Genomic DNA, 115,343 nt, shown 5'->3' on the forward strand with positions numbered 1-115,343 from the left:
CAACTTTTGATACTGATCCATAATTTGGAGGTGTATCAAATCTCTTGAAAATCTTTAATTCACGTGTATGAACTAAACTACTTTCTTCATTTTCAAGCAATTCATTATTTGAAGATGATTTTAAAATCTGTGTGTTACAAGATGATAAAATGGTAAAAAACGATAGAGTTAAAAAAAATGTATTCTTAAAAATTTTCATTGAAATGTTGAAAAAAACGTGCTATTCTTTGGTTAAGAGTTGAATTTGATCTCTTAATTCGGCTGCTTTTATAAAATCTAAATTTTTTGCAGCATTTTCCATTTCTTTCTGCAATTTTTGTACCAATTTCTCTTTATCTTCTGTCGAATAATTTTCATTAATCTCTGCTGCTTGTTGAATCAAATGTTTTTGTTCGTAAGGATTTTCTTCAAAATCTGCTGCAGCTAAACTTAGTTTCGTTATTTTTTTGTTTAAAGCTTGCGGAACTTTATTGTGATCTTTGTTGTATTTCATTTGAATTTCACGACGACGATTTGTTTCATCAATCGTTAATTGCATACTATCTGTAATTCTATCTGCGTACATAATCGCCAAACCATTCACGTTACGAGCAGCACGACCAACCGTTTGCGTTAAAGAACGATGACTTCTTAAGAAACCTTCTTTATCAGCATCCAAAATTGCAACCAGAGAAACTTCAGGTAAATCTAAACCTTCTCTCAAAAGATTAACACCAACCAAAACATCAAATAAACCAGCCCGTAAATCAGCCATAATCTGAACACGTTCTAACGTATCCACGTCAGAATGAATATAACGACATCGAACGCCATATTTTGTCAAATATTTCGTTAACTCTTCCGCCATTCGTTTCGTTAAAGTAGTGACCAAAACACGTTCGTCTAACTCTACTCGTTTATTGATTTCTTCCATCAAATCATCGACTTGATTTTGCGTAGGACGAATTTCAATAATTGGATCTAATAATCCTGTTGGACGAATGACTTGCTCTACAACAACTCCTTCCGATTTTTCTAATTCATAATTCGCAGGTGTTGCTGAAACATAAATCACTTGATTTTGTAAAGCTTCAAATTCTTCGAATTTTAACGGACGATTGTCCATTGCAGCTGGAAGTCGGAAACCATATTCTACTAAATTCTCCTTGCGCGAGCGGTCTCCACCATACATTGCATGAACTTGAGAAACTGTAACGTGCGACTCATCAATCACCATCAAATAATCTTCTGGGAAATAATCTAACAAACAGAATGGACGAGTTCCTGGTTCGCGACCGTCTAAGTATCTCGAATAATTCTCGATTCCAGAACAATATCCCAATTCTTTGATCATTTCCAAATCAAATTCAGTACGTTCTTGCAAACGTTTTGCTTCGAGATGTTTTCCTATTTCATGAAAATACTCAACTTGTTTTCCTAAATCGATCTGAATATCAGCAATTGCGCCATTCAATGTATCTTTAGAAGTTACAAAAAGATTGGCTGGATAAATATTAATTTTATCTAATTTAGTTGAAGTTTTGCCTGTTTCAACATTGAAAACAGAGATTTCTTCGATTTCATCACCAAAGAAATTAATTCTGATTCCATCATCCGCATAAGCAGGAAAAATATCTAATGTATCACCTTTAATTCTAAAATTTCCGCGTTGAAAAGCACCTTCTGTTCTCGAATATAAAGCTTGAACTAATTTATGTAAAAAAGCTGTTCTCGAAATAATTTGCCCCGTTTCTATCTGAATCACATTTTTATGAAATTCTGTTGGATTTCCAATACCATATAAACACGAAACTGAAGCCACAACCAAAATATCACGACGACCAGAAAGTAGGGAAGAAGTAGTACTTAAACGAAGCTTTTCAATTTCTTCATTGATTGATAAATCTTTCTCGATATAGGTTCCAGACGAAGGAATATATGCCTCGGGTTGATAATAATCATAGTAAGAAACGAAATATTCGACTGCATTATTCGGAAAAAATTCTTTGAATTCCATATACAACTGTGCCGCCAACGTTTTGTTATGTGCCAAAACCAAAGTTGGACGTTGCACATCTTGTACAACATTCGCGATTGTAAATGTTTTACCAGAACCTGTAACACCCAAAAGTGTTTGATAACGATCATTATTTAGAATACCATTTGATAATTCTTCAATAGCTTTTGGTTGATCACCGGTAGGCTTGAATTCAGAATTTAATTGAAACTGCATTCTACAAATTTACAAATTATTCAGATAAAAAAGGATTGTTATGAATTGTGATTTTAAATAGAAGTTTATAAAAAATAAAAAGGCGACTTTAAGTCACCTTTTCATCAAAACCACAAAAAAATGAGAAAACTGTTTACTTAGTAAACAAACTTCCTTCCATTATTACAAGCTATTGCCCGCTATAACCATTGCAAATATATGTCGGTTTTCTGTGCGTGCACAATAATTTGTAATACTTTGTTTTATTGGTGTCGATAAAAGTTATTTATAATAGTGTTAAAATAGCTGATTACAACGTTTTCGTTGATTTGAATAAACTTTATAGTGTTAAGTTTACACTAGCGAATTTTTCGCTAAATTCCATAATTTATCTAATTCGGAAATGGTTAAATTAGCTATGTTTTGACCATTTTCTTTCGCGATTTCTTCTATTTTCTGAAAACGTGCGATAAATTTTTTGTTCGATCTTTCTAAAGCATCTTCAGAATTGATGCCATTAAATCGTCCATAATTAATTAAAGAAAATAAAATGTCACCAAATTCCATCTCTTTATCAGTAGGATTTTGTTCTTCTTTGAATTCATTAATTTCCTCGATAATTTTATCAATAACTTGATCAGAATTTTCAAATTCAAATCCAACACCTTTTACTTTGTCTTGAATTCGGTATGCTTTTACCATTGCTGGGAGAGAAGTAGGAACGCCAGAAAGTACAGATTTATTGCCTTCTTTTAGCTTGATTTGTTCCCAATTTTGAAGCACTTTTTCTTCTGTATTTACTTCTACATCCCCGTAAATATGTGGATGACGATGAATTAATTTGTCACAAATACCATTTAAAACATCAGCAACATCGAAGTTGTTTTGCTCTGATGCGATTTTAGAATAAAAAACTAGGTGAAGAAAAACATCACCTAGTTCTTTTTTTATTTCATCCGAATCTTTTTCGATGATAGCATCCGAAAGTTCATAAATTTCTTCGATAGATAACGTACGCAATGTTTCCATTGTTTGTTTACGATCCCACGGACATTTTTCACGTAATTCATCCATTATATCCAACAATCTTTCGAAAGCCTGTAATTGATCTTTACGTGTATTCATCTCTAATTATTCAGCGTCTTTATCTTTTTTTGCTGTTGTTTTTTTAGCAGCAGTTTTTTTAGCTGGTTTTTCTTCAGCCTCTTTTTTGTCAGCAGCCTTTTTAGCAGGAGCTTTCTTTTTTGGTTTTTCTTCCACAACAACTTCTTCTGTAGCTTCTACTTCAGCAACAGGAGCTTCTTGTGCTTGTTGAGCAGCCATTGCAGCTTCTACAGCAGCTAAGTCGATGTTTAATAATCCGTTTTTGTGTAAGATATTATACCATTGGAATAATTTTTTCAAATCAGAATCATAAACTCTTGAATCGTCATATTCTGGTAAAACTTCTTCCATATATTTACGCAATTCTGTACCAGAAGTTTTGTAATCGATCGTTTCTCCTCCGTTTTCTTTTTTGTAAATTCTGAAGAAAACTTCAGCCAAAGGAAATTCTTGTGATACTCCGTAAATAGCAACGTTGTCTAATAAACTAACATTGTAGTTAGAAGCGATTGAGATTTTTTTACCTTTTTCTAAATCTTCAACAACAAAACCACCTCTTGTTTGAGAAACTAAACGGTATAATCCTGGTTTTCCTGAAATTGCGATAACTCTTGATAAATCCATATTCTATTATGTTTAAGGGTCTATGAAGGGAATTTCATTTTGTAACTCGTGTTTACTTTCCCTTTTGTTATATTTTTTAATTTATTACTTATTAATTTCTTTTTAAAGCTCGAAATATAGTCAATAAAAAGCTTTCCTTCCAAATGATCGTATTCGTGTTGAATAACTCGAGCGCGAATATCCGAAAAAGTTTCGGTATGTTTCACCCAATTTTCATCAAAATATTCTAAAGTTACCGATTCTGGACGTGTTACATCTTCGTGAATGTGAGGAATACTCAAACATCCTTCTGTAAAAGCCCATTCGTCTCCTTCTGAACTACTGATTTTTTTTGGATTGATGAAAACACGTTTGAAATCTTTTAATTCATCTTTTACATCATCATAATCTTCATCTTCTTCGAAAGGCGAGCAATCAACAACAAATAAACGTATATCTTTCCCGATCTGAGGTGCTGCGATACCAACTCCGTTAGAGTCATACATTGTATCGAACATATTTTGGATCAGTTCTTGTAAATTTTTATAATCTTGATCGATTTCTTGTGAAACTTTACGCAAGACAGGATCTCCGTAAGCTACAACTGGTAATACCATTTTCTGATCTTTTTTTATTAATTTAACGGCAAAGATACAATTTGTTATAGTTTATGTGATAAAAATGATTGTAAAATTATTACGGCACTCACTTTATCGACCATTCCTTTTTCTTGACGTTTTTTCTTTTTCATTCCTCCAGCAAACATTGCTTGAGAAGCCATTTTTGAGGTAAACATCTCATTTTCACGATGAATTTTAATCAACGGAAATTGTTCAGAAAATTTTTTCAAAAAAGGTTGAATTTGATTTTCTATCTCATTTAATTCTCCTGAAAAACGAACAGATAATCCAACTACAAGGTCAGAAACGTTTTCTTTCTCGATATATTGTTTCAAGAAATCCATCAATTTTGATGTATCAATTGTATCAACTGGCGAAGCTATAATTTGCAATTCATCGGTTACGGCAACGCCTGTTCTTTTTCCTCCGTAATCTAACGCTAATATTCGTGACATTTAGCAAATTTAAAAAAACGATTCAATAATAAATAATCTCTTTGAAATCCCTTGATTATAATTTTTATATTTGTGGCTATTATTAATAAAGATGGAGAATTTAAAACAAATCATAGAAAAAGCTTGGTACAATAGAGAATTGTTACAAGAAGAGTCAACACAAACTGCAATTCGTGAAGTAATTGAGTTAATAGATAACGGACAATTACGTTGTGCAGAACCAGTAGGTGAAGATTGGCAAGTAAACGAATGGGTGAAAAAAGCAGTTGTAATGTATTTCCCAATTCAGAAAATGGAAACTTTAGAAGCAGGAATTTTTGAATACCATGATAAAATGGAATTGAAACGTAACTATGCTGAAAAAGGAATTCGTGTTGTTCCCAATGCTGTTGCTCGCTATGGTGCGTATATTTCTACGGGAGTTATTTTAATGCCTTCTTATGTAAATATTGGTGCGTATGTGGACGAAGGAACAATGGTTGATACTTGGGCTACTGTAGGTTCTTGCGCTCAAATTGGGAAAAATGTTCATTTATCTGGTGGTGTAGGAATTGGTGGAGTTTTAGAGCCATTGCAAGCTGCGCCAGTAATTATTGAAGATAATGCGTTCATCGGATCTCGTTGTATCGTTGTAGAAGGAGTTCGTGTAGGTAAAGAAGCGGTTTTAGGAGCAAATGTAGTGTTAACAGCATCAACTAAAATTATTGATGTTACAGGTGACGAACCAGTAGAAATCAAAGGTTATGTTCCTGCTCGTTCAGTAGTTATTCCAGGTTCTTACACAAAGAAATTTGCTGCAGGTGAATACCAAGTTCCATGTGCTTTGATCATCGGAACTCGTAAAGAGTCTACAGATAAAAAAACTTCATTAAACGATGCATTACGCGAGCATAATGTGGCGGTTTAAGTAGAATAAATTTTATAAAATATAATCCTCAGCAGTTTTGTTGAGGATTTTTTTATTTTCGAATCAAACATATTTTAGTAGTTTTGCTTTATAACTATGTTTTATGAAAATTTTGATTATCCAACACAAGATGATAGGCGATGTTTTAATCACATCATTGTTGTGCGAAAATATCAAAAAAGCTTATCCAAATGCTATTGTTGATTATTTAATCAATAGTAATACTTTGCCTGTTTTAGAGAATAATCCATACATCGATCATAAAATTGTCTTCGATGAAAAAGAAAACAAAGGTTTGATGAATTTGATTAAATTCTCGAAAAAAGTTAATCAAAATAAATACGATATTGTAATTGATGCTTACTCAAAATTACAGAGTTGGGTAGATGTTTTTATCAATAACGCACCAAAAAAAATATCGTACAAAAAGATTGGAAGAACGTTTTTGTATACAGATAATGTAGAAAAACATGACGAACCAAATTCATATTTAGGTTTAGCAATCGAACATCGTTTGTCTTTATTGAAGCCTTTAGGAATTAAAATTCCTTTGGCTACAGAACCAAAATTATATTTAACAGAAGAAGAAATAAACTTTGCGAAAGATTTATTTACAAAACATCAAGTTGATTCTACTCGTAAAACGGTTATGATTAGTTTGCTTGGTTCTGATCCTTCAAAAACTTATCCGTTGAATGAAATGGCAAAAATGATTGATTTTATTGGTCAACATTATAATGTCAATATTTTATTCAATTATTTTCCGAAACAGTTACCACAAGCCAAGGAAGTTTATAATCAATTATCTGATGAAACCAAATCGAAAGTTTATTTTGAATTGTTGGGTAATGATTTGCGTCAATTTATTGCAATTGCAAATGAATGTGATGTGATTGTTGGAAATGATGGAGGGGCAATTAATATGTCGAAAGCTTTAGGGAAAAGATCATTTATTATTTTTTCTCCTTGGATTGATAAAAAAGTTTGGGCAACTTTCGAAGATGGAATTAATCACACAAGTGTTCATTTGAAAGATTATTTTCCTGAAAAACTTGGAGATTTAAACAATCGTCAAATAAAAAAACAAGTAAATGAATTTTATTCAATATTTGATTTCGAGTTATTTAAAGATAAATTAGATGATTTTTTAAACAATAATCTATTAGGTGAACAATTTATAAATAAGAATAACGTTGAAATAGAAACTAAAAAAGAATATTCTATAGAATCAATGTCTACTAAAATTTCAGCTTTATTGATTACTTATAATGAAGAAAAAAATTTACATCGTTATTTAAATGATGTAGATTTTGCTGATGAAATTATTATTATTGATTCTTTTAGTACCGATAAAACAGAAGAAATTGCTCGTCAAAATCCTAAAACTAAATTTGTAAAACGTGAGTTTGATAATTTTACGAATCAACGTAATTATGGACTTTCTTTGGCAAAAAATGATTGGGTTACTTTTTTTGACGCAGATGAAGGAATCCCACTTGAATTAAAAAAAGAAATTGTTTCGGTTTTTAATCAGCAACCTACTTTTGATGCATATTTTGTTTATCGAAAATTCTTTTTTAAGAAGAAGCATATCAAATATTCGGGCATGCAAAATGATAAAGCTGTTCGAATTTTTAAAAAATCTAAATCTCAATACAAATCAGATAGAATGGTTCATGAGATTATAGAATGTAATGGTAGAACAGGTTATTTAACAAACAAACTTGATCATTTTACATTTGATAATGAACAAGAATATTTAGACAAACTGAATAGTTATTCTCGCTTACGAGCACAAGAACTTCGTCTTAAAAATCTGAAACCATCATTTTATCATTATACGATAAAACCTGCCTATCGTTTTTTAAATTATTTCGTAATGAGACTTGGTTTTTTAGATGGAAAAGATGGTTATACAATTGCAAAACTACATGCAATTTCTGTTGCAAATCGTTATAAATATTTGGACGAAATTTATAGAAAAGAAAATCAAAACTTAGGTTAAATAAAGAAGTTTAGGATTTTATTATACATTTGTCATACATTAAAAATAATACAATGAAAGCATATGTTTTTCCAGGACAAGGTGCTCAATTCTCTGGAATGGGTAAAGACTTGTACGAAAATTCTGAAATCGCAAAAGAATTATTTGATAAAGCAAACGAAATCTTAGGATTTGATATAAAATCAATTATGTTTGAAGGTTCTGCAGAAGACCTAAAACAAACAAAAGTTACACAACCTGCAGTTTTTTTACATTCTGTTATTTTAGTGAAAACTTTACCAGATTTTAAACCAGAAATGGTTGCAGGGCATTCTTTAGGAGAAATTTCTGCTTTAGTTGCAAATGGAACGTTAGATTTCGAATCTGGATTAAAATTAGTGTACCAACGTGCTTTAGCAATGCAAGCTGCTTGTGAAGCTAATCCATCAACAATGGCTGCAATTTTAGGATTAGAAGACAAAATTGTTGAAGATGCTTGTGCAGAAATTGATGGAGTTGTAGTTGCTGCAAATTACAATTGCCCAGGTCAATTAGTGATTTCTGGAGAGATTGAAGCGGTTAACGTAGCATGTGAAAAATTGAAAGAATTAGGCGCAAAACGTGCTTTAGTTTTACCTGTTGGTGGAGCTTTTCATTCACCTTTAATGAAACCTGCAGAAGAAGAATTAGCAAAAGCCATTGAAGAAACAACATTCAATACGCCAATTTGTCCAGTATATCAAAATGTAAGTACAACTGCCGTTACAGATCCTGCAGAAATCAAGAAAAACTTGATTGCACAATTAACTGCTCCTGTAAAATGGACGCAATCTGTACAAAATATGATTGCTGATGGTGCGACTGAATTTATTGAGGTTGGACCAGGAAACACTTTACAAGGTTTAGTGAAGAAAATAAACAGAGAGGTTGCGACTTCTTCGGCACAAATCTAAAATAAATGAAAACATACCGTTCCAATGGAAAATTATTCCTTATCGGGGAATATATTGTAATTGATGGAGCGAAAGCATTTGCATTGCCCACGAAATATGGGCAATGTTTGTTTGTAGAAAATTCATCAGAAACAGAAAATTTAATCACTTGGAAAGCGACAAAATTTGATAATTCTATTTGGTTTGAAGCTGAAATTAGATTGAATGATTTAGAAATAATTTCTTCTACAAATGATAAATTAAGTCAATCATTACAAATGATTTTAAAACAAGCTAAATCGTTAAATCCTGATTTTTTCAATTCTAATAATAGTTATCAATGTTTAACGAAGTTAGAATATCCGCAAGAATGGGGATTGGGAAGTAGCTCGACTTTGATTGATTTGATTAGCCAATGGATTGAAATAAATCCGTTTGAACTGAATCAATTAACCTTCAATACAAGTGGTTATGATATTGCATGTGCGCATCATCATCAGCCCATTTTGTTTTCGAATAATCCTATCGAAGTAGAAGACTTAGAATTGAATTGGAATTTTAAAGATCAACTTTATTTTGTTTATCTTAATCAAAAGCAAGATACGCAAGCCGTTGTGGGAAATCATTACAAAAACAAACCAAAAGATTGGAAAATGATTCAGGATCTTTCTGATTTGGTTGTTCAAGCAACTAAAGTTGAGAGTTTAACTGATTTAGAATGTATTTTAGATGAATATCAAGCACGATTAGGTGATTTTATGCAAATTCCACAAGTTAAAGAATTGTATTTTCCTGATTATTTAGGAACTGTAAAAAGCCTAGGAGCTTGGGGCGGAGATTTTGTCTTAGTGACGTATAGAGAAGGAATGAACGATTATTTTAAAGAAAAAGGATATGAGATTATTATTCCGTTTTCTGAAATGATAAAATAACAAAAAAGCAGATTTAATTTTAAATCTGCTTTTTTGTTATTGTTTTTTACCAATCATGGCTTTTAATTTCTTTTTTCGAGCTTGTTTTGTTTGAAATTTATGTTGGAATTCTTGCGTTTTATTCCACATAGCTTCAATAACTTCCTGTTCTGGTTTATTAATAAGTTTCGCATATTCTTTTCCCATAATTTCTATCATTTCTTTTTGAGGAGTTAGACGAGAAAAATTTTTAATTCGAATATCAAAACTCATTGAATTGTGAAAATTCATGCGATTTAAATCAACCAAATAAAACTCATATTGATTTTCTCCAACTTGCTTAATTAAAGTATTTCCAGGAGAATGATCTAAAAATTCAATTCCAGCTTCATGCAAATCAAATGTGAATTTTGTAAATTGTTTCAAGATTTCATTTCGATTTTCCCAAATCGGAATTTCGACTAATTCACGATAAGTCAAATCAGCTTCAACTAATTCACAGAAATAGTAACTATCATTAAAATTTATAAGGGTTTTATTTTCTACAAAAGCAATTGGATATGGTGTCAAAAATCCTAAATCAATCAATCGTTTTGCATATTCATAAGATCGTTCAGCTTTTGATTTTCTGAAAAATCGATATACAAATTTATTGACAATATTCGGAATTTTGAATGATTTAATCGTAGCAATTTTACCTGATTCTAATGTCTTTTTTTTGATAGAATTTCTTGTGCCTTTTGCAATATAATCGTCAATCAAGTCAAAATTGTCAAGAATGGATTTGATTTCAGTTTGCGTGGTTTTATAATTATTATTTACGACAATTTTCTGTGTCATTTTTCAAAATATTATAATTAATATAGAAAAAATCTATATTTCATTTTAATCTGTCAAAGATATGTCTATTTTTGTTGAAAAGTACTCTCAATATTATGAATAATTTGAAGAAAGTAGGGATTATAGTTCCAATTTATAGAGATTTTTTAGACGAATTTGAAAAAAAATCTTTGGAAAGTATAATTCAACATTTCAATGGTTTTGAAATTATTTTTGTGGCTCCAAAAGGTTTGACAACTTCTAATTATTCATCTTTCTTTAGTAAAATCAATGATATTCGTGTAGAATATTTCAGTTCAAATTGTTTCGATTCCATTGACGATTATAATCAATTGTTATTAGAAAAATATTTTTATAAAACTTTTGAAGAATTCGAATATATACTGATTTGTCAATTAGATGTTTATGTTTTTAAAAATAAACTAAATGAATGGAGCGATAAAGGCTATGATTATGTTGGAGCACCTTGGATAGGAAGTGAACGTAATTTTATTAATTTAACTTTCGAAAAAATAAATGGATTTATTCGAAAAATAAAAGGTAAAAAACCAAAGAATACAGAGCGGCTTTTTAAAGTTGGAAATGGAGGATTTTCGCTGAGAAAAGTAGATAGATTTATTCAAATTTCTGAAGAACAATCGAATCAAATAAATTTATTTTTAAAAGAAAAGCCTAACTCTGATTATCATGTAGAAGATGTTTTTTGGTCATTATATGTACCAAAAATATACAAGGATTATAAAATTCCTGAATGGCAGGAGGCATTAGATTTTTGTATGGATCGTAAGCCAGAAGAAGCATTAAAATTGAATAATAATGTTTTGCCAATGGCTTGTCATCGATTCAATCAACCCAAACCGTATAAATTTTGGAGAAATTATATTAAATAATTCTCATTTCAACTTTCCTATAATACCTTTGTACTCAAATTTATAAAACAAAGAAAATGTCAGATATAAACGAAATTGTAGCCAAACTAAAACAAGGAGAAACAATGCTTTATCCAACAGATACAATTCTTGGACTGGGTTGTGATGCGAAGAATGAGGCTGCAATCGAAAAAATTTATCAGATAAAAAATCGTCCTTCATCAAAATCGTTGATTATTTTGGTTGATTCTCCACGTATGTTACAAAACATTGTTGAGGTTCCAGAATTAGCTTGGGATTTGATTGATTTGAACGAAAAACCTCTTACAATTATTTACGATAATCCAAAAGGTTTACCACAATCGTTAATCGCAGAAGATAATACAATTGCCATTCGAATGACTGATGATTTGTTTTGTAAAAAAATCATCGGAAAATTAGGAGGACCAATTGTGTCTACATCGGCTAATTTATCAGGAGAATCTTCTCCAAAAGTATTTTCGGAAGTTAATCCTACTATTTTAGAGCGTGTTGACTTTTATCCAGATGAAACAAAAACCTTTGTACCTCAGTTCACTGCATCAACGATAATTAAATTAGGTCTAGATAACGAAGTAAAAGTTATTAGAGAGTAGTTTTTTATTTCAAAACTTATACTTTTGCAGAATGAAAATCTTAGAAGCCGTATCAAATCCAATTTTTAGAAATGTAGCAGAAGTTGCTGATGAAATTAATCAAGAAACTTATGTGGTTGGTGGATTTGTACGCGATTATTTATTGAATCGTGGTCAGAAAAAGGACATCGATTTTGTAACAGTTGGAAATGGAATTTTATTAGCTAAAGAATTGGCTAATAAATTAGGACATACATCACAAGTTTCAGTTTTTAAACGTTTTGGAACAGCAATGTTCAAATATAAAGACACAGATTTGGAGTTTGTAGGTGCGCGAAAAGAAAGTTATTCAGAAGACAGTCGAAAACCACATGTTGAAGACGGAACGTTGGAAGACGACCAAAAACGTCGTGATTTTACGATCAATACATTGGCAATTTCGATGAATAAAGAGAATTTTGGCGAATTAATTGATCCTTTTAATGGAGTTGAAGATTTGAATAATAAAATCATCAAAACACCATTAGAGCCGAATGTTACCTATTCTGATGATCCTTTGCGTATGATGCGTGCGATTCGTTTTGCAGCTCAATTGGATTTTGAAATAGAAAAAAAATCTTTTCAGGCAATAATTGAAAATGCAGAACGTATTAATATCGTATCTTTTGAACGCGTAATGGATGAGTTTCAGAAAATTATGATGACTGACAAACCTTCGGTCGGATTATTGTTATTGGAACAATCAGGATTAATGCAACATATTTTACCAGAATTGGTTGCGTTAAAAGGAATCGAAGAGGTTGAAGGGCAGAAACATAAAGATAATTTTTATCATACCTTAGAAGTTGTCGATAATATTTCTGTCAACACAGATAATGTTTGGTTACGTTGGGCAGCGTTGTTGCACGATATTGGAAAAGCAGTAACAAAACGCTTTGATAAAAATGTAGGTTGGACATTTCATTCGCATGAATTTGTTGGATCTAAAATGGTATTAAAATTGTTCAGACGATTGAAATTACCATTAGGACCACAAGTAAAATATGTTCAGAAATTGGTAATGATGAGTTCCCGTCCAATTGCAGTTGTAACAGATGACGCAACAGATTCAGCTTTACGCAGATTATTGTTTGATGCTGGAGAAGATTTCGACGATTTAATTACGCTTTGTAAAGCCGATATTACAACAAAAAATGAACGTAAACAGAAACGTTTCAAACAAAATTTTGAAGTTGTAGAACAAAAAATAAAAGATGTTGAAGAACGCGACAGAGTTCGTAATTTTCAACCGCCAATTTCGGGTGAAGAAATCATGAAAATATTTGATATTCAACCAGGAAAAGAGATTGGAATCTTAAAAAATGCCATCAAAGAAGCAATTTTAGAAGGCGAAGTAGAAAATAATTATAATTCTGCATTAGAATTTGTAATTAATATGGGAAAAGATTTAAATTTGGAACCGAAAAATATTTAGAAAGTGATATATAAAATTCGTGTATTCCTTGATGCAAAAGAGGATGTTTTTAGAGACATAGAAATTAAAGAGAAGCAAACATTATTCACATTGTACAAAGGTATTATTAGTGCTTTTAGTTTACAAGGTGAGGAGTTGGCATCATTCTATGAAGTAGATGAAGATGGAAACCAAACAAAAGAAATTCCTTTAGAGGATATGTCTGATGATGGAACTGATGAAACAATGGCTGATTTTTATATCAAAGAAGCTTTTGTTAATCAAGGAGATCGTATGGCTTTTGTATATGATTTTATGGAAATGTGGACATTTGTGGCTGAATTAATTTCTGTAGAAGATAAACCAGCTGTTCTTAATTACCCATTAACGGTTTACCGTTTCGGTTCAATGCCTCTTAAAGCGCCTAAAAAAGACATGATGGTTGATTTAGACGACGAAGAAGATATTGATTTTGCAGAAGATGCTGAATTAAATGATTTACAAATCGACGAAGATTTAGACGTAGACGATTTATAAAAACTACAACTAATCAACTTATATATCAAAAAATCTGAATGGCAACATTCAGATTTTTTTTGTGCTATATATCAATCATTTGATAATTATTTCATTTCCGCAACCAACCATTTTTCCGTAACTTGCATCTACTGATAAAAGAAAGAATCTATGAAACAGCTCCTGTTTTTATTATTAATTTTAACCAATTCGATGCTTATGGCTCAATCCCCAACGATTGATCAAAAGTGGAAAGAAATTGACCAACAAATGCAAAATGGTCAATTCAAATCAATCCTACCAAAAATTGATGAACTAAAAGCTTTATCAAAAAAGCAAAATAATCAACAAAGTTATCTGAAAGCTTTGTTTTATGAAGCAAAAATAAAAGTTGCAACCTCTGATGAAACAGATGATGTAAACTTCGTTTTTGATTTGTTTAAAAAGGATTTAGATGAAAAATCAATTGTAAATAATGCGATTGTTTATTCATATTTAGCTGAGTTATATCAATTGTATTACAACGAAAATCGTTGGAAAATCAATAGTCGTACAAATGTCGAAAATCAAGCTACAAATGATGTGAGATTTTGGACAGAAGATACTTTTAAGAAAACAATTAATGATTATTTTTCGAAATCAATTCAACCAAAAAATGAATTAATAAATGCAAAATCTCAAGATTATAAAATGATTTTGAATCTTGCAGAGGATAAGAAAAATGCGCAACAACAATTGGATTTAACGCCAACTTTATATGATGTTTTAGCGAAAAAATATATCAATTATCTGAATGAGAATGATGAAAAAGATAAAGCAAATCAATTGCTTTCTGATTTAGTTGAGATTAATAAACAAAAGAATAACGAAAATGCTGTTTTGTACAATGAATTGATTTTAATTGATTCAAACCGCGGTTCGACTTCGGTTCAAGAAATTATTAAACAAAAAGAATCTTTAGCAACAAAATATCCAAAAGCATGGTATTCGTCTTATGTGTATGCAACTTTAGCGACGGATTATTATGGTTTGCAAGAAGATAAATTGGCGAACGTAAATAAGATTTTTGAACTACAACAAAAAGTTGCGAAGCATTATCCAAATTCGGAGGAATTAGAGAATATAAATAATTTAGTTTCGAAGATCAAATCGCAAGAATTAAGTGTGCAAGCAGAGCGATATATTAATGAAAATCAGAATACACCAATTCAATTAACGCATAAAAATTTGTCGCAAGTTTTTGTGATAATTTTCGCTTATAATGAAGGTTTTGATGGAAAAGATAAAATACAAGCTTTAAATGTTTACAACGAAAATAAAATTGCAGAAGCGCAAAAATTTCTGAATAGTTTAAAGGTTGTTGATCAATATGCAATTGATGTTAAATCGTTTGAAGATTATCAAAATCATTCGACAATTGTTAAATTAAATCCACTAAAATCTGGTCGTTATATTGTCCTATTTTCGAATAATTCTGAATTCAAAATCAACACAAAAGACGATATTGATTATTTGGATATAATGGTTTCTAAATATGCGATAAACTCGCTCAATGAAAAGGTTTCGGTTGTGAATCGTGAAACTGGAAAACCAGAAAGTAATGTTGCGATTGAGTTCTCTAATTTGTCAGATTATAATAAAAAGGAATTTAAAACTTTAATGTCGGATAAAGATGGAATGATTACAATTCCTTCGGGTTGGAGAAATCTTCAATACCGAGTAAAAGACGAAAATACTATTTATTCAACGTATTACTACGATTACGATCGTTATGATGAAGACGATGATTCTTCTGTCAAGATTTTCACAGATCGTGCGATTTATCGTCCTGGACAAACGGTTTATTTCAAAGGAATTTATTTTACGAACAAAGGAAAAGAACGCCAAGTTTTACCAAAGAGAAAAGTAACATTTTTTTTAGAAGACGTTAATGGAAAAGATATTACAGAAATTGAATTAACAACTAACGAATTTGGTTCTGTAAATGGAAATTTTGTTTTACCAGCTAATGGATTAACAGGAGATTTCAGAATTTATGTAGAAAATGATGATGTAGATGAGCTTGGTTCTCATTCATTCAAAGTGGAAGAATATAAACGTCCAAAATTCAAAGTAGAAATCGAGAAAAATAAAGGTGTTTATAGTTTAAACGATAAGGTAAAAGTAGAAGGAAAGGCGATTGCTTTTTCTGGTGCCAATATCGATAATGCAAAAGTTTCGTATCGTGTTTATCGTCAAGAAATTTTTACGTTTTGGCCTTGGTATCGTTCAATTCCAGTTGGTCGTGGACAACGCGAAGAAATTACGTTTGGAGAAACAACAACAGATGCGGAAGGGAAATTTAATTTTGAGTTTGTAGCAAAACCAGCTTTGGAGAAAAAGAAAGATGAGTTAAGAACCTACAATTATTTTATCGAAGTTAATGCGACGGATATCAATGGAGAAACGCAAACAGAATATTCTTCCGTAAAAGTTGGAGACACAAGAATATCGTTAAATATTGCTATTTCTGAGAAAACTAAAGTAGATGATTTGAAAGCTTTCAAAATTGAAGTGAAAAACTTGAATGATGAAAAATTAGATGGAAAAGGTCATCTTGAAATTTATTCGTTAAATGCGCCAAAAGAAGTTGTTCGTCGTCAAAAATTTACAACAGATTACAATTTTTATACGAAAGAAGAATTCAAAAAAATATTTCCGAATGAACCTTATGGTGACGAAATGAATCCAAAAACGTGGACAACGAATCTAAAGGTTTTTGAAAGTGATTTTGATACAAAAATTTCAGATGAAATTAAATTCAATCAAGCTTCAAATTTAGAAGAAGGTTATTATGTCATCAAAGGTTTTGTTTTTGATGGAACGCAAAAAGTTGAGGTTGATAAATTGATTTACGTTTCGAATGAAAAGAAAGCAAATGCAATTAAAACACTTTTAGCAGTTTCGCCTAATAAATCGACTTTCGAACCAAAAGATGTTGCAAAAATTGAATTTAAATCAGGTTCAAAAGATACGTATGTATATTATGAAGTGGAGGCAAATCAACTAATCATTGAGAAAGGTTTCTTGGATTTGAGCAAAAAATCTGTAGTTGAAATTCCAATCAAAGAAGAATATCGTGGTGGAATTTATGTGAATTATGCGATGACTAAATTCAATGATGTGCAAACAAGAAGTCTTCATTTGGCAGTTCCGTTTACCAATAAACAACTGAAAGTTACGGCTGAAGTTTTACGTGATAAATTGACGCCAGGCGCAAAAGAAAAATGGCAATTAAAAATTGAAGGTCCAAATAAAGATAAAGTTTCGGCTGAGGTTTTAGCAAGTATGTATGATGCTTCGTTGGATCAATTTGCGTCGAATTCTTTAGATTTTAATGTCTATAATTTCACAAATTCAAGAAAAAATAATCCATTTAATCTCTATCAATTTTATTCAACAAATCCTTCTCGAGCAATTTATTATCGTACAAATTATGATTTTTATGCAAGAGGATATGCAGGATTAGATCTTAATTTATTTGATTTTGGATTTAACCAATATAGCATGAATCGTAGAATGATGAAATCGGTAGCTGCTCCAACGTCAAATGTAGAGAATGAGTTAGCAGGAAATGTTGCTGGTATTCAAGTAGAAGCGGCTGATGTAGCTTTAGATGAATCTGTCGTAGTAGGGTTTGGCCAAGTTAAGAAAGAAAATATTACTGGAGGAAATGTTGTTATTAGAGGAGCATCATCATTACAAGGGAATGAAAATGCACTTTATGTTGTAGATGGAGTTGTGTATGATAAAGCACCAGAACTTAATCCAGATGATATTCAGTCTATGAATGTATTGAAAGGAGGAGAAGCAACAGCTTTGTATGGAGCAAGAGGAGCAAATGGAGTAGTGGTAATTACGACTAAAAAAGGAGCAAATGCAGCTTTAGACAACGTAAAAGCGCGTACAAATCTAAATGAAACAGCCTTCTTTTATCCAAACTTAAAAACAGATGCAAAAGGAAATAGTATTATAGAATTTACTACGCCAGAAAGTTTAACAGAATGGAAATTTATGGCGATTGCGCATACGCCAGATCTTAAAACAGGTTATTTAGAGCAAAATGTTCGTACGCAAAAAGACTTGATGGTTGTGCCAAATATGCCACGTTTCTTACGTGAAGGCGATCAAATTTCGGTTTCGTCTAAGATTAATAATTTATCAGATAAAGTATTAAATGGTTCTGCGAAATTGATGTTATTTGATGCGTTTACCAATCAACCAATTGATGCGCAATTTAAGTTGACAAATGCAGTTCAGAATTTTTCTGTTGCAAGAGGAAATTCAGACCAAGTGACATGGACAATTGATGTTCCGAAAAATGTACAAGCAGTAGTGTATCGTGTGGTGGCTTCGGCTGGAGATTTCTCTGATGGAGAAGAATCGGCTTTACCAATTTTGACAAATCGTATGATGGTGACAGAAACGTTGCCAATTTATGTAAAAGAAGGTCAAAAGAAATCGTTCCAATTCGATAACATGATCAATAATAAATCAACTTCGTTAGATAATTTCAAATTAACATTCGAGATGACAACGAATCCAATTTGGTATGCGATTTTCTCGTTGCCTTATTTGCGCGAATATCCTTACGAATGCGCTGAGCAAGTGTTCTCACGTTTATATGGGAATATGATTTCGGAGAAAGTGATTAATTCGAATCCAAAAATTAAAGCTGTTTTTGATGATTGGAACAAAAAAGGTGAATTGAAATCAAAATTACAATTGAACCAAGAATTGAAAAATATCATTTTAGAGGAAACGCCTTGGGTGAAAAATGCAGAAAGTGAAGAAGAGCAAATGAAACAAATAGCGCTTTTATTCCAATTGAATCAAATGCAAACGGAAATGAAATCGGCTTTCCAAAAATTATCGGATAAACAACAATCAAATGGTGGCTTTGCTTGGTTTGACGGTGGTCGTCCAAACGAATATATCACAACGCATATTGTTTCTGGTTTCGGAAATATGAAGAAAATGGATGTGAATTTCAAAGCGTTTGAAATAGATGTAAATCCATTAATCAAAAAAGCGATTCAGTTTATTGATGATGAGAATTTAAAACGTTTCAAAGAGTTCAAAAAAGATCAAAAATCATTCAAGGATGTTACGTATTCAGACGGTTTACATTATTTATATGCGCGTTCGTTTTTCTTAGAAGATTATCCGATGTCGAAAGAATTGGAAGAAATGAAAACAGCGATGTTAAAGAATCTAAATGATACAAAATTAGAGTTGTCGTTGCAACAAAAAGCAATGGCTGCAATTGTGATGAATCGTTTTGGAATGCAGTCTGCTGCTAAGATTGTAGTCAATTCGATCAAAGAAAAAGCAGTAGAATCGGATGAAATGGGTATGTATTGGAAAGAAAATCAACCGGGTTGGTTTTGGTATCAAGCGCCTGTAGAAACACAATCGTTGTTAATCGAAGCATTTGACGAGTTAACAAAAGATGAAAAATCTGTCGAAGAAATGAAAGTTTGGTTATTGAAAAATCGTCAAACAAATCAGTGGAATTCGACAAAAGCAACGACAAAAGCGGTTTATGCTTTAATGAATTTCGGAAAATCTTGGATAGATGCAGAGAAAGGAATTGAAGTGAAGATCGGAAATCAAAAAATTGATTTAGATAAAAACTCGCAAGCTGGTTCGGGTTATGTAAAAACTTCTTGGAACAAAGAAGAAATTAAACCTGAAATGGGTAAAGTTGAAGTTTCGAAAACTTCTCCAGGTGTTGCTTGGGGAGCGATGTATTGGCAATATTTTGAAGATTTAGATAAAATAAAATCTGCTGAAACTGGAATTAAATTCAACAAGAAATTATTTGTTAAATCGAATTCTGCAAATGGTCCAATTCTGAAAGAAATTACAACGTCAACACCGATAAAAGTTGGTGATATTGTAACTGTTCGATTAGAGATTTCTGTTGATCGCAACATGCAGTTTGTACACATCAAAGATATGCGTGCAAGTGGTTTCGAACCTGTGAATGTACTTTCTGGTTACAAATGGAAAGGCGAATTTGGATATTACGAAAGCACAAGAGATGCTGCAACTAATTTCTTTTCGGATTACATGAGAAAAGGAACATATGTTTTCGAATATGATTTGAAAGCGAATAATGCAGGTAATTTCTCGAATGGAATTACATCATTGCAAAATATGTATGCACCAGAATTGAGTGCGCAAAGTGAAGGAATTCGTGTTGAGATTAAGTAGATTTTAACTTATAAGTTTAATATTAAAGGCAAGATTTTTAATCTTGCCTTTGTTTTGATTAAAAGATGCCTAAGAGTTGGTGAACTCTTAAGCAACAGTTTAGTAATTCCTGCTTAGCTTTCTTTTGATTTATGAGTTGCGTGAGTTACGAGATTAGTGTTTCGAATTTTACATTTTGTAAAACATATTACGTATAACTTAAAACGTTAAGCGTATCACAAAACAATTCATGATTTTATTTATCTTTAAAATCAAATAACACTAAATGAAGAAAAGACTTCTACTCAATATTGTACTCATTCCTTTTATCGGATTTGCGCAGCTGCAAACCATTTTTCAATCTAAAATAGATTCGATTTACGAAAAAAAAAAAGACGCTGTCGGAATTATTGTTCACGTTGAAGCACCAAAACAAAACATTTCGTGGAGTTATGCAAAAGGCGTTTCGGATATTAAAACTAACGAAATTTTAAACAGCAAACAGCCTGTTTTAATCGCAAGTAATACCAAACCTTATGTAGCTGCTGCAATTTTACGTTTAGTAGAAAAAGGTCAAGTTAGAATTAATCAATCGATCAAGAATTTATTGTCTAAGATGACTCGTCAATTGATCGAAAAAGATGGTTATGATTTGAATACGATAACAGTCAAACATTTGTTGTCGCACACTTCTGGAATACAAGATTATGTCGATGATGCGTATTTTGAATTAGTTATTCAGCGACCGCAATATAAATGGACGAAGGAGGAACAAATAAAACGAGTAATGGAAATCGGAAGTCCACAAAAAATAGGAGAAAAGTTTAGTTACGGTGATATCAATTATTTGCTTTTAGCAGAAATTATTGAGCAAAAAACACGTCAACCATTTTATACAGCGATTCGCGATTTGTTAAAATACAACGAATTAGGATTGACCAGGACATGGTTCATTGATTTAGAAAAGTACCCTTCACAAACTTTAGCTCTTGCTCATCAATATGCGGATAAGTACAAATGGGATTCTTATGATCTTAATCCATCTTGGGATTTGTATGGAGGAGGAGGAATTGCTTCGACTGCTAAAGAATCAGCATTGTTTTTTCAATATTTATTCGGTGGTAAAATAATTCAGGATAAGGAGATTCTGAACGAAATGTCTGGTTATGTTTTGCCTTCAGACCAATCGAAATATTGTTTAGGTATTTATCATTTTGATCTGGGGTTTAATGCTTATTATCATGGTGGATGGTGGGGAACAGATGTGATATATTCTCCCGAATCTGATGCAACAGTTACTGTTTTTACTTTACAAAAAGGATTTCAACATATCGTCAATCCATTTATAGGAAAAGAATTTCAGAAATTATTAATGAAAAAGGATAGTGTAAAACTATAAAAAAATCGCTACAATTTGTAGCGATTTTTAGTTCATCTATAAGTTACGATGTTATTTTTTACTGTCTTGTGCTCCAAAAACTTGTTGTAATAATGAGGTCGTTCGTAAAGCATTATTTCCGCGAATACCTTGTTCTTTTTCAGCAACCATATTAAATACTCCATTTATTGTTTGTTGTGTCACATAAGCATTGAGGTTTGGATCAATTTGGTTTCCTGTCAATGTATTGTATTTCGTAATCAAATTATTCCAAACTTTATCGGCTCCGACTTTCCCTAAAGAAGCTTCAATTTTTGGTTGAAAAGCTTTTGTTAAATCAGTTGTTGTTTTTAGTTTTAAATAATTTGTTGCCGCATTATTTCCGCCTATCAAAATATCTTTTGCATCGGTAATTGTCATTGATATTAAGGCATTTACAAAAATAGGAGCAGCTTCAGAAACAGCATCTTCAGCAGCAGAATTTAATAATTTGATTCCTTTATCTGCCAAAGTTCCCATCCCTAAAGAGCGTAATGTTTTTTCTACATTTTGTAATTCTTCAGGCATCAATATTTTTGCAACCGAGTTATTGTAAAAACCATTCTTTTGGCTTAATGATTTTATTCCGTCAGTTAATCCAATTGATAAAGCTTCTTTTAATCCAGAGGCAACAGTTGCGTTAGATAAACCATTTAACTTTGTTAAGGATTCGGCAGAAATTGTTTTAGTATCAGTTGAACCATTTACAACTTTTATAGAGTCAACTTTTACAGTTGAGGTATTTTCTTTTGATGTAGTTTGAGCGTTAGCTTTTTCGAATTCTTTCTTTAAAGTTCCAAAAATTGATTTCAAATCTTGTGCTTTTGCATTAACGGCAAACGCTGAAATCAATGTTAAACTTAATATGATCTTTTTCATTTAGATTTTTTCTAAAAAATATTTCAGTTGGTTAATTCAATTATCTGACCAAAATTTAAAACTCACTTACAAAATGTAATTTCACTGAAGGAAATTTATCTTGCGTCATTTGAATTGTAAAAGCAGAATCTGCTAAAAATACCAATTGATTAAATTTATCTCTCGCTAAGTAACGTTGTTTAACACGTTTGAATTCTAAGAATTCTTCTGATTTTTCATCTTCAACTTCTACCCAACACGCTTTGTGAACAGAGAAAGGTTCGTACGTTGCTTTTGCACCATATTCGTGCTCCAAACGATATTGGATAACCTCATATTGCAGTGCACCAACGGTTCCGATAACTTTACGATTATTCATTTCTAATGTAAATAACTGCGCAACACCTTCGTCCATTAATTGATCAATTCCTTTTTCCAATTGTTTTGCTTTCATTGGATCAGCATTGTTGATGTAACGGAAATGTTCTGGCGAGAAAGCAGGAATTCCTTTGAAAGAAAATTTTTCACCTTCTGTCAACGTATCACCAATTCTAAAGTTTCCTGTATCGTGTAAACCAACGATATCACCCGCAAACGATTCGTCAACCACTTCTTTTTTATCAGCAAAGAAAGCATTTGGCGCAGCGAATTTCATGTTTTTACCTTGGCGAACGTGGAAATAGTTGGTATTACGTTCAAATTTACCAGAAACGATTTTGATAAAGGCTAAACGGTCGCGGTGTTTCGGATCCATATTCGCGTGAATTTTGAACACGAAGCCAGAAAATTTATTTTCATAAGGTTCGACAATTCTCAAATCTGTTTCTTTAGATTGTGGAGTTGGTGCAATATCAACGAAAGCGTCTAACAATTCGCGAACACCAAAATTATTAAGAGCAGAACCAAAAAATACAGGTTGTAAATTTCCGTCCATATATTCTTGCATGTCAAATTCTGGATAAACTCCATCAATTAAATCAATCTCATTACGAAGATTTTCGGCGTAAGTTGTTCCAATTAATGTGTCTAAATCTGGACTTGATAAATCCTCAACTTTCGTTGTTTCAGAAATTTTTTGTTTATTATCTCCAGAAAAAATATTGATGTTTTTCTCCCAAATATTATAAATTCCTTTGAAAGTTGCTCCAATACCAATTGGCCAAGAAAGAGGTGTTACTTGTAAGTCTAACTTTTGTTCAACTTCGTCCATTAAATCAAACGCATCTTTTCCTTCGCGGTCCATTTTGTTAATGAAAACCAACATCGGAATTTTGCGCATACGACAAACTTCTACCAATTTGATTGTTTGTTCCTCAACCCCTTTTGCAACGTCGATTACCACAATTGCAGAATCTACTGCAGTTAAAGTACGGAAAGTGTCTTCGGCGAAATCCTTGTGACCAGGCGTATCTAAGATATTGATTTTTTTTCCTTTGTATTCAAATGCTAAAACCGAAGTTGCAACGGAAATCCCACGTTGACGCTCAATTTCCATGAAATCGGATGTTGCTCCTTTTTTAATTTTGTTACTTTTTACAGCTCCAGCTTCTTGAATTGCGCCTCCAAAAAGTAATAACTTCTCTGTTAAAGTTGTTTTACCAGCATCGGGATGGGCGATAATTCCAAAGGTTTTTCTTTTATTTATTTCTTGTTCTAAAGACATCTTAATCAAATTTTCAGGTTGCAAAGATAGTTTATCTCACGAAAATTAGAAACATTATGGTTGATAGAATATTCTAAAGTAAATTGCGTTATTCTAAAAATAGTTGACGAAAGACGTATGAAAAAGATATTTTACTTTTTATTGTTGATGATTAGTGGGATTGTTTGGGGGCAGCATCCTTTAATAAATAAAATTAATGATATAGTAACTTCTGGAATAACATTACCTAACGAAAGTGTAAATTCTTTTGTTCCACGTTTAATGAATTGTGAGTTCCATACAACTGGCTATTATAATTTTTATTATTACGTAGCACCGAATGATATGGATTTTGAATTTACATTGAAAGGAAATATTGATAAATTCCATTTTATGTTATGGAGACTTTCGAAAAATTCGAATCCTAATGATATTTTTGTAAGAACAGGTTCAAGTTCTAATGAATATACAACTATAAATCCAATTAGAGCTGTTTATAGTAACAGAACAAAAGAGAAGGGTTTAAAGGGTGGTAAATTAAATGATTGTATATCAAATTCTACAGATGGTTTTGTAAGTGCTTTTGAAAATGGAAGTAAGTTAAAAGAAGGAGAAATTATTGTAATAGCAATTTATGGTACAGATAATCCAATTTTAGAGTTAACAATTAGTGGAGCTAAAACAGTAGATAATCTTGTTTTTGATAACCATTGTTATACAGATGATTATTTATTATCAGATGTGAAGACCAAAATTATAAATGATATTAGAGTTTCAGACCCAAGTATAAATGTTGGGAATATAGAATTTTATAAACCAGATAATACATCTACAAATGATAATATCAGCTATATTAACGGAATAGAACAAATTTTGTATGCCAGAGTTTATGATAATTCTAATAAATTAGTTTATATCTATAAACCTATAAAATTCAAATTTATTCCAGAGTTGATTTATACAGTTCAAAACAAAACAGAACAATATTGTGCTACGTCAATAACTTTTGCAAAAGAGGATTTAATTAGTAAAATATCTCCATCTATTAATTCCTCTAAATATGCAGATTATGAAGTATATGTTGATGACGCAATTGTGAATGGAAATATTCCTTTAATTAATTCTAATAATTATAATATTAAATTAAAATATATCGGAATAGAATTTTGTCCTGTAACAATATTTTCTGATGAGGTTGAATTGAAATTAGAAAATTCAAACCCTATTTTACCTTCTGGAAAATTTGCCGAAGTTTGTAATTCAGAAATTTTATCAGAAGCTGAAATTTTAACTGCTTTAGGAGTTGACTCAACTATTTATCGTTTAGTGAATATGCCAACAACACCTTATAATTTTATTGGGAATGAAGCTAAGTTTAATGTTCAGATTGAAGATCGTTCTGATGCATCTTGTACAAGTAATATTGTAGAGTTTACAGTTAAGAAAAAAACAAATGTAGATTTGGATAATTTGACTTTAACTTTTTGCCGAAGTGATTTTTCTTTTTCTGAATTTGAATTAATCATCAATAATATAAAAAAGAATGATAATTCAGTTACTATAAATTTGGTTTATAATGGTACAAATTATAATGAATCACAACTTCAAAATTTGTATAATGAGATTTACAACAATAGAACACAAACAAGTTTTAATTTATCAATTACAGGAAATAAAGCTTATTTTTGTGAAGCTACAGTTTCGTTGAAAATAGTTCTAATAAATTCAATTCCAACACAAACTTTTGCTGATTTATTCAATCCTGGTTGTTTAGGTGCAATGCAAGACTATACGTTTAAGATTGATGAAATAAAAAATCATATAAAAGATGAATTGGGAATCCCAAACATCGCAGATTTTGATATTTTTAATTTAGATGGAACACCATTTTTACCAGTTAATGTTAATGCAAATTCTAATCAAACATTAAGTTTTAAAATAAAAAAAGTTGGTGAAAGCTGTTTTTCAGAAGATATGTATTTAATTGTAAAAACAGTTAATCAACCAAATGTTGTATCTGCAACATTTTCAGGTGTGTTTTGCGAAGGAGAAACATTAACAATTGATGATGATTTATTAAAAAATAATTTCGGACTAAATGTTTTTGATTACAAAATATTTATTGATGGAACAGAATATATTCAAGGAAATTCTATCCAAAGAATATTGAATTTTGGAGGAAATACTTCTTTGAATATTCCAATTGAATTTAAAAATACATTAAGAGAGATTTGTTTAACAGCTGTAGAATTAACGGTCAATAAAAAACAAGATTTAGTTGTTGATATTGCTACTTTAGAAAATTACACACAAGCTAATCCAATTATTTACTGTGAAGGTGAAGATGAAAATGCAAAGAGTCAAATAAAATCTATTTTAGATATTATTAATAAACCAACTCAATATCCTAATTTGGTAGCTAAATCTTCTGTTGACGAAATTTTTAATCAATTTAATTCAGAGAAAGGTTTTGTAAATGTAGTTTTTGAAGATCCAAATTATTGTGGAACTGAAAAAATAAAATTCTATTATCAAAAAAATGCATTACCAGACTTTGCTATTCCAACTTCTGCTGAAATCTGTTCTGCAACAAAATATATATTAGATTTTGAGGAATTAGCGAAAGAAAAAGGGTTAGACGTTACTCAATATGATTTTTCGGTTGTTGGAAATGATGTTATTAAAGTTTCAACATATCAATATGAATTAGGAGTTGGTGATTATACGATTACAATTAAAAATATTAATTCAGGTTGTCCGAAAGAATTTATTTTGAAATTGACAAACTCAGAAACTCCAACCATTGATAAAATTACCATTAACGAAAAAAGTATCATTGTTTCGGCGAAAGGAAAAGGTAAATTGGAATACGCTTTATTTGATTCTAAAGGTGATATAATTATAGATTGGCAAACAAATAACGAATTAATCATCCCAGATAAAATTACTGATAACAACTTTACGGTAAAAGTAAGATTGAATGGTTGTGGAGTTTTTGAAAGAAAAGATGTTATTTACCTGGTTTTACCGAATGTAGTAACGCCAAATCAAGATGGAAAAAATGATGTTTGGAAACCAATGACCAAGAATGGTAAAGTTAATGATACATCAAATTCATATAAATTGATTATTTTTGACCGTTACGGAAAACATATTTTATCACAAGAAGGAATTGGTATAATAGAATGGGATGGAACACATAACGGAAAACCAGTTGCAGACGGAACTTATTGGTATTTATTAGAATCTAATGAAGAATTACAAGTTTTGTATTCAGGCTATATTGTAGTCAAACGAAAAATCAATTAATTGATTATCTAATGAAAAAATTATCTTTAATATTAATAACTATTTTTTCTTTATCAAAAATAGAAGCACAGCAAGGATTACCTTTTTATAATCATTATTTAGTGAGTGATAAAATGCTGATTAATCCATCTTATGCAGGACAAGATCCGAATGTGATTTCCATCACAGGAACGCATCGCAATCAGTGGGACGATTTACCTGAAAGTCCAAGTACACAAACGGCAAGCGCACACGGAATTATTGTCGATCGTTTAGCGGTGGGAATGCATTTTTTTAACGATAGAAATGGAGCGGTTAAAATGTCTGGATTTGGAATTAATGCAGCGTATCACATTCCAATTGATGACAGAGGTTATGATGGCGATGAAATTAATGTATTTTCATTTGGAGTAGGAGCATCGAATGTTTCGCAACGTTTTGATTATTCAAAAATTATCGCAGAAGATCCGAATGACCCTGCTTTACAAGAAGATAAATATTCTACATATTTTGCGAATTTGGGATTATCTTTCAAATATGCTGGTTTCTCCGCTGGAGTGTCGGTTTTGGATATTCCGTTAAGCCAAAATGTGTATTATGTGAACAATGTAGAGCCTTTGCCAACGTGGTATTATTTCAATGTTGGATATAAATGGAACGTTTCCGAAGGAATTGCGTTAGAACCTTCTTTGGTGTATAATTTGAACTCGAATTCGGAGCGTCATTTGGATATAAACTTGATGTCGCATATTGGTTTTGGAGACAATAATCAAGGCGTTGATATTGGAGTAGGGTACAAGCAAGGAATGGATTCTAAAAATAGCAATCCGTTGTTTGTTTCTCCAATTCTAAAGTTTAAAGTTGGTTCTTTAAAAGCTGGAATTTCATACGATATTGGTTTGTCAGATTATCAAGTTGATGGTCGCAAGAACGGTATGTTATTTAGTTTAGGTTTCGATTTACAAAATCCGTGGGGAGCAAGATTTGATTAATGAAAAGGAATTATATAAGAATTTTTCACCATAAATTGATGATTATAAAATTTATAAATTACGATTTTAATAATCGTTTCAATAACCAAAAAAAAACTTCCAATTCGGAAGGTTTTTTTATGTTTTATTGTAAGGGTTGTTCTAAATTGTTAATCTGAACTTCACGTTTATAAATATAATAAGGTTGAAGACTTTCGCGTGTTACAATTTTTTGACCACGCTGAGAACCTGCAAACCTCGTGAAACCAGCTCCAATTCCGAAACCAACTTCATTTTTCAAAATATAAATTTGACGATAAAAAGGATAAACACCATATTTCAAATTCGGGATAGTTGGTAACACCAAATTTCCTTTATCATCTGCAATTGATAATATTTTTACCTTTTTAAGATATTCTTCAACTTTCGGATTTCCTTTGTCACTCAAAATATTCAATCCAATAATTCCGATTGCAGTTTTATCTTTTTGCACAAAATCAATTACTTTCTCAGCATCACCCATCGCTGTTACTTTTGCGCCATTTTCTACAGATAATTTCAGTTTATCATTTATTGTATTGAAATTCGCTGAGTTTGGATGATCGTAAACAAACGTTATTTTCGGATCTTTTTTGTACAAATTATCCTTAATATCATTTATTGTGATAGAATTGATTGGATTATCAACAGAAGTAATAAAAACTGTAGCATCTAAAGCAATTACAGACGAAATATATTTGGTTGTTGTTTTATCGAATAAATGTTGTTGTTGTGCTTTTGTAAGCGGTTTACTTACCATCAAAACAGGAATTTTACCTTCGTAAAAATCTTTGATTGCTTTTTCTTCAATTTCTTCGTTAATCGTAATTTTCACATCAGGATAATCAACCATGTACATATCTGCCAACGACTGCGCCAAATTCTTAAAACTTGGATCTACCGTCATTGCCATATCTCCGTATTCGTGCAAAGCGCGTTTTACAGGAGTTTTTTGTTCAGCTTTTGTTGGTTTTTCCTTGTCTTTACAACTAAAAGTAGAAAAAATAAGAAAGGCCGAAAGTGAAAGTAAACTAATTTTCTTGATCATTTTTATAAGATTTTATTCCGCGATAAACACGAAAAGCGCCATAAACAATAAATAAAATACCTAATAACATGGCTTTTGTTTCATCTAATTTGATGATGAAAAACTGATATTTCCAAGTAAAAATTCCGATCAAAAAATAACCGAAACCAATCAATCCGTAAACAATATTCTTATTCATAATTCGCGACGAAGTTACAATTTTATTGTGTTAAGATTGACTTAAAACTTAAATTTTATGCGACAAATATGTATTTAAAGGAACTTTTTCTGAATAGATATTCAATTTCTTAAACAAAGAAACCATCACACTCAAAAAAATGAATGCAATGGTTTCAGAAAGAAAAGTATTATTAATTATTCGTTTGTTTGAAATCTAACAGGAATTGAAAAGATTAAATTTGCATCCGAACCATCTTCTAATTTTGCAGGCGTTATTTTTTTACCTTTTCTTAGAATTTGTTTATTGATACGTTCTAACGCAGATTTAGCTTCTTTCCCTAAATCTTGATTACTTCCGTTTAATGGTTTTACTTGTGAGATTTCTCCATTTTTGTTTACAATAAATTGCATTTTTGCAACCGCTGAACCAATATTATTTCGAGAAGCAGTTTCGGCAAAATCACTTAATTCTCCACCTAACTCTTTCGAGATTTTATCACTCATACATTTTGTTAAAGCTGCATTTCCTTTTTTGCTCTCACTTTCACAACCAGGATAAATTGCCATTACTGCAGCATTTTTCGCTGTAATTGCAACATCAGGTTTTACAGGTTCTGGAGTTTTTGGTCCTTCTGGAATGTCGGTATTTTGTTTACCTACTTTATTTCCTTCGTCACTTACTTCTCCACCACCAACTTGTCCATTAGATTTATCACCATTTCTATCAAAAACGCCTAAATCTTTTCCTTTCAGTTCGTCAACAGATTTTATAGTTTCTTCAACTTTCGGACTCTCTGTTGGAGTCGGAATAATATGTTTCGCCTGATCTGTTTTCAATTGAATTGTTTTTTCTTCCATCGGTGGATCTTCTTTTGGAGGAATTACAACTTCTTTTTTCTCGATTGGAGGAGTTTCAGGAATATTAATCGGACAAACTATTACACTATTTTCATCAATTGTTGTAGCATTCATCGTTCTATTATTTGCATAAATAGTTCCACCAGTAATTAATGCAACAATACCAATCCCTACAAAAAGAGACTTCATCAAATCTTGGCTTGCAACTTGTCTTAGTTGATACGCACCATATTCTTTGTTTCGATTTTCGAAAAGAATGTCTAAAAAAGCTTTGTTACTCATATCAATATAATTTAAGGTTAATGAATCTTTTTTCTTTATAGATTCATCTTTTTGTAAAAAGGTTGGTTGAGGTTTGAAAAATTTTCGAAAAAAGTTTAATTTTATTGAAAAGTAGATTTTTATGCAGCTACAAATTGATAAAAAATGCAATCAGAATTGGAACGAAATGGCTGATGCAAACGCACAACAAAAGTTTTGTAATGTTTGTTCTAAATGTGTTCACGATTTGGATCATTATTCATTCAAAGAATTAAAAACTTTTCTGAATGATAATCCTGCCGCTTGTGTAAAAATTAAAACTAGAAATTTAGAACAGTTTAATTCATACGAAGCTTCAAAATCTATTTCTAATCAATCCAAAAGATGGTTACAACTTTCTTCTTTAGTTGGATTTTTGAGCTTTTCAACTATTACAAAAGCACAAACTGAGAATGATTCGATTATTGTACAAGGAATTATTAATGATGGTAATGGTTTTCCAGAATATGATATTCCTGTGAACCTTAAAAATTCGAAAAATATTGTATATACAAATGAAAATGGTGAGTTTAAAATAAAAGTTCCGAAAAACCAAGATTCTTATACATTAGAATATGGTAGTTTTGGAATTAAAGAATTTACTTTTACAAACCCTTCTGTGTGTCAAAATATAAAAACAGAAACTGGAGATGTTCTTTTAGGTGAAGTTGTTTATCATAAGAAATCACTTTTCTTTAGAAAAGTAGGTCGCACAATTTCTTGGCCATTTCGACAAATTGGAAAGCTTTTTTAGTTCGTCCATATGTTTTTCGTCATTCTTGTCAATTAATTCAAATAAACTTCTCATTACAATTGGTGCATTTCGTTGATTAAGTTTATCTTTGTTCCTTAAATTTTTAAACAAATGCCAAGAATACTTACAGGAGTTCAAGCTACTGGAACTCCGCACTTAGGAAATATTTTAGGAGCAATTTCTCCCGCAATCGAATTAACGGAGAAAGAAGGAAATGACTCTTTCATTTTTATTGCTGATTTACACGCTTTAACGCAAATTAAAGATGCGGAAGTCTTAAAACAAAATACGTACGAAGTGGCTGCAACTTGGCTGGCATTAGGTTTAGATCCTTCGAAAGTAGTTTTTTACCGTCAATCTGATGTGACTGAAACAACAGAATTAACATGGTATTTATTGAACTTCTTTCCATTTCAACGTCTTACTTTAGCGCATTCTTTCAAGGATAAAGCAGATTATTTAGCAGATGTAAATGCAGGGTTATTCACCTATCCAATTTTGATGGCTGCGGATATTTTATTGTATGATGCTGAAGTTGTACCAGTTGGTAAAGATCAATTGCAACATTTGGAAATTACACGTAGTGTTGCCGAAAAATTCAATCACCAAATGGGAGAAACTTTTGTTTTACCACAAGCTGCAATCGACGAAAATATTATGTTGATTCCAGGAACTGATGGAAACAAAATGTCTAAATCAAGAAATAATTTCATCAATATTTTCTTACCAGAAAAACAATTGCGCAAGCAAGTAATGTCGATTGAAACGGATTCAACGCCATTAGAAGATCCAAAAAATCCAGATACAGACAATGTTTTTGCTTTATACAAATTATTGGCAACGCCAGAACAAATAGAGGAAATGCGTCAAAATTATTTGAATGGAGGTTACGGATATGGTCATGCAAAACAGGCTTTATACGAATTGATTTTAGAGAAATATGCTGATGCGCGTACTAAGTTTGATGAATTGATGAATGATAAAGTGACTTTGGATGCATTTTTAGAAAATGGAGCATTGAAAGCAAGAGGTGTTGCACAAAAAGTATTGAAACGTACACGAAACAAATTGGGATTGAAGTAATTTGATCCAATTGTAAGTTGGCGATAAATAATATAACTTAAGCGATTGTTAATATTTATATCGTTCATTATTTGAAGTCATTTTAAATAAGTATCTTTGCAATATAAAATTAGAATCAAATGATTAAGGTTTCAGAATCAGCAAAAAATAAAATAATTTCACTTTTACAAGAAGAAGGAACTTCTATCGAAGAATCTTTTGTTCGTGTAGGAGTTACGAGTGGAGGATGTTCAGGTTTAAACTATAATTTAGAGTTTACGAAAGAACAAAGTGCAGATGACAAATTGTTTGACGACAATGGCGTAAGAATTTTGGTTGACAAAAAATCATTTTTATACCTTGTTGGAATGACATTAGAATATTCAGGAGGATTGAATGGAAAAGGTTTCGTATTCAATAATCCAAATGCATCGCGCACGTGCGGTTGTGGAGAAAGTTTTGCTGTTTAAGATGAAAAAAATAGCTTTATTCGTTACGTTTTTGATTGGTTTTGTTGCTTTTGGACAAAATACAATTGTAGAAAAAGATTTGATGGTTTTTCAACCAACCGAATCATCAAAAAAATTGAATAAAGCTTATTCAGAACAACTATTTTTCGGTTTGTTTAATGTAAAACCTTTTATAAAAGCGTTGGATTTAGACGAATCAAAAATCAAAACAATCACCATTACCAATGCATCAAACAAAAAAGTTGCGTACAAAGCAAATTATGATGCGACAGGAAATCTTCTTGATTTTGAATTGACAGATGAGGTTGCAACACCAACTAAAGTAAGTTATACGTACAAAGATGGTGTAATTTCTGCCGAAACAATAGCAAGAAAAGGAAGTGAAGTAAAAACAAATCAATTCTTTTATGACCAAGAAAATATGTATGTCAAAAACGGAAATAAACTTTTTGATATCATTTGGTTAGAAGGAGATGTGATGTTGAAGAAAACCTATATGGAGCAGAAAATTGGTTTTGAAGACCGATTAATGCATGATTGTAGAATTACAAAATCATTAGGTCAAGACATTAATAAGATTTGTTATAGCAGTTCAACATTTAAGGTGCCATTCAAAATAAAAGAATATACACCAGATGTTGCGCCAAAAACAGAAAGAATTAATTTGGTAGAAGGACCTTGGTCAGAAATTAAATTAATTGCTCAAAATAAATATCAGATTTCGAAAAATGATCAACCACAATTTGAGGTGATTTTAGATCAAAATCAACGATTAAAAGAATTCAAATTTTTAGGAAATAAAGCTGATAAACAGCAACCTTTACAGTTTAATTTTACCTATACATTTTATAAATAATAAGATGAGTAACACAAAATATACAGAAGACGATCTACGTGAAGATCTTGCTAGCCAAAAGCAATATGAGTTTGGTTGGACGACTGAAATGGAATATGAAGAATTCCCAGTTGGATTGAATGAAGATATCGTGCGTGCTATTTCAGCCAAAAAAGAGGAACCTGAGTGGATGACGGAATGGCGTTTGGAAGCTTACCGTGCTTGGGTTAAAATGGAAGAACCAGAATGGGCAAACGTAACTTACGAAAAGCCAGATTTTCAGGCTATTCAGTATTACGCGGCTCCAAAACCTAAGAAGGAATTAGCAAGTTTAGACGAAGTTGATCCTGAATTATTAAAAACTTTCGAGAAATTAGGAATCTCTTTAGATGAACAAAAACGTTTGTCTGGAGTTGCAATTGATGTGGTTTTTGATTCGGTTTCAGTAAAAACAACTTTCCGCGAAACTTTAGCAGAAAAAGGAATTATTTTCATGTCAATTTCGGAAGCAATTAAAGAACATCCAGAATTGGTGAAAAAATACATTGGTAAAGTAGTTCCGCCAACAGATAACTTTTATGCAGCTTTAAACTCGGCAGTTTTCTCGGACGGATCATTCTGTTATATTCCAAAAGGTGTTCGTTGTCCAATGGAATTATCAACGTATTTCCGTATCAACTCTGCAGGAACAGGACAGTTTGAGCGTACTTTATTAATTGCGGACGAAGGTGCTTATGTTTCGTATTTAGAAGGTTGTACAGCGCCAATGCGTGATGAAAACCAATTACACGCTGCTGTGGTTGAGTTAATCATTATGGATGATGCTGAGATCAAATATTCTACTGTACAAAACTGGTATCCTGGTGATGATAAAGGAAAAGGTGGAGTTTTCAACTTTGTAACAAAACGTGCAGTTTGCGAGAAAAATGCAAAAGTATCGTGGACGCAAGTTGAAACAGGTTCTGCGGTAACATGGAAATATCCATCTTGTATCTTAAAAGGAGATAATTCGGTAGGTGAGTTTTACTCAATTGCGGTAACAAATAATTATCAACAAGCGGATACAGGAACAAAAATGATTCACATCGGTAAGAATACAAAATCGACAATCATTTCAAAAGGTATTTCTGCTGGTAAATCTCAAAACTCTTACCGTGGTTTAGTGAAAGTAATGAAAAATGCCGAAGGAGCACGTAACTTTTCACAATGTGATTCATTGTTGATGGGTAACGAGTGTGGTGCGCATACTTTCCCTTACATTGAAATCGAAAATAAATCGGCTCAATTAGAACACGAAGCAACAACTTCTAAAATTGGTGAAGATCAATTGTTCTATTGTAATCAACGTGGTATCGATACAGAAAAAGCGATTGCATTAATCGTAAATGGATTCAGCCGCGAAGTATTGGATAAATTACCAATGGAATTTGCTGTTGAAGCCAAAAAATTATTAGAAATCTCATTAGAAGGTTCTGTAGGATAGTTATTAGAAACTAGAATTGAGAAGTTAGAAATTAACAATAATAAACAGATATATAGATGGAGGATGCTAAAAATCTGACATCTAATATCAAAATCAAGATAATTAGAAAATTATCACATTAACTAATTTACAAATTAGATTATGTTATTAAATATAAAAGACTTACACGCTCGTATCGAAGAGCGCGAAATTTTAAAAGGTTTAAACCTTCAAATTAATCCAGGTGAAGTTCACGCGATTATGGGACCTAATGGTGCAGGAAAATCAACTTTATCTAACGTTATTACAGGTAAAGAAGATTACGAAGTAACGGATGGTGATATCGAGTTTGACAATGAATCAATCTTAGAATTAGCACCAGAAGAAAGAGCACAAAAAGGAATTTTTATGTCTTTCCAATATCCAATCGAAATTCCTGGAGTTTCTGTAACAAATTTCATCAAAACTTCTATCAACGAAACGCGTAAAGCGCAAGGTTTAGAAGAAATGGGAGCTTCAGAAATGTTAAAAGAAATTCGTGCAAAAGCAGAATTATTAGGAATCAAAAAAGATTTCTTATCTCGTTCACTTAATGAAGGTTTCTCTGGAGGTGAGAAAAAACGTAACGAAATTTTCCAAATGTTAATGTTAAACCCAAAATTAGCGATCTTAGACGAAACTGATTCTGGTTTAGATATTGATGCTTTACGTATTGTTGCGGATGGTGTAAACGAATTCAAAAATGAAAACAATGGAGTATTAGTAATTACACACTACCAACGTTTATTAGACTATATCGTTCCTGATTTTGTACACGTTTTAGCAGACGGAAAAATCATTAAATCTGGTGGTAAAGAATTAGCTTTAGAATTAGAAGCAAAAGGTTACGACTGGGTAAAAGAAGAAGCAGGAATCTAAACATTTTGTAAAATGTAAAATGTATTAAGTCCAAAGTACTTTTTACTTCTTACATAATACATTAATACAATATCTAAAATGATTGATTTAAAAGAAAATTTAGTTTCTCGTCATTTAGTGTTCAACGAAAAAAATAAAGTGAATAAAGGAATCGAAGGTTTACGTCAAGAAGCTATCGAAATCTTTAATCAAAAAGGTTTTCCGACACGTAAAGACGAAGAATGGAAATATACAAATCTTGCTCCTTTGTTGAAGGTGGATTACAAATTGTTCCCAGAAGACGAAGTTGCAGTAGAGTACAAAGACATCAAGAAATATTTGATTAATGATATTGATACATATACAATCGTATTCATTAACGGAAAATATTCTTCGTTTTTGTCAAATACAACACATGATGAAGCTGATATTTGTGTCTTGTCAAGCGCAATGCATAAAACAACTCATCAAGCTGTAATTGAGAATTATTACGGAAAAATTGCGAAAAAAGACGAAAGTTTAGTTGCTTTAAATACAGCTTTTGCAAAAGATGGAGCTTATATTTATGTTCCAAATAATGTGATTTTATCTAAGCCAATTCAGATTGTTTATTTCTCAACAGGAGCTTCTCAAGAAGCAATGTATCAACCACGTAATTTGGTTGTAGTTGGAGATAATGCACAAGTTCAAATTATCGAAAGACATCAAACATTAGACGAAAAAGCAAACTTAACAAATGTTGTTTCTGAGGTGAATGTTGGACGTAATTCTGAAATTCATTGGTACAAATTCCAAAATGATTCTAACGATGCTTCTTTAGTTGACAATACATATATCAACCAAGAAAGAGATTCTCGTGCCAATGTATTTACATTTGCTTTTGGAGGAAAAATTGTACGTAACAATTTGAATTTCTTCCAGAATGGAGAAAATTGTAACTCTGTAATGGACGGAATTACGGTGATTGATGGAAAACAACATATCGATCATCATACATTTGTGGAGCATAATTTCCCGAATTGTGAGTCGCACGAATTGTACAAAGGGATTTATGATGAGAAAGCACAAGGTGTTTTCAATGGTAAAATCTATGTACACAAAGAAGCACAAAAATTAAATGCATTCCAACAAAATAATAATGTTTTATTATCTGATGGAGCTTCAATTAATACAAAACCTCAATTAGAGATCTTTGCTAATGATGTAAAATGTTCACATGGATGTACAGTTGGGCAATTAGAAGAAGAATCTTTATTCTATATGCAACAACGTGGTATTCCAAAAAAAGAAGCGAAAGCAATGTTATTGTATGCTTTTGCTGCAGACGCTTTACGACATGTGCAAATTCCACAAATCTCAAATCGAGTAAACGCTATAATTGCAAAAAAATTAGGGGTTAGTTTAGATTTCGAATTATAAAATATAGTTCTGAGTTATACGTAATAAGTTTTAAGTAGAACTTATTTTGAAATATAAAGTAAGTATTTGAAACTATTTTTGAATACTTACTTTTTTATTACACATAGCTCACAACTCATCACTCAAAACTTAAAAAAATGTCAATAGATATTCAACAAATAAGAAGTCAATTTCCAATTTTAGAGAGAGAAGTCAATGGAAAGCCATTGGTTTATTTAGATAATGGTGCAACTTCTCAAAAACCGAAAGTTGTTTTAGATGTTTTGGACGAATATTACGAAAAGTACAATGCAAATGTACACCGTGGAATTCATACATTAAGTCAAGAAGCAACAGATTTGATGGAAGAATCGCGTCGTAAGATTCAGAAATTTATCAATGCGAAACACGATTACGAAATTATTTTTACGCGTGGAACAACGGAAGGAATTAATTTAGTTTCTAATTCACTTCGTAATATCCTAACAGCGGATGATGAAATTATTATTACCGAAATCGAGCATCATTCTAACATCGTTCCTTGGCAATTGTTGTGTCAGCGAACTGGTGCTAAATTGAAATATATTCCGTTAACTGCAGAAGGTATTTTGGATATTGAGAAGTTGGATGATTTATTGACAGATAAAACCAAATTAGTTTGTGTTAATCAAGTTTCGAATGCTTTAGGTGTTGTAAATCCGATCAAAACTATTATTGAAAAAGCACATGCAAAAGGTGCTTGGGTTTTGATTGATGCGGCGCAATCTGCTCCACATACGGTTATTGATGTACAAGCAATGGATTGTGATTTCTTGGTTTTTTCTGGACACAAAATGTATGGTCCAACTGGAATCGGTATTTTGTATGGAAAAGAAGATATCTTGAATGAATTACCACCTTTCCACGGAGGAGGAGAGATGATAAAAGATGTAACGATGGAAGTTTCGACTTATGCTTGTTTACCTTTCAAATTTGAGGCAGGTACACCAGATATTGCAGGGATTATCGGTCTTGGAGCTGCTGTAGGTTTTATCAATTCTATCGGAATGCAAACGATTCACGATTACGAAAAAGAATTAGTAGATTATACAATTCAGCGTTTATCAGAATTTGATGAAGTGGAGATTTATGCAAAAGATGCAGAACATTCTGGTGCAGTTTCTTTCAACTTAAAATTTGACGGCGTTCATTCATCTGATGTCGGAATGATTTTGGACAAAAAAGGAATTGCTGTTCGAACTGGTCATCATTGTGCACAACCAATTATGCAGCATTTCAATATTCCGGGAACGGTACGCGCTTCATTCGCTGTTTATAATACAAAAGAAGAAATAGATACATTTATCGAAGGTCTAAAAACCGCGATTAGAATGTTAGGATAATTCATATTCCAAATTTATTTTGGAACCTTATAAAATAATAAAAGGGAAACGAATTAATCCGTTTCCCTTTTATTTTAAACGCTAAAGAAGTACAATTTCATCAATTATAATTTCTGTAATCGTTTTTTGTTGACCATCTTTATCTTGATAATCTCGGTAAGTCAATTTGCCTTCTATAGCAAGTTGCTTCCCTTTTTCTACATGTTTTTCGATCACATTTACAATTGGTCCATAAGCAACTAAATTGTGCCACGTCGTTTGCTGAACTTTCTCACCTTTGCTATTTGTGTAGCTTTCGTTCGTTGCTAGACTAAATTTTGTAAACTTCTTTTCGTTTTCTAATGTTTTAACATCAGGATTGCTACCAACATTCCCAATTAGCTGAACTTTGTTTCTTAATGTACTCATGGCGATAAATAATTTAAAATTAATGTATGTCCAAATTTAAGAAAATATTTTTAAAACATTCGTTTTTAAGTATTTAACTTTTATAAAACATGTTCTTTATATAATTGATCCAAGGTTTTATCAAGGTTCGTTGTTTTACCAGGATGCGGACGAGAACTTTGGATAGACGAACTTCTGACAGCTGTTAACCAACGAAAACGTTCAGGGGTTTCGAAATTAGATACAGCAGATTCAGGATGAATTCCTTCGGCAATTTTAGACAAAGCATTCAAATTACTGTCAATAAAATCAAGATCTAATTCGTGGCAAAAAGCATTGATTCTACTATCATTAATAAAATATTTTACTTTCAAATAATCTTCTTTCTTCGAAAATAAAATTACTCCAACATTGATAAATTCTTCGCGTTCAACTTTCGGAACTAAACGAAGAATAGCATACTCATATAAGATTTTTTCTGGCATTGTTTGCTTCGTTTATAAAAAGTTCGGTATGTTGTAATCGAGTTTTGATAAATGTTTTGTAGACCGTTCTCATTTCTTCGTGAGTAGAATGTGTAACTTCTGTTTCTAACCATTCGTCAGGAATCAAATCGACAATTTTATCAATGATTTTATCATTCAAAATCGCTTTAAATTCTGTATCAACTTCTTCAAGTTTTGTAGCATTTTTCAATAGAACATGGTCTTTAATTGGCGTAAAGGGTGCAAGAGCGGCTTTTTCCCAATTGTCCCACGAATGATGAAAATAATAAGATGCACCATGGTCTATCAACCACAATTCTTTGTGCCACATCAACATATTTGTATTGCGAAAAGTACGATCTACATTCGTCAAAAATGCATCTAACCAAACGATTTGCGAAGATAATTTGTCATCAATTTTCATCACAGCAGGATCATAATTGATTGCACCAGACAGATAATGCAAAGCCAAATTAGTTCCTTCGCTAAATTTTAACAAATCCTGAATTTCTTCATCTGCTTCGGATTGACCAAAATATTCGTCCAAATTTGCAAAAACTAATTCAGGAACTTTAAATCCTAAAACACGTGCAATTTCTCCTCCTAACAATTCGGAAATCAACATGCGAGGGCCATGACCAGCACCTTTAAATTTTAAAACATATTTAAAACCGTCATCTGCATCAGCTAGTGCAGGCAAAGAACCACCTTCGCGCAAAGGTTGCAAATATCGTTCAACGGTAACTGTTCTTAACTCAATCTCATTCATTCTCTAAAATTACGATGAAAAATTTAAAATAATTTTCACATTTATAATTTTTAAATATCACTAAACTTATAGACTTTTGAATGTTAAAATTTTTTAAAACAAAAGATAGTTGAGTAAACTTGTAAAATAGGAAGATTTGTAATGCGTAAAAGTATGTTTATAGCTGGATTAATAGCGGTTTTTACTTTGATCGTTGCATTGATTATTCAAGTTTTTACTTCGTATTACATTTATAATTATCAAGGAAATATTCCGTCAGATTATCGTGTGGCAGTTGTCTTTGTTGCAAAAGTGCAAGCTAATGGACAACCAACTCGTTTTTAGGAAGATCGTTTGGATGCTGCAATTCGACTTTACAAAGAGGATCAAGTGGATGTAATTTTACTTTCTGGAGAAAAACTTCACGAGAATTTTAATGAAATTGATGTGATGGAAAAATACTTGTTGGATAGAGGTGTCAAAATTGAAGATACTTATCTCGATGGGGCAGGTTTGGACACGTATAGCACGATTTATAGAACCAAAAATATTTATCAATTTGATAAAGTGATTTTAATTTCTCAATCTTATCATCTCAAAAGAGCGCTTTTCTTAGGAAAAGTTTTCGGATTGGATTGTATATAATGCGGATAGCGGACCTTATAAAACGGAAGGTAAACAGAGTTTTAGAGAAATTTTAGCGAATATAAAAGCTTTGTTGGATATTGGGAATGAAAGAGCGCCAGAAGTGATTATAGCGCCTAAAAAATAAAAAAAACTCCGCTCAAAATTTTGAGCGGAGTTTTTAGTTTAATATTCTATTAAAGTAACAATATCAGTTGTAAAAGACGTTAATTTATCCTTTCCGTTTAAGAAAGTCAAATCAACAATAAAAGAAAATTGTGTTGTTTTTCCACCACATTTTTCTACCAATTTAGCACAAGCTTCGGCAGTTCCACCAGTTGCTAAAACATCGTCGTGAATTAGAACTCGCGCACCATCTTTGATGTAATTCGAATTTACTTCGATAGTTGCTTGTCCATATTCCAAATCATAAGATTGACTAATTGTTGGAGGAGGTAATTTACCAGCTTTACGAATTAATACAAAAGGAACTTTTAATTTTTGTGCAATCTGAATTCCGTACAAAAATCCACGGCTTTCAATTCCACAAACAATATCCACTTTACCTTTTGCTTTTTCTACAAAAGCGTCTACAATTTCATCCGAAAGTTCAGGATTTAAGAACAATGGAGTAATGTCTTTGTAGACAATTCCTTCTTTTGGAAAATCGATAACGTCTACAATCGTTTGATTGATTTTTTCTTGAAGTGTTGACATTCGTTTTTAATCATGTTTTGTTAAGGAACAAATTTAATGAGAAATCATTTGCAAGAATTTGTTTTAACGAATAATTAATGATTCTAAATAATATTATAAACCTAAACTTGTCCAAATACGTTCTGGAATACGAACAGGACGACGAGTTTCGGCATCAATACAACATAAAATAGTGTATCCTTGATTAATTATTTTTCCCGCTTCATTATATATATTATAATCAAATCGAATGCGAACACCTTTGTCACGCTCATGAACTGTAGTTTCAATTTCGATTAATTCATCGTACAAAGCGCTACCAATATATTTTGTATGCATTTCGATAATCGGCATCTGAATTCCCATTGCTTCCAATTCGGCATAAGGAAAACCACGCTCACGCATCAATTCTACACGACCAATTTCATAAAACTCTGGATAGTTTCCGTAATAAACCACTTTCATTTGATCGGTGTGTTTATACAGAATACGAGTTTTGGTGCGAAAAACATTTAATTGTTCGGTTTGTTCTATCTTCTCCATAATTTTCTAAAACATCATTTTAATCTTCAAAAGTAGAGAACAAAAAAAAGACTTTATCATTAATTATATAAAAAATGAAAAAGTCTATTCAGTAATTTTTTTGTAATCCATCCAACTAAAAGAAGTTTGCGAAGAATCTTTTTGCTCTTCTTTTAAAAAATCATATTGAATTTGAATAATCGTTTTGAAAGTGGGATTTGCTATTTCATAATAAAAAGTCCTTACATTTTCTTCTTCACCTTGTTCAATTCGTAAAAGAGAAAAATTATTTTTGATGCCCAAATCATTTAAATGATTTTCTACTTTGATAATTGCGAAGTCAATTTTTTCTTGTGTAATTTCCATAGTAATACAAAAATAAGAATTAATAGTTTTATAAGCCAAAATATGTCCGAAAAGATTATCTTTACAGTACTTTTATTTTGTCTAAAACTACTTATTGATTATTTTGAATTATACAAAGTATTTTTTAATATATCAATACCTAAGTCATTTTTTTTATTCAAAATTTGTTCACAATTTTGTAGAGAAGTGTTGATGAAAATTTAACATTGACTTTCAATATTTTACATTAAAACTTAAGCACTTTTGGACAATATTATGACGATAACTGCAAATTCTGTGTGGGAAAAATGCTTGTCTTTTATAAAAGATAACATTGCAGAAGATGCCTTCAATACTTGGTTTGTACCGATACGTCCGGGCAAACTAAATAATAATGTTTTAACAATACAAGTACCAAGTAAATTTTTTTACGAATGGTTAGAGGAACATTATATCAAAATTTTAAAAAGTGCCTTACAAAAAGAATTAGGTTCTGATGCAAAATTGGTATACAGTATTTTGATGGATCAAAAGTCGCAAGGACGTGAACCATTTACAGTACGTATTCCAAGTTCGAACAAAGAAAAACCTCGCCCACAAGAGGTAGAAGCGCCAATTAATTTGCAAGCTGGTAAAATGATGAATCCTTTCGTTATTCCAGGATTGCAAAAATTAAAAATTGATTCGCAATTAAATCATAACTATACATTCAATAATTTTATCGAAGGAGAATCAAATCGATTAGCTCGTGCGGCTGGTCGTGCGATTGCCAAACGCCCAGGAGGGACTTCGTTCAATCCTCTATTCATCTATGGTGGAGTAGGGTTAGGAAAAACTCATTTGGTGCATGCGATAGGTTTAGAAGTAAAAGATTTGCATCCAGAGAAAACTGTTTTGTATGTTTCAACTGAGAAATTTACACAACAATTTATAGAAGCTGTAAAAAATAATAATCAAAATGATTTCATTCACTTTTACCAAATGATTGATGTTTTGATTATGGATGATATTCAGTTTTTATCTGGAAAAGCAAAAACGCAAGAAGTTTTCTTCCATATATTTAACCATTTACATCAAAGAGGAAATCAGATCATTTTGACTTCGGATAAATCTCCAGCAGATATTCAAGATATGGAAGATCGATTAATTTCTCGATTCAAATGGGGATTATCAGCCGATTTACAAAATCCTGATTACAATACACGTCTTTCAATTTTGAAACAAAAATTAGAAAACGATGGTATCGAATTTCCTGATGAAGTAATGGATTATATCGCACAAAATATTGATACAAATGTGCGTGAATTAGAAGGTTCATTAAACTCTATTATTGCGCAAGCAACGCTGAATAAACGTGAAATTACGTTAGATTTAACTGCGCGTACGTTATCAAAATTAGTACAAACAGCTCGCAAAGAAATCTCGATTGATTATATTCAGAAAATAGTTTGTGAATACTTTAAAGTGAAGATTGAAGATATTCAGTCTAAAACACGTAAACGTGATGTGGTACAAGCGCGTCAATTGGCGATGTATTTTGCAAAACAATATACAAAAGCGTCTTTGGCAAGTATTGGAACACAAATCGGTAAACGTGATCACGCAACAGTTTTACACGCTTGTAAAACAGTGAAAAATTTACAAGAAACGGATAAGCAATTCCGTGGTTATATCGAAGATATTTCACGTAAAATTGCAGATTAATCTATAAATATTTTTTCAATGAAAATTTTGATGGTTTGTTTAGGTAATATTTGTCGTTCTCCGTTGGCAGAAGGAATTTTACAAACAAAGGTTGGCGAAAATCATTTGGTAGATTCTGCTGGTACGGGTGATTGGCATGTTGGTGAACAACCAGATAGACGCTCGGTTGCGGTTGCTAAAAAATATGGTGTTGATATTTCTGATCAACGTGCCATGCATTTCAATCCAGTTTTTTTCGATGAGTTTGATTTAATCTTTGCAATGGATGAACAGAATTTAATCGATTTGCAAAAATTAACTCGAAACGAAGAAGAGCAAAGCAAAATTAAATTGATCTTGAAAGATGGAATAGGGCAAACGCAAAATGTACCTGATCCTTACTACGATGGTGAAGATGCTTTCGAGCATGTTTACCAATTATTAGATGAAGCCACAGACGGAATCATCAAAAAATACAATCTTTAAAATTATACAATGAAAACGGCTAAAGTTTATTTGATTCCTTCACTTTTAGGTGAAAGCGAACACAGTAGAGTATTGCCTTTATACAATCTTGACGTTATTCGTGGAATTGATACGTTTGTGGTAGAAAACGAAAAATCTGCACGTAAATTTATCAAACAAGTTTGCCCCGAAAAAGTTCAAGCCGATTTAGATATTTACATTCTAAACAAAGATACAGAGCCAGAAGAAATGTTAGATTTGATCAAATTATTGGATCAAAACAAAACGATCGGAATTATTTCCGAAGCTGGTTTACCTGCGGTTGCAGATCCAGGTGCACAGCTGGTAAAAGTTGCGCAACAGAAACGTATTCAGGTTGTGCCTTTGGTTGGTCCATCGTCTATTTTGTTGGCGTTAATGGCTTCTGGAATGAATGGTCAAAACTTTGCTTTTCACGGTTATTTACCAATCGATAAGACCGAACGTAAAAAGAAATTAGCACATTTAGAAGCTGAAAGTTCGAAGACTGGAATTGCTCAAATTTTTATGGAAACGCCTTATCGTAACAATCAAATGGTAGACGATTTAACGAAGATTCTTCGTGCCGAAACTAAGATTTGTGTCGCGTGTCATATTACATTAGAGGACGAAGATATCCGAACATTATCTATTAAAGAATGGAAAAATGAGAAGTATGATTTTCATAAACGTCCTGCTATTTTTGTGATGCAAGCTTAATATAATTATAATTTAAAAAATAATAGATCAACACTTCGTGTTTCTTTTCGCGAGTCGTTTATCCAAAGTAAATAAAATAGCCAACTTAATACTAAGTTGGCTATTTTATTTAATCATTTTTTGTGTCTTGTTGAGTATTAATAAAAAATAACTATCTTAATACAAATTAATTAACCAAAACAATATGCTATGGCAATAAAATTTAACTTAGTAGAAAAACCGCAACCAGGAGTAGCTGGAGGAGGTGTTAAAAATGGTATGCAACCGCAAAAACCGATGGCGAAGCTAGCATTGATGAATTAACAGCGGAAATAGAAAAGTTTTCTGCACTTTCTGAAGCTGATATTCGAGGAGTTATCATTGCGTTAGAAAATGTAATTATTAACCAAATTGTAAATGGAAAAATTGTACGCTTGGACAAGTTAGGTAGTTTTTATCCTAGCTTAAGTAGTGAAGGAGCAGCTAACGAGACTGATTTTAATACCAATTTAATTAAAGGTGCAAAGATTAATTACCGACCAGGTAAACGTATTTCTGATGCATTAAAAATTGCTAAATTTCAGAAGGTAAAGAGAGTGCTGTAAAAAGGAAGCTTCTTTTCGACCAACAAGAAGCTTCCTTTTTACTAATTAGAAGCCTCTCGTTAATCAACGAGAGGCTTCTAATTGTTATTAGTTGTATGATAAGTAACTTAGTTATATTATTTTTCATGTTTATTGAGAGGTTTTTGAATTGATTTAGTTTCTATTCTCCGCAGTTCTCTTTTATTACTTTTATGATTAATTCAAAAGCTTTATAACAAAAAAAAGGAATTCCAAATATACCAACTATCCAGCCTAACATTGGTGTGTATTTTCTATTTCCATCAAATAGATGATTAAAAGGAAGCGTTGCATAACAAAGTATAATGAAAATGAAATAGCCAATTATTCTAGTAATGTTTTTAGTTTTATTATTATAAAACTTATTGTTTAGAATGTAAAATACTATAGCCCCACCACCAAAAAATAACAGAGTTAAAAGTGCTATTACACTTGTTTGCTTTTCTTTTGATGCTATCAATAAAAAAATTGAAATAATTATAAATAGTATACTGATTAAGTAATAGATTTTTTTATTTTTTATAATCATTTTGATAAATACTAATTTTGAATTCAGTGAATAAATATAAATTTAAAATTACAAATTCTAATCTAAAGTTTAATAATCAAACAAATTCAACCTATATTTAAGTTAAAATCATCCAATATGAGAAAAATAGAACAACTTTTTAGTGAATATGGAGAAAGTCATCAAAATGGGACAAACAAAATCATTCATTGGATTTGTGTTCCGCTCATCTTTTGGACGATTCTTGGTTTTATTTCCTACATTCCAACACCGCATTTGTATGTTCAGAACTTTTGTTATATCAGTTTAGTCATTCATTGCATTGGTTATTGTTTCAATATTTTATTTTAGATTATCGGTTGTCGTTGGTTTCATTATGATTTTTCTAATGTTGATTATGGAATATTTTATTTCGTTGTGCAATCTTCAATTCGGTTCAAAATCTTGGTTAGTTTATCTGGTAGTATTTATTATCACGTGGCTTTTACAATTTGTAGGTCACAAAATAGAAGGGAAAAAGCCAAGTTTTCTCAAAGATTTACAATTTTTGTTGGTTGGACTTATTTGGTTGTTAGGTTTTATTTTGAGAAAAGTTGGTATAATGTATTAATCTATTTCTTACTCAAAATTTCATTTACTTTTTTTTCAATGGCTTCTGATATTCTGCTAAAACCTAAATCATTTGGATGAATTCCGTCCGTAGAACCTTCGTTATCCGAACCGATTAAATTATCACCTTTCAATAAATACAAATCTTTTACACCTTCTTTTATCAACGCATGGTATTGTGCACGATAGGTTTGATTTTGTTTTGTCATATCTTCGTGAGCGGTTAAATCAAATTTACTCATTGGTCGAATTAAGCTTTCAACCATCAAAATAGGAGTTTTTAGATGATGTTTTCGGATTAACTTGACGAACGGAATTGTTCTACTTTTGATTTCTTCAGGAGAACTATTTGGAACACAATCTAATATAAATAAATCAACCCCTTGAATATCTTTAATCATTTCAGCCAATTCAATTTCAATTTTTGCACTTCCACTTAAACCAAGATTAATGAATTCATAGCCTGTTTTTCGAGTTAAAATTGAAGGGTAATTCATTCCAGGACGACTTGCCGAAGCACCTTGCACAATGCTTGAACCATAAACCACGATTTTCTTTTTATACGCAATCGGTTGATTGATAAAACTAGCAGAAGCATCAATTCCTATTTTTAAATCTGTAATTTCGTTCCAAAGTGGCAAATAAAACATGAATTCCTTTTCTGTCTTTGATAAATTCTTGACGATATCATATTCACTTTTGATATTTTGCTGATTTGGTAAAGCCGCACCTGCAAAAATCCACTTTCCGTTTTCTTTGATATACAAATCCAACCCACGCGCCATAATTCCAGTTGTATTCGCGCCCAAATAAGTAGAACGAGTTGTCCAATCCAGTTTTATTTGTGAAGTATTCGATTTGAATGTTACATATAATCCAGCGGGAGCAGTAAATAAACTTTTTACTTTTTCAGGAAGATTTGCGTATTTGTTGGTATCGATTCTATGGTAAAAAGGTGTATTATCAAAGGCTTTTCCTTGTACAGTAAATTCTTTGTTCGTGATATATTTGATTTGTCCAACTACGTGAAAAGAACAAATAAGTGCAAAAAACAGAATGAATTTTCTCATTGGTTATAATTGATTAAATGTTAAAATTAAAAAAAGACTTCCAATTCGGAAGTCTTTTTTTGTTTCATGTGTTGTTTTAAGCGTGTTTACACTTTAAGGTCTGTATGAGCGCCTAAAAGTGCTTTATTTTCTTCGATAATTGGATCAACCAAATCTTTTAAGAACTCTTCTGTTTGTTCAGAAGCAAATCCTGTAAAGTTTTTCGGATCTAATAATTCGACTAATTTCTCTTTGTCAATTTTTACATTATCATCTGCAATGATACGTTCAATTAAATCGTTAGATTTTCCTTCCATTTTCACTTGTTTTGCAGCTTCCATAGAATGTGTACGGATAATTTCGTGTAATTCTTGACGATCTCCACCATTTTTAACACCTTCCATAATGATATATTCGGTTGCCATAAATGGTAATTCTTCCGCGATATGCTTTTCGATGATTTTAGGATAAACGACTAAACCATCTAAAATATTGTTCCAAATGATTAAAATTGCATCAATCGCTAAAAATGCTTGAGGTACTGCTAAACGTTTGTTAGCCGAATCATCTAATGTTCTTTCGAACCATTGTGTAGAAGCAACCATTGCAGGAGAAGTTGCCAAAGACATCACGTATTTCGCTAAAGAGGAGATACGCTCTGAACGCATTGGGTTGCGTTTGTATGCCATTGCAGAAGATCCAATTTGATTTTTTTCGAAAGGTTCTTCAATCTCTTTTAAATTTTGTAATAAACGTAAGTCGTTTGTAAATTTATGTGCAGATTGTGCAATGTTTGATAATAATTCTAATGCTTGAGCATCAATTTTACGATCGTACGTTTGTCCTGAAACTGCAAAAACATTTTTGAATCCGAAACGTTCAGATAATTTTTTGTCTAATGTTTTTACTTTTTGGTAATCTCCATCAAATAATTCTTTGAAAGAAGCTGCTGTACCAGTTGTTCCTTTTACTCCACGAAAACGTAACGTATCTATTCTGAATTCTAATTCTTCTAAATCTAATAAAACAGATTGTAACCAAAGAGTTGCACGTTTTCCAACTGTTGTTAATTGTGCTGGTTGGAAATGTGTAAATCCTAAAGTTGGTAGATCTTTGTATTGACGAGCAAATTTTGCTAAACCATCAATCACATTGATTAATTGTCCTTTTACGTGTTGAAATCCATCACGAATCTGAATCAAATCTGTATTATCACCAACAAAAGCTGAAGTCGCACCTAAGTGAATAATCGCTTTTGCGCTTGGTGCAACATCTCCGTACGTATGCACGTGAGCCATTACATCATGACGAAACTTCTTTTCGTAAGCCGCAGCAACATCATAATCAATATTTGTTGCGTTATCTTTTAACTCTTGAATTTGTTCGTCTGTAATATCTAATCCAAGTTCCTTTTCAATTTCAGCTAAAGCAATCCAAAGCTGTCTCCATGTTGTAAATTTTTTCTCAGGAGAAAAGATATATAGCATTTCGTCACTACAATATCTCGATTCTAAAGGATTTTGATACTTGTTCATTGTATTTGTTTGTTTTGTTTTTTAAAATTTTTTCAAAATGGTTTGCACATCTTTCACATAATAACCTTCGAAAAGGTAAGCGTGTATTAGCAATGGAAATAATTGTGCAATCGGTAAACGCTCTTCGAAATTTGGTGCTAAAGGATTATTTTCGTGATAAGCATCAAAAAATACATCATCAAATCCTCCAAAAAGCTTTGCAATAGCCAAATCCATTTCGCGATGACCATAATAAATTGCAGGATCTATAACCGAGAATTCACCTTTTTTGTTGGCTAAAATATTTCCATTCCAAAAATCTCCATGCAATAAAGCTGGCTTTTCTTCTGGAAATATCGAATTCAATTGTTTACATAAATTCTCTGCAGATTTTATTTGTTTTGAATTGATTAATTGTTTGTTTTGAAGTAGTTTCATCATTGGCATGATGCGATTTTTTGCATAAAATTCGCTCCAAGAATCTGTTAAACTATTCGGCTGAACGACAATTGCAATGTAATTATCTTCTGACCAACCAAATTGTTTACTTGTATTTTGATGAAGTTTTGCTAAATTTTTTCCTAAGTTTTCCCAATTTACAACAGTAGGAGTAGAGTTTTCCATCCATTCTAATAATAAATATTGAAAATCTTTTCCGGCTTCGCCAACATTTACTACTTTCGGAACCGAAAATGTTTTGGTTTTTTTGATGGCTTCTAAAGCTCGTGCTTCTTTCTTGAAAAGATGAGGAAAGTTGTTTGCGGAATTTACCTTTAAAAAATATTTTTTATCAAACGATTCTAATCGAAAAGCATCGTTAATATCACCACCTTTTATTGGGACGATAGAATCTATACCTAAATTCAATTGTTTTAATCGTTCTAAAATTTCGTTCATAAAAATATCTCATAAAGTTATAGCCCAACAAAAGTCAGGCTATACTATTTAATTTATTAAAATAAAGTTGTTCTAATAATGTTTTGAGAACGCTCTGGTCCAACCGAAACTAAATAAACTTCGATTCCTAAGTATTTCTCAATGTAGTGGATGTAGTCTTGTGCTGTTTGCGGTAACTCATCAAAAGATTTTACGTTTGTAATATCTTCTTTCCATCCTGGTAATTCGTCGTATTGTGCTTCGTAATCAGCTAATTTTGTTGTAGAAGAAGTGAAATAATCAATGATTTTTCCATCTTCTGTTTTGTAACCTGTACAAACTTTTACTGTATCAATATTCGACATTACATCTAATTTAGTAATCACTAAATGTGTAATTCCGTTAATCATACAAGCGTGTTTCAAAGCAACTAAATCTAACCAACCTGTGCGGCGTGGACGACCTGTTGATGCTCCGAATTCGTGACCAACTTGGCGAATTTGTTCTCCTAATTCGTTGTCCAATTCTGTAGGGAAAGGACCGTTACCAACGCGTGTACAATATGCTTTCGAAACTCCAATCAAATTTTTCAATTTTGTAGGAGGAACTCCAGCACCAACACAAACTCCACCAGTTGTAGGAGAAGATGATGTAACGAATGGATATGTACCAAAATCGATGTCTAACATTAATGCTTGTGCACCTTCGAATAATACATTTTTACCTTTGTCAATCGCGTGATTGATTTCTAATTCAGAATCCATGATACGTTCTTTCAAACGCTCTCCGTAAGCTAAATATTTTTCGTAAATATCTTCAAATTTTAATGGCTCTTTATTGAATAATTTTTCGAATAAAGCATTTTTAACCACTAAATTTTCTTTGATTTTTTCTGCTAAAACATCAGGATTTAACAAATCAATAGCACGAATACCAACGCGCGCTACTTTATCCTCATAACAAGGACCAATTCCGCGTTTTGTTGTACCAATTTGACTATCTTTTCCTGCAAATTCTTCACGATATTCGTCTAACAAAATGTGATAAGGCATAATGATATGCGCTCTTCTTGAGATAAAAACGTGATCTGTAGAATAACCTTTTGCTTCTAATTGTTCAGTTTCTGCAAAAAAAGCTTCAGGATTTACTACGACACCATTCGCAATAATACATTTTCCTTTGCATTGTAAAACTCCAGAAGGTAATAAGTGTAAGACAAATTTATCATCGCCCACATATACAGTATGACCAGCGTTGTTACCACCTTGGTAGCGTACAACATAATCCGATTTTTCGGCTAATACATCTGTAATTTTTCCTTTTCCCTCGTCACCCCATTGAAGACCGACTACTACGTGTGTTGACATATTGTTTGTTCGTTATTTGTTTTGGAATAAAAATGAAACTAATCATCTTATCTTGGTTCACTGCAAAGGTAATTTAAACCTTGTCTTAAACAAATTTAAAACTCAATTTAGCACGATTATTTTTCAAGATATTGTTAATAATTTTTCAAGATGAAATTAACCGAAAAATAACCGAATCCATTCAAATAAAAAGCGTATTTTTACAAACTTTTACACCAAAAATTTCTATAATGAAAATTGAAATCTGGTCGGATGTAATGTGTCCGTTCTGTTATATTGGAAAAAAACATTTTGAACAAGCTTTAACGCAAATTCCTTATCAAGATAAAATACAGTTTGAATGGAAAAGTTTTCAGTTAAATCCTGATTTATCTAAAACTGAAATTACTTCTGTCAATGATTATTTAATCAAAACAAAAGGAATTTCGGAAGAACAAGTTTCGGCAATGAATAATCAATTAGCTGAAATGGGAAAAGCTGTTGGAATTGATTTTCAACAACAAAATTCTAAAGTTGTCAATACAGGTGATGCTCATCGTTTGATCCATTTTGCGCAAGCGAATGGAAAAGGTTCGGAAGCAGAAGAAAGACTTTTTAAAGCGTATTTTACTGAAGGTAAAAATGTAGCTGATTATGAAGTTTTGGCTGAATTGGGTGAAGAAATTGGTTTGAACAAAACCGAAGTTCTTGAAATGCTAAATTCTGATGCAAATGTTTTTGAAGTTGCTTCGGATATTTTAGATGCACGTAATATCGGTGTTTCTGGGGTTCCGTTTTTTGTAATTGACCGTAAATATGCACTTTCTGGCGCTCAACCTGTCGAGTATTTCGTTTCTGCTTTGACACAGGCTTACGAAAAAGATCATTTGGATCAACCACAAAATGGTGCTTCTTGTGATGTTGATGGAGATTGTGATTAAAACAATTTGCAAATAAATATAAAAAAGGACTTCTATTGAAGTCCTTTTTTTCGTTTTATATCGATTGATAATTCTCTAAAAATTGTACAATTTTTTCTGCTAATTGATTTTTATGATAAGCACTTTTCAAAGTTTTATATTCAATATCAGCCAACAGAAGATTATTCGTTCAATTTTAATTTTGGTCGAAGAATTCAACGACCAGCTTTTTGGGAATTAAATCCAGATAAATGGTACAGTAATCCTATTTCTTACACAGAAGGAAATCCTTTTATGCAACCAGCTTTTGTGTATAATTTCGAGTTAAGTTATGGATTCAAAGATTATTTACAAGCAAAATTTTATTATCAAAATATACAAGATGGTTTTGGTCAAAATGTCTTTCATCAAGAATAAGAATTGGATGGAGAATTGATGCAAACACAAATATTTAAGCGATTAAATTATTATAAAATGTCTAATTACTGAATTAGTTTATCATCAACTCTAAAACCTTATAAATGGTGGGAATCTAATCTTGAATTTAATTTTGTATTTAATAAATCAATCAATGAAATTGATGTGTTAGATAAAGAATATACAGGAAATGGAGCTAATTTTTCGGTTTATAATAACCTGAATTTGAATACTAAAAAAACGTTCACGGCCCAAGCTAATTATACGTTTACACCAAAAGGAAAAAACAGAGAATTTAATTATAGTTCAAGTTCTTCGTTAGATATAGGTTTTAAATATTTGGCGATGGATAAGAAATTAACGTTGTCGTTGATGGCTTATGATATTTTCAAAACAGATCTTTCAACATTGTCGACAAATGTGCAAAATATTTCGCAATCGTTTAGACAATATTATGATTCGCAATCGATACGTTTTTCGGTTTCTTATAAATTTGGTAATTCAAAAATCAATGTGAGTAAACGTCAAACTTCTAATGCAGAAGAAGCAAATAGGAGTGGAGGAAAATAGAAAAAAAATAAAAAATCTCAGAGCATTTTGCTCTGAGATTTTTTAAATAAAAATATTTTTAATCTTATCCATTTACAGCTTCAACGTTGTCTACAACATCAGGCATCATTTGTTTTAAAATACCTTCGATACCATTTTTAAGCGTTGCTGTAGAAGACGGACAACCAGAACAAGCACCTTGTAATAACATTTTTGCTGTTCTCGTTTCTTCATCAAATTCAATTAATTCTATGTTTCCACCATCATTTGCAACTGCTGGTTGAACATATTCGTCTAAAATAGCTTTGATTTGTTGCTCAACAGAAGAAAACTCTTCAGCAGGTTTTACCACAACATGTTCAGGAGCTTCTGTTGTGAATTCATAAAATTCATCAAAAACAGGACCTCCAGCTTGTAAATAATTCGTAATAAACGAACGAACATCCATCGCCCAAAGTGACCAATCTTCTGTTTCGTTTTTCGTTAAAGAAACATAATTATCAACAATAAAAACTTCTTCAACAAAAGGATATTCTTTGTAAATCGCAACAGCTAATGGAACTCCAGCAGCTTTTTCTTTCGATTTTATTTCGATGATTTCTGGCGCTAACATAGAATTTGAAACGAATTTCATCGCAGCAGGATTAGGCGTCATTTCTGCATAAATAGAAATAGGAGCCTTTTTCATTGGTGCTAAAATTGCGTTTTCTTCTAAATGTTCATTGATAATTTCTTTCAAATCTTCTGTAACATCAGCCCAATCAACAGCATCTATTTTTTCTATCGCAACAAAATTCGCTGTGATAAATATTTTTTGAATAAATGGTATAGTCAATAAAACTTGCGCTAAAGGAGATTCGGTAGCTGTAGATTCTTTATCGAATTCCACGCCACCTTGTGTTAAAGTCTCGTCACAAACGAACTTCATCACATTATTATTAGGTGTAATTTCTTCGTATACTCTCATAGTTCTACAAAAATACGCTATAAAAATGTATCTTTATCATTAGAATTATAGATTTTGTTATGGCAATAGTTAAAGAATTAAATGGACAAACACCAAAGTTCGGTGAAAACTGCTTTTTAGCGGATAATGCTGTGGTTGTAGGAGAGGTAGAAATGGGAGATAATTGCTCAATTTGGTTTTCAGCAGTTGTGCGTGGAGATGTACATTATATCAAAATGGGAAACAAAGTAAATATTCAGGATAACGCAACGATACATTCAACGTATCAAAAATCGCCAACAACAATTGGAAATAATGTTTCGATAGGGCATAATGCAATTGTACATGGTTGTACAATACACAATAATGTATTGGTTGGAATGGGCGCAATTGTGATGGATGACTGCATTATTGAATCTAATTCTTTGATTGCCGCTGGTGCGATTTTAACCAAAGGAACGCATGTAAAAGAAGGAGAATTATGGGCTGGAATTCCAGCGAAAAAAATTAAAGATGTTCCAAAAGAATTGAAAGAAGGTGAAATAGAAAGAATCGCCAATAATTATTTGATGTATAGTAGTTGGTATAAATAAAATAAAAGCTCAGTTTATAACTGAGCTTTTATTTTATCTGAATTACATCAAACCAAACTGTTTGAAATGATGTGTAAAATGTTTTTTATGAAATGTTTTCCAATCTTCGTATCCAATCTCATTTAAAACTGGATTGACAATTTTTGCATCAGGATTTTCTGTAAAATAATAATGGAATTTATCAATTTCTTGTTCCAACTTCTCGATTGAAGCTTCTAAAGAAGGGTATCGTAAATCCAGTAAACCTTCCATTCCGTTTGCTTTTATCCCTTTTTGCATTTCATAATCAGATTCTAATAAAAATGATTTGTATTGAGGAATTTGCTCTGCAGGAATTCGACAAGGTACTGTTAAACCTCCATTTGAAATTTTAGTGGTTACAATCAAATGTTCAACCATATGTTGAGGTGTCATAATTCCCCATTCTGGCTGTTGATCTACTTTTAAACTTTTTAGTTTAGAAATAAGATTAGCTTTATCTTCAAAATTTAAAAACATATTTTTTCTGTGAAGTTAGTTAGTCGTACAGTAATAATCAATAAAATTCTAGATTTATTTTGTTAGTTGTTGAAACCATTTTACATATGCATCTACAAAATTCTGAATGAAACTTGTTGTTTTTTCGTTATTAAAATATCCATTTTCATCAAACACATCTGGTTTTAGTTTTCCTAAATAAATTTCGGGTTGTTGCATAGTCGGAATATTCAAAAAAGTTAAGGATTGTCTTAAATGATGATTCGCTCCAAAACCACCTATAGTACCAGTAGAACTACTAATAATCGCACCTGGTTTATTATCCCAAACATTTTTTCCGAAAGGACGAGAAGCAACATCTAAAGCATTTTTTAGAACCGCTGGCATAGATCGATTATATTCTGGTGTGATAAAAATTAGGCCATCCAATTCAGAAACTTCTTTACGAAAAGTAGTGTAAGAATCAGGAACTTGATTACGGTCATCAAAATCTTGGTTATAAAATTCTAATTGTCCAATTTCAATTATCTTAAAGGTAAATCCCTCGGGCGTCATTTTTATTAAATTTTTAGCAATTTTTCTGGAATTAGCTTCCTTTCGTAAACTTCCTATAAAAAGTCCAATCGTTTTTTGAGTCATAATTTTATTGGTTTTTGTTTTTACTAAAGTTAATGATTTGATTTTATTTTGAGAAAATTTCATTCAATTAATGATTATTTTTTAATGGATATCGTACAAGAATAATGTAAATTAGTGTTGTATTAAATGAAACAAATGATAAATATTCAGCCCAATTTAGAGAATGATTTGGTAGAACTTCAACCACTCAACTATAATGATTTTGAAGTCTTATATTTAGCTGCTTCCGATCCGAAAGTTTGGGAACAACATCCAAATAAAAATCGTTGGAAAAGAGATGTTTTTATGAATTTTTTCGAAGGTGCAATTCAAAGTAAAGGCGCTTTCAAGATTATTGATAAACAGACAAATCAAGTTGTTGGTAGTTCTCGTTTTTACGATTATAATGAGCAAGATTCGTCTATTTTGGTTGGATATACGTTTTATTCGACGAATTGTTGGGGAAAAGGCTTTAATCCGTCCGTTAAGAAGTTAATGTTTGATTATATTTTTCAGTTTGTTGACAAAATTTATTTACATGTTGGCGCTGATAATGTACGTTCGCAAATTGCAGTGGAGCGATTGGGTTGTAAAAAAGTGAAAGAAGAACAAATTGAATATTTTGGAGAAGAGCCAAAGTTAAATTTTATTTATCAGTTGAATAAAGTTGACTGGTTTAAGTAATTGATAATTAAAACTATTTTTTGAGGACAGATTTTTTTATGTCCTTTTTTTGAAAAAAAACTTAAAAATATGATTATGTTTTTCGTAATAAAATATACTTTTACTGAAGTTTTCATAATAATGAATGAGTAATATTACATTAAACCCAATTTATGAAAAGATTATTGATGACTTATCAAATCAAAAATACTCTATTTCAGACTTTTTTTTCTCAACAGAGGAAACAAAGCAACTTCGCGAAGCAATAATTCGAAAAGAAAATAAAAAAGATTTTCATCAAGCAGCCGTAGGAAGTTCGGTTAACGAACAAATTGTAAAATCAATCAGAGGAGATAAAATCAGATGGATTGATGAAGAAAATAAAACAGAAACGGAAGAAATTTTTTTCTCAAAAATCAATGATTTTATTGAGTATCTCAATCTAACATGTTACATGGGCATTGAAGAAAGTGAATTTCATTATGCCATTTATCCCGAAGGGACATTTTACAAAAAACATGTTGATGCTTTCAAGAATGATGATAGACGCACACTTTCTATTGTGTTGTATTTGAATGATGAAGAATGGAAAGATGAATTTGGCGGACAATTGACCTTGTATTTGGCAGATGAGAATAAGTCTGAAAAAGAATTAGATATTTTACCTCTTGCTGGTCGTTTGGCTGTTTTTGATAGTAAAAGTATTCCACACGAAGTAAAAACCGTTAATCGACCAAGATATAGTATTACAGGTTGGTTGAAAACCAGAGGGAATATTTTGACGTATCTGTAACAAAATCTGTAGTGCTTCGAGATTTCAATCTCTATTTACAATAGATAAATATTGGTATCAATTTGAAGGATTTAAACAATAAGAAGAAAGCTCAACCATTGGTTGAGCTTTTGTTTTTTCTTATATATGCTAAACGATATTATATTTCGTCAAAAAATTCTGCAACATAACGTTCTGCGTCTAATGCAGCAGCGCAACCAGAACCAGCAGCAGTAATTGCTTGTCTGTATACAGAATCTTGTACATCACCAGCAGCAAAAACACCAGGTACATTTGTTTTGTACGAACGATCTTGCGTGATTAAATATCCCGTTTCGTCCATATCCAATTTCCCTTGGAATAATTCTGTATTTGGTTTATGTCCAATCGCGATAAAAACTCCATCAACGATTAATTCTTTTTCTTCGTTTGTAACATTGTTGATGATTTTCGCTTTTTCAACAACATTGTTTCCTTCCAAACCAATTAATTCGTGGTTATATAAAACCTCTAAATTATGCGTATTTGCAACACGATCTTGCATCGCTTTAGACGCGCGCATTTCTTCTTTACGAACCAATAAATAAACCTTGTTACAAAGTTTAGATAAGTAAGTTGCTTCTTCAGCAGCTGTATCACCACCACCAACTACTGCAACATCTTTACCGCGGTAAAAGAAACCATCGCAAGTTGCACAAGCTGAAACTCCACTACCAGCGTATTTAGTTTCATCATCTAAACCTAAATATTTCGCAGTTGCACCAGTCGAAATAATAATAGAACGAGCTTGGTAAGTTCCATTGTTCGATTTTACAGTATGTACGTCACCTTCTTTTTCTCCAAAAGTTACTTCCGTTACATATTCGTATTTTATTTCAGTTCCAAAACGTTCCGCTTGTTTTTGTAAATCAGCCATCAATTCTGGTCCTGTAACTGCTTCTGGATAACCTGGGAAATTCTCAACATCTGTAGTTGTTGTTAATTGTCCACCTGGCTCCATACCAGTTAAAATCAAAGGATTCATGTTCGCGCGTGCTGCATAAATTCCCGCTGTATAACCCGCAGGTCCAGATCCTATTATGATAACATCTCTTACGTTATTTTCCATTGTGTTGTTTTATTTTTTTACAAATTTAGTATTTCTTATTTATTTTTTTCGATTCTATAAATAGATGAAAATTATAGATTCATAATTTTATACACTAATTCAATTAATAATTGGCTTGGTGTCACATTTCCAGTAGTTCCAACACCTTTTCCTTTCAAATCATATTCGCGAATAAATGAGATAATTTTCGTGGCTTTTTTTAGCGGATAATTACTCGCAGCGGTCATCATTCCTTGTACAAAGTAGGGATTAATTCCTAATACTTTTGCCAAATTTTGCTTCGATTTATCTGGCGTAACATGTATTTGAATGATGTTTGTAAACAGATTAAAAATTGTTGTGATTGAAACGACGTATGGGTTATCCTTCGGATTTTTCTCGAAATATTTAATGATTTTGAATGCTTTTTCGATGTTCTTCGTTTCGATTGCATTGCGAAGTTCAAACACATTATAATCTTTACTAATTCCGATATGTTCTTCGATATGTTTTGGTGTGATAGTTTTATCTGCACCAACAATTGTAAAGAGTTTTTCTAATTCATTGTTCAAACGAGATAAATCAGCTCCCACATATTCCGTCAACAAAAACTTTGCTTTTGGTTCAATCTTAAATTGATTATCTCCAACTTTTTGTTCTATCCAAGCAGGTAACTCGCTTTCATAAATCTTTTTGAATTCGTGGTAATACCCTTTTTCATTCAGAACTTTATAGATTTTCTTGCGTTTATCAAGTGAATTTCCTTTGTAATTGATGATTAAAACCGTCGAATCTTGTACTTGATTTGCATACATTTCCAACTGATCTATCGAACGGCTAAGATGTTGCGCTTCTTTTACAATCACTACAGATTTTTCTGCACCCATCGGGTATTGACGCGCCATTCCAATCAATTGTCCAACTTCTACATCTTGTCCATAAACTATTGTTTGGTTAAAACCTTTTTCTTCTTCTGGTAAAATATTTGCTTCCAACAAATCAGTTACCTGATCGATGAAAAACGGCTCGTCGCCCGCCAAGAAGTAAATCGGTTTATAGTTTTTGTTTTTTATATCTTTGATCAAAGATTCTACAGGACTCATACAATGACTGAATTAGTACAATTAAATTTTTCCGAAAAATACCAAATAAGATTGAAACAAGCCCAAGATAAATTGTATATCTTTTGTTTGATTCGAAAAAAATGGTTGGTCTATACGCCCGAAGAATGGGTTAGGCAACACGTTCTGAATTATTTAATCAACGATTTGGGTTATTCAACTTCGGCGATTGCGTTGGAAGTTGCAATTGATATTACAGGAATGCGAAAACGTGCAGATATTGTCGTTTATCAGCAAGAAAAACCATTTATTATGGTGGAATGTAAAGCGCCGCATATTGCAATTTCGCAAGCAACTTTTGATCAAATAGCGCGTTACAACATTGTGTTAGGTTCTCAATTGTTGATGGTAACAAATGGTTTGAATCATTTTTATTGTATGATGGATTTTGTTCAAAAAAGATATAATTTCTTGAAAGAGTTGCCGAAGAAAGGATAATTTGAAAATGAGCTAATGTGTTGATGTGAAAATTTGTCAATTCGAGCGATTTTAATGGATCTTGACTACGTTTCAAACTTAGCTGACCACGTTCCGAACGTAGTCGACGTGGTTCTGAAGCAAGCTGATTACGTTCCGAAGTAAGCTAGCTTTGTATTTTAGTAAGCTGATGAGGTTTTGCACCTAGTTGATTACGTCCAGAACTTAGCTGACCATGTCAGGAACGTCAAATTTGGGGTTAGGTTACCTCGTCCTCTTGGTTCGTAATCAAGCCAGCTTGGTAAAAGACACCGTCAGCTTAGTAAAATACAAAGCTGACTAGGTTCAGAACGTCGTCAGCTAAGTCTTTAAGTAAGTTTGCTGAGTAAATTAGGTTATTAACGAATTGATTTGTAATTTAAATTAAATGAATTTGAAAAAAATATTTCTACTTATAGTACTTGTTTTGAATGTGAATTGTTTAAAACAGAAAGAAAGTTCTTCTAAAGAAATTTCTAAATATGATGATGCTTCTTGGCATTATGGAAATGATTTTCCAAAAGATTTAGCTCAAGAAAATGCGTCAACTCATATTGGAATGTATATGAAGTGGTGTATTGATAATGATTTAATTTCTTCAGAGTTGAAAAAAGATTCACAAGCTGGAATTGATTCTGTGAAAAATAACATAATAACTGGAGCTGAGTTTATTAATAGTTATTCTGATGGTAAGTTTTTATCTGCTGATTTAAGTGATATTGGAAGAAAATTTACAAATGATTATTACGAAGATAATAGTGATTTTTCTAAGAATAATGGATCATATTTGGATGATTACACAAAGATATTCGAGAAGATAATTGACAAAAAATCTGTTTATAATGTTAAAGATTCAGAGCAAAATTATTTACTTATTAAAGCAAAGATTGATAGCAGATTTAAGGAATGGAAAAAATATACTTCTAAATAACAAAAGCCACTCTGCGAGTGGCTTTTACATTACTAAAAAATATCTAAAGAATTAATTGTTTTATAACCAAGTTACAACGCCTGAATCTACACAGTAGTTTGCACCTATTATCTTGATTTTCCCTTCTTTTTCTAAGGTGTTCAAGGTTGTACTTTGGTTACGAATATCTTCTATTGTTTGTATAACGTTTTGATGATTTAATCTTTCTAATAAATCTGCATTTTTAGAAGAACGTTCTTCACCTTCTTTTATAATTTCGTCGATAATTGGATTGAAATGATCAACCAAATGACACAAATTATTCATTCCAGTTTTGTGAATCGCTTCAGCGTCTAATCCGCCTTTCAAAGCACCACATTTAGAGTGTCCTAAGACAACAATCAATTTAGAGCCAGCCACATTTGTTCCAAATTCCATCGAACCTAAAATATCTTGATTAACGAAATTACCAGCAATTCGTACACTAAAAATATCTCCTAAACCTTGATCGAAAATAAGTTCTGCAGAAGTACGGCTATCAATACAGCTCAAAACAACCGCAAACGGCCATTGTCCCTCTCTTGTGTCATTCACTTGTGAAAGTAAATCTCTGTTCGCTTTTAAATTTTGAACAAATCTTGCATTTCCTTCTTTTAAAAATTCTAACGCTTTATCTGGAGTTGTTGTTGCTTGAGTTTCTGATGTATGTGCTTTCATTTTATTTAATTTTATTGTGTGTGTGTTATTTTTTATATTTTCAGATTAATGAGCTCCGGCAACTAATACGTAACCAAAAAACTCTCTGAATGATGGGGGATTATCGACTGTTCCACGTTCGGAAATTAGTCGAATATTAATGTTATTATTTTTTGCTTTGACTTTAAATTCATCTAAATATTCAATAATATCATAATCTAAAATTCGTGTTTTACGAACATCTAATTCAAGATTAGAACCAAGTTTCAAACCATCTAATTCTTTTACAATTGCACCGCGGTTTACAAACGTTACCTCCTCAGCAAAATTCATATGGAAAACATTTCCTTCTTTCACCAACATTACGTGCGAGTTATTGTAAGATTTGATTAAGGAAACCACTACACCAACAATAAGACCAATGATGATACCTTTTAATAAATCTGTTGCCAAAATTGCAATAACTGTTACTGCGAACGGAATTAACTGATCTTTTCCTAATTTTTTCATATCCAAGAATTGTTTCGGATTACCTAATTTGTATCCAATAACCAATAGAATAGAAGCTAAAACCGCATTTGGAATTAAATTTAAAAACATTGGAATAGAGATCACACTCATTAATAATAAAACACCGTGCGTAATTGTAGAAAGTTTTGTAAGCCCGCCACTCATTGCATTTGCAGATGAACGTACAATAACTTGCGTAACAGGTAAACCTCCAATTAAACCAGCTAAAGAGTTTCCGACACCTTGTGCAATCAATTCTCGATTTGTAGGTGTTTGACGTTTTAAAGGATCTAATTTATCAGTTGCTTCTACAGATAATAAAGTCTCTAATGATGCTACAATTGCGATGGTAAATGCAACTTGCCAAACCATAGGATTTGTTAATCCAGAGGCGAAATCGGGCATAGTAAATTGTCCTAAGAAATCTGAAACACTTTCAGGAACAGGAACTTTTACTAATAAATTGTGGTCGATAGAAAATACTTCGTGGTTGGTATCACCAATTGTAACTTGGTACAAAATACCCACTAATACAGCTACTAATGATCCTGGTAATAATTTGAAAAAGTTTGATTTTTTTCCTAAAATATTGTCCCAAACAATCAAGATAAATAAAGAGATTGCTGTAATAATAATCGCTCCTGGTGTGATAAAATCTAAACTAAAATTACTAAAACTAAATGTTTCTGTATATCCTAACGCTAACGGAATTTGTTTCAAGAAAATTGAAATACCAATCGCACACAACATTCCTTTAATCACCGAAGACGGAAAGTAATAACCAATAACCCCAGCTTTTAGAATACCTAGTAATATCTGAAAAATTCCGGCGATAACAACCGCCACTAAAAATAGGTCGTAAGCGCCCAAATCTGTAATAGCAGTTAATACAATAACGACCAAACCAGCCGCAGGACCAGAAACACCAATTTGGGATTTAGAAATAAGACCAACAACAATTCCTCCTACAATTCCCGCAATAATTCCGGCAAATAAAGGCGCACCACTGGCCAACGCAACACCTAAACATAAAGGTAATGCAACGAAAAAGACAACAATACTCGCAGGTATGTCCTTTTTCCAATTTTGAAAAAGATTCATAATAGTTTTAAAATGAATTATTTAATAATTTAAAATGATAAAAATAAATTTGCAGCCCATTCAATAGATTTGAATAGAATGATGCAAAAAATCAATTAAAAAATTAAACTAATTCAGGAGGTGGAGTTGTCACACCATTGTCTAAAGACGCATATGGATTAGAATGATGAAAATCCGAATGTGTAGTTTGTTTAACATTAAAAAATGTAAACAATTTTATTTCGTGGAAATAATGTATTTTTTCTGTGATTTCGCTCGAAGAATTTTTCTGATTATTTTCTTCTTCAGTTGAAGTTTGAGAAAACAAAGCTTTTTGATCATTGTCAGAAGAATCTTTTTTGTCTCGTTGCTCCATTTTCATCTGATAATCTACATAAGCCGCTAACCCTTGCATATTCGTACTGAACACCAAAAGAAGCGTGAAAAAAATTCCGATGCTATGTTTTATCAGGTAGTCTTTCATTATGTCACAAAAATATATTTTAATTTTTAATTACAAAATAGAGGAGATTATTTTTAATAAATATTTATCATTTTATTTTATGACGCTTAACAATGTTTATTGATTTTAAATATTGCTAAGATATAAAATTGATATCATAAATCATTTTTACTCAATTTTTTTAAGAATAGATTTGCAAAAAGTTAAATTTTGAGAAAGTATATAAGTGTAATGTTTTTAGTTGCTTTGGTTGCAACTACTTTCGGGCAAGGAAAAAATAATAAAGGTAAATTTTATATTTATTGGGGTTGGAATCACGCGCAGTATACAAAATCAGATATTCAGTTCAAAGGAGATGGGTACGATTTTACGTTAGATAATGTAGCAGCTCATGACCGTCAAACTTCCTTTGGAATCAAGTATTTCAATCCAAGTTCTATGACGATTCCGCAATATAACTTCCGTTTAGGTTACTTTGTTTCGGATAATTGGAATATCTCTTTCGGGATAGATCACATGAAATATGTGATGGATCAAGATCAAGTTGTAAAAATGAATGGTCACATCAACACAGGTTCAGATTACGATGGAACATATAATAATGTCGATCAAAAATTGACAGAAGATTTCTTAACGTTTGAGCATACAGATGGTTTGAACTATGCTAATTTAGAGGTTCGTCGTTTTGATAATATTCAACATTTCCCAATTACAAAAAACGGAAAAGGAATCGATGTTAACGTAACAGCTGGTTTGGGAGCAGGGATTTTATATCCACGTTCTAACGTAAAATTGATGGGTAATGAACGTTATGATGAGTTTCACTTAGCAGGTTTTGCAACAGCTGCAATGGTTGGGATTAACTTTACTTTTTGGGATTATTTCTTTGTACAGGCCGAATTAAAGGGTGGATATGCTAACTTGAGTGATATTCGTACAACTGCAAACAAAGCTGATAAAGCAAAACAGGATATTGTGTTCTCCCAACAAAACTTAGTTTTTGGAGCAATTATTCCAGTTTTTACTCATAAAAATAAGTTAAACTTTTAATTAAGTAGTTTAATATAAAATATATAGCCTAATTTTAAGAATCGATTAGACGATTTGAAAAAAATTATTAGCGGAGACATCATTTAAGTACAATTTGTACTAGATGATGTCTTTTTTTATCTATAAATTTTACCTTTCTCCATAAAGAATTGTTACTTTTACAATTATTTAGATTTGAAATTAACATGAATAGATTTTCTGTATTAGTCGCAAGTATCTTGATATCGACAACAGCAATGGGACAAAAAGTAATGACGCCAGAACTTCTTTGGCAAGTAAAAAAAGTAGCTCCAGTTGGAGTAACGAAAGATCAAAAAAATCTGATTTACAAAGTAACTTCTACTAACGTAAAAACACAAGAAGACACATCGAAAACGTATATGATTTCGTTAGCAGGAGGAAAAGCTTCGGAAATCGAAGATTATAAAACGCTTTTGGCTGACGAATCGTTGAATAAATCTCAACAATATAAAGCAGAAACTGATAAAGTTAAATTACAAAAGGTTTTTGGTTCTGATTATTATCCAGAAATGGACAAGTCGAATGTGCAGATTTATAACGAATTAAATTACAGACATTGGGATACTTGGAATGATGGAAATTACGATCATTTATTTGTGTCAGAAAACAAAGAAGGTTCGACTAAAATTGATGTTTTAAAAGATGAACCATATTCAGTTTCAGAATTTGTATGGACACCAGATGGAAGTAAAATATTATATGTTTCTAAGAAGAAATTTGGAACAGATTACGCATTAAGCACAAACACAGATATTTATCAATACGATTTAGCTACGAAAACGACGAAAAATATCACGGAAGGAAAATTGGGTTATGACAATACACCAAGTTTTTCTTCTCAAGGAGATTTTGCGTTTTTGAGCATGGAACGAGATGGTTACGAAGCAGATAAAAATGACTTAATCGTTCGTCGTGGTGATATCGAAATGAATATTACAAAACATTGGGACGGAACGGTACAAGGTTATAAATGGAGCAATGATGGAAACAAAATTTATTTCAATGCACCAGTTGGAGGAACAATTCAATTATTCGAGGTTGATGTAAACTTCAAAATGAGAAAAATGCCTTTTATCAAACAAATTACAAAAGGGGATTTTGACATTGCAGACATCAAAGAAGTTGTTGGGAATAAAGCAATTGTTACAAAAACAGACATTAATCACGCTGCAGAAATTTATGTGGTTGATTTAAAATCTGGAGCATTAACGCAATTAACAAATGAAAACAAAGAGATCTTTGATAACATAGCGTTGAGTGATGTAAAAGCACGTAAAATTAAAACAACAGACGGAAAAGAAATGCATGCATGGGTAATTTATCCACCAAATTTCGATCCGAATAAAAAATACCCAACTTTATTGTATTGTCAAGGTGGACCACAATCTGCTTTAACACAATTTTATTCTCCTCGTTGGAATTTCCAATTAATGGCGGCACAAGGTTATATCGTAATTGCGCCAAACCGTCGAGGAATGCCAGGTCATGGAGTAGAGTGGAATGAGCAAATCTCGAAAGATTGGGGAGGACAAGTAATGCAAGATTATTTAGCTGCGATTGATGATATTTCGAAAGAATCTTATGTAGATAAAGATCGTCGTGGTGCTGTCGGTGCATCTTATGGGGGATATTCTGTTTACTATTTAGCAGGTATTCACGAAGGTCGTTTCAAATCATTTATTTCTCATAACGGTGTATTCGATTTGAAATCGATGTATGGAACAACAGAAGAAATTTTCTTTACAAACTGGGATGCTGGTGGCGCTTGGTGGGAAACAAATAATAAAGCTGCGCAAAAAACGTATTCTAAATTTGATCCAAGTAGTACAGAACTAGTAAATAAATGGAATACTCCAATGTTAATTTACGTTGGTGGTCACGATTATCGTGTGCCAATGGGACAAGGACAGGAGGCTTATCAAATTTTACAATTGAAAGGAATCAAATCTCGTTTCATTTATTTCCCTGAAGAAAATCACTGGGTATTAAAACCTCAAAATTCTGTGATTTGGCATACAGAATTTTTCAAATGGTTAAAAGAAACCTTATAATTCAATTGATTTATAAATCATAACTATAATTTAAAAGTGCAATTTCTATTGAAATTGCACTTTTTTTATTTCTTTGAGAATCAATGACAATATCTAATAAACGAATCAATTATTTTTTAAAATTTTGTAGAGTAGAATAATCGTTGTAAATTCAAAAACATAAGTCAAAACCCAATTTATGAGTAAGGATAATAACAAAATATATTTTTCGAATAGCCCATTTACAAACGGACACAAAGTAATAGATTTTGTTTGGAGTGCTCGCCTTGATGAAAATTTTGACCTTTGGATGGATCTTCATTTAGAATCAGATAATTATGATGAAGAAGAAGAATATAAAGATGATTTGGATGAAATAGACGATATTTCTGAAGAGAATGCAGAAAAACAACTTTGGATTAATTATGATCATGCTATCATTTCGAGTACATATTGGAACAATAAAGGAATAAAGATCGAAAATGATGTGCAATTAGATTTTAATCAACTCAATAAAAAAACTTTCGAAATTGATCCTCTTCCAGTAAATCTTGACGAGTCTGAAAATCTTGCTTTTGGTATTTCGATGTTAGGAAATGACACGGTTGCACAGAACGAAATTACGTTTTTAGATACAGAAGAATTTGGTGTTTTTGATATCAAATGGAAAGGGAAAATTGCCAATACATATTTAGGAGAAACCGATTTTGATTACGATTTTTATGTCTATATGAAGAATATAAAATTCAACGGAATTAAAGTTCATCCATCGTTAGAAAAAGAAAAAGTTACAGCATTTTTTGAGAAACATTTAACTCATTTTAGTGATTTCGAATTAGTGGATACCGATGAATTAGAGTTGGAAAATTATATTCTGAAAATTAAAAGACAAGAAGATTAAAAAATAAATTTAACTTAGATTCATAATTACACTCCTAAACCATTTATATGACCAACCAAATCATCAAAAATTGTGAAGACGAAGAAATTCAGTTTCTCAACGAAATTCAACCTTTTGGATATTTGATAGGAATTCATAAAAATTCGCTTCAAATTGAATTTTTTTCTCAAAATATTGATGAATTATTTGAAATTTCTACCGAAAAGATATTAAGTCAAGACATTAATCAACTTCATGATTTTGAGCTTGATTTTGACGAGGTTTTGAATTTAGAACAAGGTGATTTTTACCGAACTAATACAAAAGTTAATTCGAAAATTTATCATTTAACAGTCTATCATTTTGAGGAATTGATTTATTTGGAGTTAGAAGAATTAATTATTTTAGAAAACAGATTAGCCTATTATAATTTTTCTGAACAAATCTTGTACTCAAAGTCTATAAGCTCAACTTGGAATTTGTTAATTTCATCTATAAAGAGTTTGATTCATTACGAGAGAGTAATGCTATATAAATTTTTGGAAGATGGCAGCGGCGTTGTTATAGCGGAAGAAATTGATAAGGGATTAGATTCTTATATGGGTTTGCGTTATCCAGAATTTGATATTCCTAAACAAGCACGTCAACTGTATTTAGAGAAAAAAAGCCGTTTGGTTGCAGATGTTAACAGTAAAAGAATCATTTTAATTTGTAATGTAAATTATCACAAAATTAACTTGAAGTACTCTTCTGTTAGAGCACTTTCTCCGATACATCTACAGTATTTGCGTAATGCTAATTGTGAAGCAAGTTTTTCTATTTCTATTGTAATTAACGAGAAATTATGGGGAATTGTAGCGTGTCAGAATTCTAAGCCAAAATTTATTCCAAATCAAGTTCGTTTGCAAACCGAATTATTAACGCGTCAAGCAAGATTGACTTATGTAAATTTTAAAGCAACTGAACGATTAAAGTTTCAAAATTATTTTAATGAAACAGCGATTAAATTGAAAGAGAATCTTTTAACAGAAGAAAATCTTCAGCAATCAATGAACAATAATCTAAAAGAGGTTCTTAATCTTACAAAGGCAGATGGAATTGCATTGGTTAATTTTGACGATGTTTTTGTAGAAGGCGAAACGCCAGATAAAGAAGAAATTTTGAGAATAAAAGAATGGGCATTTAAAAGAAACTCAGCACGTTTATTTACCTCGAATACTTTTTATCTAGATTATGGACAAGAGCTTAGGCTTAGTCCAAGTTCGGCTGGTGTAATGTTTTGTTTTCTAAATCAAACTTACGAACATTTTATTATTTGGTTCAAAAAAGAACAAGTTCAAACCTTAAATTGGGCTGGAGAACCAAGTAAAATTAAAAATGTAGATGTTATAAATGGTGATGAAATACACAGTTTTTCTCCTCGAACTTCTTTCAAAATTTGGCAAGAGAACATTAAGAATAAATCGTTTATTTGGTTAGATAAGGAGAAATATGTTGCGAAAGAAGTGATTAAGTTAATTATAGAAACACTTCATTTACAGTCGTTCAAAATTCATAGTTTATATGAACAGTTAAAAGAAATAAATGACGAATTAGACTCGTTTACCTATACAGTTTCTCATGATTTACGCACACCATTATCGGTGATGAAATTGAATTGTCAGATGCTTCAACGAAGTTTGAAAGATGATGAAATTAAAAATGATCGATTAAGAAGTGTTATTGAAGAAATTGATCGAATGACACAAATGATGCAGGATCTTTTGGCGTTGAGTAAAGCTAAAAAATCAGAAATTGTATTGTCTACAATCGAAACAAAACCAATCATAGAAAAGATTATACACGATGTTTTGTTGTATTATAAGATTAACAATACTGAAGTTGTTGTAAAAGAAATACATAATGTTTTGGGGGATAAAACAATGTTTTATGAGGTTTTTCTGAATATTATTGGTAATGCTATAAAATATTCATCTCAAGCAAAACACCCAAAGGTTGAAATATCATCTGAAATCAATAATAAAGAAGTTATCTTCAAAATAAAAGATAACGGAATTGGCATAAAAGAAGAAGATTATCATAAAATGTTCAAGCTATTTAGCAGAATGTCTAACACTGGAAACATTTCTGGAAACGGAGTTGGACTTTCGATTGCGCATAGAATGATGGACAGAATGAATGGTGATATATCTTTTGAAAGTAGAGTAGGAGAAGAAACAACTTTTATATTAACATTTAAAAAAATCTAACGAATGCTATCTGATTATTTAAAAGAAAAAACAGCGGTTTATCACAAAGAAATTGAAGATAAATTAGAGTCGAATAAATTGTTTAACAGCACATTTACAGATAAAAATTACTATAAAATGTTGCAGGTTAATCATATTTTTCTAAAATCTTATGAAGATTCTATTAAACAACTTTTGAATGAAAAAGATTTAGAAAATTTAGTTTTAACAAAATTGAATAAATTATCTTTGATTGAACAAGATATCAATGAGTTAGGTTTAGAAGAATTGAATGTACCAAAACAATTCGAGCTTCAAAATAGAGCCGAAGCAATTGGAGCTTTGTATGTGATAGAAGGTTCTATGCTTGGCGGAAATGTAATTGCAAAAACACTGAAAAAGTATCCTTTTTTAGAGTATAAAAGTTTCAATTATTTTGGACATTACGGCGAAAACCTTGGTCAAATCTGGAAAACTTTTATTGGTTATATTAATCAAGAATTTACAACTGAAGAAGAGCAACAACAAGTTTTTGAAGGGGCAAAAAAAGCCTACGAAGATTTGATAAATTTTGCTTAACATATTATGAAATTGGTTTATTTATAAATCAGTTTTTTATTACTTTTTATGAAGATTTGACATTTTTTTAATTCATTCTAAGTATAAAACTTTCTAAATTTGAGGCATGAAAAAATCAATACTTAGTATATTTTCTGCAATTGTTTTAACGTTCTCAGTTACAGCAAACGCACAAGAAATCGAAGAACAAATCGTAATCGAAAATCGTGTAAATGATGCCAAACAACAAGATAAACCTTATGTTATCTTGATTTCGGCAGATGGTTTTCGTTATGATTATGCTCAAAAACATGAAGCTAAAAATCTATTAGCTTTAGCTAAAAATGGAGTGAAAGCTAATGCCATGTATCCGTCTTTTCCTTCGGTTACATTTCCAAATCATTACACAATTGTAACTGGTTTAACGCCTATTCATCATGGTTTGGTGGGAAATAATATGCTAGACAGAGAAGTTGGTGATCGTTATTCGTTGGGGAATAGAAATGCGGTTATCAATCCGAAATGGTACGGAGGAACGCCAATTTGGAACCTTGCAGAACAGAACAAAATGTTAGCTGCTTGTTATTATTGGCCAGGTTCGGAAGCGCCTATTAATGGTATGTTCCCAACGTATTCGTACAAGTATTCTGAAAAATCACCAATTGATTACCGTATTCAGCAAGTTGTAAATTGGTTGGAGTTACCAGCTGAAAAACGTCCACATTTAATTACGTTTTATTTTCCGGAAGTAGATCACGCAGGGCATTCTTTTGGTCCTGATGCACCTGAAACAAAGGAAGCTGTACAATTTGTAGATCAATCAATCAAGAAATTGAATGATGAGGTTGCAAAAACAGGTTTGAAAGTGAATTTTGTTTTTGTTTCTGATCATGGAATGACAAGAATTGATGATGAAAATCCATTGAAATTGCCAATTAAAATTGATGAATCAAAAGTACAAGTTGCTTCAAATGGTTCTTATGTAAGTCTTTTTGTAAAAGATAAAAATGATATCGAATCAATTTACAAAGAGATAAAAGCAGTTCAGAATAATACGTTCGAAGTGTATAAAACAACAAATGTCCCATCTAAATATCATTTTGATAAAAAGAATGATCGATACAATCGTATTGGAGATATTATCTTGATTGCACATGCGCCAAACTATTTCTCAAACAAAAATGCACCGAAAGGCTCGCATGGTTTTTATGTAAAAGAAACGCCTGAAATGAAAGCGACTTTTATGGCTTGGGGACCAAATATTAAGTCTGGTAAAGAGATTAAAGTTTTTCCAAATACAGAAATCTATCCAATGCTTGCGAAGTTATTAGGTTTACCAATTCAAGAAAAAATTGATGGAACAAATCAATTAGCGAATAAAATTTTGGTGAAATAATTTAGATTTTACTCAAAATACAAAGCCAACTTATTACGAGTTGGCTTTTTTTGTGATTGAATTTTCATTGACTTATAAGAATTCGTCATTTTGAATTTATTTTTTCTTAAAATTCAGATTTGATATAATAATAGCAAAAATAATAACGGCGATTCCTGTCCATTGTATTGCGAGTACTTGTTCATGTAAAAGCACAAAAGCCATGGTTACTGAAACGGGTAATTCTAACGAAGAAACAATACTTCCCAAACCTAATCCTGTGTGCGGAAAACCTTTGTTTAAAAGAATAGGAGGTAAGACAGTTCCGAAAATTGCCAACGGTAATCCCCAAGTATAAAAAATGCTAAAATTGAATGCATGAATTCCATTTACATCATTTGAAAAGTTGTTGTAAAAGCTCATTAAACCATCAAAGTAATAAGGTCCGATTTGGCTAAAAAATAAAAATAGAGACACAATAATAGAACCTCCAAAAAGCATCCACAAACTTTTTTTATAAGCCGGTAAATAATTAGCCAAACTATTCGATGTAAACATGGTAGCCGTAAAAGAACAAGCCGCTAAAAATCCCCAAAACAATCCTTTAGGATTTAATTCGACTTCTTGGTTGATTAAATTTGTTGCCAAAACAGTTCCAAATAATACCAAAACCATTGCAATTAATTTTTTGGCAGAAGGAAATTGTTTACCCAAAATACTCTCAACCAAAATACTAATCCAAACCGTTTGCATCAACAATACAATTGCGATTGATACATTGATATATTGTACCGCTAGATAGTAAAATAAACTTGTGAAACCTAACGAAGTTCCAGCAAGAATCAACCTTTTTTTATCTTTTTGTTCAATCTTTGGTAAATCTTTTTTACTCATCATAAATAAGTTGATGATTCCCAAAATCAAAATTCCTAATACAAACTGAGAAGTTGTTACCTCGGCAGTCGTATAGCCTTGATCGTATGCAATTTTTACAAATGTTGCTAACATTCCGTAGAAACTAGCACCCATTGCAACGAACAAAACTCCCTTCAAAATACTTTTATTTTCCATAATTTTTTACGCAGAAAAACGGCCTGATTAAATTTAAAATCAAGCCGTGCAAGTTACTTTATTTTTTCTGACTAAAAAAGTCCGTTAATTTCTCCTTCTATTTTATTGAAAATGAATCCTAAATCTTCTTTATTTTCAACAAAATCTAAATTGTCCACGTCGATTACCAATACTTTTCCTTCTTTATAATTCGAAATCCACTTGTCGTATTTCTCGTTTAGACGATTCAAATAATCAATACTAATCGAATTTTCGTAATCGCGACCGCGTTTCTGAATTTGCGAAACCAATGTAGGAATTGAAGCTTTAAGATAAATCAATAAATCTGGTGCTTCTACAAAACTTGTCATCAAATTAAAAACACGCAAATAGTTGTTATAATCTCTTGTAGACAATAATCCCATATCGTTCAAGTTACTCGCAAAAATATGCGCATCTTCGTAAATTGTACGATCCTGAATAATGTCTTTTCCGCTTTCTCTAATCTCTTTTACTTGATTAAAACGGCTTCCTAAGAAATAAATCTGAAGATTGAACGCCCATTTTTCCATGTCGTTGTAAAAATCATCCAAATACGGATTCATTTCTACATCTTCAAACTGAGCTGTCCAGTTGTATTGTTTTGCTAAAAGGTTTGTTAGAGTAGTTTTACCTGCTCCAATATTTCCGGCTATGGCGATATGCATTTTCCAATTATTTTAACGTTTGCAAATATACTAAAGCTTAATTTTCAAAACAAAATCTAAGCAAGTGACTCATAGAAAAATCTTTTTTTAGAAAAAAATTATTCCGATTGATTTATGAATTTTTATTCAATTATAAATTAAAAATAAATAAGGATTAGTAATTAGTTTTAATTGATTAAATAGCTTATTATTAATCGTTTGTACTTAAAATAGTATAAGTGTAAATTTTATTTTCGACCAAAGTATAAAGATTTTTTTCGCTAAGTGCAAAACTTTTTACATTTTCTAAATCAATAAAAGTCGTCAAATTTTGATTGATAATGTTTTTTGATATTAGCTTATTGTCATTTATATATAAAATAACATCTTTATAAAAATAAAAAGGTTGCTGATTAGTGTCAAATTCAAAATTAGATTTGAAATTTCCATAATCATCGTAAACATAAATCGTTTTATGACCTTTTAAATACACCAAATTTTTGTACACATGTATTTTATCGATTGATTGATCATTATGTTTTAAATAGATTTGTTTTGATGTCAGAATTGGTTTTTGCAATTGATAATTATAGTAAACAATTTTATTCCCGATTAAATCATAAAACCAACAAAATTGCGTGTCAACAACTTTTAATGCAGCTGGCATAAAATCGTTTGATTTAATCTTTACAATATCCTGAATAGGATTCAAATCTTCATCTAAAATAGTGAGTTGATTAAAATTTGAATATACATAAGCTCGAAGTGGATTATTGACATCAACTGAAGTAATAATATTCTTGAGATCAATACTTTTGTTCTTTTTCGACTGAAATATTTTTTCAATTCTAGTATCTGAAATCAAATAAATCGAATTATTTAGATCAGTATCAATTGATTTGATTGTCCTATTTTCAATCAAAACTGAATCTTTTAACTCAAACTTTTGAGAAAAAACAGTGATAAATGCAGAAACAAAAATAATTGAAAAAATGGTTTTCATTTACTTGAAAATTACTTCATAACCAAATCTACAAATTGAGAGTAGGATTACCAAAATAAATATGTATCGAATAAATTTATTCCCTTTGTTGATGGCTAATTTTGCTCCAATAAAACCTCCTAAAGCGTTGCAAATAGCCATTGGTAAAGCTATTTTTTAGATAATTTGCCCTTTGATTAAAAACAAACAAATCGAACCAAAATTAGTTGCTAAATTGATCAGTTTTGCATTAGTATTAGCTTTCAAAAAATCCATTCCAAGAAGTGTTACGAATCCCAAAATAAAGAAAGTTCCAGTTGCAGGACCAATAAAGCCATCGTAAAAACCAACTGCAATACTCACAATACAACCATTGATAATCGCAATGTGGTAAGGAATTTTACGCTCGGTTGCTTGTCCAAAATCTTTCTTGAAAATAGTGTAAATGGCTAAAACAATCAAAATGATTAACAAAACAGGCTTCATAAAATCATTATTGATAACCGTTAACAATTGCGAACCTAAAAAAGCAGAAACAAATGCGCATATAGCCATAATCGTGAAAAGTTTCCAATCTATTTTTACCTTTTTTAGATATTGTGAAGTTGCTAAAGCTGTTCCACTAAATGCTGGAATTTTTAGCGTTCCGATTACTATTGAAACAGGTAAATTAGGTAAAAAAGCAAGTGATAATGGCGTTTGTATTAATCCACCACCACCAACAATAGAGTCGATGAAGCCAGCGCAAAAAGCTGCCATGCATAAATAGAATAAAATATCGATTTCCAAAACTGAAAAATTTTGGCAAATGTAGAAATAGAAAAGGACAAAACCTTGGTTTTGTCCTTTCTAAATTTTATAGGATGTAAATTATTTTACAATAAACTTCACTGTTCCATAAGCACCATCAGCATAAGCTACGCGAGCATAGTATACACCAGCTTTTAATGCAGAGATATTAACATCTTTAGATTGTACTTCTGAAAGTTTTCTTCCTGTTAAATCTCCAACCAATACGCTTTTTATTTCTTTGTTTGAAATAACATTAAGTGTACCACCATTTACAACAGCTTTTAATTCAACTTTTGTTGCTGTTTGTTCTGTCGTAGCTAATGAACATCCTGGAATATCATTTAATTTTAAAACTCCACCTGTTCCTTTTGTATCTGAAGTGAAATGACCTACCCAAACAGATTTACAATCATAAGCTCCGATAAATAATCTTTGTTGACCATCATCAATCTTAGTCCAAGTTTTACCATTATCTTTAGAATAAGCAGATCCTACACCTAATTCTGAAGTTGAGCTAAATCCTGTTGAAAGGAAAATACCATTAGATCCAGGAATATATGAAATATCTCCATCATAATAACTATTTGATGACATAACGTCCCAGTTAGCTCCACTATCTTCAGTGAACCATAATACAGCTGTATTATCTACTAACAATCCATATTTAGATGAAGAAAAGGACATGCTAGCACTTGAGTCTTCACCTGAAAAATCATCGACTGGAGAGAAGTAAGATTTCCAAGTAGCTCCTCTATCATTTGTATGTAAAATTCTACCAGTATTTGAAGTTAACCATAAATCTTCTCCTAAAAATACTCTACCAGCTACATATCCATATTCAGTACTAGCTAAAGTTGAAGGTGCAGTACTTAATGTACTCCAAGAATTTCCTCCATCTGTTGTTTTGTACATTTCATATTTACCATTAATAGGATCTCCAATAACCAAACCATTATTTGCATCGAAGAAATGAATGATATTTCCGAAAGAACTAGTTCCAAATACTCCTGAAACTTTAGTCCATGATGTTCCGCTATCTGTTGTTTTCCATAAACCATTTGCAGATCCAGAACCTGATGCAGGTGCTGTTACAATAAATGCTGTTGTACCATTTATAGCTCCAACATCTGATATTAATGCATTTGAAGGTAAGTTAGATACTAGATTAGCTTTCCAAGTTGATCCTCCATTAGTTGTTACCCCTACATATTTAGGATATGTTTGAGTACCAGCCCCATCAAAATAAGTAATCCATGCTGTGTTAGGATCTACAATAGAATATTCTCTTGCTCCAAACGATTGTACGGGGATACCACTATTTTGCGTTGTATAAGTTTGACCAAAAGATATAGCTACTGCTGCTATCGATAAAAGAGATAGTAATTTTTTTCTCATAATAACGTGTTAATTAATAATTAGTGATATGCTAAACTATAAAAAAAATTGCAAAAAAAAAAAAAAATGACCACGATGAGACTCGAACTCATACTGTCAGAACCGGAATCTGATATTCTATCCATTAAATTACGCAGCCAAAAGTTTTGCAAATATAGATAAATAGACTATTTGAGTTGAATATTTTGTCTAAAATTTCGGTGTTGGGTTGCGGTAAAATAATCTCTGAAAATTTGATTGATTTCTTCATTTATTTTTGAAGCTTTAATCCCAAGTTGTGGATAAATTTCAATGATAAATTGAGTGATTTTCTCAACAGTTTCTATTCCAAATGAATGAATTTCAGTTTCGATTTCTTCTGAAATAGAAGAATTATTTGTCAATATATTTTCTATTGTTTTAGCAAATTCAATAGTTTTCGAAGTTGATTTAATAACGAAATTATCAAAATTAGTTTGTTTTTGGTATTGAATAATCTCTAAACTTTTTTCGATAAAATGTTCTGCCATTCCAAGATAATTTACCAATAAAGTTAAATCAGCAAAAATTCGGAAAGGTATTTTTTCGACCAAATCATCACTATAAAATTCATTATATATAAAACTATAATCTTGATGAACGATTTCATTTTCTACTTCAAAACTATGAGAAGATGTAGCAACCATTCCCATTGATTTCCAAGTTGAAATTAATTTAACTTGAGATTTATTTAAAATAAATGACAAAAACTTTGGTTCACCATTTTTATCCAATTTTTCTTTTCCATCTTCGATTATTTTCGCATTTAATGTAAAATGAGTGAGGTAAGGAGCGCCAGTTGCATAATGCCACAAACCGTTTATGACATATTTATCTCCAACTTTTTCAGCAGTTCCACCAAGCATTCCGCTTCCACCAAAACACGTTTTTTGTGAAGAAAATAAATTATAAGCAATATCGGGTTTTAGATTTCGAGAAAAATAATTTGCTCCACTACAAAGCGTTATAAACCAACCTAAACTTCCGTCAATTTTAGCAACTGATTGAAGAATTTTTAATCCTTCAGAAAAATGTAAGCCAAGTCCATTGTATTGTTTCGGAACCCAAATATTCAACCAATTTTGAGTATAAATAAGATGGAGAACTACTTGATTAAAGGATTCTTTATTCAATAATTCTTTTTGAAGTTTGGGAATATCAAGCATTATTTTCATTCAAAATTTTTCTCCAATTAAAATATCCAGAAATCGCCACACAGAATAAAATCAACGATAAAATAGCGTATAAATACAAATCTTTGTGAATCATTAATGGAATTGAAATAATGTTACTAATATTCAACAATATCCAATTTTCGAGTTTACGTTTTGCCATTAACCACATACCTGCCCATGCAAATGCGCTTACGATTGAATCCCAAATAGGAACGTCAGAATCGGTGATATGTGTAAGTGCTAAATAAAAAATGGTAAAACTACTTAAAACAATTCCTGTAACAACTGCCCATTCTTTTTTATTCGTTTTTGTAATTTTTATTTCGTGTTTTTGTTGTCCGTATTTCCAATATAACCAACCATAAATGCTCATCACTAAATAATAAATATTAAGAGTGAACTCAGCATATAGCTTAGAATTGAACATGACGAAAAGCGATAATGTAATTCCTGTAATTCCAAATAAATAATTTTTTGGATTGTTGAATCTCGCCAATACGACTTGAAAAATAGAAAAAGTGACACCCAGCCATTCGAGCCAAGTTGTTTGTAAAATAATTTCCTTCATCATAATTTGTTTTGATGAGGAGATAGAAGTTATTGCTAACATCAATTCCTCCGCCAGCATTATCTGGATCAGGTATAGAACAAAATTGTTCTTGGGTATATTCTCAGCTTTTTAGCACCCCATTGAAAGACAAAGATGATAATATCTATATAAATAACCTAAAAATATTAAGAATTAAGTTTAAATTATTCTTTAAGTAACTCAGAACGTTTGGATTTTGGTAAAGTTAAGATGACTAAATTATAAGAATCTTTTATCCATTCTTTGATTTGAATGTCTTTCACGTCTTGATGAATTTTAACGGTATTCCAATGCTTTTTGTTCATGTGATAACCAGGAATTACAGCTTCGAAAGTTGCGCGTAATTCGATTGCATTATCGGGATCACATTTGATATTTACAGAATCAAAATCGTCAATATCACAAAGACAAAACATTTTTCCAGCGATATAAAAGACCAAAGTAGATTGATCAAAAGGAAATTTTTCTTCGACTTGTGGAAGTCCTAGACAATAATCTCTTAATTCTTCGATATGCATTAGTTTGTATTATTTTTAGTGAAGGTACAAATAAAACGAAAACGGCTTTTGAAAAAAAGCCGTTTTCTATAAAATATGAGTGTGAAAGCAATTATTTCACATCCCACCAAACACGCGTATTTATATCATCACCACCCATTTGTTGTACTGCAATTTGATAATTTTCTTTGTTTTGCATTTTTACATTCGGAGGATATGGATAACGAATAGGCATCTTACCATTATTAAATAAATTTGTTTGTAGTGGTAAAATAGGAAATCCAGTTCGTCTAAATTCCATCCATTGTTGATTATCAGTAAAATATAATGTAAAATATTTTTGGAGCATTATTCGTTCTAATGTGCCATTATATTCGGCAAATGAGTTAGTAAAATAATCAGAAGAAATTGTTGTTCCCCATACTTCCATAGATGCTTTTACTCCATCTTCATAAAAAGCTTTTGCATCTCCAGGTATTAATCCTTTTTGAGCTAACTCAGCCTTTATAAGTTGTAGTTCTCCGTAAGTCATAACAATGTTTTTCATGGGAGCTAGAGCTACAACATTATTTGGAGCCGATGGAGTATATTTGATGGAACTATCATTGAATGCATATCCGCTTGGGATTCCTTTGTAACCAATATCATTTCCTTTTAAATCTTTTGCTTTTGTTGCCCAAATTGTGATTCGTGGATCATTTAATTGTAAAAGATTATCAATAAGAAAAGTAGATAATTTTTTATCTGCTGCATAATCTTGAATACGAGGCCAAGGTGTTGTATTTGGTGTGACACCTGTATTTATTAAGATTGCATTATCTGTATTATTTATGAAAACAGGATATTTTGCAGGATCATTCAGAATAGTATTAATCTTATTAATAGTTTCTGTTGGTTGAATATCACTAATACGTAAAAGTAAACGTAAATGAAGTGAGTTTGTCAATTTTTGCCATTTTGAGACATCATTATTATACAGTAAATCTGCTGTATATATCATAGATTGTTTTGTATTGTATAGTCCATTTGCTTTCTCCAAATATTCTAAAACTGATTTATAAATATCTTGTTGACGATCAAATTTTGGTTTCTCTATTCCTTTATCTGCTTTAGAAGCTTCGGAAAAAGGTATATCTCCAAAACAATCTGTTAAATTAGCATATGCCCAAGCTTTTAATGTTAACGCAACAGCTTGATAATTTTGATCATTAGCATTGATTGCGGCTTCTTCCATTTCATCTAAATTTTTTAACCACTTGTAATGATTATTCCACATTGTTGTTCCAATATCATCTGTAACATCGTATCGATGATATCCACCGGAAGCATTAGATGGATAAGGTACAATTCCTTGCATAAAATGAGCTGTGCGGTTGTGCCAAGCAGAATATGAATTATGATTTGTTAAACTATATAAAATTGGATTTAATAATGTTGCAGGACTAATAGTTTCTAAACGATTTGGATCTGTGTTTGTTTCTTCAAAATCATCTGTACAGCTGTTGAAAGAAACTGCAAATATTAATCCAAGTGTGATATGTTTTATTTTTTTCATTTTGTAAAAGATTATAAATTAACTTTAAGATTAAATCCATAAGTTGCTGGAGATGGTAGTTGTCCCATTTCTACACCTGGAACCATACTACTTCCATTGAGTGCAGCAGTTTCAGGATCATAAAATGGAAAATCTGACCATGTGTAGAGATTTCGTCCGAAAATGCTTAATGTTAAGCCTTTTAAGTGATGTTTTTCGATTAATTTTTTAGGAAAACTATAACCAATACTTATCTCTCTTAATTTTACATATGTATTTTCAAAGCTATTAGCCTCAACATTTGCACGTCTATAGTATTCTGAGTAATAGTCTGGTACTTTGACTTTTGTTGTGTTTTGAGAATATGATCCATCAGGGTTTATGACAACTCCGTCGCCTATAATATATCCATCTTCACGTCCAGGTAAAGATCCTTTCAGATGTCCATGTTCCATTGTTTTATGATAAGATTGAGAATATAATAATCCGCCAAAAGAACCATCAATTGTAACATTTAATGTCCAATTTTTAACATTCAAAGTATTACTCCAACCTCCTTTCCAATCAGCAAATGCATTTCCTATATATTGAATTTCGGTAGGGCGGACAGGTAAACCAGTTTTAGCATCATATATAATTTTACCTTCGTTATTTCTGACAAATCCATAACCATACATATCTCCTAGAGAACCACCAACTTTACCTATAATTGATACAGTACCAGAAGTTGCGATAGTTTGTTCATCACCTCCCTCAATACCAGCTGCAAGTTCTAATATCTCATTATTATTTTTAGAGTAAGTAAAGCGAGTTGTCCATTCTATATTTTTTGATTTAATAGGTTTGAAATAAATCATAGCTTCTATTCCTTCATTCTTAACCTTTCCTGCGTTAATCCATTTTGTCGAATATCCCGTTGAGTAATCTAGAGGAACGTTAATGATTTGGTTTTTAGAAATGGTGTTGTAGAATGATACATCAAATCCAATTCTATTTTTAAGAAATTGTGATTCTAATCCCATTTCAAAAGAGTTTGTTGTTTCGGGTTTTAAATCAGCATTAAATAAAGAATTATCAACTTGCGCAGAGCCTTGAAAATCATTGTTGTCGTAGTATTTGCTTACGATATAAGGTTTTGAATCGTTTCCTACTTGTGCCCAAGAAGTTCTTAGCTTTGCATAATTAATTATAGACTTAGGTAAATGAAGAATATCACTTAGAATTACACTAAGATTAGCAGAAGGGTAAAAGTATGAATTGTTTTTTTCTGGTAAAGTAGAAGACCAATCATTTCTTGCTGTTAAATCTAAGAAAATGCGATCTCGGTAAGCAAAAGAAGCTAATCCATAAATACTATTCACTTTCTTTTCATAATCTCCTGTAGTGGTTATAATACCATATTTTGCATTTGCTAATTTATATACATCAGGAATAGATAGGCCAGTAGCAGAGGCGTTTATACGTTTATATTTTGTAGACATTCTATTTCCTCCAACAGAAAAATTGTAAGTGAAATCTTGCTTTTTATTACTGTTATAAGAAAGTAAAAAATCAGTATTTATTTCTGTTGATGTGATGTTTTGTCGTTGATAATATCCTTCGGCATATTTAACCAAATCATATGGACGTTTTAGTTCTCTAAACTCATCTTGAGCATTAATTCCAGAGCGAACCATTAATTTTAAGTTTTTTGTAAAATCAATCTCTGCACTAATATTTCCTGTCAATGTGTTATTGTTCATGCTGTTTATTACTTCATAAACTAATGCATATGGATTGTCTAAATATGAACTAAAAGGACTATTAAGTTGTGTTTTACCTTTGTCTAACCACATATTTTTGTACCAATTGATATTATTATTGGCATTCGTTAAAATCATAAAATATGAAATTGTATGGTTATTATATCCAGTAGAAGGTAAGTTGTCACTGTTTCTATTAGAATAATTAATAGATGTATTTAATTTTATATGATCAGAAATTTTGTAATCACCTTTTGTAGATAATACTAAACGTTCAAATCCTGTATTAGGCATTATCCATTTGTTGTCTGTATGTGTAACAGAAGCTCTAAAAGAACCTTTATCATTTCCTCCAGAAAGAGACAAACTATTTGTTAGCGTTGTTCCTGCTTTCCAGAATCCTTTTCTGGCATTATCATAATTTCTCCATAAAGTTCTTTCGGTTCCCATTAATCCTGTTTCGGGATCGTATTGATAATAATATTGTCCATTAAATTTCGGACCAAAACCTAAATTACTTTGTGTAGCAGGTCCATCTTCACTTGCCTTATAAGAATAATATAATTCTCCAGCATCATTAAAAGCTTTACCTGTACCAGAGCCATATTCTGTTTGCCATTCTGGCCAACGTTGAATAACATCTACAACATAATTAGATGAGAAGGTAATACCTAAACCTTGATTTTTCTTTCCAGATTTAGTTGTAATCATAATAGCTCCATTAGCTGCTCGGGAACCATATAAAGCAGTAGCACCAGCACCTTTAAGAACGGTAACATTTTCAATATCATCAGGATTTATATCAGACATTCCATTACCAAAATCTACAGGCGCATCTTTAGATAAGTATCCATTTCCTTCTCCAGAAGAAGACATATCAGAATTTATAGGAATTCCATCCACAACAATTAAGGCTCCATTTGCTCCTAAATCTACAGAACGATTTCCTCGTAACACAACTTTTGTAGAATTCATTGGACCAGAACTAGCGGAAATAAATTCCATTCCAGCAACTTTACCTTTCATATTATCTACCCAATTGTTAGAACGAGCATTAGTAAAATCATCTCCATCTAATTTTTGTTGAGAATATCCAAGTTGTTTTTCTTCACGTTTTATTCCTAAGGCTGTGACAACAACTTCATTTAATTGATTTGTTTCTTCTTGTAAAGTAATTTTTACTTGAGAAATATCTTTCGGTGTGTATTCAATAAATTTGTGTTGAGATGAATTTACCAATAATGTAGGATGAGCAACACTTACTGAAACAAATTCGAAAAAACCATCTCCATCTGTAAATGTTTTAAAAGATGTTCCCTTGATGATGATTTCTACATCTGCAACTCCTAATCCGTTTTGATCAACGATTTGACCTTTGATTGGATTCTGATCTTGAGAAATTGAATGATAATAATTTGTATGAATGTAAGTTTTAGCATTGGCGTGTAAACTTAAAAATCCACCAAGTAGAAGTAGTGGTAATTTTAATTGTTTCATAGCTGTAAATGTGAAATGTTTATGTGTTAAAAATTTTAACAAAACTAGAACTTCTGTTTATGAAATTGTTTAACTCATTGTTAAGAGATTTTTAAGTAAACATTACTAAAATAGAAGTTTTGATGTTATTTTTACATCCGATTAATGGTTTATTGATTTTTATTTAACATGAATAAATTGTAAAATATTTTATTTAAAAAAGCCACTTCTTTTGAAGTGGCTTTTCAAGATGTATATAAAACGGTTATTTGATAACTTCGAAAGAAGATTTTTCTGTAAAAGTATTTCCGTACAAATCGGTTGCTCGAACTTCAATTTGATAAGCTCCCGCTTTTAGTTTATTCGGTAAACGAACTGACCAAATATGTTTCGAAATTTCTGGAGCAGAAGGTCTGTTTCCAATATTTGTAATTTCTGCATTATCAATTTTCATGATAGTTTCCATATAATTGTAATCAACTGTTGGATCCCAATTCATCTCTTTCCACTCACCGTTATTTACGCGATATTCAACTTTATTTGATTCATGTCCCATAAAGAAATTAGCATATAAAAAAGCACGATTGCGTTTACCTTCTTTTACTTTTTTTGTGTGGTACAAGTCGATTTGTTTTTCTTTTGGTGAATTCGCAACTTTATAATCAAATTTATATTGATTACCATCTACATGCAAAAAGGCATAACCTTTTGGTGTACCATCGCGCATCGTAGAAGCCGGAACTCCTTTAGCGTCTTTTGGTCCAGAATACCAATCACCAGAAGTTGTTCCAACATTGTACTCGTGATGAGGTTTTTGTTGTTGCCAACCATCTTGATTTGCATAAAAAATCTGTTCTTGGAAATGTGTATGAGCAGACATCGAAACTGTATTTGAATAATCTTTTAACAATTCGAATAATTGATTTCTATCTTCTGGACGTGTGTCACGCAACGGAATATGAAATGCTAAAACAATTAAATGATCTTTTGGAACAAATTTTAAATCATTTTTGATAAACTCTAATTGATCAGGACGGAAACCTCCCCAATATCCTTTTCCATCGCGAGGATCTGGATATAAAATATCATCTAAAACAATAAAATGTGCTTTACCGATATTATATGAATAATTATTTGGACCGAAATTTTTCTCGAACGTTTCATCCGAATATTGATCTTCTTTTGCATCATAATTCATATCGTGATTTCCCATAACATTGTACCAAGGTAAACCAACTTTCGAAACAGCTTTTATATAAGATGGATGCAAATTCAAATCATCACCAACCAAATCTCCTAAAGAAAGTCCGAATTCCATACCTTTTATTCCTTTAACATCATCAATTACACCTTTAGAGAAATACTCGATTTCTTCTTCTGTATAAGCTTGAGGATCACCAAAAATTAAAGCCGAAAATTTTTCGTTTTCTTTTGTAGGAATTAAAGCAAAATCAATACTCTTTGGAGTATTTCCAGTTGGAGCAGAACCTGCATATTCTAATTTTGGAGAGCCTTTAGGTTTGTTGATGTAGTAGAATTGTGGCTGATTGAATTCGTTTGTAGGAACTTTATAATTTGTTGGTTTAATGACAAACAAAATAGTTTCCTTATCAATCTCGATTTGATATTCTCCTTTATCATTTGTCGAAACAACTTGTTTTCCGTTACTAATTTGCACGTTTGCCAAACGTTTTTCTGATTTATCGAATTTATTGTTTTGATTTTTATCTTCAAAAACAATTCCTTTAGCAAGTTGTTGAGCGTTGACAGAAGTATAAAAACTTCCAAATAATACCAGCGATAATACGATTTTTTTCATTGTGTGAATCTCTTGTTTTGTAGATGTTAAAATTCTATATTTTATGCGGGTTTCGGATTAACATAACAATAAGTAAAGATTAAATTTAAGTAAATAAGAATAAAACATTTTTATATTTAATAATGAGGGAATAATTGTCCTTCATTATTAAATCCCTTAATTTTGCAACCGATTGCATTATGTTATGGAAGAGAAATTAAGTATGAGTTCGCGACAAATTTTCATGCAAATTATAGGTTATGTAAGTTTTTCATTTATAGGTTATTTACTGATAGGTTTACCTTTGGCTATTCTACCTATTTTTATTACAAAAACATTAGGTTTTACTGAGCTTGTAGCGGGTATTGTAATTAGTTTGCAATATGTGACAACTTTTATATTGAGAGGTTATGCCGGAAAAATTGTAGATACAAAAGGTCCTAAACCAGCCGTTTTATTGAGTATGAGTTTGTTTATTTTAGCTGGAGTTTTATTATACTTTTGTTACTTCACAAGAAACAATCATTTTTTGTCATTAGCTATTCTTGTACTTGCGAGATTGGTTACTGGTGCAGCAGAAGGAATGGTAGGTGGAAGTCCGATAAACTGGGTAATTTTAAAAATTGGACAACAACATACAGCGAAAGCAATTTCTTATAATGGTGTTGCTAGTTATGGTGCATTGGCAATTGGAGCACCGTTGGGAGTTATCTTAAATCAATATTTTGGACTTGGTTTTATTGGTTTGTTTAGTATTGTTTGTGCGATTATAGGTTATTTTTTAGCTAGAAATAAAGAGAATATATTAACTGCAGTTTCAAAAGTTCCGCAACCATTTATAAGTGTATTGAAAACAGTTGCTCCTTTTGGAATTTGTTTAGCACTTGCGGGTATTGGATTTGGTGGAATTTCCAATTTTATAACACTTTACTACGACTTTTATAGTTGGTCGAATGCAGCTTTATGTTTAAGTGTTTTCAGCTTGTTATTTATCGTAAGACGATTATTTTTTAATAGCTCAATTAATACATTAGGAGGATTAAAAGTTGGAATTATTTGCATGATAGTCGAAACGATAGGTTTATTAATTCTTTTTAGTGCTCCGAATTCTTTTATCGCTCTTATTGGTGCAGGTATTACAGGAATTGGTTTTTCATTGGTTTTTCCTGCGATGGGAGTAGAGGCAGTTGCTTTGGTTTCGGATAATAGCAAAGGAGCTGCTTTAGCTGCGTACGGCTTGTTTATTGATATTTCATTGGGAATTACAGGTCCTCTAATTGGTGGTGTAATCAGTTTGTTTGGAATGTCAAACTTATTTGGTTTTTGTAGTTTGTTTGTGTTTATAGGATTATTGTATAGTTATTATTTACAAACAAAAAAAAATCGTTCAGAATTTAATAATTCCGAACGATAATATGAAAACATCTAATTTTAGATTCTTTTACGTAGTAAATTTTACCTGTTCTAACATAATTTTTTAGCACTTGTTCTAACTCTTTTTCTAGTTTAGAATCAGGTCTAATTTTATGATTAAACCTAACATAAGAAATATCAAAAGCAGCACCAAAATTATGTGAACTATCATTAGAAGAAGCATTTTTATTAATTCCTCTCAAACGATTTTGATCATGTAGCGTTCGTGTCATTGATGTAACAACGAAAAAATTTTGACCTGTTGTTTTTACAAAATCTCTTGCAATACTTGTCAAAATCTCTCGACCTTTTGGAATAAGATACGAATGACTATGTGTTAAATCACCAACTCGCCAACCATAACCACGTTGTTTTATTTTAACCAATTTACCTTGATTGATGTATTTGTTCAACTTTTTATCACCATCAATTAGCTCAAGTTTATGAGATTTTGCGGCATTCAAATGCTGAACATATTCTTTAGAAGGCTCTATAACAACTCGCGATTGAGCGTAACCGAGTAAAGAAGAGCAAATAAAAAAAGTTGTTAAAAATTGTTTCATGATTCAATTCTCTTCTGCAAAAATAGAAAAGAACTTTTATATATTACATTGTTGTTGATTTAAATTGATCGGGATTACGAACCGTTACATGAAAACAGTGTTGTCTATATTCTTTGATATAGTAAATTTTACCGTCTTCTTGCAATTGTTTTAAAATCGCTTCTAAATTATCACGATGAGTTTTGCTATACGTATATTTATTATTGAATTTTGTATACGACAAATCAAAAGAAGCACCATAGTTATGAGAACTTTCGCCTTTTGTTGCATTGCTATTTACTCGTCTTAAACTTGCTTGACTTTCTTCAGAACGGGTAAGCGAAGTTACAGTAATTGTAGCATTGTTTTCGTCCAGAAATTTTGAAGCAATTCGTTCCAACACAGTTTTTGCTCTGTTATTTAAGAATGCTTTACTGTGTGTTAATTTCTCAATTGTGTACCCATTTCCTTCTTCAGGAATTGCAACTAATTTTTTTGTAGCAACTAAACCTTCAATATCATCAAAACTCTTCACGATTGGAACGTTGAATGATTCTGCGGCCATTAAATGATCGTCATAAGTTATTTTTTTTGTAGAGATAGAAGTGGATGAAGAGGCAGAATTTTCTGCTAAAATGTAACTTTCTTGACTTTGAGCTGAAATAAATATTCCGCTAAAAAGACAAGAAAGGGCAATTAATTTTTTCATGTTTTAAATTATTCGCGACAAAATTAGAAGTTACAATTTAATAAAGACTTGTTAAAAATTATAATATTTAGGTAAATTTTTTTTAAAATTTTCTTAAATCTGTTCTCAAAATAGCATTGTTAGATAGATTGATAGAAATTTAAATTTCATCACATTTGAAACATAAAATATTCTTAAATATAAATTCTAATAGATTAAATCCTACTAAATTCGCTATTTTTGTAATTATTATTCATTTTTATTTTTAGACCTATTTATAAAATGGCAAAAGTTAAAGTTGGAATGGTACAAATGACTTGTACTAATAACAAACAAGAAAATTTAAACAAAGCAATAGAGCAAGTAAAAGTAGCAGCTGCAAAAGGCGCTCAAATTGTGTGTTTGCAAGAATTGTTTACCTCATTATATTTCTGTGATGTAGAAGATTACGACAACTTCGATTTAGCAGAATCAATTCCTGGACCATCAACAGATGCGTTATCAGTTGTAGCAAAAGAATTAGGAGTTGTAATTATTGCTTCTTTATTTGAGAAACGTGCGCAAGGTTTATACCACAATACAACAGCTATTTTAGATGCTGATGGACAATATTTAGGAAAATATCGTAAAATGCATATCCCAGATGATCCTGCGTTTTATGAAAAATTCTATTTTACTCCAGGGGATTTAGGTTACAAAGTTTTTGATACTAAATTTGGAAAAATTGGTGTATTAATTTGTTGGGATCAATGGTATCCAGAAGCCTCTCGTATTACAGCATTGATGGGTGCGGAAATTTTATTTTATCCTACTGCGATTGGTTGGGATACGACGCAAGACGAAGAAACAAATCAAGATCAATACAATGCTTGGCAAACAATTCAGCGTTCACATGCGGTTGCGAATGGAGTTCCGGTTATTTCTGTAAATCGTGTTGGTTTTGAGCAAGATGGAGCAATGAAGTTCTGGGGAGGCTCTTTTGCGACAAATGCGCAGGGAAAATTGTTGTACTTAGCAACGCATGATAAAGAGGAAACAGAAGTGGTTGAATTGGATTTGAACGAATCTGATTTCTTCCGTAAACACTGGCCTTTCTTAAGAGATCGCCGCATCGATTCTTATCAACCAATTACAAAACGTTTTATAGACGAGGATTAATGAAGAAATTATTTTCACTTATAGCATTGATAGGAAGTTTTGCATTTGGTCAAATAAAACCAATTCAGATTGATCCGATTAATAACAATTTATTTGTTTATCAAACATTCAATTCGTTTAATGGAGTTGAGTATAATGCAAATGGAATGTATTTGGTAACGAATAAAGGAATCGTTTTGTTTGATGTTCCTTGGCAGAAATCGCAATATCAAGAATTAAATGATATGTTGCAAGAAAAGTATAATTTGCCAGTTATCGCTGTGTTTGCAACACATTCGCATGATGATAGAGCAGGAGATTTAAGTTTTTATAATGATTTGAATATTCCTACTTATGCAACTTCTTTAACCAATTCTAAATTAAAAAAAGAAGGAAAAGCAACTTCTAAATTTGAGATTGAATTAGGTAAAACATACAAATTTGGTAATGAAAAGTTTGTTGTTGAATATTTTGGAGAAGGACATACTTCTGATAATGTTGTGGTTTGGTTTCCGAAATATAAAGTGTTGAATGGGGGTTGTTTGATAAAAGGTGCTGACGCTATAAATTTAGGTTACACAGGCGAAGCTAATGTTATTGAATGGCCAAAAACAATACAGAAATTAGTTGTAAAACATCCAACGATTAAACAAGTTATTTCTGGTCATGATAATTGGAAAGCTACTGGACATATCGAAAATACGTTTAAACTTTTAGAAAAGAAATAAAATTGAACACTATAGATACATCAAAATTTCCAAAAGATTTAGGATATAGATTTCCTGCTGAATGGGAAGAACACGAAGCAACTTGGTTGTCTTGGCCGCACAAAGAAGAATCTTGGCCAGATCGTATTCATTTAATTTATCCAGCTTATGCTGAATTTATTGCTGAATTATCGAAAGGTGAAAAAGTTCGCATTAATGTAAAAGATGAAGAAATGAAAATTTTTGCTTTGTCTTTTATCGAAAAAACGGATGCAAATTTGTCACAAGTTGAGTTCTATTTTAACGAAACAAACGATGCTTGGTGTCGAGATCATGGTCCTGCATTTTTGTTGAATAAAAATAATCTTGATAACCCAAAAGTTATTGTAGATTGGGGATTCAATGCGTGGGGAGGAAAATATCCACCTTTCGAAAATGATGATGTTGTGCCAACAAGAATTGGTGCAGAATTTAATCTTCCTGTTTTTCATCCTGGAATTATTATGGAAGGAGGTTCAGTCGAATTCAATGGAAAAGATACGTTGATGACATCAAAATCTTGTTTATTGAATGAAAATCGTAATCCAGATTATTCGCAAGAACAAATCGAAGAATTTTTAAGAAATTATTACGGAGTTTCGCAAATTCTATGGGTAGAAGACGGAATTGTTGGTGATGATACGGATGGACACATTGATGATACAATTCGTTTTGTAAATGAAGATACAGTTTTGACGGTTGTTGAAACAGATGAATCGGATGATAACTACGAATTGTTGCAAGTGAATCTTCGCCAATTGCAAGAAATGAAATTACGAGATGGACGTCCATTAAACATTATTGAATTGCCAATGCCGGATGCGGTTTATTGCGAAGGTGAGCGTTTACCTGCTTCTTATGCGAATTTTTATATTGCGAATAAATCTGTCATTGTACCAACTTATCGTTGTGCAAAAGATGCAATTGCTTTGGATATTATTCAGAAATGTTTCCCCGATCGTAAAGTTGTAGGAATAGATTCTACAGATATTATTTGGGGACTAGGATCTTTCCATTGTTTGAGTCAACAAGAACCTAAGATATAGGTTTTGTCAAAATATAAAGAACAAAAAAGCTGAGTAGGTTGCTCAGCTTTTTTAATTTTAAACAAATGCGCTAAATCCTGTGATAGATCGACCTACAATAAGCGAATTGATTTCTTTTGTGCCTTCGTAGCTGTAAATGGCTTCGGAGTCGGCAACAAAACGAGCGACGTCATGCTCTAATAATATTCCATTTCCACCCATTACTTCTCGTGCTCGTGAAACGACATCTCGTGTTCTCATTGTACAAAAGACTTTAGCTAAAGATGCGTGTTCATCTAGTAAAATTCCCTCGTCTTGCATTTCAGATAAGCGAAAAACTAAAGTTTGCATTGCTGTTAAATTAGATAACATTTCGACCAAATGTCCTTGTATCATTTGAAAAGAAGCAATTGCTTTTCCAAATTGTTTTCGATTTCGAGTATAATCTAAGGCGCTTTCATATGCTCCACGAGCACATCCAGTTGCCATCCAAGCAACTCCAGCTCTCGTCATTCGCAATACTTTTGCCGTGTCTTTAAATGAATTAGCATTTTGTAAACGATTTTCTTCTGTAATTAAACAATCTTTCAGAGTAATCAAGCCATTCTGAACAATTCGTAAAGCCATTTTTCCTTTGATTTTTTCTACAGAAAAACCAGGATTATCTTTTTCTACAATAAAACCTTTTACTTCTCCATCATCCAAATCTCTTGCCCAAATAATCACTAAATCTGCAAAAGTCGCATTACCAATCCATTTCTTTTGGCCATTTAAAATCCAACCTTCTTTTGTTTTTTTACATGTTGTGGTCAAACCTCCTGCTGCACCAGAACCAACTTCGGGTTCAGTTAGTCCAAAAGCGCCAATTTTATCAAATTTTTGCATTTGTGGTAACCATTTTGCTTTTTGTTCTTCCGATCCGCACATATAAATTGATCCCATTGATAGACCAGATTGTACGCCAAAAAAAGTAGCGGTTGAAGCATCTACACGAGCCATTTCCATTGCCAAAACGCCTTCCATAATAAAAGGTAAATTTGGACAACCATAACCGTCGTAAGTGACGCCACAAATGTTAAGTTCTTTAAATTTTGGAATTAATTCGAAAGGAAATTGATCACGAAGCCAATAATCATTAACGATTGGTTTAACTTCTTTTTCCATAAAAGCTCTCACTTTTAGCTGTAATTTGCGTTGTTCTGGAGTTAAAGTGTGAAAAACATCGTAGAAATCACCTTCAATTGGAGGAAGTTCTTTGTGTTTTTTATTTGGATTTAACATTTTCATCATTCCTTGAAGTTGTTTATCATCAAGTTTCGAAAAGTTTTCCATTAAAAGAGGTAAATCTACTTTTTGAGAAATTTTATTTAATTGCTCTAAATTAACAGATTTTAGTAGATGGACGATATTTTTTAAATTAGAAAATGCTCCTGACATATTTTGTGGTTTTTTAACCAAAAAATTATCAAAGAGCATTCCTAAAATATTGTATTGTAAGAAAAAATTAAGCTTTACCTAATTTTATTTTCAAATTGTCTAACATTGTAGTTGTCATTTTATCGATATCAAATTTTGGTTCAAATCCCCAATCTGCTTTTGCAACAGAATCATCGATAGAAGAAGGCCAAGTATCAGCAATAGCTTGACGGAAATCTGGCGCATAATCGATTGTGAAATTTGGAATATGTTTTTTGATTTCTGCCGCTAAATCTTCTGGAGCAAAACTTAAACCTCCTAAATTATAAGATTTAAATTCGCCTAATTGTTTTGGATCAGCAGACATTAATTCAACAATTGCATTTATCGCATCATCCATATACAACATTGGTAAATAAGTTCCTTCTTTCAAGAAAGAAGTATATTTTCCATCCTCGATTGCTTTGTAATAAATGTCAACAGCATAATCTGTAGTTCCACCTCCAGCAGGAGTTTTCCAAGAAATAAGACCAGGGAAACGAATAGAACGAACGTCTACATTATGATTTTGTTGGTACCATTTGCACCAGTATTCTCCTGATAATTTAGAAATACCATAAACTGTAGAAGGAGTCTGAATTGTATTTTGTGGTGTATTGTTTTTTGGTGTATCTGGACCAAAAACGCCAATAGAAGAAGGCCAAAAGATTTTATCGATTACTTTATCTTTCGCTAATTCTAGGAAAGTAAGCAAAGTGTCCATGTTTAATTTCCAACCAAACATTGGATTTTTTTCAGCTGTACCAGAAAGTAGAGCAGCTAAATGATAAACAGTTTTAATATTGTGTTTTGCAATGACTTCTTTTATTCGATCAGCATCAATTACGTCAATTACTTCGTAAATTCCATCGTAATCAACATCTTTAGGATCACGTATATCAGAAATAATTACATTATTTTTTCCATGAATGGTTTTTAATTTCTCAGCCAATTCAGAACCAATTTGTCCTAAAGCACCGGTGATCAAAATAGTATCGGTTTCCATTTTAAAAAGTTACTTTTGTTTGGTGTCAAATTTAAAAATTTTCTATTGAATTTGGATATAACAAAATAATATTTAGATATTAATACTTAATTCGACTTATTAATGTTAAAAAAGTATATTTACGAAGTTGTTTATAGAATATTATTCTGTTTTATAAGCTTTCTTTTGAAAAATAAATTTGCAGAATAGGGTGTTTTTAATTTAAAATCTTCAAATTGTTCTATTTTATCATCAAAAAGTGTTGAAAATTGAATGAATAATTAATACTTTATTTAGTAAATTTGTAACAAACATCGTATTAATTTCGACAAATCGAATCAAAAATACTTAGTAGAAATATGAAAAAACAACTATTTGTTGCTGCATTTGCATGTACCTCTGTTTTAGCAATTGCGCAAGAATCATATCAGGCTTTTAATCCAAACTATATGGATAAGTCGGTTCGTCCACAAGATGATTTATATAATTATGTAAATGGTAATTGGATGAAAATTACAGAAATTCCTTCTGATAGAGCTAGATGGGGAAGCTTTGATGAGTTGAGAGAGAATACGGATAAGGTGACTTTACAATTGGTAAAAGATCTTATTAAAACGAAACATGCTAAAGGAACAAGTGAGCAAAAAATTGCGGATTTGTATGATGCGTATATGAATGTTGATGCGCGTAACAAAACGGCTTTAGCACCATTACAAAAATATTTTAAGCAGATTGATGCAATCAAAGATATGAAAGGTTTACAAGATTATTTAATCGATGTAGCTGCTATCGGAGAGAATCCTTTTTATGGTGCTTATGTTTATACTGACCTTAAAAATAGTAAACAAAATGCTGTTTATTTAGGAGATATTGACTTGACTTTAGGTAAAACTTATTACCAAAAAGAAGATGCTAAAAATACTGAAACTTTAGCTAATTTGAACAAGTTTATCGATCAATTGATGCCTTATACAGGTTCTAAAACACGTGATTTGAAAGGTCCAAAAATTGTGGCTTTCGAAAAAATGATTGCGAAATACATCAAAACTGTTGAAGAAGATCGTGATCCAAATAAATCATACAATCCTGTAAAATTATCAGAAGTTAAGAATTTAACGAAAAATGTTGATATTGAGCGTTATGTAAAAGCTTTAGGAATTAATCCAGAAACGGTAATTATCGGTGAATTAGATTATTATAAAAATTTAGATAAAATCTTAAATCAAGAGAATTTACCTTTGATTAAGGATTATTTACGTTTTAAATTAATCAATTCTTATGCAAGTTATTCAACATCTGAATTAGATAAAATTAATTTCGAATTTTACGGAAAAACTTTATCTGGTCAAAAAGAGCAACGTCCATTAGAAAAAAGAGGTTTAGCGTTTGTAAATGGCGCGACAGGAGAATTATTAGGACAAATTTATGTGAAAGATAATTTTCCACCAGAGGCAAAAGCAAAAGCTGAAGAATTAATCAGTTATTTATTCAAATCTTTTGACAAACACATCAAAGAATTAGATTGGATGTCTGACGCAACTAAAACGAAAGCATTAGAAAAATTAAACAAGTTTACTGTAAAAATTGGTTACCCTGATAAATGGAAAGATTATTCTGGATTACAAGTAAAATCTTTGGCAGATGGAGGAAACTTAATTGAAGATGTAATGGCAATTAGCAAATGGCGTCAAGCAGAAAACTTGAAAGATTTTGGAAAACCAGTTGACAAAACTCGTTGGGGAATGTCGCCACAAACTGTAAATGCATATTTTAATCCAACTAATAACGAAATTGTTTTCCCAGCAGCAATTTTACAACCACCTTTCTATGATTATAGAGCGGATGCAGCTGTAAACTTTGGTGGAATTGGAGCAGTTATCGGTCACGAAATTTCTCACGGATTCGATGATTCGGGAGCTAAATTTGACGGTGATGGTAACTTAGTAAACTGGTGGACACCACAAGACGAAGAGAAATTTGCAAAAGCTACAAAAGCTTTGGCAACGCAATATGATGGTTATGAACCAGTAGCAGGAACACACGTTAATGGTACATTTACATCAGGAGAAAATATTGGAGATTTAGGAGGAGCTTCTGTTGCTTTTGATGCATTACAAATGTATTTGAAAGATAAAGGAACTTACGGAAATATAGATGGATATACTCCGCAACAACGTTTCTTCTTATCTTGGGCAACTATTTGGAGAACAAAAGCGACTGATGAAGCTTTAGTAAATCAAGTGAAAACAGATCCACATTCGCCTGGATATTACCGTTCTTTTGGACCAATCGTTAATATTGATGCGTTCCATGATGCGTTTAAAACAAAACCAGGAGATAAATTGTACAAAGCACCAAAAGACCGTATTAGAATTTGGTAAGATGCTTGGCAAAATTATTGATTGGATAAAAAATAGAAATAGAATTATTAAAATGACAACAGTTGAAGCAATAAACAATGCTAATGTAACATTAGTAGATGTTCGTGAGCCTTTTGAATTGGATACAGATGGATTTGTTCCAAATGCGATTAATATTCCATTAGGAGAAGTTCCTACAAGAGTAGAGGAGTTTAAAGAAATGTCAAGACCTATTGTAGTTTTTTGTAGAAGTGGTAACCGTTCTGGTCAAGCTGCACAATATTTACAAGCACAAGGTGTAGACGAAATTTTTAATGGAGGAGGTTTTCAGGATGTCTTAGATGTTTTGGAGAAATAATTCGTAATTAATTATTATTCATAAAAAACCGATAAATTTTTATTTGTCGGTTTTTTTATATATTATTGTATTTTAAATAGATATTCGTTTAAGTTAAGATTATTTTAAAAATTTTTTTAAAAAAAATAAAAAAATGAGTGACCAAATAGCTCTACTTGGTTATATTCTTTTACATATAATTTTTGTGTCAATATGTGCAACGAAAGATAAAAGAAGAAAGAAAAAATTATTCGGTGATGGATGATTTGGTTGATAACTATAATGACGAAATTATTGATGACAAAGAAATTTTTGAATTAAAATCGAAAAACTAATGCGGTCCCTAAAGGAGTTGGATGTAGAAGAGAAATCTATATTACTGATGAAATATCAAGATGAATTTTCAATCAAAGAAATTTCAGAAACTTTAGAGATTGGTGAAAGTGCAACTAAGATGAGATTGAATCGAGCAAAAAATCGTTTATTAAAAATTTATAAGGCATTGTAAAATGGAAAACCCTTTTAAGACTATGCTAGCCAATGAGAAGCTTCCAGAAACAATAAAGCAAAAAGTTATGGATGATGTTGCTTTAATAAAATTATCGTTGGAAGTAGCCGATTTGTTTTCAGTAAAATATCCAAGCACAACTGGAAATTTCTTCGGAATCGGAAAAAAATCAACTAACAAACCGAACAAAAAAGATAAAGAAGGTTAACTATAAATAGATAATATAAACCGGTAGTGCATTTGTATTAGATTGTATATAAAAGTTGTACAACCTAATACAAATGCACTACCGGTTAGTAATATCATTTTTTATATCATTTTGATATTTACAATTATTACTTCATTAAATCAAGCTGGAGTTAATACAGATTTAATTACGAATAATTTATTCTTAATCTTAGGATCGGTGTTCTTGACATTGGCAATTGCGTTTGGATTAGGATCAAAAGACGTTATTTACAGATTATTATTGTCTTTTTATACCAATAGAAATTTTGAAATTGGACAAAGAATTATCATCGAAGATGATGTACAAGGTGTGATAATTGCTATTAACAATATATGTATGACAATACAAACTGCGGACGAAAAAGTAGTTTATCCGATTAAAATAATAACAAATAAAAAAATACGAATTATAGAAGATTAATCTTGCCTACCTAAACCTATTTTAATAATTATTAACTAACCTATGATTAATTATTGAAACAAGCCGACTTTTAACCTATTAACCAACAATTGTGAAAGCTAGTCTTTTACAACAAACAAACCTATTTGATTTAGTAGAAAATTAAAACATCACTTTCTATTATCTATCTAAATCAAACTAAACCAAATTTTTAAAAAGTGACCGAATTAACCAATCGGTCACTTTTATTTTTGTACAAAGTTTAATATTTCATTTAATAGTTGTACATTTGCACCTCATTACATAATAATTATTAAATAATATTGGCATGTACTTAACATCAGAAGTAAAAAGCGAATTATTCGCAAAGCATGGTAAATCTGCTACAGATACAGGATCTGCAGAAGGGCAAATCGCATTATTCACTTACAGAATTAACCACTTAACTGGTCACTTGAAAAAAAATCACAAAGATTTTAATACAGAAAGATCATTAGTTATGTTAGTTGGTAAGCGTAAAGCGTTATTAAACTACTTAAAGAAAAAAGATATCACAAGATACCGTGCGATTATCGCTGAATTAGGATTACGTAAGTAATTTTAAACACAATATAAAAGGGCAATTACGTAGAAATTGCCTTTTTTTTTGTTATAAATTAAAATAAGATATTTATCTTTATATAATGCAGTTAAAGCAAACGGCTTTAACTTTAGACGAATTAAATACTAAGAAGACGAATGATTCCACAGGCGATCACAGAAAAAATTACTCTTTCAGACGGAAGAGAAATTACAATCGAAACAGGGAAATTAGCAAAACAAGCTGACGGATCTGTGGTTGTACGCATGGGCGACACCATGTTATTAGCTACAGTTGTAGCAAACAAAGAAGCAAATCCAGGTGTAGATTTTTTACCTTTAACAGTAGATTATAGAGAAAAATTTTACGCTGCAGGACGCATCCCAGGAAATTTCTTCAGAAGAGAAGCAAAACCATCAGACGATGAAGTATTAACAATGCGTCTTGTAGACCGTGTTTTACGTCCAATGTTTCCAGAAGACTTCCATGCTGAGGTTCAGGTTATGATCTCACTTATTTCTTACGATAAAAATGTAATGCCAGAAGCTTTAGCTGGTTTAGCTGCATCAGCAGCCATTGCAATTACAGATATTCCTTTCACATTAATTTCAGAAGCTCGCGTTATTCGTTTAAATGGTGAGTTAATGATTAATCCTTCAAAAGAACAGTTAGATCAAGCTGATATCGACATTATGGTTGGTGCTTCTAAAGATTCTGTTGTAATGGTAGAAGGGGAGATGAGCGAAATTTCTGAACGTGAAATGTTAGACGCAATTGAATTTGCTCATGCTGAGATTAAAAAACAAATTGAAGCACAAGAAAGTTTAGCAGCGAAAGTAGGTAAATCTTTACCAAAACGTGAATATAGCCATGAAACACACGACGAAGAAATTCGCGAAAAAGTATGGGCTTATGGATATGATAAATTTTATGATATCGCTAAACATCCATCTGATAAACACGAAAGAGGTGATAAATTTGCTCAAGTTGAAGCAGATTTCTTAGCTCAATACGAAGGAGATGAAGAAGAGTTAGCTCGTGTAACTCCTTTTGCTCACATTTACTTCCACGATGTACAAAAAGAAGCTGTACGTCAATTAATCTTAAACGAAGGAATTCGTTTAGACGGACGTGATCCAAAAACGATTCGTCCAATTTGGACAGAAGTTGATTATTTACCATCAACTCATGGTTCTGCAATCTTCACACGTGGAGAAACTCAAGCATTAGCTACAGTAACTTTAGGTTCTTCTAAAGATGCTAATATGGTTGATGGAGTTGTAACAAACTTCGACGAAAAATTCTTTTTACACTATAATTTCCCTCCATTCTCAACAGGTGAAGCTCGTCCATTAAGAGGAACTTCTCGTCGTGAAGTTGGTCACGGAAACTTAGCACAACGTGCTTTAGCGCAAATGTTACCAGACGATTGTCCTTATACAGTTCGTATCGTTTCTGAAGTATTAGAATCTAACGGTTCTTCTTCTATGGCAACAGTTTGTGCAGGAACATTAGCAATTATGGATTCAGGTTTACAAATGAAAAAACCAGTTTCAGGTATTGCAATGGGATTAATCACAGATACTAAATCAGGTAAATTTACAGTATTGTCTGATATCTTAGGAGATGAAGATCACTTAGGAGATATGGACTTTAAAGTAACAGGAACTGCAGACGGTATCACAGCTTGTCAAATGGATATTAAAGTACAAGGTTTATCTATGGAAATCATGGAAACAGCTTTGTTACAAGCAAAAGAAGGTCGTGAGCACATTTTAGGTAAATTATTAGAAACTTTACCAGCGCCTCGTCCACAATTGAAACCAAATGCACCAAAAGTTGTTGTAATTGAAATTCCTAAAGAATTCATTGGAGCAGTAATCGGACCTGGAGGAAAAGTAATTCAAGAAATGCAAAAAGAAACTGAAACAGTTATTGCAATTACTGAGTTAGAGACAACAGGACGTGTAGAAATCAATGGTGTGATTCAAGAAAACATCGATCGTGTTGTAGAAAGAATCAAACAAATTGCTTTCGTTCCAGAAGTTGGTGAAACATATCATTCAGTTGTAAAATCTATCAAACCATTTGGAGCGTTTGTAGAGATTGCAAAAGGAGTTGAAGGTTTAGTTCACATTTCTGAATTAGAGCACAGACGTCTTGAAAAAGTTGAAGATTCTGTAAACATCGGTGATAAAATTGATGTTAAATTCTTAGGTTACGATGATAAAAAGAAAATGAAATTATCTCGTAAAGCTTTGTTGCCAAAACCAGAGAGAACAGAAAAACCTGCTAAACCAGCAGAGAAAAAAGAGGATAAACCTCAAGATAATAAAGAAGCTTAATTAAGTTTTGATATAAAGTAAAAAGTCCGAGATTTTCTCGGACTTTTTTTGTTACATAAATTCTAAATCTGTCTTTTTAAGATGTTTGATTTTATCATTTTTGTTTAAAATACTATTTAGTTCATTAATAAAATTGATTAATTCATTATAATCTTTTTTATTTGATAAATAATTATTTTCTTCAAAGGCAGAAGTTAGAACAAAATGTCTATTGATAGTTTTATCACTAATAATAATATTTTTTCTTAGATTGGGTAGTGTAACAATTACTTCATGACCTGTTTGATAAATAGAGTCTAATTTAAAAATATTTTTATCTCTAATTAAGGAAATTATATTTTCTTTTTCTTTTTGGTCAAGAACGTTTTTTATTACAATAGTATCTTCAATATAATATTGCTCGAATTGATTTTTTTCAAAATTATATTTTCTAATTTCATCTATATATTCAAATGATAAATTAGTTTCATCAAAAAAATATTCAGGTTTTGATTTAGTTTGATTATTCAAAATAATAATGAAACCAACCATTCCAATAAAACCAATTAGGAAGTAAAGTAGATTAATGATTTTAATTTTTACTTTCACGATTCAAATTTTGTGTTAATTAAATAAAAATAATCGTTTTTTAACAATAAAACCTCAGTAAAACTTTATTAAATACTTAAAGATTAGGAGAACTTCAAAGAATCAATTATTTTAGCATTTCGTAAAATTGAAGACAAACAAATAATGAAAAAATTTTTATTATCCACGCTTTTAGTGGTTATGCTTTTTCCTTTTAAAGTGAAAGCTGACGAAGGAATGTGGTTTTTGATGTTCATCGAACGTCTGAATCACCGTGATATGCAAAAACAAGGTTTACAATTAACTTCAGAAGAAATTTATAGTATCAACAATAACTCTTTAAAAGATGCTATTGTACAATTTGGTGGTGGATGTACTGCTGAAATGGTTTCTGGTCAAGGTTTAGTTTTGACAAATCACCACTGTGGTTATGGTGCTATTGCTGAATTATCTGCTCCAGAACATGATTACTTAAAAGATGGTTTTTGGGCAAAAGACAAAGCTGCTGAGTTAAAACCAAAAAGCTTAAAAGTACGTTTCTTCGTTCGCATGGATGATGTTTCTAAACGTATTTTAGGGGTTGTAAATGATAAAATGTCTGAGTTAGATCGTGAAAAAGCGATTAACCAAGAGATTGCAAAAATTGAAAAAGAGAACAGTGAAAACGGAAAATATGTTGTTTCTGTTCGTTCATTCTTTCAAGGAAATGAATATTACTATTTTGTTTACCAAGACTATGAAGATGTACGTTTAGTAGGAACACCTCCAAGTTCTATTGGAAAATATGGTGGAGATACAGATAACTGGGAATGGCCACGTCACACAGGAGATTTCTCTATGTTCCGCGTATATGGTGACAAAGATGGAAATCCTGCAGCTTATTCTACAAGCAATGTTCCGTTGCAACCAAAACATCATTTACCAGTTTCTTTAAAAGGATATCAACCAAATGATTTCGCTATGATTTTAGGTTACCCAGGTCGTACAAATCGTTGGATGCCAGCGCAAGGTGTTGCTCAAAATGTAGAGTACGCTTATCCTGCTTGGGTTGAAGCTTCTAAAGTTACAATGGATCAAATGAAAAAATATATGGAGCAAAATCAAAAAGTAAATATTGATTATGCTTCTAAATATGCTGGAGTTGCGAACTATTGGAAAAATCGTGATGGAATGATCGAAGCTTTAAAACTTCACGGAACTGTTGCGAAGAAAACAAAAGAAGAAGAAAAATTCAATAAATGGGCTCAAAAAGGAGCAAACAAAGCCGAATATGGTGATGTTGTTTCGAATTTGAATAATTATTATGCGAAAACAAATTTAGATGCTCGTCATAACAATTACATCAACATTTTATTGCGTTACTCAACTTTAGCAAGTGCGCCATATTCTATTGGAAAAGCATTAGAAAACTATGCAGCAGCGAATGATGCAAAACGTGATGAAATGCGTCCGAAAATTCAGAATGCAATCAATGCTTATTACGAAAAAATGTATTTACCTTTAGAAAAAGATTTATTGGCTGCTCAATTAAATCTGTATGCTTCTAAAGCGAGCGAAGCTGGTTTAGCGCCTTATGTTGCTGATTTAGCGAAACAAAATAACAAGAACTTTACAGCTTATGTAAATGATGCTGTTGAAAGAAGTTTTTTCGCTGATCAAAAACAAGTTGAGAATTTCTTAATTTCTCCAGATGTAGAAGTCTTGAAAAAAGATCCTTTATATGTTTTGTCAAATGCTTTAGTAGAAAGAGCTTCTAAGCAAACTGATGAACAAGCAAAATTGAATGATGTTTATTCTAAAAACTTCCGTTTATTGGTAAAAGGTTTACGTGAGTCTAAAATTGGAAATATCTTATATCCAGACGCAAATTCTACGTTACGTTTAACTTACGGTTCTATTCAAAATTTACCAAAAAGTACAAATCCAAAACGTCAACCAGATGTTGCTTCTAACTATTTCACAACATTAGAAGGTACAGTTGCAAAACACATTGCAGGTGACGAAGAATTCGAAAATCCACAACGTTTATTAGATTTAGCGAAAGCAAAAGATTATGGACAATATGGAGATAAAGATGGATATTTACACGTAAATTTCTTATCAAACAATGATATTACAGGAGGTAACTCTGGTTCTCCAGTAATGAATGGTAAAGGTGAATTAATCGGTATTGCATTCGACGGAAACATTGAAGCAATGGCTGGTGACGTTATCTTCGATCCTAAATTACAACGTACGATATCTGTAGATATTCGTTACGTTTTATGGGTTGTTGATAAATTTGCTGGAGCAAAACACATCGTTGATGAAATGACAATTGTAAAATAAGATTTGAATCATAATAATTTTTAAGGCTTCCTATTTTGGAAGCCTTTTTTTGTAGAGAGAATCTAAACGAATTACCTTTGTAAAAAATAAAAGTAAATGAAAGTTATTCCTCTTTTAGAAGGTGTTTTTCATGTTGATGCAAAAAAAGAGTTTCATTATTTAGGTGATAATATTGAAATAAAGAATCCCACTGATGGATATAATCTTATTGTTCGTCCATTTTTGATACAAATTGGAGATGAAAATATTTTGATTGATTGTGGTTTCGGAACTGAAGTAGATTGTGAACCTATCATTCTAAAAAAATTACGCGTACATAATATTAATCCAAATCAAATTACGAAAGTATTAATTTCGCATTTACATAAAGATCATATCAACGGTATAGGAAGTTGGGTAGGAGAGCAGTTTGTATGTAATTTTCCTGATGCAAAAATCTATATTCAACAACGCGAATATGATTATGCGGTTGCTCAAACAGATAATTCTTATAATTATGAACGTTTAGAAAAGTTAAAATCATTCAAAAATATTGTATGGATGAATGATGATAGTGGAAATATAACGGATAATATCAAATTCGAAGTTACAGGAGGACACGTTCCTTTTCAACAAGTTTTTTGGATCAAAGAAAATGATGAAATTGTATTTTATGGAGCTGACAATCTACCTCAATTAAATTATTTTAAATATCATGCCGCTTTCAAGAATGATGCAGATGGTGTAAAAGCGATGGAAGATCGTTTGCGTTGGGAAGTTGATGCGAAAACAGAACATTGGAAAATACTTTTCTATCACGGAAAAAGAACAGATATAAAACAATTTTAGAAATTATATTATAAATGAAAAGCTTTGTATTTGCAAGGCTTTTTGTATTTGAATTATATTTCAGTTTAACTTCGAGTACCTTTGTTGATTTTAAAATTAATTGACATAAACTATGCTAAAACTCTTAAAAAGATATTAACGTTTTATGATTTGTTTTTTATGGATTTAATAAAAAGGTTTATTGAAAATACATTTATATAAAAAAATCCTCAACATGTGTTGAGGATTTCGTGTATAGTTTTTTACATTTTTTCTTCACTGTATTCACCAAGTAATGCATAATAGCCAAAGAGAGCCATTCCAATAACAATAATTGGTGTAAGGACAAATAGAATAATAATTCCGAATACTAAATCATCTTGCGAACCTGATGATAATTTTGGAATTCCAAATTCCATGATACAAAAGTAGGCTAAAACAAGTGATAATGCGATCCAAACGATTCCTAATATTTTTTTAATTGTTTCCATTTTTAATTAGTTTTTTAGTTAACATTTCTGTCTTTATTACTGATATAAATTGCTCCGATGATAAAACAAACAGCCGCAATTCCGATAGGATACCAAAGACCCTCTAAGTAAAACTGTGGATCTCCGTTGTTTTTGGCATTTGTTACCAAATAAGTAGAAACAGCAGGTAAAAGACCTCCAAAAATTCCGTTTCCTACGTGGTAAGGCAAAGACATTGATGTATATCTAATTTTAACAGGGAACATTTCTACTAAGAACGCAGCAATTGGACCATAAACCATTGTGATAAAAATAATTTGAATCCAGATAAGACCAACTAATTTCCATTTATCACCACTATTAATATGTGTCGATTTTTTAACAATTTCACTTACTTTTCCATCCACAATTTTTGCTTGACCATTTTCTAAATGACGCGTTGTAACTTGTTTGTAAGTTGTACCATCTGTAAATGATTTTTGAATTGTATAAATAGAATCAGATTTTTCGTCAATATTTTTGATTTCAGTTTTTTCAATTGTTTGTGCTGCAATCACTTCCTTGTTTTCAAGATTTGTTGTTTGATACATTGATTCGTAAATTGGTCGATACGAGAATACTGCGACAATCATTCCGATTAACATCACCCATTTTCGACCAACTTTATCACTCAACCATCCAAAGAACACAAAGAAAGGTGTACCAAATAATAAAGCAATTCCTAACAAAGAATCTACTTGATCAGATTCTACATTCATCACCGTTTTCATGTAGCTCATCGAGTAAAACTGACCTGTATACCACACGACTCCTTGTCCCATTACAGCTCCAAAAAGTGCTAATAAAACGAATTTCATGTTGTAACGATTCCCGAAAGATTCTTTCAAAGGATTTTTAGAAGTTGTTCCTTCATCTTTTGCTTTTTTGAAAGCTGGCGATTCATCCATGTTTTTACGAATCAAATATGAGACGTAAACCATCAAAATTGATAAAATAAATGGAACTCGCCATCCCCATAGGTCAAATTGTTCTTCTGATAATAATGTTTTCGTTAATAAAATAACCAATAACGAAACAAATAAACCAACTGTAGCAGTCGTTTGTATCCAAGAAGTCCAATATCCTCTTTCTCCATTTGGTGCGTGTTCTGCTACATATGTTGCAGCACCTCCATATTCGCCTCCAAGTGCTAAACCTTGTAATAAACGTAAGATTAATACTAATAAAGGTGCGATAAACCCGATTGATTCGTAAGATGGAATACATCCGATCAAAAAAGTTGCTCCCCCCATTAATACTAAAGTAGCCATAAACGTATATTTACGACCGATAATATCTCCTAATCGACCAAAGAATAATGCGCCAAATGGACGTACAACAAATCCAGCAGCAAATGTTGCTAAGGTTGATAAAAAGGCTGCTGTAGGATTATCAGCGGGAAAAAATTTAGTAGAAATTACAACAGCTAAACTTCCAAAAATAAAGAAGTCATACCATTCAATTAGCGTTCCCATAGAGGAAGCACCAATTACTTTCCAGATTGTTTTTTTGTTAGCAGTTTCGCTCATAAATAATGTGTTTTTGTGTTAATTCTTGTGTTTTTTTTATAATAATATCATTGCTTGTATTGTTATCATGTCGTCCATGTGTTTTGGTTGATCGAAAGATTTTTGATATTCTACAGAAATTTTAGCATTCTGACCATCAATGTACCAGTTTCCACCTAATTTTAATTCGTTTGCAGGTTTCACTAAACCTTTGAAATCTCTGTAAGAATATCCTACATACGGCTGAATTCTATTACGGAATTTCCCTTCTCCTTCTTTGATGTTTTTAGGAAATAAATACCCGACATGTCCAGAAAACTGATTTCCATCTCCTACAACATTTCCTTGTACATAATTTTCGCCCATGTCCGAATTTTGATATTTCGCATAAGCTGTTATCGAAGAAGATTTTCCGATTGGCGCATCATAAAAAGCATCAACAGCAAGATGAGTTACATTTTCTCCAATCAAATTATCATTTTCTTTTTTGACAATTGCATTACTTTGATTGAAAAATCCTGCTCCAATGTTAAATACTTTTTTAGTTCCTAAATAGGTTCCAACGCGATAAGGTAAAGCATTCGATTCTTGATCTAAGAATTGATAATCAAAATATCCTGAAACCGCATATTTTCCTTCTCCAAGTATCGCTTTTCCTAAATACTTTTCTTGTCCGTTTTCTAAAACTGTCGAAGAGTTTCCATCTAAAGTATTCGTAATAGCATCACTTAATGCTAAACGATAATTCAGTTTTCCAATTCGCCCTTTTGCAAACATTCCCAAATGATTTGAAAATTGATCAGACAAACCAAGTGTAGACCAGTCAGCTCTATTATTATCTAAGGTCAACATATTGATAGAACCTTGACCATTTCCACGAGAAATTCCACCAAAATTGTGAACTCCAGCACCAATTGCTAAATTGTTCGTTACCTTATATTGTAAAAACATTTCATGCAAGAAAAATGATACATCTGTACTTTTTCCCATCGGAGAAAGATTATTGTCATAGATTCCATTTGCACCAAAATGTGTTAAAATCATAAATCGATCATTGATTTGCGAATAAGCAAGAACACGCGCTCGTTTGATAGAAAATCCATCATTGGCGTGTTTTCCTTCGTAATCCTGAAACCAAGTTTGTCCCCAAAGAATAAATCGGACATATTTACTTCCTTCTGGATTTAATTTAACGACCAAACCGCCATCATATTCAGAAGCATATTGAGCCTTCAATTCCGTGGCTCCAAAAATGGATAGTAGAGCAAGTGCAACAAAAATTTTTTTCATTTTTTAATAAATGGTGTTAGTTGTACATTATTTGTGATTTTGTATTGACTTAATTAATAGACTTAAGTTTATCTAAAATAACGTATCGAATAATAATAATGCTTTTTTTGATAAAGAATTTCTTTTTTATTTTATTAGTGTAAATAATACGCTAATATTTTTTTTAATTTCTTAAGAAAATGTCAAGAAAAGTTTTAAGTTGATAATCTGAGATGAATTTATTTCAGAGAATTTATCAAAAAAAGATGCAATAATAGTCTTATTATTTATTAAATCAAGAAATAATTATTGATTAATTGATAAAGAATGGAAGTAATTTATTCTAAAATGTTATGATTTAGTAAAATATAATCTGAAATTATTTATTCTGATTAGAATAGTATAAGTAGAAAGCATAAAAAAGGTTTCGATTTTGTTCGAAACCTTTTTTTTAATTTATTGTAATTCCAAGATAATCTAATAATCCAACACAATTTTCTTTGGAAAACTGCGCACCTTTCAATTGATTATCATTCGGATTTATCGTGAAGTTATAAGCCGTTTTGAAGTTGGCTTGCTTTAAATTGGTCTGATAGAAAATAGCGTGAGCCAAATTGCAGTTCATAAAATAAGCTTGACTAAGATCTGCGAAAGAAAATTCTACATTTTGTAGAGAACAATTGCTAAACTTTGTTTTTTTTAGCGGTAATTCATAAAAAGATGAGTCGTTTAACGTACAATTTTCAAATGAAATGCTTAATCCAAATTTGTTCGAATTTTCGAGATTAAAACCTATCATTTTACAATTCATAAACTCAACTTGCTGAAAACTTGTGTTTTCTAAAGTTACATTACTCAAATTACATTCGATAAATTGACATTGAATAAATTTGATATCGCTTAAATCTAATCCATTCAAATCACAATTTATAAACTCGCAATTCTCGTATTCACCAGATATATTTTGATTTTCTGAGAAATTAATTTGTTCAAATTTTTCTTCGAAATGATAATCCATAAGTTATTTTTTTACGATTAAGTTTCTTAAGGCTAACCAGAAAATCATCACAATCATGTCAATGTAAATAGTAACTTTTAATTGATCGATTTGCGAACAAAGATTTTTTCCTGTTATAGTAGAAATACAAGTGTCAACTCCGTCGGTTTCATATTTTATACTAACCATAGTGTTAATAATCATGTAAAAAACAACAGGAATAATAAGAATAATTATTCCTAAAATAATGTTGTAATATCGTTTTGAGATCATAATTAATCTTCGAATGTAACTTCTATTTCTTGTCCAAATTGTAAGATATAACCATTGTTGTCGTAGATTGCAAACTCGCGCATATCCCATTCAAAGGTCTCAATTTCATATACAACTTCGCAATCATCTTTTACTTGATTCCACAACTCGTCTACGTTGTCTACAACAAAATAAAAAGAACCTGTGAAATTAGCTCGTTCAAAATCTGCTCCTTCATTTGGATAAGCCAACATAATTTCTACATCGTCTTTTTGCAAGCAAGCCCAAATCCAATCTTCATTTTGATCAGCAATCTTAAATCCTAATTTTTTATAGAATTTTGTTGTTTTTTGTAAATCTTTCGTCCAAATTATTGGGCGCAAACTTTTAAAAGCCATGTTATATTATTTTGGATAAAATTACTTCAATTTTTCTTAACTCTCAATTCCATTTTTAATGAAAATTAAGCTATTTATTCATATTATTTTACTGAAAGTTTATTCCATAAAAAACTCCTAACACGTAGGAGTTTCATACTATAAATCAAAATTGATTTATGGATTATATTTTTTGTTTAATGCTTTCAAGATTGCCCAAGTTTCAGCATCTACAACTCCATCGTATTTTTCTGGACGGAAATGCATCTGAAATGCCACAATTGCATTTTTTGTTTGCGCGTCTATCATTCCATTTGTAGGAACGTTGTATCCATATTTCTTAAGATCAGTTTGCACTTGTGTGATAAAAACGGAACTTGTTGTATCCCAAGGATATTGTTGCATAAATACATACTTGTCTGTATCATCGTACCATGCACCAACACCGTAATCTGTATATAATTTTTTCCAAGGGAAAAGTGGACCCGGATCTGGTTTTCTTCCTGGCGCAACATCAGAATGCCCAATTACATTAAAAGGAGAAATATTATAACGTTTTACAATATCTTGTGTCAATTCACCTACTTTTTTGATTTGATAATCTGGATAAGGCGTGTAATTTGGATATGCATCCGTTCCTTTGTTTCCAAGATTAACGATTTCGATACCAATAGAAGAAAAGTTTATATTATCCAATCCTTTCCAACTACTAACACCTGCATGCCATGCACGTTTTGTTTCGTCAACTAAAAGATTAATTGTTTTGTCATCATAATCATTTACCAAATAATGCGCACTTACATCTTTCTGAGTCAATACTTTTAACGATAACTCTGTGTTGATTGCTGTGTAGTGTAACACCAAAAATCGTACACGTTCATCTTGCGAGATAGATGGATAATAATCTGTTGTTACCTTGTACTTGTCGAGTTTTGCAGCTCGAGTCATTTCCGGTTGATCTGTTTTTGAATTGATAATGACTGTGTCACGAATTACTTTTGTAATTGTTTTTGGTGGAACTGTTTTAGTTGCACAACTAGCCAAAATAAAAAAACAAGAAATTGCCGAAAATACTAATCCTTTAAAATTCATTCTTTTAGTTCTAAATAGTCTTTTGAATAGCCAAAATTAAGCCAAATAATTTAATTTTTTTTCTAAAAAGACTTGTTTTGCAATAAAAGTCAATATATATTTGCAACCGCTTTATGAGACTAATCAGTCTTATTTTTAAAAGTTAGGAGAGGTGCCAGAGCGGTAATGGAGCAGATTGCTAATCTGTCATCGGGAAACCGATGCCAGGGTTCGAGTCCCTGTCTCTCCGCTTTTTTAAAGCTAGAAATAAAACACCACTCGGGGTGTAGCGTAGCCCGGTCATCGCGCCTGCTTTGGGAGCAGGAGGTCGCAGGTTCGAATCCTGCCACCCCGACGAATTTTAGTAATAGAATTTTGGATTGGTCCAGTAGCTCAGCTGGATAGAGCAACTGCCTTCTAAGCAGTAGGTCTCAGGTTCGAATCCTGACTGGATCACAATCTAAAGAAAACCCATACTGATTATCAGTGTGGGTTTTTTGTTTTATATTTATTTACTTTTTTATATAATTGCAAAATGGATATTAATTCCAAAAAGAATCTAGGGGATAAAATTCAAAGATTCAATTTTATTTTTAATGAAACTATTGAGTTACATAAATTAATAGTAAGAGGAAAACAATTTTTATTATCAAAAACAAATTATAATAATGTATTTGATATGGAGTTTTATGATAGTTCTTATTGTGATATTTTAGAATATCAAATTCTTTTTAATAGTCATTATAATATAATCAATCTGCATAAATTGTTATCTGATTCTTCTAATGATAAAAACTCATTAATTAATATAGATAACTTATTATTCAATTTAAAGAGATGTAACGAACGTGAAGAGATCCGATATTTAAATAATAATATCTATACTACTTATAACGATTTAATTGTAAAAATACGAGAATATAGAACACAATTTTTTGCTCATTTAGACAATAAAACCTTTAAAGAAATTCATTTAACTAAAAATTTTTATCTTGATAATTTAGATGAAATAAGGAGATTATTAGATTCTATTTCTGAACTATTAGTAAGATTAATAATTTATTTTTTTGATGAATTTAAAGAAAACGATTCTTCAAAAAAATTATCAATAAATAACCATATATTAAGAATGAGCACTTTAAAGAACGAAAAAAAGTCATATTTGAATTCAAATAGTGAAATATTCTTAGATAAATTGATTGATGTTTTCGAGGATGTATCTGAAATACAATCAGCATTAAAACAATCAATTTCAGATCAAGATAAAATAAAACTAATTAATGAAATTTTAGTTAAATCTACAGGAGAAGTAAATGGATATAAATTTTTTACTTACAAATACTAACTTTTCCTTTTTCACTTAACTGCTTAAAGTTAATTGCAGGAATAGTTGGATTCAATTCAGATTTGAAATTGGTAACACTTGGCGTTTCAAAAAAATCTAATTCGTATAAACCATCTTCCACGAATTGACAATCATCAGTTAAAATATAGATTTTAGGAAAACTTGGTTTTCGTTCTATTTTTACTTTTTTGATGTTATTTTGATCCGTAAAAACTTCTCCTTTCTTTGTGTTCGCCATTGTTTCTTATTTAGAGAACAAATTTCTTAATAAAATTGAATATTAAAAAAATCAATCCGTAATATTCAAAATATTTCTACCTTCGTTACAAATAAAACCACGTGAAATATACAATTCAAGCAATACTTTTGTTTTTTGTTTTAGGATTAACAAGTTGTTTACCAACCAAAACAGTTTCCGAAACTAAAGTTGTGACTTCAGAAATTAGCGATTTGTCGGGTAAATGGAATATAAATGATGGAGGAGATTACATTATTTTTGAAGATGCAACGAAAAAAATGGTAATGAAAACGGTTTGCGGAATTATTACGGCTGATTATACTAAAATAGATCAAGCTATAATTTTTAATCATTTAAAACAAGTGAATTCTGATTGCGAAATTCCTCAAAATTTGATTCAAAATTTGCAAAAAACTGCATATTTTAAAGTAAAATCATCAAATCAAATTACTTTTTATGATGAAGCTCATCAAGAAAAGTTAACTTTGAAATTAATAAAGTAAATCTCCTAGAAAAATATATTATGCTTAGCATAATTTTTTATTAAATTTGTCTAAATTTCTAATGTTGAAGAAAATTTTAAGTTATCCGTTATCTATAATCTTTTATATTTTTTATGGATTAACGTTGTTGGTAATGCATGTTGTGCAATGGTTGTGCTACAATTTGGGAGGTTATGCTGCTCATCACAAAAGTGTAAAAGTGATGAATGGTCTTTTGGTTTTTTGGACAAGAATTTTGGGTACAACGTATACCTATAAAGGAAGAGAAAATTTGAAACAAAATGTACCATTGATTTTTGTGAGTAATCACCAAAGTATGTATGATATTTCTCCGTTGGAATATGATTTGGCTGATTATCATCCTAAGTTTATTTCGAAAATAGAATTGGGAAAAGGAATTCCGAGTGTATCGTACAATTTAACGCATGGAGGTTCTGCATTAATCGATCGTAAGAACGGAAAACAAGCAATAGAGGAAATAAAAAAATTAGCACAATACATTCAGAAAAATAATTATTCAGCTATTATTTTTCCAGAAGGTACAAGAAGCAAAAATGGAGTACCAAAGGCTTTCAAAGAAAATGGATTGAAAGTTTTGACGAAATATGCTAAAGACGCTTATGTTGTTCCCGTTACACTAAATAATACGTGGGAAATAGAAAAGTGGGGTAAGTTCCCGATGTATTTGGGCGCGAAAGTAACGATACAATACCATAAACCCTTAAAAGTGAGTGACTATAAGTTTGATGAAATATTCGAGCTTACCGAAAAAACTGTAAAAAGTAGTATAACCGCATAAAATAATTATATGTCAATAAAAAATGTTCGCCTGGAAGTAATGCAATTTCTTGAGAAAGATATTGATGCTTATATGGATAAATTCTTAGTTCCAGCCGATAAAATTTGGCAACCAACAGATTTTTTACCGAATTCTCAAACAGATTCTTTTTTTGACGAAATCAAAGAATTACAAGAGCTTTCGAAAGATTTGCCAGATGATTTCTGGATTACATTGATTGGAGATACCATTACCGAAGAAGCTTTGCCAACCTACGAATCTTGGTTGATGCAAATGGACGGTGTGGTAGATGAAGAAGGAAATTACCTAGAAAATGGTTGGGCAAAATGGATTCGCCATTGGACAGGAGAAGAAAATCGTCACGGTGATGTGTTGAATAAATTTTTGTATTTATCAGGACGTATCAATATGCGCGAAGTTGAAGTAACAACGCAACATTTGATAAATGACGGTTTCGACATTGGAACAGCGCACGATCCTTACAAAAACTTTGTATATACAAGTTTCCAAGAGCTGGCAACTTATGTATCGCATAATAATGTATCAGCAATTGCAAAAAAATACGGAGCGAAAAAATTATCGCGCATGTGTAAAATCATTGCAGGAGATGAAATGCGTCACCATTTAGCTTATACAGAATTTGTTCGTCGTATTTTCGAAGCTGATCCTTCAGAAATGATGTTAGCTGTTCAACATATGTTCAAACTTAAAATTGTAATGCCAGCGCATTTCTTAAGAGCTTCTGGAGAAGAAAGAGGAACTTTGTTTGATGCGTTTTCAGATGCAGCGCAACGTATTGGCGTATACACAGCATTTGATTATATCGATATTATGCGAAAATTAATTGAAGCTTGGCAATTGGATAAAATCTCTGGATTGAATGCCGAGGCGGAAAAAGCAAGAGATTATATCATGAAATTCCCAGATAGAATGGATAGAATTTCGCAACGTATTGTGATTCCTGAAGATGGACCACAATTCAAATGGTTATTACCAGCTACGTCTAAATAGATTATTATAATCAAAATCATATAAAAAAAGGCAATTCAAAATCGAATTGCCTCTTTTTATTTAGTAACTTTAACCAACAAAGAAATTAAAAACAACTGCTTATGGACGATTTTATTGCTGCCAGAAGTCAAATGGCGATGTCGTTAGCCTTTCACATTGTTTTTTCGTGTGTCGGGATGGTGATGCCGTTTATGATGGCAATTGCTCACTACAAATACCTCAGAACTAAAAAAGAAATTTACAAAGGACTAACTAAAGCGTGGAGTAAAGGAGTTGCAATTTTGTTCGCTACAGGAGCAGTTTCTGGTACAATGCTTTCGTTTGAGTTAGGATTATTGTTTCCTAAATTTATGGAACACGCTGGACCAATTTTCGGAATGCCATTTTCGTTAGAAGGAACAGCTTTTTTTATTGAAGCTATTGCTTTAGGTTTTTTCCTTTATGGTTGGGACAAATTCAATAAATGGTTTCATTGGATTTGTGGTGTAATTGTAGGGATTAGTGGTTTAGCTTCAGGGATTTTGGTTGTTGCTGCAAATGCTTGGATGAATTCTCCGTCAGGTTTCGATTTTATAAATGGCGAATA

Annotated in this window: 111 protein-coding genes, 4 tRNA genes and 3 pseudogenes (1 of these 118 running past the window's edge); 62 read left to right on the plus strand and 56 right to left on the minus strand. The window is 31.5% G+C overall.

All coding sequences use genetic code 11. From position 1 onward, the window contains the following. From B4G36_RS08260 to ruvX, 6 genes are all read right to left on the minus strand, one after another. Nucleotides 1-199, minus strand: a 199-nt coding sequence (locus tag B4G36_RS08260) for a hypothetical protein (protein ID WP_291063299.1), incomplete at its 3' end; no start/stop codon positions are given. A 21-nt stretch (nucleotides 200-220) separates the two neighbouring features. After that, the gene (gene uvrB, locus B4G36_RS08265; protein ID WP_221854589.1) at nucleotides 221-2,212 is read right to left on the minus strand and encodes an excinuclease ABC subunit UvrB; all 1,992 of its coding nucleotides are present in this window, start codon (nucleotides 2,210-2,212) and stop codon (nucleotides 221-223) included. Between the two features lie 333 nt (nucleotides 2,213-2,545). Beyond that, nucleotides 2,546-3,316 (minus strand): nucleoside triphosphate pyrophosphohydrolase, encoded by a 771-nt coding sequence (mazG, locus tag B4G36_RS08270; RefSeq protein ID WP_221854588.1) that lies wholly within the window; start codon nucleotides 3,314-3,316, stop codon nucleotides 2,546-2,548. 6 nt (nucleotides 3,317-3,322) lie between these two features. Further along, nucleotides 3,323-3,919 (minus strand): DUF5606 domain-containing protein, encoded by a 597-nt coding sequence (locus B4G36_RS08275; RefSeq protein ID WP_291063303.1) that lies wholly within the window; start codon nucleotides 3,917-3,919, stop codon nucleotides 3,323-3,325. 20 nt (nucleotides 3,920-3,939) lie between these two features. After that, nucleotides 3,940-4,515 carry a peptide deformylase gene (gene def, locus B4G36_RS08280; RefSeq protein WP_114999818.1) on the minus strand — a complete coding sequence of 192 codons (576 nt, stop codon included), beginning with the start codon at nucleotides 4,513-4,515 and terminating at the stop codon, nucleotides 3,940-3,942. A 44-nt stretch (nucleotides 4,516-4,559) separates the two neighbouring features. Continuing rightward, nucleotides 4,560-4,973, minus strand: coding sequence for a Holliday junction resolvase RuvX (gene ruvX, locus B4G36_RS08285; protein ID WP_038333513.1), 414 nt, complete (start codon nucleotides 4,971-4,973; stop codon nucleotides 4,560-4,562). A 91-nt stretch (nucleotides 4,974-5,064) separates the two neighbouring features. Here ruvX and B4G36_RS08290 point away from each other — a divergent pair, with 91 nt between their 5' ends. The 4 genes from B4G36_RS08290 to B4G36_RS08305 all read left to right on the plus strand — a co-directional run bounded on the left by B4G36_RS08290 (nucleotide 5,065) and on the right by B4G36_RS08305 (nucleotide 9,728). After that, complete coding sequence (locus B4G36_RS08290) at nucleotides 5,065-5,880, plus strand: 2,3,4,5-tetrahydropyridine-2,6-dicarboxylate N-succinyltransferase (protein ID WP_291063305.1); 816 nt, start codon at nucleotides 5,065-5,067, stop codon at nucleotides 5,878-5,880. Nucleotides 5,881-6,010: 130 nt separating this feature from the next. After that, entirely contained in the window at nucleotides 6,011-7,885 is a 1,875-nt protein-coding gene (locus tag B4G36_RS08295) for a glycosyltransferase (protein WP_291063307.1), read from the plus strand. Between the two features lie 53 nt (nucleotides 7,886-7,938). Beyond that, nucleotides 7,939-8,817 carry an ACP S-malonyltransferase gene (gene fabD / locus B4G36_RS08300; RefSeq protein WP_291063309.1) on the plus strand — a complete coding sequence of 293 codons (879 nt, stop codon included), beginning with the start codon at nucleotides 7,939-7,941 and terminating at the stop codon, nucleotides 8,815-8,817. 5 nt (nucleotides 8,818-8,822) lie between these two features. Further along, entirely contained in the window at nucleotides 8,823-9,728 is a 906-nt protein-coding gene (locus B4G36_RS08305) for a GYDIA family GHMP kinase (protein ID WP_291063311.1), read from the plus strand. 36 nt (nucleotides 9,729-9,764) lie between these two features. Here B4G36_RS08305 and B4G36_RS08310 read toward each other — a convergent pair whose 3' ends face one another. Next, a complete protein-coding gene (locus B4G36_RS08310; protein ID WP_291063313.1) occupies nucleotides 9,765-10,547 on the minus strand; it encodes a lipopolysaccharide kinase InaA family protein in 783 nt (260 codons plus the stop codon). Nucleotides 10,548-10,642: 95 nt separating this feature from the next. On the opposite strand from B4G36_RS08310, the gene B4G36_RS08315 reads away from it, so the two are divergent. The 6 genes from B4G36_RS08315 (at nucleotide 10,643) to B4G36_RS08340 (ending at nucleotide 21,635) form a co-directional block, all read left to right on the plus strand. Then, nucleotides 10,643-11,437, plus strand: coding sequence for a DUF5672 family protein (locus tag B4G36_RS08315; RefSeq protein ID WP_221854581.1), 795 nt, complete (start codon nucleotides 10,643-10,645; stop codon nucleotides 11,435-11,437). 56 nt (nucleotides 11,438-11,493) lie between these two features. Beyond that, entirely contained in the window at nucleotides 11,494-12,051 is a 558-nt protein-coding gene (locus B4G36_RS08320) for an L-threonylcarbamoyladenylate synthase (protein WP_286496134.1), read from the plus strand. Nucleotides 12,052-12,082: 31 nt separating this feature from the next. Next, on the plus strand, nucleotides 12,083-13,504 hold the full coding sequence (locus B4G36_RS08325; RefSeq protein ID WP_291063316.1) for a CCA tRNA nucleotidyltransferase: 1,422 nt from the start codon (nucleotides 12,083-12,085) through the stop codon (nucleotides 13,502-13,504). A 3-nt stretch (nucleotides 13,505-13,507) separates the two neighbouring features. Then, on the plus strand, nucleotides 13,508-14,020 hold the full coding sequence (locus B4G36_RS08330; protein ID WP_221854579.1) for a plasmid pRiA4b ORF-3 family protein: 513 nt from the start codon (nucleotides 13,508-13,510) through the stop codon (nucleotides 14,018-14,020). 150 nt (nucleotides 14,021-14,170) lie between these two features. Continuing rightward, nucleotides 14,171-20,257, plus strand: coding sequence for an alpha-2-macroglobulin family protein (locus B4G36_RS08335; protein ID WP_291063319.1), 6,087 nt, complete (start codon nucleotides 14,171-14,173; stop codon nucleotides 20,255-20,257). A 265-nt stretch (nucleotides 20,258-20,522) separates the two neighbouring features. Then, nucleotides 20,523-21,635: a serine hydrolase domain-containing protein gene (locus tag B4G36_RS08340; protein WP_291063321.1), complete on the plus strand. Its 1,113-nt coding sequence runs from the start codon at nucleotides 20,523-20,525 to the stop codon at nucleotides 21,633-21,635. Between the two features lie 51 nt (nucleotides 21,636-21,686). Here the strand turns inward: B4G36_RS08340 and B4G36_RS08345 are convergent, their stop codons facing one another. Both B4G36_RS08345 and B4G36_RS08350 read right to left on the minus strand, forming a co-directional pair. Further along, nucleotides 21,687-22,532 carry a DUF4197 domain-containing protein gene (locus B4G36_RS08345; protein WP_291063323.1) on the minus strand — a complete coding sequence of 282 codons (846 nt, stop codon included), beginning with the start codon at nucleotides 22,530-22,532 and terminating at the stop codon, nucleotides 21,687-21,689. A gap of 55 nt (nucleotides 22,533-22,587) precedes the next feature. Then, a complete protein-coding gene (locus B4G36_RS08350) occupies nucleotides 22,588-24,174 on the minus strand; it encodes a peptide chain release factor 3 (RefSeq protein ID WP_038333563.1) in 1,587 nt (528 codons plus the stop codon). A gap of 117 nt (nucleotides 24,175-24,291) precedes the next feature. On the opposite strand from B4G36_RS08350, the gene B4G36_RS08355 reads away from it, so the two are divergent. Then, nucleotides 24,292-27,462, plus strand: coding sequence for a T9SS type B sorting domain-containing protein (locus tag B4G36_RS08355; RefSeq protein ID WP_291063325.1), 3,171 nt, complete (start codon nucleotides 24,292-24,294; stop codon nucleotides 27,460-27,462). Nucleotides 27,463-27,473: 11 nt separating this feature from the next. Further along, nucleotides 27,474-28,433, plus strand: a complete 960-nt coding sequence (locus B4G36_RS08360; RefSeq protein ID WP_291063327.1) for a PorP/SprF family type IX secretion system membrane protein — start codon at nucleotides 27,474-27,476, stop codon at nucleotides 28,431-28,433. Between the two features lie 124 nt (nucleotides 28,434-28,557). On the opposite strand, the gene B4G36_RS08365 is transcribed toward B4G36_RS08360, so the two are convergent. The 3 genes from B4G36_RS08365 to B4G36_RS08375 form a co-directional block, all read right to left on the minus strand. Further along, a complete protein-coding gene (locus B4G36_RS08365; RefSeq protein WP_291063329.1) occupies nucleotides 28,558-29,499 on the minus strand; it encodes a PstS family phosphate ABC transporter substrate-binding protein in 942 nt (313 codons plus the stop codon). Continuing rightward, the gene (locus B4G36_RS08370; protein WP_038333573.1) at nucleotides 29,483-29,677 is read right to left on the minus strand and encodes a hypothetical protein; all 195 of its coding nucleotides are present in this window, start codon (nucleotides 29,675-29,677) and stop codon (nucleotides 29,483-29,485) included. The genes B4G36_RS08365 and B4G36_RS08370 overlap by 17 nt, the downstream gene beginning before the upstream one ends. Nucleotides 29,678-29,853: 176 nt before the next feature. After that, nucleotides 29,854-30,798 carry an energy transducer TonB gene (locus tag B4G36_RS08375; RefSeq protein WP_221854570.1) on the minus strand — a complete coding sequence of 315 codons (945 nt, stop codon included), beginning with the start codon at nucleotides 30,796-30,798 and terminating at the stop codon, nucleotides 29,854-29,856. Nucleotides 30,799-30,919: 121 nt separating this feature from the next. Here B4G36_RS08375 and B4G36_RS08380 point away from each other — a divergent pair, with 121 nt between their 5' ends. The 8 genes from B4G36_RS08380 (at nucleotide 30,920) to B4G36_RS08415 (ending at nucleotide 39,076) form a co-directional block, all read left to right on the plus strand. Then, the gene (locus B4G36_RS08380) at nucleotides 30,920-31,570 is read left to right on the plus strand and encodes a hypothetical protein (RefSeq protein WP_291063331.1); all 651 of its coding nucleotides are present in this window, start codon (nucleotides 30,920-30,922) and stop codon (nucleotides 31,568-31,570) included. Between the two features lie 111 nt (nucleotides 31,571-31,681). Further along, nucleotides 31,682-32,653 (plus strand): tryptophan--tRNA ligase, encoded by a 972-nt coding sequence (trpS, locus tag B4G36_RS08385; RefSeq protein WP_291063333.1) that lies wholly within the window; start codon nucleotides 31,682-31,684, stop codon nucleotides 32,651-32,653. A 119-nt stretch (nucleotides 32,654-32,772) separates the two neighbouring features. Beyond that, complete coding sequence (locus B4G36_RS08390; protein ID WP_180906272.1) at nucleotides 32,773-33,102, plus strand: HesB/IscA family protein; 330 nt, start codon at nucleotides 32,773-32,775, stop codon at nucleotides 33,100-33,102. A 1-nt stretch (nucleotide 33,103) separates the two neighbouring features. Next, complete coding sequence (locus B4G36_RS08395; protein WP_291063335.1) at nucleotides 33,104-33,958, plus strand: hypothetical protein; 855 nt, start codon at nucleotides 33,104-33,106, stop codon at nucleotides 33,956-33,958. A 4-nt stretch (nucleotides 33,959-33,962) separates the two neighbouring features. Further along, entirely contained in the window at nucleotides 33,963-35,420 is a 1,458-nt protein-coding gene (gene sufB / locus B4G36_RS08400; protein WP_114999857.1) for a Fe-S cluster assembly protein SufB, read from the plus strand. Between the two features lie 141 nt (nucleotides 35,421-35,561). Then, the gene (gene sufC, locus B4G36_RS08405; RefSeq protein WP_219035199.1) at nucleotides 35,562-36,317 is read left to right on the plus strand and encodes a Fe-S cluster assembly ATPase SufC; all 756 of its coding nucleotides are present in this window, start codon (nucleotides 35,562-35,564) and stop codon (nucleotides 36,315-36,317) included. 78 nt (nucleotides 36,318-36,395) lie between these two features. Then, the gene (sufD, locus tag B4G36_RS08410; protein ID WP_291063337.1) at nucleotides 36,396-37,715 is read left to right on the plus strand and encodes a Fe-S cluster assembly protein SufD; all 1,320 of its coding nucleotides are present in this window, start codon (nucleotides 36,396-36,398) and stop codon (nucleotides 37,713-37,715) included. A 137-nt stretch (nucleotides 37,716-37,852) separates the two neighbouring features. Further along, entirely contained in the window at nucleotides 37,853-39,076 is a 1,224-nt protein-coding gene (locus B4G36_RS08415) for an aminotransferase class V-fold PLP-dependent enzyme (protein ID WP_291051196.1), read from the plus strand. Between the two features lie 81 nt (nucleotides 39,077-39,157). On the opposite strand, the gene B4G36_RS08420 is transcribed toward B4G36_RS08415, so the two are convergent. The 3 genes from B4G36_RS08420 to B4G36_RS08430 form a co-directional block, all read right to left on the minus strand. Then, nucleotides 39,158-39,484 carry a single-stranded DNA-binding protein gene (locus B4G36_RS08420; RefSeq protein ID WP_125349072.1) on the minus strand — a complete coding sequence of 109 codons (327 nt, stop codon included), beginning with the start codon at nucleotides 39,482-39,484 and terminating at the stop codon, nucleotides 39,158-39,160. Nucleotides 39,485-39,564: 80 nt separating this feature from the next. Further along, on the minus strand, nucleotides 39,565-39,948 hold the full coding sequence (locus tag B4G36_RS08425) for a DUF3037 domain-containing protein (protein ID WP_125349073.1): 384 nt from the start codon (nucleotides 39,946-39,948) through the stop codon (nucleotides 39,565-39,567). After that, complete coding sequence (locus B4G36_RS08430) at nucleotides 39,926-40,717, minus strand: HipA family kinase (RefSeq protein ID WP_291063338.1); 792 nt, start codon at nucleotides 40,715-40,717, stop codon at nucleotides 39,926-39,928. The genes B4G36_RS08425 and B4G36_RS08430 overlap by 23 nt, the downstream gene beginning before the upstream one ends. A 141-nt stretch (nucleotides 40,718-40,858) precedes the next feature. On the opposite strand from B4G36_RS08430, the gene B4G36_RS08435 reads away from it, so the two are divergent. Further along, on the plus strand, nucleotides 40,859-41,041 hold the full coding sequence (locus B4G36_RS08435; RefSeq protein ID WP_291063339.1) for a hypothetical protein: 183 nt from the start codon (nucleotides 40,859-40,861) through the stop codon (nucleotides 41,039-41,041). A gap of 9 nt (nucleotides 41,042-41,050) precedes the next feature. Beyond that, the gene (locus B4G36_RS08440) at nucleotides 41,051-41,341 is read left to right on the plus strand and encodes a SanA/YdcF family protein (protein WP_291063340.1); all 291 of its coding nucleotides are present in this window, start codon (nucleotides 41,051-41,053) and stop codon (nucleotides 41,339-41,341) included. A 165-nt stretch (nucleotides 41,342-41,506) separates the two neighbouring features. On the opposite strand, the gene B4G36_RS08445 is transcribed toward B4G36_RS08440, so the two are convergent. The 3 genes from B4G36_RS08445 to B4G36_RS08455 form a co-directional block, all read right to left on the minus strand. Then, nucleotides 41,507-42,037: an adenine phosphoribosyltransferase gene (locus B4G36_RS08445; protein WP_291063341.1), complete on the minus strand. Its 531-nt coding sequence runs from the start codon at nucleotides 42,035-42,037 to the stop codon at nucleotides 41,507-41,509. 93 nt (nucleotides 42,038-42,130) lie between these two features. Further along, nucleotides 42,131-42,559, minus strand: coding sequence for an acyl-CoA thioesterase (locus tag B4G36_RS08450; protein ID WP_286484564.1), 429 nt, complete (start codon nucleotides 42,557-42,559; stop codon nucleotides 42,131-42,133). A gap of 84 nt (nucleotides 42,560-42,643) precedes the next feature. Continuing rightward, nucleotides 42,644-42,904, minus strand: a complete 261-nt coding sequence (locus B4G36_RS08455; RefSeq protein ID WP_114999876.1) for a hypothetical protein — start codon at nucleotides 42,902-42,904, stop codon at nucleotides 42,644-42,646. Nucleotides 42,905-43,159: 255 nt separating this feature from the next. On the opposite strand from B4G36_RS08455, the gene dnaA reads away from it, so the two are divergent. From dnaA to B4G36_RS08475, 4 genes and pseudogenes are all read left to right on the plus strand, one after another. Further along, the gene (dnaA, locus tag B4G36_RS08460) at nucleotides 43,160-44,587 is read left to right on the plus strand and encodes a chromosomal replication initiator protein DnaA (protein WP_221854598.1); all 1,428 of its coding nucleotides are present in this window, start codon (nucleotides 43,160-43,162) and stop codon (nucleotides 44,585-44,587) included. Nucleotides 44,588-44,605: 18 nt separating this feature from the next. Beyond that, nucleotides 44,606-45,052, plus strand: a complete 447-nt coding sequence (locus B4G36_RS08465; protein ID WP_221854564.1) for a low molecular weight protein-tyrosine-phosphatase — start codon at nucleotides 44,606-44,608, stop codon at nucleotides 45,050-45,052. A 9-nt stretch (nucleotides 45,053-45,061) separates the two neighbouring features. Beyond that, nucleotides 45,062-45,769 (plus strand): SAM-dependent methyltransferase, encoded by a 708-nt coding sequence (locus tag B4G36_RS08470; RefSeq protein ID WP_221854563.1) that lies wholly within the window; start codon nucleotides 45,062-45,064, stop codon nucleotides 45,767-45,769. A gap of 189 nt (nucleotides 45,770-45,958) precedes the next feature. Beyond that, nucleotides 45,959-46,353, plus strand: a pseudogene (locus B4G36_RS08475) (HU family DNA-binding protein). A 160-nt stretch (nucleotides 46,354-46,513) separates the two neighbouring features. On the opposite strand, the gene B4G36_RS08480 reads toward B4G36_RS08475, so the two are convergent. Beyond that, nucleotides 46,514-46,900 (minus strand): hypothetical protein, encoded by a 387-nt coding sequence (locus B4G36_RS08480; RefSeq protein WP_291063345.1) that lies wholly within the window; start codon nucleotides 46,898-46,900, stop codon nucleotides 46,514-46,516. A 117-nt stretch (nucleotides 46,901-47,017) separates the two neighbouring features. Between B4G36_RS08480 and B4G36_RS08485 the strand changes: the two genes are divergently transcribed. After that, complete coding sequence (locus B4G36_RS08485; protein ID WP_291063346.1) at nucleotides 47,018-47,230, plus strand: Mpo1-like protein; 213 nt, start codon at nucleotides 47,018-47,020, stop codon at nucleotides 47,228-47,230. Nucleotides 47,231-47,276: 46 nt separating this feature from the next. After that, the gene (locus B4G36_RS14020) at nucleotides 47,277-47,489 is read left to right on the plus strand and encodes an Mpo1-like protein (RefSeq protein ID WP_414646342.1); all 213 of its coding nucleotides are present in this window, start codon (nucleotides 47,277-47,279) and stop codon (nucleotides 47,487-47,489) included. 1 nt (nucleotide 47,490) lies between these two features. Here the strand turns inward: B4G36_RS14020 and B4G36_RS08490 are convergent, their stop codons facing one another. The 4 genes from B4G36_RS08490 to B4G36_RS08505 all read right to left on the minus strand — a co-directional run bounded on the left by B4G36_RS08490 (nucleotide 47,491) and on the right by B4G36_RS08505 (nucleotide 52,294). Further along, nucleotides 47,491-48,558, minus strand: a complete 1,068-nt coding sequence (locus B4G36_RS08490) for an SGNH/GDSL hydrolase family protein (protein ID WP_291063347.1) — start codon at nucleotides 48,556-48,558, stop codon at nucleotides 47,491-47,493. A gap of 86 nt (nucleotides 48,559-48,644) precedes the next feature. Then, nucleotides 48,645-50,072, minus strand: a complete 1,428-nt coding sequence (gene purB, locus B4G36_RS08495) for an adenylosuccinate lyase (protein WP_291063349.1) — start codon at nucleotides 50,070-50,072, stop codon at nucleotides 48,645-48,647. 21 nt (nucleotides 50,073-50,093) lie between these two features. Further along, entirely contained in the window at nucleotides 50,094-50,948 is an 855-nt protein-coding gene (locus tag B4G36_RS08500) for a fructosamine kinase family protein (protein WP_291063350.1), read from the minus strand. 56 nt (nucleotides 50,949-51,004) lie between these two features. Beyond that, the gene (locus tag B4G36_RS08505) at nucleotides 51,005-52,294 is read right to left on the minus strand and encodes an adenylosuccinate synthase (protein WP_291063351.1); all 1,290 of its coding nucleotides are present in this window, start codon (nucleotides 52,292-52,294) and stop codon (nucleotides 51,005-51,007) included. A 230-nt stretch (nucleotides 52,295-52,524) separates the two neighbouring features. On the opposite strand from B4G36_RS08505, the gene B4G36_RS08510 reads away from it, so the two are divergent. Together B4G36_RS08510 and B4G36_RS08515 are read left to right on the plus strand one after the other, a co-directional pair. Continuing rightward, nucleotides 52,525-53,214 (plus strand): DsbA family oxidoreductase, encoded by a 690-nt coding sequence (locus B4G36_RS08510; RefSeq protein ID WP_291063353.1) that lies wholly within the window; start codon nucleotides 52,525-52,527, stop codon nucleotides 53,212-53,214. 102 nt (nucleotides 53,215-53,316) lie between these two features. After that, nucleotides 53,317-54,180 (plus strand): annotated as a pseudogene (locus B4G36_RS08515) (outer membrane beta-barrel family protein). A gap of 64 nt (nucleotides 54,181-54,244) precedes the next feature. On the opposite strand, the gene B4G36_RS08520 reads toward B4G36_RS08515, so the two are convergent. Then, entirely contained in the window at nucleotides 54,245-55,126 is an 882-nt protein-coding gene (locus B4G36_RS08520; RefSeq protein ID WP_291063355.1) for a NifU family protein, read from the minus strand. A 59-nt stretch (nucleotides 55,127-55,185) separates the two neighbouring features. Between B4G36_RS08520 and B4G36_RS08525 the strand changes: the two genes are divergently transcribed. After that, complete coding sequence (locus B4G36_RS08525; RefSeq protein WP_291063357.1) at nucleotides 55,186-55,698, plus strand: gamma carbonic anhydrase family protein; 513 nt, start codon at nucleotides 55,186-55,188, stop codon at nucleotides 55,696-55,698. Nucleotides 55,699-55,740: 42 nt separating this feature from the next. Here the strand turns inward: B4G36_RS08525 and B4G36_RS08530 are convergent, their stop codons facing one another. After that, nucleotides 55,741-56,196, minus strand: a complete 456-nt coding sequence (locus tag B4G36_RS08530) for a hypothetical protein (protein ID WP_291063359.1) — start codon at nucleotides 56,194-56,196, stop codon at nucleotides 55,741-55,743. 54 nt (nucleotides 56,197-56,250) lie between these two features. Beyond that, a complete protein-coding gene (locus B4G36_RS08535; RefSeq protein WP_291063360.1) occupies nucleotides 56,251-56,877 on the minus strand; it encodes an NADPH-dependent FMN reductase in 627 nt (208 codons plus the stop codon). Nucleotides 56,878-56,940: 63 nt separating this feature from the next. Between B4G36_RS08535 and B4G36_RS08540 the strand changes: the two genes are divergently transcribed. Both B4G36_RS08540 and B4G36_RS08545 read left to right on the plus strand, forming a co-directional pair. Then, complete coding sequence (locus B4G36_RS08540; RefSeq protein WP_312192825.1) at nucleotides 56,941-57,477, plus strand: GNAT family N-acetyltransferase; 537 nt, start codon at nucleotides 56,941-56,943, stop codon at nucleotides 57,475-57,477. Between the two features lie 124 nt (nucleotides 57,478-57,601). Next, nucleotides 57,602-58,249, plus strand: coding sequence for a 2OG-Fe(II) oxygenase (locus B4G36_RS08545; protein ID WP_291063361.1), 648 nt, complete (start codon nucleotides 57,602-57,604; stop codon nucleotides 58,247-58,249). A gap of 139 nt (nucleotides 58,250-58,388) precedes the next feature. On the opposite strand, the gene trxB is transcribed toward B4G36_RS08545, so the two are convergent. Both trxB and holA read right to left on the minus strand, forming a co-directional pair. Beyond that, nucleotides 58,389-59,336: a thioredoxin-disulfide reductase gene (gene trxB / locus B4G36_RS08550; RefSeq protein ID WP_291063362.1), complete on the minus strand. Its 948-nt coding sequence runs from the start codon at nucleotides 59,334-59,336 to the stop codon at nucleotides 58,389-58,391. Between the two features lie 71 nt (nucleotides 59,337-59,407). Next, nucleotides 59,408-60,418 (minus strand): DNA polymerase III subunit delta, encoded by a 1,011-nt coding sequence (gene holA / locus B4G36_RS08555; RefSeq protein ID WP_291063364.1) that lies wholly within the window; start codon nucleotides 60,416-60,418, stop codon nucleotides 59,408-59,410. Nucleotides 60,419-60,421: 3 nt separating this feature from the next. Here holA and B4G36_RS08560 point away from each other — a divergent pair, with 3 nt between their 5' ends. Continuing rightward, nucleotides 60,422-60,874 (plus strand): type I restriction enzyme HsdR N-terminal domain-containing protein, encoded by a 453-nt coding sequence (locus tag B4G36_RS08560; protein WP_038333621.1) that lies wholly within the window; start codon nucleotides 60,422-60,424, stop codon nucleotides 60,872-60,874. A gap of 451 nt (nucleotides 60,875-61,325) precedes the next feature. After that, nucleotides 61,326-61,823 (plus strand): hypothetical protein, encoded by a 498-nt coding sequence (locus tag B4G36_RS08565; RefSeq protein ID WP_291063366.1) that lies wholly within the window; start codon nucleotides 61,326-61,328, stop codon nucleotides 61,821-61,823. Nucleotides 61,824-61,883: 60 nt separating this feature from the next. Here the strand turns inward: B4G36_RS08565 and B4G36_RS08570 are convergent, their stop codons facing one another. The 3 genes from B4G36_RS08570 to B4G36_RS08580 form a co-directional block, all read right to left on the minus strand. After that, on the minus strand, nucleotides 61,884-62,519 hold the full coding sequence (locus B4G36_RS08570; protein ID WP_291063368.1) for a carbonic anhydrase: 636 nt from the start codon (nucleotides 62,517-62,519) through the stop codon (nucleotides 61,884-61,886). A gap of 45 nt (nucleotides 62,520-62,564) precedes the next feature. Then, nucleotides 62,565-64,109, minus strand: coding sequence for a SulP family inorganic anion transporter (locus B4G36_RS08575; protein ID WP_291063370.1), 1,545 nt, complete (start codon nucleotides 64,107-64,109; stop codon nucleotides 62,565-62,567). Nucleotides 64,110-64,212: 103 nt separating this feature from the next. Beyond that, entirely contained in the window at nucleotides 64,213-64,572 is a 360-nt protein-coding gene (locus B4G36_RS08580; RefSeq protein WP_291063372.1) for a hypothetical protein, read from the minus strand. 189 nt (nucleotides 64,573-64,761) lie between these two features. On the opposite strand from B4G36_RS08580, the gene B4G36_RS08585 reads away from it, so the two are divergent. The 6 genes from B4G36_RS08585 (at nucleotide 64,762) to B4G36_RS08610 (ending at nucleotide 72,714) form a co-directional block, all read left to right on the plus strand. Then, the gene (locus B4G36_RS08585; protein ID WP_260509658.1) at nucleotides 64,762-65,601 is read left to right on the plus strand and encodes a hypothetical protein; all 840 of its coding nucleotides are present in this window, start codon (nucleotides 64,762-64,764) and stop codon (nucleotides 65,599-65,601) included. A 185-nt stretch (nucleotides 65,602-65,786) separates the two neighbouring features. Then, nucleotides 65,787-67,673, plus strand: a complete 1,887-nt coding sequence (locus B4G36_RS08590; protein ID WP_291063373.1) for a S9 family peptidase — start codon at nucleotides 65,787-65,789, stop codon at nucleotides 67,671-67,673. Between the two features lie 178 nt (nucleotides 67,674-67,851). Next, nucleotides 67,852-68,553: a hypothetical protein gene (locus B4G36_RS08595; protein WP_291063375.1), complete on the plus strand. Its 702-nt coding sequence runs from the start codon at nucleotides 67,852-67,854 to the stop codon at nucleotides 68,551-68,553. Between the two features lie 47 nt (nucleotides 68,554-68,600). Next, on the plus strand, nucleotides 68,601-70,781 hold the full coding sequence (locus B4G36_RS08600) for an ATP-binding protein (RefSeq protein WP_291063377.1): 2,181 nt from the start codon (nucleotides 68,601-68,603) through the stop codon (nucleotides 70,779-70,781). Between the two features lie 3 nt (nucleotides 70,782-70,784). Continuing rightward, entirely contained in the window at nucleotides 70,785-71,339 is a 555-nt protein-coding gene (locus B4G36_RS08605) for a biliverdin-producing heme oxygenase (RefSeq protein ID WP_221856833.1), read from the plus strand. Nucleotides 71,340-71,445: 106 nt separating this feature from the next. Beyond that, complete coding sequence (locus tag B4G36_RS08610) at nucleotides 71,446-72,714, plus strand: ectonucleotide pyrophosphatase/phosphodiesterase (RefSeq protein ID WP_291063379.1); 1,269 nt, start codon at nucleotides 71,446-71,448, stop codon at nucleotides 72,712-72,714. Between the two features lie 96 nt (nucleotides 72,715-72,810). Here the strand turns inward: B4G36_RS08610 and B4G36_RS08615 are convergent, their stop codons facing one another. The 12 genes and pseudogenes from B4G36_RS08615 to B4G36_RS08670 all read right to left on the minus strand — a co-directional run bounded on the left by B4G36_RS08615 (nucleotide 72,811) and on the right by B4G36_RS08670 (nucleotide 86,448). Then, a complete protein-coding gene (locus tag B4G36_RS08615; protein ID WP_125350139.1) occupies nucleotides 72,811-73,764 on the minus strand; it encodes an EamA family transporter in 954 nt (317 codons plus the stop codon). 71 nt (nucleotides 73,765-73,835) lie between these two features. Then, nucleotides 73,836-74,450 (minus strand): deoxynucleoside kinase, encoded by a 615-nt coding sequence (locus tag B4G36_RS08620; protein WP_038333632.1) that lies wholly within the window; start codon nucleotides 74,448-74,450, stop codon nucleotides 73,836-73,838. A gap of 190 nt (nucleotides 74,451-74,640) precedes the next feature. Then, nucleotides 74,641-75,432 (minus strand): hypothetical protein, encoded by a 792-nt coding sequence (locus B4G36_RS08625; protein WP_291063381.1) that lies wholly within the window; start codon nucleotides 75,430-75,432, stop codon nucleotides 74,641-74,643. Further along, a pseudogene (locus B4G36_RS08630) lies at nucleotides 75,433-76,200 on the minus strand (sulfite exporter TauE/SafE family protein). 81 nt (nucleotides 76,201-76,281) lie between these two features. After that, complete coding sequence (locus B4G36_RS08635) at nucleotides 76,282-77,598, minus strand: YCF48-related protein (protein ID WP_291063382.1); 1,317 nt, start codon at nucleotides 77,596-77,598, stop codon at nucleotides 76,282-76,284. 67 nt (nucleotides 77,599-77,665) lie between these two features. Beyond that, nucleotides 77,666-77,737 (minus strand) — tRNA-Arg (locus B4G36_RS08640). A gap of 28 nt (nucleotides 77,738-77,765) precedes the next feature. After that, complete coding sequence (locus B4G36_RS08645; RefSeq protein ID WP_291063383.1) at nucleotides 77,766-78,791, minus strand: hypothetical protein; 1,026 nt, start codon at nucleotides 78,789-78,791, stop codon at nucleotides 77,766-77,768. Beyond that, entirely contained in the window at nucleotides 78,775-79,362 is a 588-nt protein-coding gene (gene pnuC, locus B4G36_RS08650; RefSeq protein WP_291063445.1) for a nicotinamide riboside transporter PnuC, read from the minus strand. Before pnuC ends, B4G36_RS08645 begins: the two co-directional genes overlap by 17 nt. A gap of 182 nt (nucleotides 79,363-79,544) precedes the next feature. Beyond that, nucleotides 79,545-79,898 carry an MmcQ/YjbR family DNA-binding protein gene (locus tag B4G36_RS08655; RefSeq protein ID WP_291063384.1) on the minus strand — a complete coding sequence of 118 codons (354 nt, stop codon included), beginning with the start codon at nucleotides 79,896-79,898 and terminating at the stop codon, nucleotides 79,545-79,547. A 91-nt stretch (nucleotides 79,899-79,989) separates the two neighbouring features. Then, the gene (locus B4G36_RS08660) at nucleotides 79,990-81,432 is read right to left on the minus strand and encodes a SusD/RagB family nutrient-binding outer membrane lipoprotein (RefSeq protein WP_291063385.1); all 1,443 of its coding nucleotides are present in this window, start codon (nucleotides 81,430-81,432) and stop codon (nucleotides 79,990-79,992) included. 11 nt (nucleotides 81,433-81,443) lie between these two features. Beyond that, nucleotides 81,444-84,650, minus strand: coding sequence for a SusC/RagA family TonB-linked outer membrane protein (locus B4G36_RS08665; RefSeq protein WP_135834603.1), 3,207 nt, complete (start codon nucleotides 84,648-84,650; stop codon nucleotides 81,444-81,446). Nucleotides 84,651-84,894: 244 nt separating this feature from the next. Beyond that, the gene (locus tag B4G36_RS08670) at nucleotides 84,895-86,448 is read right to left on the minus strand and encodes a calcineurin-like phosphoesterase C-terminal domain-containing protein (protein WP_291063386.1); all 1,554 of its coding nucleotides are present in this window, start codon (nucleotides 86,446-86,448) and stop codon (nucleotides 84,895-84,897) included. A 202-nt stretch (nucleotides 86,449-86,650) separates the two neighbouring features. Between B4G36_RS08670 and B4G36_RS08675 the strand changes: the two genes are divergently transcribed. After that, nucleotides 86,651-87,841, plus strand: a complete 1,191-nt coding sequence (locus B4G36_RS08675) for an MFS transporter (RefSeq protein WP_291063388.1) — start codon at nucleotides 86,651-86,653, stop codon at nucleotides 87,839-87,841. On the opposite strand, the gene B4G36_RS08680 is transcribed toward B4G36_RS08675, so the two are convergent. Both B4G36_RS08680 and B4G36_RS08685 read right to left on the minus strand, forming a co-directional pair. Next, complete coding sequence (locus B4G36_RS08680; protein WP_291063390.1) at nucleotides 87,822-88,403, minus strand: DUF5715 family protein; 582 nt, start codon at nucleotides 88,401-88,403, stop codon at nucleotides 87,822-87,824. The genes B4G36_RS08675 and B4G36_RS08680 overlap by 20 nt on opposite strands. A 43-nt stretch (nucleotides 88,404-88,446) precedes the next feature. Beyond that, entirely contained in the window at nucleotides 88,447-89,091 is a 645-nt protein-coding gene (locus B4G36_RS08685; protein WP_291063392.1) for a DUF5715 family protein, read from the minus strand. 261 nt (nucleotides 89,092-89,352) lie between these two features. Here B4G36_RS08685 and B4G36_RS08690 point away from each other — a divergent pair, with 261 nt between their 5' ends. Genes B4G36_RS08690 through B4G36_RS08700 form a run of 3 tightly spaced genes read left to right on the plus strand, consistent with a single transcriptional unit; the run spans nucleotide 89,353 to nucleotide 91,999 of the window. Next, a complete protein-coding gene (locus B4G36_RS08690) occupies nucleotides 89,353-90,228 on the plus strand; it encodes a carbon-nitrogen hydrolase (RefSeq protein WP_038333641.1) in 876 nt (291 codons plus the stop codon). Next, nucleotides 90,228-90,935, plus strand: coding sequence for an EBR family subclass B1 metallo-beta-lactamase (gene blaEBR / locus B4G36_RS08695; RefSeq protein WP_291063394.1), 708 nt, complete (start codon nucleotides 90,228-90,230; stop codon nucleotides 90,933-90,935). The genes B4G36_RS08690 and blaEBR overlap by 1 nt, the downstream gene beginning before the upstream one ends. 2 nt (nucleotides 90,936-90,937) lie before the next feature. Beyond that, complete coding sequence (locus B4G36_RS08700; protein WP_291063396.1) at nucleotides 90,938-91,999, plus strand: agmatine deiminase family protein; 1,062 nt, start codon at nucleotides 90,938-90,940, stop codon at nucleotides 91,997-91,999. 57 nt (nucleotides 92,000-92,056) lie between these two features. Here B4G36_RS08700 and B4G36_RS08705 read toward each other — a convergent pair whose 3' ends face one another. Further along, nucleotides 92,057-93,415, minus strand: a complete 1,359-nt coding sequence (locus B4G36_RS08705) for an acyl-CoA dehydrogenase family protein (protein WP_291063398.1) — start codon at nucleotides 93,413-93,415, stop codon at nucleotides 92,057-92,059. 67 nt (nucleotides 93,416-93,482) lie between these two features. Further along, a complete protein-coding gene (locus B4G36_RS08710; protein WP_291063400.1) occupies nucleotides 93,483-94,439 on the minus strand; it encodes an NAD-dependent epimerase/dehydratase family protein in 957 nt (318 codons plus the stop codon). Between the two features lie 338 nt (nucleotides 94,440-94,777). On the opposite strand from B4G36_RS08710, the gene B4G36_RS08715 reads away from it, so the two are divergent. From B4G36_RS08715 to B4G36_RS08745, 7 genes are all read left to right on the plus strand, one after another. Continuing rightward, a complete protein-coding gene (locus B4G36_RS08715) occupies nucleotides 94,778-96,799 on the plus strand; it encodes a M13 family metallopeptidase (protein ID WP_291063402.1) in 2,022 nt (673 codons plus the stop codon). A 1-nt stretch (nucleotide 96,800) separates the two neighbouring features. Further along, entirely contained in the window at nucleotides 96,801-97,136 is a 336-nt protein-coding gene (locus B4G36_RS08720; protein WP_244958029.1) for a rhodanese-like domain-containing protein, read from the plus strand. A gap of 313 nt (nucleotides 97,137-97,449) precedes the next feature. Next, nucleotides 97,450-97,623, plus strand: a complete 174-nt coding sequence (locus B4G36_RS08725) for an RNA polymerase sigma factor (RefSeq protein WP_291063405.1) — start codon at nucleotides 97,450-97,452, stop codon at nucleotides 97,621-97,623. 1 nt (nucleotide 97,624) lies between these two features. Continuing rightward, the gene (locus tag B4G36_RS08730) at nucleotides 97,625-97,831 is read left to right on the plus strand and encodes a hypothetical protein (RefSeq protein ID WP_291063407.1); all 207 of its coding nucleotides are present in this window, start codon (nucleotides 97,625-97,627) and stop codon (nucleotides 97,829-97,831) included. A 111-nt stretch (nucleotides 97,832-97,942) separates the two neighbouring features. Then, nucleotides 97,943-98,272, plus strand: a complete 330-nt coding sequence (locus B4G36_RS08735) for a hypothetical protein (RefSeq protein WP_291063409.1) — start codon at nucleotides 97,943-97,945, stop codon at nucleotides 98,270-98,272. A 307-nt stretch (nucleotides 98,273-98,579) separates the two neighbouring features. After that, nucleotides 98,580-98,849: a 30S ribosomal protein S15 gene (gene rpsO / locus B4G36_RS08740; RefSeq protein ID WP_038333654.1), complete on the plus strand. Its 270-nt coding sequence runs from the start codon at nucleotides 98,580-98,582 to the stop codon at nucleotides 98,847-98,849. Between the two features lie 140 nt (nucleotides 98,850-98,989). Further along, a complete protein-coding gene (locus B4G36_RS08745; RefSeq protein WP_291063410.1) occupies nucleotides 98,990-101,176 on the plus strand; it encodes a polyribonucleotide nucleotidyltransferase in 2,187 nt (728 codons plus the stop codon). 51 nt (nucleotides 101,177-101,227) lie between these two features. Here B4G36_RS08745 and B4G36_RS08750 read toward each other — a convergent pair whose 3' ends face one another. After that, nucleotides 101,228-101,764: a hypothetical protein gene (locus tag B4G36_RS08750; protein ID WP_291063412.1), complete on the minus strand. Its 537-nt coding sequence runs from the start codon at nucleotides 101,762-101,764 to the stop codon at nucleotides 101,228-101,230. 144 nt (nucleotides 101,765-101,908) lie between these two features. Here B4G36_RS08750 and B4G36_RS08755 point away from each other — a divergent pair, with 144 nt between their 5' ends. Further along, a complete protein-coding gene (locus B4G36_RS08755; RefSeq protein WP_038333656.1) occupies nucleotides 101,909-104,071 on the plus strand; it encodes a S46 family peptidase in 2,163 nt (720 codons plus the stop codon). A 96-nt stretch (nucleotides 104,072-104,167) separates the two neighbouring features. Next, the gene (locus B4G36_RS08760; protein WP_291063414.1) at nucleotides 104,168-104,899 is read left to right on the plus strand and encodes an MBL fold metallo-hydrolase; all 732 of its coding nucleotides are present in this window, start codon (nucleotides 104,168-104,170) and stop codon (nucleotides 104,897-104,899) included. Nucleotides 104,900-105,141: 242 nt separating this feature from the next. On the opposite strand, the gene B4G36_RS08765 is transcribed toward B4G36_RS08760, so the two are convergent. The 7 genes from B4G36_RS08765 to B4G36_RS08795 form a co-directional block, all read right to left on the minus strand. Continuing rightward, on the minus strand, nucleotides 105,142-105,369 hold the full coding sequence (locus B4G36_RS08765; RefSeq protein ID WP_125350389.1) for a DUF6814 family protein: 228 nt from the start codon (nucleotides 105,367-105,369) through the stop codon (nucleotides 105,142-105,144). A 14-nt stretch (nucleotides 105,370-105,383) separates the two neighbouring features. After that, the gene (locus tag B4G36_RS08770; RefSeq protein ID WP_291063416.1) at nucleotides 105,384-106,916 is read right to left on the minus strand and encodes an MFS transporter; all 1,533 of its coding nucleotides are present in this window, start codon (nucleotides 106,914-106,916) and stop codon (nucleotides 105,384-105,386) included. Between the two features lie 36 nt (nucleotides 106,917-106,952). Then, the gene (locus B4G36_RS08775) at nucleotides 106,953-108,185 is read right to left on the minus strand and encodes a hypothetical protein (protein WP_291063418.1); all 1,233 of its coding nucleotides are present in this window, start codon (nucleotides 108,183-108,185) and stop codon (nucleotides 106,953-106,955) included. A 430-nt stretch (nucleotides 108,186-108,615) separates the two neighbouring features. Continuing rightward, on the minus strand, nucleotides 108,616-109,182 hold the full coding sequence (locus B4G36_RS08780; protein ID WP_291063420.1) for a pentapeptide repeat-containing protein: 567 nt from the start codon (nucleotides 109,180-109,182) through the stop codon (nucleotides 108,616-108,618). A gap of 3 nt (nucleotides 109,183-109,185) precedes the next feature. Then, the gene (locus B4G36_RS08785) at nucleotides 109,186-109,434 is read right to left on the minus strand and encodes a hypothetical protein (RefSeq protein WP_291063422.1); all 249 of its coding nucleotides are present in this window, start codon (nucleotides 109,432-109,434) and stop codon (nucleotides 109,186-109,188) included. Between the two features lie 2 nt (nucleotides 109,435-109,436). Continuing rightward, on the minus strand, nucleotides 109,437-109,811 hold the full coding sequence (locus B4G36_RS08790; protein WP_038333665.1) for a VOC family protein: 375 nt from the start codon (nucleotides 109,809-109,811) through the stop codon (nucleotides 109,437-109,439). A gap of 156 nt (nucleotides 109,812-109,967) precedes the next feature. Further along, complete coding sequence (locus tag B4G36_RS08795) at nucleotides 109,968-110,882, minus strand: N-acetylmuramoyl-L-alanine amidase (protein WP_114999956.1); 915 nt, start codon at nucleotides 110,880-110,882, stop codon at nucleotides 109,968-109,970. A gap of 145 nt (nucleotides 110,883-111,027) precedes the next feature. Between B4G36_RS08795 and B4G36_RS08800 the strand changes: the two genes are divergently transcribed. The 4 genes from B4G36_RS08800 to B4G36_RS08815 all read left to right on the plus strand — a co-directional run bounded on the left by B4G36_RS08800 (nucleotide 111,028) and on the right by B4G36_RS08815 (nucleotide 112,206). Next, nucleotides 111,028-111,111: transfer RNA gene (locus tag B4G36_RS08800), tRNA-Ser, on the plus strand. A 30-nt stretch (nucleotides 111,112-111,141) separates the two neighbouring features. Continuing rightward, nucleotides 111,142-111,216, plus strand: a tRNA-Pro gene (locus B4G36_RS08805). 27 nt (nucleotides 111,217-111,243) lie between these two features. Beyond that, nucleotides 111,244-111,317: transfer RNA gene (locus B4G36_RS08810), tRNA-Arg, on the plus strand. Between the two features lie 79 nt (nucleotides 111,318-111,396). Next, nucleotides 111,397-112,206 carry a hypothetical protein gene (locus B4G36_RS08815; protein ID WP_291063424.1) on the plus strand — a complete coding sequence of 270 codons (810 nt, stop codon included), beginning with the start codon at nucleotides 111,397-111,399 and terminating at the stop codon, nucleotides 112,204-112,206. Here B4G36_RS08815 and B4G36_RS08820 read toward each other — a convergent pair. After that, complete coding sequence (locus tag B4G36_RS08820) at nucleotides 112,190-112,444, minus strand: hypothetical protein (protein WP_280061974.1); 255 nt, start codon at nucleotides 112,442-112,444, stop codon at nucleotides 112,190-112,192. The genes B4G36_RS08815 and B4G36_RS08820 overlap by 17 nt on opposite strands. Nucleotides 112,445-112,545: 101 nt before the next feature. Here B4G36_RS08820 and B4G36_RS08825 point away from each other — a divergent pair, with 101 nt between their 5' ends. The 4 genes from B4G36_RS08825 to B4G36_RS08840 form a co-directional block, all read left to right on the plus strand. After that, nucleotides 112,546-112,947 (plus strand): hypothetical protein, encoded by a 402-nt coding sequence (locus tag B4G36_RS08825; RefSeq protein ID WP_221855789.1) that lies wholly within the window; start codon nucleotides 112,546-112,548, stop codon nucleotides 112,945-112,947. Nucleotides 112,948-113,011: 64 nt separating this feature from the next. Continuing rightward, nucleotides 113,012-113,746 carry a lysophospholipid acyltransferase family protein gene (locus tag B4G36_RS08830; protein WP_125350403.1) on the plus strand — a complete coding sequence of 245 codons (735 nt, stop codon included), beginning with the start codon at nucleotides 113,012-113,014 and terminating at the stop codon, nucleotides 113,744-113,746. A gap of 9 nt (nucleotides 113,747-113,755) precedes the next feature. Then, a complete protein-coding gene (locus B4G36_RS08835) occupies nucleotides 113,756-114,757 on the plus strand; it encodes an acyl-ACP desaturase (RefSeq protein WP_038333672.1) in 1,002 nt (333 codons plus the stop codon). A gap of 101 nt (nucleotides 114,758-114,858) precedes the next feature. Further along, nucleotides 114,859-115,343 carry the 5' end (the start) of a cytochrome ubiquinol oxidase subunit I gene (locus tag B4G36_RS08840; RefSeq protein ID WP_291063427.1) on the plus strand. Its footprint extends 853 nt past the window's final position, so the window shows 485 of its 1,338 coding nt (coding positions 1-485); it begins with the start codon at nucleotides 114,859-114,861; its stop codon lies beyond the right edge, outside the window.

The organism is Empedobacter sp. UBA3239 (genome assembly GCF_002362875.1).
Taxonomy (GTDB): domain Bacteria; phylum Bacteroidota; class Bacteroidia; order Flavobacteriales; family Weeksellaceae; genus Empedobacter; species Empedobacter falsenii_B.

Bases quoted from the DNA above. Each gene is read 5' to 3' on its own strand.
- purB (WP_291063349.1), bottom strand. From the start codon at position 50,072: ATGAACAAGTATCAAAATCCTTTAGAATCGAGATATTGTAGTGACGAA.
- B4G36_RS08790 (WP_038333665.1), bottom strand. From the start codon at position 109,811: ATGGCTTTTAAAAGTTTGCGCCCAATAATTTGGACGAAAGATTTACAA.
- trxB (WP_291063362.1), bottom strand. From the start codon at position 59,336: ATGGAAAATAACGTAAGAGATGTTATCATAATAGGATCTGGACCTGCG.
- rpsO (WP_038333654.1), top strand. From the start codon at position 98,580: ATGTACTTAACATCAGAAGTAAAAAGCGAATTATTCGCAAAGCATGGT.
- B4G36_RS08745 (WP_291063410.1), top strand. From the start codon at position 98,990: ATGATTCCACAGGCGATCACAGAAAAAATTACTCTTTCAGACGGAAGA.
- B4G36_RS08560 (WP_038333621.1), top strand. From the start codon at position 60,422: ATGACTGAATTAGTACAATTAAATTTTTCCGAAAAATACCAAATAAGA.
- blaEBR (WP_291063394.1), top strand. From the start codon at position 90,228: ATGAAGAAATTATTTTCACTTATAGCATTGATAGGAAGTTTTGCATTT.
- B4G36_RS08820 (WP_280061974.1), bottom strand. From the start codon at position 112,444: ATGGCGAACACAAAGAAAGGAGAAGTTTTTACGGATCAAAATAACATC.
- uvrB (WP_221854589.1), bottom strand. From the start codon at position 2,212: ATGCAGTTTCAATTAAATTCTGAATTCAAGCCTACCGGTGATCAACCA.
- B4G36_RS08600 (WP_291063377.1), top strand. From the start codon at position 68,601: ATGACCAACCAAATCATCAAAAATTGTGAAGACGAAGAAATTCAGTTT.
- B4G36_RS08450 (WP_286484564.1), bottom strand. From the start codon at position 42,559: ATGGAGAAGATAGAACAAACCGAACAATTAAATGTTTTTCGCACCAAA.
- B4G36_RS08815 (WP_291063424.1), top strand. From the start codon at position 111,397: ATGGATATTAATTCCAAAAAGAATCTAGGGGATAAAATTCAAAGATTC.
- B4G36_RS08705 (WP_291063398.1), bottom strand. From the start codon at position 93,415: ATGTCAGGAGCATTTTCTAATTTAAAAAATATCGTCCATCTACTAAAA.
- B4G36_RS08375 (WP_221854570.1), bottom strand. From the start codon at position 30,798: ATGAGTAACAAAGCTTTTTTAGACATTCTTTTCGAAAATCGAAACAAA.
- B4G36_RS08595 (WP_291063375.1), top strand. From the start codon at position 67,852: ATGAGTAAGGATAATAACAAAATATATTTTTCGAATAGCCCATTTACA.
- B4G36_RS08395 (WP_291063335.1), top strand. From the start codon at position 33,104: ATGAAAAAAATAGCTTTATTCGTTACGTTTTTGATTGGTTTTGTTGCT.
- B4G36_RS08520 (WP_291063355.1), bottom strand. From the start codon at position 55,126: ATGAGAGTATACGAAGAAATTACACCTAATAATAATGTGATGAAGTTC.
- B4G36_RS08355 (WP_291063325.1), top strand. From the start codon at position 24,292: ATGAAAAAGATATTTTACTTTTTATTGTTGATGATTAGTGGGATTGTT.
- B4G36_RS08275 (WP_291063303.1), bottom strand. From the start codon at position 3,919: ATGGATTTATCAAGAGTTATCGCAATTTCAGGAAAACCAGGATTATAC.
- B4G36_RS08610 (WP_291063379.1), top strand. From the start codon at position 71,446: ATGAAAAAATCAATACTTAGTATATTTTCTGCAATTGTTTTAACGTTC.
- B4G36_RS08435 (WP_291063339.1), top strand. From the start codon at position 40,859: ATGCGTAAAAGTATGTTTATAGCTGGATTAATAGCGGTTTTTACTTTG.
- B4G36_RS08765 (WP_125350389.1), bottom strand. From the start codon at position 105,369: ATGGAAACAATTAAAAAAATATTAGGAATCGTTTGGATCGCATTATCA.
- B4G36_RS08635 (WP_291063382.1), bottom strand. From the start codon at position 77,598: ATGAGAAAAAAATTACTATCTCTTTTATCGATAGCAGCAGTAGCTATA.
- B4G36_RS08605 (WP_221856833.1), top strand. From the start codon at position 70,785: ATGCTATCTGATTATTTAAAAGAAAAAACAGCGGTTTATCACAAAGAA.
- B4G36_RS08505 (WP_291063351.1), bottom strand. From the start codon at position 52,294: ATGTCAACACACGTAGTAGTCGGTCTTCAATGGGGTGACGAGGGAAAA.
- trpS (WP_291063333.1), top strand. From the start codon at position 31,682: ATGCCAAGAATACTTACAGGAGTTCAAGCTACTGGAACTCCGCACTTA.
- holA (WP_291063364.1), bottom strand. From the start codon at position 60,418: ATGAGTCCTGTAGAATCTTTGATCAAAGATATAAAAAACAAAAACTAT.
- B4G36_RS08755 (WP_038333656.1), top strand. From the start codon at position 101,909: ATGAAAAAATTTTTATTATCCACGCTTTTAGTGGTTATGCTTTTTCCT.
- B4G36_RS14020 (WP_414646342.1), top strand. From the start codon at position 47,277: ATGGAATATTTTATTTCGTTGTGCAATCTTCAATTCGGTTCAAAATCT.
- B4G36_RS08420 (WP_125349072.1), bottom strand. From the start codon at position 39,484: ATGAGTACATTAAGAAACAAAGTTCAGCTAATTGGGAATGTTGGTAGC.
- B4G36_RS08685 (WP_291063392.1), bottom strand. From the start codon at position 89,091: ATGAAAAAATTAATTGCCCTTTCTTGTCTTTTTAGCGGAATATTTATT.
- B4G36_RS08715 (WP_291063402.1), top strand. From the start codon at position 94,778: ATGAAAAAACAACTATTTGTTGCTGCATTTGCATGTACCTCTGTTTTA.
- B4G36_RS08660 (WP_291063385.1), bottom strand. From the start codon at position 81,432: ATGAAAAAAATAAAACATATCACACTTGGATTAATATTTGCAGTTTCT.
- B4G36_RS08730 (WP_291063407.1), top strand. From the start codon at position 97,625: ATGGAAAACCCTTTTAAGACTATGCTAGCCAATGAGAAGCTTCCAGAA.
- sufB (WP_114999857.1), top strand. From the start codon at position 33,963: ATGAGTAACACAAAATATACAGAAGACGATCTACGTGAAGATCTTGCT.
- ruvX (WP_038333513.1), bottom strand. From the start codon at position 4,973: ATGTCACGAATATTAGCGTTAGATTACGGAGGAAAAAGAACAGGCGTT.
- B4G36_RS08665 (WP_135834603.1), bottom strand. From the start codon at position 84,650: ATGAAACAATTAAAATTACCACTACTTCTACTTGGTGGATTTTTAAGT.
- B4G36_RS08320 (WP_286496134.1), top strand. From the start codon at position 11,494: ATGTCAGATATAAACGAAATTGTAGCCAAACTAAAACAAGGAGAAACA.
- B4G36_RS08645 (WP_291063383.1), bottom strand. From the start codon at position 78,791: ATGAAAATAATGCTTGATATTCCCAAACTTCAAAAAGAATTATTGAAT.
- B4G36_RS08295 (WP_291063307.1), top strand. From the start codon at position 6,011: ATGATAGGCGATGTTTTAATCACATCATTGTTGTGCGAAAATATCAAA.
- B4G36_RS08350 (WP_038333563.1), bottom strand. From the start codon at position 24,174: ATGTCTTTAGAACAAGAAATAAATAAAAGAAAAACCTTTGGAATTATC.
- B4G36_RS08780 (WP_291063420.1), bottom strand. From the start codon at position 109,182: ATGGATTATCATTTCGAAGAAAAATTTGAACAAATTAATTTCTCAGAA.
- B4G36_RS08680 (WP_291063390.1), bottom strand. From the start codon at position 88,403: ATGAAACAATTTTTAACAACTTTTTTTATTTGCTCTTCTTTACTCGGT.
- B4G36_RS08580 (WP_291063372.1), bottom strand. From the start codon at position 64,572: ATGAAAGACTACCTGATAAAACATAGCATCGGAATTTTTTTCACGCTT.
- B4G36_RS08670 (WP_291063386.1), bottom strand. From the start codon at position 86,448: ATGAAAAAAATCGTATTATCGCTGGTATTATTTGGAAGTTTTTATACT.
- B4G36_RS08545 (WP_291063361.1), top strand. From the start codon at position 57,602: ATGAGTAATATTACATTAAACCCAATTTATGAAAAGATTATTGATGAC.
- B4G36_RS08480 (WP_291063345.1), bottom strand. From the start codon at position 46,900: ATGATTATAAAAAATAAAAAAATCTATTACTTAATCAGTATACTATTT.
- B4G36_RS08615 (WP_125350139.1), bottom strand. From the start codon at position 73,764: ATGGAAAATAAAAGTATTTTGAAGGGAGTTTTGTTCGTTGCAATGGGT.
- B4G36_RS08725 (WP_291063405.1), top strand. From the start codon at position 97,450: ATGCGGTCCCTAAAGGAGTTGGATGTAGAAGAGAAATCTATATTACTG.
- B4G36_RS08510 (WP_291063353.1), top strand. From the start codon at position 52,525: ATGAAAATTGAAATCTGGTCGGATGTAATGTGTCCGTTCTGTTATATT.
- B4G36_RS08500 (WP_291063350.1), bottom strand. From the start codon at position 50,948: ATGAACGAAATTTTAGAACGATTAAAACAATTGAATTTAGGTATAGAT.
- B4G36_RS08720 (WP_244958029.1), top strand. From the start codon at position 96,801: ATGCTTGGCAAAATTATTGATTGGATAAAAAATAGAAATAGAATTATT.
- B4G36_RS08570 (WP_291063368.1), bottom strand. From the start codon at position 62,519: ATGAAAGCACATACATCAGAAACTCAAGCAACAACAACTCCAGATAAA.
- B4G36_RS08490 (WP_291063347.1), bottom strand. From the start codon at position 48,558: ATGAGAAAATTCATTCTGTTTTTTGCACTTATTTGTTCTTTTCACGTA.
- B4G36_RS08425 (WP_125349073.1), bottom strand. From the start codon at position 39,948: ATGCCAGAAAAAATCTTATATGAGTATGCTATTCTTCGTTTAGTTCCG.
- B4G36_RS08415 (WP_291051196.1), top strand. From the start codon at position 37,853: ATGTCAATAGATATTCAACAAATAAGAAGTCAATTTCCAATTTTAGAG.
- B4G36_RS08835 (WP_038333672.1), top strand. From the start codon at position 113,756: ATGTCAATAAAAAATGTTCGCCTGGAAGTAATGCAATTTCTTGAGAAA.
- B4G36_RS08540 (WP_312192825.1), top strand. From the start codon at position 56,941: ATGAAACAAATGATAAATATTCAGCCCAATTTAGAGAATGATTTGGTA.
- B4G36_RS08315 (WP_221854581.1), top strand. From the start codon at position 10,643: ATGAATAATTTGAAGAAAGTAGGGATTATAGTTCCAATTTATAGAGAT.
- B4G36_RS08535 (WP_291063360.1), bottom strand. From the start codon at position 56,877: ATGAAATTTTCTCAAAATAAAATCAAATCATTAACTTTAGTAAAAACA.
- B4G36_RS08360 (WP_291063327.1), top strand. From the start codon at position 27,474: ATGAAAAAATTATCTTTAATATTAATAACTATTTTTTCTTTATCAAAA.
- dnaA (WP_221854598.1), top strand. From the start codon at position 43,160: ATGACGATAACTGCAAATTCTGTGTGGGAAAAATGCTTGTCTTTTATA.
- B4G36_RS08710 (WP_291063400.1), bottom strand. From the start codon at position 94,439: ATGGAAACCGATACTATTTTGATCACCGGTGCTTTAGGACAAATTGGT.
- mazG (WP_221854588.1), bottom strand. From the start codon at position 3,316: ATGAATACACGTAAAGATCAATTACAGGCTTTCGAAAGATTGTTGGAT.
- B4G36_RS08525 (WP_291063357.1), top strand. From the start codon at position 55,186: ATGGCAATAGTTAAAGAATTAAATGGACAAACACCAAAGTTCGGTGAA.
- B4G36_RS08365 (WP_291063329.1), bottom strand. From the start codon at position 29,499: ATGATCAAGAAAATTAGTTTACTTTCACTTTCGGCCTTTCTTATTTTT.
- B4G36_RS08470 (WP_221854563.1), top strand. From the start codon at position 45,062: ATGAAAACGGCTAAAGTTTATTTGATTCCTTCACTTTTAGGTGAAAGC.
- B4G36_RS08370 (WP_038333573.1), bottom strand. From the start codon at position 29,677: ATGAATAAGAATATTGTTTACGGATTGATTGGTTTCGGTTATTTTTTG.
- B4G36_RS08345 (WP_291063323.1), bottom strand. From the start codon at position 22,532: ATGAAAAAGATCATATTAAGTTTAACATTGATTTCAGCGTTTGCCGTT.
- B4G36_RS08785 (WP_291063422.1), bottom strand. From the start codon at position 109,434: ATGATCTCAAAACGATATTACAACATTATTTTAGGAATAATTATTCTT.
- B4G36_RS08390 (WP_180906272.1), top strand. From the start codon at position 32,773: ATGATTAAGGTTTCAGAATCAGCAAAAAATAAAATAATTTCACTTTTA.
- B4G36_RS08775 (WP_291063418.1), bottom strand. From the start codon at position 108,185: ATGAAAAAAATTTTTGTTGCACTTGCTCTACTATCCATTTTTGGAGCC.
- B4G36_RS08430 (WP_291063338.1), bottom strand. From the start codon at position 40,717: ATGAATGAGATTGAGTTAAGAACAGTTACCGTTGAACGATATTTGCAA.
- B4G36_RS08625 (WP_291063381.1), bottom strand. From the start codon at position 75,432: ATGAAAACCATTTTTTCAATTATTTTTGTTTCTGCATTTATCACTGTT.
- B4G36_RS08655 (WP_291063384.1), bottom strand. From the start codon at position 79,898: ATGCATATCGAAGAATTAAGAGATTATTGTCTAGGACTTCCACAAGTC.
- B4G36_RS08590 (WP_291063373.1), top strand. From the start codon at position 65,787: ATGAATAGATTTTCTGTATTAGTCGCAAGTATCTTGATATCGACAACA.
- B4G36_RS08760 (WP_291063414.1), top strand. From the start codon at position 104,168: ATGAAAGTTATTCCTCTTTTAGAAGGTGTTTTTCATGTTGATGCAAAA.
- B4G36_RS08485 (WP_291063346.1), top strand. From the start codon at position 47,018: ATGAGAAAAATAGAACAACTTTTTAGTGAATATGGAGAAAGTCATCAA.
- B4G36_RS08340 (WP_291063321.1), top strand. From the start codon at position 20,523: ATGAAGAAAAGACTTCTACTCAATATTGTACTCATTCCTTTTATCGGA.
- B4G36_RS08325 (WP_291063316.1), top strand. From the start codon at position 12,083: ATGAAAATCTTAGAAGCCGTATCAAATCCAATTTTTAGAAATGTAGCA.
- B4G36_RS08530 (WP_291063359.1), bottom strand. From the start codon at position 56,196: ATGTTTTTAAATTTTGAAGATAAAGCTAATCTTATTTCTAAACTAAAA.
- sufC (WP_219035199.1), top strand. From the start codon at position 35,562: ATGTTATTAAATATAAAAGACTTACACGCTCGTATCGAAGAGCGCGAA.
- B4G36_RS08675 (WP_291063388.1), top strand. From the start codon at position 86,651: ATGAGTTCGCGACAAATTTTCATGCAAATTATAGGTTATGTAAGTTTT.
- sufD (WP_291063337.1), top strand. From the start codon at position 36,396: ATGATTGATTTAAAAGAAAATTTAGTTTCTCGTCATTTAGTGTTCAAC.
- B4G36_RS08575 (WP_291063370.1), bottom strand. From the start codon at position 64,109: ATGAATCTTTTTCAAAATTGGAAAAAGGACATACCTGCGAGTATTGTT.
- pnuC (WP_291063445.1), bottom strand. From the start codon at position 79,362: ATGATGAAGGAAATTATTTTACAAACAACTTGGCTCGAATGGCTGGGT.
- B4G36_RS08795 (WP_114999956.1), bottom strand. From the start codon at position 110,882: ATGAATTTTAAAGGATTAGTATTTTCGGCAATTTCTTGTTTTTTTATT.
- B4G36_RS08465 (WP_221854564.1), top strand. From the start codon at position 44,606: ATGAAAATTTTGATGGTTTGTTTAGGTAATATTTGTCGTTCTCCGTTG.
- fabD (WP_291063309.1), top strand. From the start codon at position 7,939: ATGAAAGCATATGTTTTTCCAGGACAAGGTGCTCAATTCTCTGGAATG.
- B4G36_RS08455 (WP_114999876.1), bottom strand. From the start codon at position 42,904: ATGGAAATTACACAAGAAAAAATTGACTTCGCAATTATCAAAGTAGAA.
- B4G36_RS08310 (WP_291063313.1), bottom strand. From the start codon at position 10,547: ATGACACAGAAAATTGTCGTAAATAATAATTATAAAACCACGCAAACT.
- B4G36_RS08445 (WP_291063341.1), bottom strand. From the start codon at position 42,037: ATGTCAACACTTCAAGAAAAAATCAATCAAACGATTGTAGACGTTATC.
- B4G36_RS08690 (WP_038333641.1), top strand. From the start codon at position 89,353: ATGGCAAAAGTTAAAGTTGGAATGGTACAAATGACTTGTACTAATAAC.
- B4G36_RS08380 (WP_291063331.1), top strand. From the start codon at position 30,920: ATGCAGCTACAAATTGATAAAAAATGCAATCAGAATTGGAACGAAATG.
- B4G36_RS08620 (WP_038333632.1), bottom strand. From the start codon at position 74,450: ATGCATATCGCCATAGCCGGAAATATTGGAGCAGGTAAAACTACTCTA.
- B4G36_RS08305 (WP_291063311.1), top strand. From the start codon at position 8,823: ATGAAAACATACCGTTCCAATGGAAAATTATTCCTTATCGGGGAATAT.
- def (WP_114999818.1), bottom strand. From the start codon at position 4,515: ATGGTATTACCAGTTGTAGCTTACGGAGATCCTGTCTTGCGTAAAGTT.
- B4G36_RS08335 (WP_291063319.1), top strand. From the start codon at position 14,171: ATGAAACAGCTCCTGTTTTTATTATTAATTTTAACCAATTCGATGCTT.
- B4G36_RS08290 (WP_291063305.1), top strand. From the start codon at position 5,065: ATGGAGAATTTAAAACAAATCATAGAAAAAGCTTGGTACAATAGAGAA.
- B4G36_RS08770 (WP_291063416.1), bottom strand. From the start codon at position 106,916: ATGAGCGAAACTGCTAACAAAAAAACAATCTGGAAAGTAATTGGTGCT.